Annotated in this window: 113 protein-coding genes and 2 tRNA genes (2 of these 115 cut by a window edge); 56 read left to right on the top strand and 59 right to left on the bottom strand. The window is 61.0% G+C overall.

Annotated features, from left to right (window positions below):
* The 3 genes from E0502_RS01700 to E0502_RS01690 all read left to right on the top strand — a co-directional run.
* Positions 1-1,087: the 3' portion of a phosphoserine transaminase gene (locus tag E0502_RS01700; protein WP_137676250.1), read on the top strand. It extends 71 nt beyond the left edge of the window; 1,087 of the gene's 1,158 nt are visible here — the last part of the coding sequence; its start codon lies off the left edge, out of view; it ends in the stop codon at positions 1,085-1,087.
* Positions 1,088-1,177: 90 nt separating this feature from the next.
* The gene (serA, locus tag E0502_RS01695; RefSeq protein ID WP_137676249.1) at positions 1,178-2,761 is read left to right on the top strand and encodes a phosphoglycerate dehydrogenase; all 1,584 of its coding nucleotides are present in this window, start codon (positions 1,178-1,180) and stop codon (positions 2,759-2,761) included.
* A gap of 28 nt (positions 2,762-2,789) precedes the next feature.
* Positions 2,790-3,896: an ATP phosphoribosyltransferase regulatory subunit gene (locus tag E0502_RS01690; protein ID WP_137676248.1), complete on the top strand. Its 1,107-nt coding sequence runs from the start codon at positions 2,790-2,792 to the stop codon at positions 3,894-3,896.
* Positions 3,897-3,927: 31 nt separating this feature from the next.
* On the opposite strand, the gene E0502_RS01685 is transcribed toward E0502_RS01690, so the two are convergent.
* Complete coding sequence (locus E0502_RS01685) at positions 3,928-4,755, bottom strand: aldo/keto reductase (protein WP_137676247.1); 828 nt, start codon at positions 4,753-4,755, stop codon at positions 3,928-3,930.
* A 103-nt stretch (positions 4,756-4,858) separates the two neighbouring features.
* Here E0502_RS01685 and E0502_RS01680 point away from each other — a divergent pair, with 103 nt between their 5' ends.
* The 4 genes from E0502_RS01680 (at position 4,859) to E0502_RS01670 (ending at position 7,680) form a co-directional block, all read left to right on the top strand.
* On the top strand, positions 4,859-5,602 hold the full coding sequence (locus E0502_RS01680; RefSeq protein WP_137676246.1) for a DUF3108 domain-containing protein: 744 nt from the start codon (positions 4,859-4,861) through the stop codon (positions 5,600-5,602).
* A 97-nt stretch (positions 5,603-5,699) separates the two neighbouring features.
* Positions 5,700-6,989 (top strand): adenylosuccinate synthase, encoded by a 1,290-nt coding sequence (locus E0502_RS01675; RefSeq protein WP_137676245.1) that lies wholly within the window; start codon positions 5,700-5,702, stop codon positions 6,987-6,989.
* Between the two features lie 59 nt (positions 6,990-7,048).
* The gene (locus E0502_RS15380) at positions 7,049-7,183 is read left to right on the top strand and encodes a hypothetical protein (RefSeq protein ID WP_275668347.1); all 135 of its coding nucleotides are present in this window, start codon (positions 7,049-7,051) and stop codon (positions 7,181-7,183) included.
* Positions 7,180-7,680: a L,D-transpeptidase family protein gene (locus tag E0502_RS01670; RefSeq protein WP_137676244.1), complete on the top strand. Its 501-nt coding sequence runs from the start codon at positions 7,180-7,182 to the stop codon at positions 7,678-7,680. Before E0502_RS15380 ends, E0502_RS01670 begins: the two co-directional genes overlap by 4 nt.
* Here the strand turns inward: E0502_RS01670 and E0502_RS01665 are convergent.
* Both E0502_RS01665 and E0502_RS01660 read right to left on the bottom strand, forming a co-directional pair.
* Positions 7,677-8,051, bottom strand: a complete 375-nt coding sequence (locus E0502_RS01665; protein ID WP_137676243.1) for a DUF6768 family protein — start codon at positions 8,049-8,051, stop codon at positions 7,677-7,679. The genes E0502_RS01670 and E0502_RS01665 overlap by 4 nt on opposite strands.
* Entirely contained in the window at positions 8,048-8,620 is a 573-nt protein-coding gene (locus E0502_RS01660; protein ID WP_204517909.1) for an RNA polymerase sigma factor, read from the bottom strand. The genes E0502_RS01665 and E0502_RS01660 overlap by 4 nt, the downstream gene beginning before the upstream one ends.
* A 123-nt stretch (positions 8,621-8,743) precedes the next feature.
* Here E0502_RS01660 and E0502_RS01655 point away from each other — a divergent pair, with 123 nt between their 5' ends.
* Positions 8,744-9,724: a MarR family transcriptional regulator gene (locus E0502_RS01655; protein WP_338047302.1), complete on the top strand. Its 981-nt coding sequence runs from the start codon at positions 8,744-8,746 to the stop codon at positions 9,722-9,724.
* 7 nt (positions 9,725-9,731) lie between these two features.
* Here E0502_RS01655 and E0502_RS01650 read toward each other — a convergent pair whose 3' ends face one another.
* Genes E0502_RS01650 through argH form a run of 4 tightly spaced genes read right to left on the bottom strand, consistent with a single transcriptional unit; the run spans position 9,732 to position 13,402 of the window.
* Positions 9,732-10,508, bottom strand: coding sequence for a precorrin-2 dehydrogenase/sirohydrochlorin ferrochelatase family protein (locus E0502_RS01650; RefSeq protein ID WP_192895901.1), 777 nt, complete (start codon positions 10,506-10,508; stop codon positions 9,732-9,734).
* A 7-nt stretch (positions 10,509-10,515) separates the two neighbouring features.
* Positions 10,516-11,775 (bottom strand): diaminopimelate decarboxylase, encoded by a 1,260-nt coding sequence (gene lysA / locus E0502_RS01645; RefSeq protein ID WP_137676240.1) that lies wholly within the window; start codon positions 11,773-11,775, stop codon positions 10,516-10,518.
* 11 nt (positions 11,776-11,786) lie between these two features.
* Positions 11,787-12,026 carry a hypothetical protein gene (locus E0502_RS01640; RefSeq protein WP_137676239.1) on the bottom strand — a complete coding sequence of 80 codons (240 nt, stop codon included), beginning with the start codon at positions 12,024-12,026 and terminating at the stop codon, positions 11,787-11,789.
* Positions 12,027-12,028: 2 nt separating this feature from the next.
* On the bottom strand, positions 12,029-13,402 hold the full coding sequence (argH, locus tag E0502_RS01635; RefSeq protein WP_137677475.1) for an argininosuccinate lyase: 1,374 nt from the start codon (positions 13,400-13,402) through the stop codon (positions 12,029-12,031).
* A 40-nt stretch (positions 13,403-13,442) separates the two neighbouring features.
* On the opposite strand from argH, the gene E0502_RS01630 reads away from it, so the two are divergent.
* Entirely contained in the window at positions 13,443-13,997 is a 555-nt protein-coding gene (locus E0502_RS01630; protein WP_137676238.1) for a TlpA family protein disulfide reductase, read from the top strand.
* A gap of 7 nt (positions 13,998-14,004) precedes the next feature.
* Here E0502_RS01630 and E0502_RS01625 read toward each other — a convergent pair.
* Positions 14,005-14,080, bottom strand: a tRNA-Val gene (locus tag E0502_RS01625).
* An 85-nt stretch (positions 14,081-14,165) separates the two neighbouring features.
* Between E0502_RS01625 and E0502_RS01620 the strand changes: the two genes are divergently transcribed.
* A complete protein-coding gene (locus E0502_RS01620; protein ID WP_137676237.1) occupies positions 14,166-15,143 on the top strand; it encodes an asparaginase in 978 nt (325 codons plus the stop codon).
* Between the two features lie 7 nt (positions 15,144-15,150).
* Here the strand turns inward: E0502_RS01620 and E0502_RS01615 are convergent, their stop codons facing one another.
* From E0502_RS01615 to fmt, 3 genes are all read right to left on the bottom strand, one after another.
* On the bottom strand, positions 15,151-16,260 hold the full coding sequence (locus E0502_RS01615) for a zinc-binding dehydrogenase (protein ID WP_137676236.1): 1,110 nt from the start codon (positions 16,258-16,260) through the stop codon (positions 15,151-15,153).
* A gap of 83 nt (positions 16,261-16,343) precedes the next feature.
* The gene (gene truA, locus E0502_RS01610; RefSeq protein WP_137676235.1) at positions 16,344-17,093 is read right to left on the bottom strand and encodes a tRNA pseudouridine(38-40) synthase TruA; all 750 of its coding nucleotides are present in this window, start codon (positions 17,091-17,093) and stop codon (positions 16,344-16,346) included.
* Complete coding sequence (fmt, locus tag E0502_RS01605; protein WP_137676234.1) at positions 17,090-17,995, bottom strand: methionyl-tRNA formyltransferase; 906 nt, start codon at positions 17,993-17,995, stop codon at positions 17,090-17,092. Before fmt ends, truA begins: the two co-directional genes overlap by 4 nt.
* Positions 17,996-18,047: 52 nt before the next feature.
* Between fmt and recR the strand changes: the two genes are divergently transcribed.
* Together recR and E0502_RS01595 are read left to right on the top strand one after the other, a co-directional pair.
* Entirely contained in the window at positions 18,048-18,641 is a 594-nt protein-coding gene (recR, locus tag E0502_RS01600) for a recombination mediator RecR (protein WP_137676233.1), read from the top strand.
* Positions 18,642-18,704: 63 nt separating this feature from the next.
* Positions 18,705-19,286, top strand: a complete 582-nt coding sequence (locus E0502_RS01595) for a peptide deformylase (protein WP_137676232.1) — start codon at positions 18,705-18,707, stop codon at positions 19,284-19,286.
* 77 nt (positions 19,287-19,363) lie between these two features.
* On the opposite strand, the gene E0502_RS01590 is transcribed toward E0502_RS01595, so the two are convergent.
* Entirely contained in the window at positions 19,364-19,762 is a 399-nt protein-coding gene (locus E0502_RS01590) for a four-helix bundle copper-binding protein (RefSeq protein ID WP_137676231.1), read from the bottom strand.
* Between the two features lie 95 nt (positions 19,763-19,857).
* On the opposite strand from E0502_RS01590, the gene E0502_RS01585 reads away from it, so the two are divergent.
* The gene (locus E0502_RS01585; protein ID WP_137676230.1) at positions 19,858-21,252 is read left to right on the top strand and encodes a DNA recombination protein RmuC; all 1,395 of its coding nucleotides are present in this window, start codon (positions 19,858-19,860) and stop codon (positions 21,250-21,252) included.
* Positions 21,252-21,893 carry an SH3 domain-containing protein gene (locus E0502_RS01580; RefSeq protein ID WP_137676229.1) on the top strand — a complete coding sequence of 214 codons (642 nt, stop codon included), beginning with the start codon at positions 21,252-21,254 and terminating at the stop codon, positions 21,891-21,893. Before E0502_RS01585 ends, E0502_RS01580 begins: the two co-directional genes overlap by 1 nt.
* Here E0502_RS01580 and E0502_RS01575 read toward each other — a convergent pair whose 3' ends face one another.
* The 7 genes from E0502_RS01575 to E0502_RS01545 form a co-directional block, all read right to left on the bottom strand.
* Positions 21,894-22,706 carry a TrmH family RNA methyltransferase gene (locus tag E0502_RS01575; RefSeq protein ID WP_137676228.1) on the bottom strand — a complete coding sequence of 271 codons (813 nt, stop codon included), beginning with the start codon at positions 22,704-22,706 and terminating at the stop codon, positions 21,894-21,896.
* On the bottom strand, positions 22,706-22,984 hold the full coding sequence (locus E0502_RS01570; protein ID WP_137676227.1) for an HPr family phosphocarrier protein: 279 nt from the start codon (positions 22,982-22,984) through the stop codon (positions 22,706-22,708). The genes E0502_RS01575 and E0502_RS01570 overlap by 1 nt, the downstream gene beginning before the upstream one ends.
* On the bottom strand, positions 22,981-23,409 hold the full coding sequence (locus E0502_RS01565) for a PTS sugar transporter subunit IIA (RefSeq protein WP_137676226.1): 429 nt from the start codon (positions 23,407-23,409) through the stop codon (positions 22,981-22,983). Before E0502_RS01565 ends, E0502_RS01570 begins: the two co-directional genes overlap by 4 nt.
* A 67-nt stretch (positions 23,410-23,476) precedes the next feature.
* A complete protein-coding gene (gene rapZ / locus E0502_RS01560; RefSeq protein ID WP_137676225.1) occupies positions 23,477-24,409 on the bottom strand; it encodes an RNase adapter RapZ in 933 nt (310 codons plus the stop codon).
* 62 nt (positions 24,410-24,471) lie between these two features.
* Positions 24,472-24,888, bottom strand: a complete 417-nt coding sequence (locus tag E0502_RS01555) for an HPr kinase/phosphorylase (protein WP_137676224.1) — start codon at positions 24,886-24,888, stop codon at positions 24,472-24,474.
* A 4-nt stretch (positions 24,889-24,892) separates the two neighbouring features.
* A complete protein-coding gene (locus E0502_RS01550) occupies positions 24,893-26,473 on the bottom strand; it encodes a sensor histidine kinase (RefSeq protein ID WP_137676223.1) in 1,581 nt (526 codons plus the stop codon).
* Positions 26,466-27,215 (bottom strand): response regulator transcription factor, encoded by a 750-nt coding sequence (locus E0502_RS01545; protein WP_137676222.1) that lies wholly within the window; start codon positions 27,213-27,215, stop codon positions 26,466-26,468. The genes E0502_RS01550 and E0502_RS01545 overlap by 8 nt, the downstream gene beginning before the upstream one ends.
* A gap of 229 nt (positions 27,216-27,444) precedes the next feature.
* Between E0502_RS01545 and E0502_RS01540 the strand changes: the two genes are divergently transcribed.
* The 5 genes from E0502_RS01540 to E0502_RS01520 all read left to right on the top strand — a co-directional run bounded on the left by E0502_RS01540 (position 27,445) and on the right by E0502_RS01520 (position 32,864).
* A complete protein-coding gene (locus tag E0502_RS01540) occupies positions 27,445-29,055 on the top strand; it encodes a phosphoenolpyruvate carboxykinase (RefSeq protein WP_137676221.1) in 1,611 nt (536 codons plus the stop codon).
* 155 nt (positions 29,056-29,210) lie between these two features.
* A complete protein-coding gene (locus E0502_RS01535; RefSeq protein ID WP_137676220.1) occupies positions 29,211-29,534 on the top strand; it encodes a hypothetical protein in 324 nt (107 codons plus the stop codon).
* Between the two features lie 18 nt (positions 29,535-29,552).
* A complete protein-coding gene (locus tag E0502_RS01530) occupies positions 29,553-30,053 on the top strand; it encodes a DUF937 domain-containing protein (protein WP_137676219.1) in 501 nt (166 codons plus the stop codon).
* A 102-nt stretch (positions 30,054-30,155) separates the two neighbouring features.
* Complete coding sequence (locus tag E0502_RS01525) at positions 30,156-31,649, top strand: hypothetical protein (RefSeq protein ID WP_204517907.1); 1,494 nt, start codon at positions 30,156-30,158, stop codon at positions 31,647-31,649.
* A 105-nt stretch (positions 31,650-31,754) separates the two neighbouring features.
* Complete coding sequence (locus tag E0502_RS01520) at positions 31,755-32,864, top strand: caspase family protein (RefSeq protein ID WP_137676217.1); 1,110 nt, start codon at positions 31,755-31,757, stop codon at positions 32,862-32,864.
* A gap of 6 nt (positions 32,865-32,870) precedes the next feature.
* On the opposite strand, the gene E0502_RS01515 is transcribed toward E0502_RS01520, so the two are convergent.
* From E0502_RS01515 to E0502_RS01485, 7 genes are all read right to left on the bottom strand, one after another.
* Complete coding sequence (locus E0502_RS01515) at positions 32,871-34,448, bottom strand: DUF1570 domain-containing protein (protein WP_161593686.1); 1,578 nt, start codon at positions 34,446-34,448, stop codon at positions 32,871-32,873.
* 287 nt (positions 34,449-34,735) lie between these two features.
* A complete protein-coding gene (gene tdh, locus E0502_RS01510; RefSeq protein WP_240048812.1) occupies positions 34,736-35,794 on the bottom strand; it encodes an L-threonine 3-dehydrogenase in 1,059 nt (352 codons plus the stop codon).
* On the bottom strand, positions 35,791-36,993 hold the full coding sequence (locus E0502_RS01505; protein WP_137676215.1) for a glycine C-acetyltransferase: 1,203 nt from the start codon (positions 36,991-36,993) through the stop codon (positions 35,791-35,793). The genes tdh and E0502_RS01505 overlap by 4 nt, the downstream gene beginning before the upstream one ends.
* A gap of 88 nt (positions 36,994-37,081) precedes the next feature.
* On the bottom strand, positions 37,082-37,606 hold the full coding sequence (locus tag E0502_RS01500; protein WP_137676214.1) for a DUF421 domain-containing protein: 525 nt from the start codon (positions 37,604-37,606) through the stop codon (positions 37,082-37,084).
* A complete protein-coding gene (locus tag E0502_RS01495) occupies positions 37,603-39,225 on the bottom strand; it encodes an FAD-dependent oxidoreductase (RefSeq protein WP_137676213.1) in 1,623 nt (540 codons plus the stop codon). Before E0502_RS01495 ends, E0502_RS01500 begins: the two co-directional genes overlap by 4 nt.
* Positions 39,225-41,087 (bottom strand): DUF885 domain-containing protein, encoded by a 1,863-nt coding sequence (locus E0502_RS01490; protein ID WP_137676212.1) that lies wholly within the window; start codon positions 41,085-41,087, stop codon positions 39,225-39,227. The genes E0502_RS01495 and E0502_RS01490 overlap by 1 nt, the downstream gene beginning before the upstream one ends.
* 96 nt (positions 41,088-41,183) lie before the next feature.
* On the bottom strand, positions 41,184-41,543 hold the full coding sequence (locus E0502_RS01485) for a DUF3597 domain-containing protein (RefSeq protein WP_137676211.1): 360 nt from the start codon (positions 41,541-41,543) through the stop codon (positions 41,184-41,186).
* 108 nt (positions 41,544-41,651) lie between these two features.
* Here E0502_RS01485 and E0502_RS01480 point away from each other — a divergent pair, with 108 nt between their 5' ends.
* The gene (locus E0502_RS01480) at positions 41,652-41,870 is read left to right on the top strand and encodes a hypothetical protein (RefSeq protein ID WP_137676210.1); all 219 of its coding nucleotides are present in this window, start codon (positions 41,652-41,654) and stop codon (positions 41,868-41,870) included.
* 19 nt (positions 41,871-41,889) lie between these two features.
* Here E0502_RS01480 and E0502_RS01475 read toward each other — a convergent pair whose 3' ends face one another.
* Positions 41,890-42,579, bottom strand: coding sequence for an energy transducer TonB (locus tag E0502_RS01475; RefSeq protein WP_137676209.1), 690 nt, complete (start codon positions 42,577-42,579; stop codon positions 41,890-41,892).
* 254 nt (positions 42,580-42,833) lie between these two features.
* Entirely contained in the window at positions 42,834-43,490 is a 657-nt protein-coding gene (locus E0502_RS01470) for an alpha/beta hydrolase (protein WP_137676208.1), read from the bottom strand.
* Positions 43,491-43,668: 178 nt separating this feature from the next.
* Between E0502_RS01470 and E0502_RS01465 the strand changes: the two genes are divergently transcribed.
* The 3 genes from E0502_RS01465 to E0502_RS01455 are packed head-to-tail and all read left to right on the top strand — an operon-like array spanning position 43,669 to position 46,066.
* Positions 43,669-44,661, top strand: a complete 993-nt coding sequence (locus E0502_RS01465; protein WP_240048811.1) for a cysteine desulfurase family protein — start codon at positions 43,669-43,671, stop codon at positions 44,659-44,661.
* The gene (locus E0502_RS01460; RefSeq protein WP_137677473.1) at positions 44,658-45,734 is read left to right on the top strand and encodes a cysteine desulfurase family protein; all 1,077 of its coding nucleotides are present in this window, start codon (positions 44,658-44,660) and stop codon (positions 45,732-45,734) included. The genes E0502_RS01465 and E0502_RS01460 overlap by 4 nt, the downstream gene beginning before the upstream one ends.
* Complete coding sequence (locus tag E0502_RS01455) at positions 45,731-46,066, top strand: 2Fe-2S iron-sulfur cluster-binding protein (protein WP_137676206.1); 336 nt, start codon at positions 45,731-45,733, stop codon at positions 46,064-46,066. The genes E0502_RS01460 and E0502_RS01455 overlap by 4 nt, the downstream gene beginning before the upstream one ends.
* Here E0502_RS01455 and E0502_RS01450 read toward each other — a convergent pair.
* From E0502_RS01450 to E0502_RS01440, 3 genes are all read right to left on the bottom strand, one after another.
* Positions 46,063-47,097 (bottom strand): DUF4349 domain-containing protein, encoded by a 1,035-nt coding sequence (locus tag E0502_RS01450; protein ID WP_137676205.1) that lies wholly within the window; start codon positions 47,095-47,097, stop codon positions 46,063-46,065. The genes E0502_RS01455 and E0502_RS01450 overlap by 4 nt on opposite strands.
* 207 nt (positions 47,098-47,304) lie before the next feature.
* Positions 47,305-48,273 carry a DUF4349 domain-containing protein gene (locus E0502_RS01445; RefSeq protein ID WP_137676204.1) on the bottom strand — a complete coding sequence of 323 codons (969 nt, stop codon included), beginning with the start codon at positions 48,271-48,273 and terminating at the stop codon, positions 47,305-47,307.
* 130 nt (positions 48,274-48,403) lie between these two features.
* Positions 48,404-48,943, bottom strand: a complete 540-nt coding sequence (locus E0502_RS01440) for a type 1 glutamine amidotransferase domain-containing protein (RefSeq protein WP_137676203.1) — start codon at positions 48,941-48,943, stop codon at positions 48,404-48,406.
* A gap of 171 nt (positions 48,944-49,114) precedes the next feature.
* Here E0502_RS01440 and E0502_RS01435 point away from each other — a divergent pair, with 171 nt between their 5' ends.
* A complete protein-coding gene (locus E0502_RS01435) occupies positions 49,115-50,032 on the top strand; it encodes a TolB family protein (protein WP_240048810.1) in 918 nt (305 codons plus the stop codon).
* Between the two features lie 31 nt (positions 50,033-50,063).
* On the opposite strand, the gene E0502_RS01430 is transcribed toward E0502_RS01435, so the two are convergent.
* Positions 50,064-50,354, bottom strand: a complete 291-nt coding sequence (locus E0502_RS01430) for a hypothetical protein (protein WP_137676202.1) — start codon at positions 50,352-50,354, stop codon at positions 50,064-50,066.
* Positions 50,355-50,473: 119 nt separating this feature from the next.
* Between E0502_RS01430 and parC the strand changes: the two genes are divergently transcribed.
* Positions 50,474-52,798, top strand: coding sequence for a DNA topoisomerase IV subunit A (gene parC, locus E0502_RS01425; protein WP_137676201.1), 2,325 nt, complete (start codon positions 50,474-50,476; stop codon positions 52,796-52,798).
* Positions 52,799-52,801: 3 nt separating this feature from the next.
* Here the strand turns inward: parC and E0502_RS01420 are convergent, their stop codons facing one another.
* The 5 genes from E0502_RS01420 to E0502_RS01400 all read right to left on the bottom strand — a co-directional run bounded on the left by E0502_RS01420 (position 52,802) and on the right by E0502_RS01400 (position 56,988).
* On the bottom strand, positions 52,802-53,983 hold the full coding sequence (locus E0502_RS01420) for a CCA tRNA nucleotidyltransferase (RefSeq protein WP_137676200.1): 1,182 nt from the start codon (positions 53,981-53,983) through the stop codon (positions 52,802-52,804).
* Positions 53,984-54,005: 22 nt separating this feature from the next.
* Positions 54,006-54,611: a CoA pyrophosphatase gene (locus E0502_RS01415; protein ID WP_137676199.1), complete on the bottom strand. Its 606-nt coding sequence runs from the start codon at positions 54,609-54,611 to the stop codon at positions 54,006-54,008.
* On the bottom strand, positions 54,608-55,156 hold the full coding sequence (locus tag E0502_RS01410) for a DUF1285 domain-containing protein (protein ID WP_137676198.1): 549 nt from the start codon (positions 55,154-55,156) through the stop codon (positions 54,608-54,610). The genes E0502_RS01415 and E0502_RS01410 overlap by 4 nt, the downstream gene beginning before the upstream one ends.
* Before the next feature lie 49 nt (positions 55,157-55,205).
* On the bottom strand, positions 55,206-55,730 hold the full coding sequence (locus E0502_RS01405; RefSeq protein WP_137676197.1) for a GNAT family N-acetyltransferase: 525 nt from the start codon (positions 55,728-55,730) through the stop codon (positions 55,206-55,208).
* 64 nt (positions 55,731-55,794) lie between these two features.
* Positions 55,795-56,988, bottom strand: a complete 1,194-nt coding sequence (locus E0502_RS01400) for a PQQ-dependent sugar dehydrogenase (RefSeq protein ID WP_137676196.1) — start codon at positions 56,986-56,988, stop codon at positions 55,795-55,797.
* Between E0502_RS01400 and E0502_RS01395 the strand changes: the two genes are divergently transcribed.
* The 5 genes from E0502_RS01395 to folP all read left to right on the top strand — a co-directional run bounded on the left by E0502_RS01395 (position 56,987) and on the right by folP (position 62,546).
* On the top strand, positions 56,987-57,610 hold the full coding sequence (locus E0502_RS01395) for a ribonuclease HII (protein ID WP_137677471.1): 624 nt from the start codon (positions 56,987-56,989) through the stop codon (positions 57,608-57,610). The genes E0502_RS01400 and E0502_RS01395 overlap by 2 nt on opposite strands.
* Before the next feature lie 27 nt (positions 57,611-57,637).
* A complete protein-coding gene (locus tag E0502_RS01390) occupies positions 57,638-58,564 on the top strand; it encodes a calcium/sodium antiporter (RefSeq protein ID WP_137676195.1) in 927 nt (308 codons plus the stop codon).
* Between the two features lie 234 nt (positions 58,565-58,798).
* Positions 58,799-59,962 (top strand): site-specific DNA-methyltransferase, encoded by a 1,164-nt coding sequence (locus tag E0502_RS01385; RefSeq protein ID WP_192895899.1) that lies wholly within the window; start codon positions 58,799-58,801, stop codon positions 59,960-59,962.
* Between the two features lie 469 nt (positions 59,963-60,431).
* Positions 60,432-61,154, top strand: a complete 723-nt coding sequence (locus tag E0502_RS01380) for a hypothetical protein (RefSeq protein WP_137676194.1) — start codon at positions 60,432-60,434, stop codon at positions 61,152-61,154.
* A gap of 261 nt (positions 61,155-61,415) precedes the next feature.
* Positions 61,416-62,546: a dihydropteroate synthase gene (gene folP / locus E0502_RS01375; protein ID WP_137676193.1), complete on the top strand. Its 1,131-nt coding sequence runs from the start codon at positions 61,416-61,418 to the stop codon at positions 62,544-62,546.
* A gap of 20 nt (positions 62,547-62,566) precedes the next feature.
* On the opposite strand, the gene E0502_RS01370 is transcribed toward folP, so the two are convergent.
* From E0502_RS01370 to E0502_RS01360, 3 genes are read right to left on the bottom strand one after another with little or no spacing between them, the layout of a single operon-like run.
* Positions 62,567-63,346: an SDR family NAD(P)-dependent oxidoreductase gene (locus tag E0502_RS01370; protein WP_137676192.1), complete on the bottom strand. Its 780-nt coding sequence runs from the start codon at positions 63,344-63,346 to the stop codon at positions 62,567-62,569.
* A 40-nt stretch (positions 63,347-63,386) separates the two neighbouring features.
* Positions 63,387-63,845, bottom strand: a complete 459-nt coding sequence (locus E0502_RS01365; protein WP_137676191.1) for a hypothetical protein — start codon at positions 63,843-63,845, stop codon at positions 63,387-63,389.
* 12 nt (positions 63,846-63,857) lie between these two features.
* Positions 63,858-65,279 carry a sigma-54-dependent transcriptional regulator gene (locus tag E0502_RS01360; RefSeq protein WP_137676190.1) on the bottom strand — a complete coding sequence of 474 codons (1,422 nt, stop codon included), beginning with the start codon at positions 65,277-65,279 and terminating at the stop codon, positions 63,858-63,860.
* 209 nt (positions 65,280-65,488) lie between these two features.
* On the opposite strand from E0502_RS01360, the gene E0502_RS01355 reads away from it, so the two are divergent.
* The 6 genes from E0502_RS01355 (at position 65,489) to E0502_RS01330 (ending at position 69,282) form a co-directional block, all read left to right on the top strand.
* Positions 65,489-65,611, top strand: coding sequence for an aa3-type cytochrome c oxidase subunit IV (locus E0502_RS01355; RefSeq protein ID WP_137676189.1), 123 nt, complete (start codon positions 65,489-65,491; stop codon positions 65,609-65,611).
* Positions 65,612-65,624: 13 nt separating this feature from the next.
* Positions 65,625-66,746 carry an NAD(P) transhydrogenase subunit alpha gene (locus E0502_RS01350; protein ID WP_137676188.1) on the top strand — a complete coding sequence of 374 codons (1,122 nt, stop codon included), beginning with the start codon at positions 65,625-65,627 and terminating at the stop codon, positions 66,744-66,746.
* A 120-nt stretch (positions 66,747-66,866) separates the two neighbouring features.
* Positions 66,867-67,235, top strand: a complete 369-nt coding sequence (locus E0502_RS01345) for a hypothetical protein (protein WP_137676187.1) — start codon at positions 66,867-66,869, stop codon at positions 67,233-67,235.
* Entirely contained in the window at positions 67,236-67,520 is a 285-nt protein-coding gene (locus tag E0502_RS01340) for an NAD(P) transhydrogenase subunit alpha part 2 (protein WP_137676186.1), read from the top strand.
* Positions 67,520-68,962 carry an NAD(P)(+) transhydrogenase (Re/Si-specific) subunit beta gene (locus E0502_RS01335; protein WP_137676185.1) on the top strand — a complete coding sequence of 481 codons (1,443 nt, stop codon included), beginning with the start codon at positions 67,520-67,522 and terminating at the stop codon, positions 68,960-68,962. The genes E0502_RS01340 and E0502_RS01335 overlap by 1 nt, the downstream gene beginning before the upstream one ends.
* Positions 68,962-69,282, top strand: a complete 321-nt coding sequence (locus tag E0502_RS01330) for a hypothetical protein (protein ID WP_137676184.1) — start codon at positions 68,962-68,964, stop codon at positions 69,280-69,282. The genes E0502_RS01335 and E0502_RS01330 overlap by 1 nt, the downstream gene beginning before the upstream one ends.
* Here the strand turns inward: E0502_RS01330 and E0502_RS01325 are convergent.
* Entirely contained in the window at positions 69,279-69,692 is a 414-nt protein-coding gene (locus E0502_RS01325) for a DUF2147 domain-containing protein (protein ID WP_137676183.1), read from the bottom strand. The genes E0502_RS01330 and E0502_RS01325 overlap by 4 nt on opposite strands.
* A gap of 97 nt (positions 69,693-69,789) precedes the next feature.
* On the opposite strand from E0502_RS01325, the gene E0502_RS01320 reads away from it, so the two are divergent.
* The 8 genes from E0502_RS01320 (at position 69,790) to E0502_RS01285 (ending at position 76,962) form a co-directional block, all read left to right on the top strand.
* The gene (locus tag E0502_RS01320; RefSeq protein ID WP_240048808.1) at positions 69,790-71,004 is read left to right on the top strand and encodes a parallel beta-helix domain-containing protein; all 1,215 of its coding nucleotides are present in this window, start codon (positions 69,790-69,792) and stop codon (positions 71,002-71,004) included.
* Positions 71,001-72,026 carry an SO2930 family diheme c-type cytochrome gene (locus E0502_RS01315; protein ID WP_240048807.1) on the top strand — a complete coding sequence of 342 codons (1,026 nt, stop codon included), beginning with the start codon at positions 71,001-71,003 and terminating at the stop codon, positions 72,024-72,026. The genes E0502_RS01320 and E0502_RS01315 overlap by 4 nt, the downstream gene beginning before the upstream one ends.
* Before the next feature lie 189 nt (positions 72,027-72,215).
* Positions 72,216-73,196, top strand: coding sequence for an alpha/beta fold hydrolase (locus tag E0502_RS01310; protein ID WP_338047301.1), 981 nt, complete (start codon positions 72,216-72,218; stop codon positions 73,194-73,196).
* 97 nt (positions 73,197-73,293) lie between these two features.
* A complete protein-coding gene (locus tag E0502_RS01305) occupies positions 73,294-73,992 on the top strand; it encodes an aspartate/glutamate racemase family protein (RefSeq protein ID WP_137676182.1) in 699 nt (232 codons plus the stop codon).
* 67 nt (positions 73,993-74,059) lie between these two features.
* Complete coding sequence (locus tag E0502_RS01300) at positions 74,060-75,220, top strand: deoxyguanosinetriphosphate triphosphohydrolase (protein WP_137676181.1); 1,161 nt, start codon at positions 74,060-74,062, stop codon at positions 75,218-75,220.
* On the top strand, positions 75,213-75,920 hold the full coding sequence (locus tag E0502_RS01295) for an NAD(P)H-binding protein (RefSeq protein ID WP_137676180.1): 708 nt from the start codon (positions 75,213-75,215) through the stop codon (positions 75,918-75,920). The genes E0502_RS01300 and E0502_RS01295 overlap by 8 nt, the downstream gene beginning before the upstream one ends.
* On the top strand, positions 75,920-76,372 hold the full coding sequence (locus tag E0502_RS01290; protein WP_137676179.1) for an ABA4-like family protein: 453 nt from the start codon (positions 75,920-75,922) through the stop codon (positions 76,370-76,372). The genes E0502_RS01295 and E0502_RS01290 overlap by 1 nt, the downstream gene beginning before the upstream one ends.
* Positions 76,369-76,962 carry a DUF938 domain-containing protein gene (locus E0502_RS01285; protein WP_137676178.1) on the top strand — a complete coding sequence of 198 codons (594 nt, stop codon included), beginning with the start codon at positions 76,369-76,371 and terminating at the stop codon, positions 76,960-76,962. Before E0502_RS01290 ends, E0502_RS01285 begins: the two co-directional genes overlap by 4 nt.
* Before the next feature lie 60 nt (positions 76,963-77,022).
* Here the strand turns inward: E0502_RS01285 and E0502_RS15375 are convergent, their stop codons facing one another.
* Complete coding sequence (locus E0502_RS15375) at positions 77,023-77,151, bottom strand: hypothetical protein (RefSeq protein ID WP_275668346.1); 129 nt, start codon at positions 77,149-77,151, stop codon at positions 77,023-77,025.
* A gap of 113 nt (positions 77,152-77,264) precedes the next feature.
* On the opposite strand from E0502_RS15375, the gene E0502_RS01280 reads away from it, so the two are divergent.
* The gene (locus tag E0502_RS01280; RefSeq protein WP_137676177.1) at positions 77,265-77,495 is read left to right on the top strand and encodes a hypothetical protein; all 231 of its coding nucleotides are present in this window, start codon (positions 77,265-77,267) and stop codon (positions 77,493-77,495) included.
* Positions 77,496-77,505: 10 nt separating this feature from the next.
* On the opposite strand, the gene E0502_RS01275 is transcribed toward E0502_RS01280, so the two are convergent.
* Positions 77,506-79,035 (bottom strand): TadA family conjugal transfer-associated ATPase, encoded by a 1,530-nt coding sequence (locus E0502_RS01275; protein WP_192895898.1) that lies wholly within the window; start codon positions 79,033-79,035, stop codon positions 77,506-77,508.
* A gap of 225 nt (positions 79,036-79,260) precedes the next feature.
* On the opposite strand from E0502_RS01275, the gene E0502_RS01270 reads away from it, so the two are divergent.
* Positions 79,261-79,920 (top strand): class I SAM-dependent methyltransferase, encoded by a 660-nt coding sequence (locus E0502_RS01270; protein ID WP_137676176.1) that lies wholly within the window; start codon positions 79,261-79,263, stop codon positions 79,918-79,920.
* Positions 79,913-80,782, top strand: coding sequence for a hypothetical protein (locus tag E0502_RS01265; protein ID WP_137676175.1), 870 nt, complete (start codon positions 79,913-79,915; stop codon positions 80,780-80,782). Before E0502_RS01270 ends, E0502_RS01265 begins: the two co-directional genes overlap by 8 nt.
* Here E0502_RS01265 and E0502_RS01260 read toward each other — a convergent pair.
* Positions 80,740-82,584 carry a hypothetical protein gene (locus E0502_RS01260; protein ID WP_137676174.1) on the bottom strand — a complete coding sequence of 615 codons (1,845 nt, stop codon included), beginning with the start codon at positions 82,582-82,584 and terminating at the stop codon, positions 80,740-80,742. The genes E0502_RS01265 and E0502_RS01260 overlap by 43 nt on opposite strands.
* Positions 82,585-82,750: 166 nt before the next feature.
* Between E0502_RS01260 and E0502_RS01255 the strand changes: the two genes are divergently transcribed.
* The 4 genes from E0502_RS01255 to E0502_RS01240 all read left to right on the top strand — a co-directional run bounded on the left by E0502_RS01255 (position 82,751) and on the right by E0502_RS01240 (position 89,104).
* The gene (locus E0502_RS01255; protein ID WP_137676173.1) at positions 82,751-83,776 is read left to right on the top strand and encodes a glycosyltransferase family 2 protein; all 1,026 of its coding nucleotides are present in this window, start codon (positions 82,751-82,753) and stop codon (positions 83,774-83,776) included.
* 78 nt (positions 83,777-83,854) lie between these two features.
* Positions 83,855-84,745: a DMT family transporter gene (locus E0502_RS01250; protein WP_137676172.1), complete on the top strand. Its 891-nt coding sequence runs from the start codon at positions 83,855-83,857 to the stop codon at positions 84,743-84,745.
* An 84-nt stretch (positions 84,746-84,829) separates the two neighbouring features.
* A complete protein-coding gene (gene glmS, locus E0502_RS01245) occupies positions 84,830-86,653 on the top strand; it encodes a glutamine--fructose-6-phosphate transaminase (isomerizing) (RefSeq protein WP_137676171.1) in 1,824 nt (607 codons plus the stop codon).
* A gap of 99 nt (positions 86,654-86,752) precedes the next feature.
* Complete coding sequence (locus E0502_RS01240; RefSeq protein ID WP_240048805.1) at positions 86,753-89,104, top strand: putative bifunctional diguanylate cyclase/phosphodiesterase; 2,352 nt, start codon at positions 86,753-86,755, stop codon at positions 89,102-89,104.
* Positions 89,105-89,117: 13 nt separating this feature from the next.
* On the opposite strand, the gene purQ is transcribed toward E0502_RS01240, so the two are convergent.
* The 6 genes from purQ to purC all read right to left on the bottom strand — a co-directional run bounded on the left by purQ (position 89,118) and on the right by purC (position 96,326).
* A complete protein-coding gene (gene purQ, locus E0502_RS01235) occupies positions 89,118-89,795 on the bottom strand; it encodes a phosphoribosylformylglycinamidine synthase subunit PurQ (protein ID WP_137676170.1) in 678 nt (225 codons plus the stop codon).
* Entirely contained in the window at positions 89,795-90,046 is a 252-nt protein-coding gene (purS, locus tag E0502_RS01230; protein WP_137676169.1) for a phosphoribosylformylglycinamidine synthase subunit PurS, read from the bottom strand. The genes purQ and purS overlap by 1 nt, the downstream gene beginning before the upstream one ends.
* 98 nt (positions 90,047-90,144) lie before the next feature.
* Positions 90,145-93,006 (bottom strand): M16 family metallopeptidase, encoded by a 2,862-nt coding sequence (locus E0502_RS01225; protein WP_137676168.1) that lies wholly within the window; start codon positions 93,004-93,006, stop codon positions 90,145-90,147.
* A 45-nt stretch (positions 93,007-93,051) separates the two neighbouring features.
* Positions 93,052-94,017, bottom strand: a complete 966-nt coding sequence (locus E0502_RS01220; protein WP_137676167.1) for a caspase family protein — start codon at positions 94,015-94,017, stop codon at positions 93,052-93,054.
* A 36-nt stretch (positions 94,018-94,053) separates the two neighbouring features.
* Positions 94,054-95,451, bottom strand: a complete 1,398-nt coding sequence (locus tag E0502_RS01215) for a caspase family protein (RefSeq protein WP_137676166.1) — start codon at positions 95,449-95,451, stop codon at positions 94,054-94,056.
* Positions 95,452-95,525: 74 nt separating this feature from the next.
* Positions 95,526-96,326 (bottom strand): phosphoribosylaminoimidazolesuccinocarboxamide synthase, encoded by an 801-nt coding sequence (gene purC / locus E0502_RS01210; protein ID WP_137676165.1) that lies wholly within the window; start codon positions 96,324-96,326, stop codon positions 95,526-95,528.
* 155 nt (positions 96,327-96,481) lie between these two features.
* Between purC and E0502_RS01205 the strand changes: the two genes are divergently transcribed.
* Genes E0502_RS01205 through E0502_RS01195 form a run of 3 tightly spaced genes read left to right on the top strand, consistent with a single transcriptional unit; the run spans position 96,482 to position 98,865 of the window.
* Positions 96,482-97,375: an HPr kinase/phosphorylase gene (locus tag E0502_RS01205; protein WP_137676164.1), complete on the top strand. Its 894-nt coding sequence runs from the start codon at positions 96,482-96,484 to the stop codon at positions 97,373-97,375.
* A gap of 12 nt (positions 97,376-97,387) precedes the next feature.
* Positions 97,388-98,287, top strand: a complete 900-nt coding sequence (locus tag E0502_RS01200; protein ID WP_137676163.1) for an SDR family oxidoreductase — start codon at positions 97,388-97,390, stop codon at positions 98,285-98,287.
* On the top strand, positions 98,284-98,865 hold the full coding sequence (locus E0502_RS01195) for a class I SAM-dependent methyltransferase (RefSeq protein WP_161593685.1): 582 nt from the start codon (positions 98,284-98,286) through the stop codon (positions 98,863-98,865). Before E0502_RS01200 ends, E0502_RS01195 begins: the two co-directional genes overlap by 4 nt.
* Positions 98,866-98,876: 11 nt before the next feature.
* Here E0502_RS01195 and E0502_RS01190 read toward each other — a convergent pair.
* From E0502_RS01190 to infA, 6 genes are all read right to left on the bottom strand, one after another.
* Positions 98,877-98,952, bottom strand: a tRNA-Phe gene (locus E0502_RS01190).
* Between the two features lie 111 nt (positions 98,953-99,063).
* Entirely contained in the window at positions 99,064-102,579 is a 3,516-nt protein-coding gene (locus tag E0502_RS01185; RefSeq protein WP_137676161.1) for a CHAT domain-containing protein, read from the bottom strand.
* Positions 102,580-102,581: 2 nt separating this feature from the next.
* Positions 102,582-102,758: a DNA gyrase inhibitor YacG gene (locus E0502_RS01180; RefSeq protein WP_137676160.1), complete on the bottom strand. Its 177-nt coding sequence runs from the start codon at positions 102,756-102,758 to the stop codon at positions 102,582-102,584.
* Positions 102,755-103,708: a ribonuclease E/G gene (locus E0502_RS01175; protein ID WP_137676159.1), complete on the bottom strand. Its 954-nt coding sequence runs from the start codon at positions 103,706-103,708 to the stop codon at positions 102,755-102,757. The genes E0502_RS01180 and E0502_RS01175 overlap by 4 nt, the downstream gene beginning before the upstream one ends.
* On the bottom strand, positions 103,701-104,276 hold the full coding sequence (locus tag E0502_RS01170; RefSeq protein ID WP_137676158.1) for a Maf family protein: 576 nt from the start codon (positions 104,274-104,276) through the stop codon (positions 103,701-103,703). Before E0502_RS01170 ends, E0502_RS01175 begins: the two co-directional genes overlap by 8 nt.
* A gap of 16 nt (positions 104,277-104,292) precedes the next feature.
* A complete protein-coding gene (gene infA / locus E0502_RS01165; protein WP_011413465.1) occupies positions 104,293-104,550 on the bottom strand; it encodes a translation initiation factor IF-1 in 258 nt (85 codons plus the stop codon).
* 259 nt (positions 104,551-104,809) lie between these two features.
* On the opposite strand from infA, the gene E0502_RS01160 reads away from it, so the two are divergent.
* A complete protein-coding gene (locus E0502_RS01160; RefSeq protein ID WP_137676157.1) occupies positions 104,810-107,716 on the top strand; it encodes a TonB-dependent receptor in 2,907 nt (968 codons plus the stop codon).
* A gap of 1 nt (position 107,717) precedes the next feature.
* Here the strand turns inward: E0502_RS01160 and E0502_RS01155 are convergent, their stop codons facing one another.
* From E0502_RS01155 to E0502_RS01145, 3 genes are all read right to left on the bottom strand, one after another.
* The gene (locus tag E0502_RS01155; protein WP_204517905.1) at positions 107,718-108,527 is read right to left on the bottom strand and encodes an alpha/beta hydrolase family protein; all 810 of its coding nucleotides are present in this window, start codon (positions 108,525-108,527) and stop codon (positions 107,718-107,720) included.
* Positions 108,524-110,218: a WS/DGAT/MGAT family O-acyltransferase gene (locus tag E0502_RS01150; RefSeq protein ID WP_240048804.1), complete on the bottom strand. Its 1,695-nt coding sequence runs from the start codon at positions 110,216-110,218 to the stop codon at positions 108,524-108,526. The genes E0502_RS01155 and E0502_RS01150 overlap by 4 nt, the downstream gene beginning before the upstream one ends.
* Before the next feature lie 103 nt (positions 110,219-110,321).
* Complete coding sequence (locus tag E0502_RS01145) at positions 110,322-111,296, bottom strand: division plane positioning ATPase MipZ (protein ID WP_137676156.1); 975 nt, start codon at positions 111,294-111,296, stop codon at positions 110,322-110,324.
* Positions 111,297-111,474: 178 nt separating this feature from the next.
* Here E0502_RS01145 and uvrC point away from each other — a divergent pair, with 178 nt between their 5' ends.
* On the top strand, positions 111,475-111,609 hold the start of the coding sequence (gene uvrC, locus E0502_RS01140; protein ID WP_137677462.1) for an excinuclease ABC subunit UvrC. It continues 1,851 nt past the right edge of the window; only the first 135 of its 1,986 coding nucleotides appear in the window; its start codon is at positions 111,475-111,477; its stop codon lies beyond the right edge, outside the window.

Raw genomic sequence — 111,609 nt, 5'->3', positions numbered from 1 at the left:
CTGGACCGCTTCCAATCTCAAAACCGAATCGCTCGGACGCTCGCATCGCAGCGCCCTGGGCAAATCGCGGCTGAAATATGCCATCGACCTGTCCAAGGAAATGCTCGGTGTTCCCGAGGATTACCTCGTCGGCATCATGCCGGCATCGGACACCGGTGCGCTGGAATGCGCGATGTGGACGATGCTGCGTCCCGATCGCCCGGCTACGGTCGCGGCATGGGAAAGCTTCGGCAATGTCTGGATTCAGGATGCGGTCAAGCAGCTCAAGCTGCCGCAGCTGACCACGCTCGACGCGGAATATGGCGAGATTCCCGATCTGGCGAGCATTCCGCAGGAAAGCGATGTCGTGTTCACCTGGAACGGCACCACGTCTGGCGCGAAGATCCCTAACACCGACTGGTTGGCCGATGGCCGCGAAGGTGTGACGATCAACGATGCCACCAGCGCCGTTTTCGCGATGGAGATGGATTGGGCCAAGCTCGATGCCACGACTTACAGCTGGCAGAAGGTCATGGGCAGTGAAGCCCAACACGGCATGCTGGTGCTGAGCCCCAAGGCCGTGCAGCGTATCGAGGATTACGATCCCGAATGGCCATTGCCCAAGCTCTTCCGCCTCAAGAAGGGCGGCAAGATCAACACCGGCATCTTCGAAGGCGCGACGATCAACACGCCGTCCATGCTGGCGGTTGAAGATTATATCGATGCGCTTGAATGGGCGCAGGCACTCGGCGGCCGCACAGCCATGTTCGAACGGGCCGATACCAACGCGAAGATCGTGCTCGACTGGATCGAGGCGACCCCGTGGCTGCGCAACATGGTTTCCGACCCGGCGAAGCGCACCAACACTGGCGTGTGCTTCGTGTTCCAGGGTGACTGGTACGACAGCCTGTCCGACGAGGACAAGGCAGGCGTTCCCAAGAAGATCGTCAAGCTGCTGGAAGACCGCGATGTCGGTTACGATTTCAACGGCTATCGCGACGCGCCGCCATCCTTGCGCATCTGGTGCGGCGGCACGGTCGAGCAGGAAGACCTGAAGCGTCTCCTGCCATGGATCGAATGGGCCTACGAAACGGTCAAGAACGGCTGATCTGGCCGGCGGCCCCGCCAAGGGCCGCCGCTGCCTTCCCCGAAATACTGACCCGGCGCAGTGCCGGGCGAACGACAGGAATAATCCGTCATGAGCAAGCCTAAAGTCCTCATTTCCGACAAGATGGACCCCAATGCCGCCAAGATTTTCGAAGAACGCGGCTGTGATGTCGATGTGATCACGGGTGAAAGCCCTGAAGAGCTGATCGGCCGCATCGGCGACTACGATGGCCTCGCCATTCGTTCATCGACCAAGGTCACACCGGCCATCCTCGACGCGGCGACAAATCTCAAAGTGATTGGCCGCGCCGGGATCGGGGTGGACAATGTCGATATACCGTACGCCAGCGGCAAAGGCGTCGTGGTGATGAACACTCCGTTCGGCAACTCGATCACCACAGCCGAGCACGCCATCGCGCTGATTTTCGCTGTCGCGCGGCAGATCCCGGCGGCGGACAAGCGAACCCAGGCCGGTGAATGGCCGAAGAACGACTTTATGGGCGTCGAACTGACCGGCAAGACGCTCGGCCTGATCGGTGCAGGCAATATCGGTTCGATCGTTGCCAGTCGCGCGCTTGGCCTCAAGATGAAGGTCGTGGCCTATGATCCGTTTCTGACGGAAGAACGCGCGGTCGAGCTGGGCGTCGAAAAGGCCGATCTGGACACATTGCTCGGCAAGGCGGATTTCATCACGCTGCACACGCCGCTGACCGACCAGACGCGCAATATTCTCAGCCGCGAGAATATCGCCAAAGCAAAACCGGGGGTGCGGATCGTAAACTGCGCTCGCGGCGGGCTGATCGACGAATCGGCGCTGAAAGATGCGCTAGATAGCGGCCATGTGGCAGGTGCCGCGCTCGACGTGTTCGAGACCGAACCGGCCAAGGACAGCCCGCTGTTCGGCACACCGGGCTTCATTTCGACTCCGCACCTTGGTGCCAGCACGACAGAGGCACAGGTCAATGTGGCGCTGCAGGTGGCTGAACAAATGGCGGATTACCTCGTCAGCGGCGGCGTCACGAACGCGCTCAACATGCCAAGCCTCAGCCCCGAAGAAGCGCCCAAGCTGAAGCCCTATATGGGCCTCGCGGAAAAGCTCGGTTCGCTCGTGGGTCAATTGGCGCACGGCAACCTCACCAAGATCAGCATCGAGCGTGAAGGTGCGGCGGCCGAATTGTCCGGCAAGCCGATCGAAGGTGCGGTCCTCGCCGGTCTGATGAAACAATATTCGGACACCGTGAACATGGTCAATGCGCCTTACCTGGCAAAGGAGCGCGGGCTCGACATTCGCTCTGTTCGGCATGAAAAGGAAGGCGCCTACAACACGCTGATCCGGGTCACTGTCGGTACCGAGCAAGGCGACCGGTCGGTTGCAGGTACACTGTTCGGCGTGGACGCACCGCGCCTCGTTGAAATCTTCGGTGTTGGTATCGAAGCCGAACTTTCGGGCCACATGCTGTATATCGTCAACGAAGACGCACCCGGTTTCATCGGACGTATCGGTACGCTTCTGGGTGAGCACGGGATCAATATCGGCACGTTCAATCTTGGTAGGCGCGATGCGGGCGGAGAAGCGGTGCTGCTACTCAGCGTCGATCAGCCAATTCCCGATGCGGTGGGTGATGCTGCGTGTTCCCTCGAAGGTGTGAAGGTGGTCAAGGCGCTGGAATTCTGATGCCTGATAGGGCAGGGCGCGCGGCGCTATGACGAAACCCGATGATCTCCTGCCTGAAGGTCTTGAGGACCTGTTGCCGCGCGAAGCGGCTGTCCTGACCCGCGTGATGCGCGATGCGTTGGGCGTGCTCGATAGCCATGGCTATGATCGCGTCCGACCGCCGCTGGTCGAATTCGAGAAAAGCCTCGCAGGCCGGATGGAGGGCGTGCGCGCACAGCGTATGTTCCGCTTTGTCGATCCGCAAAGCCTGCGCACGCTGGCACTGCGGAGCGATATTACTCCGCAGGTCGGACGGATCGCGGCAACCAGCATGGCCGCTGCTCCGCGCCCGCTGCGGCTCTGCTATGCCGGTGACACCGCAGTGATCCGCGCCGACCAGCTCGATCCGTCACGCCAGCGCCTGCAACTGGGCGGCGAACTGGTCGGCAGCGACAGCGCAGCCGCAGCCGGCGAGATTGCAGTGATCGCGATTGAAGCCCTGGAGGCCGCAGGAGCGGTGGATATCCTGATCGATTTCACTCTGCCGGACCTCGTCGACATATTGGCAGAAGAAGCAATGCCGCTCGCAAAGGATCAGGTCGATCCGGTGCGCCGTGAACTCGACACCAAGGACGCGGGCGGCTTGAAAGCCGCCGGCGGCGCGGCCTATCTGCCGCTGCTCTACGCTGCCGGACCGTTCGAAGACGCAATCGCGAAGCTTGCCGCAATCGACGCGGGCGGCGCGCTCACCAGCAGGATCGACGGGCTCCGTGCCATCGCTGACCGTATCGGAGACCGTGCGCGCGTGACGCTCGACCCGTCGGAACGACACGGCTTCGAATACCAGAGCTGGTTCGGTTTCACACTCTACGCTGACGGCATCCGCGGCGCATTGGGGCGAGGAGGGACCTATACGATTTCCGGCAGCGGCGAAGCAGCCACCGGGTTTACGCTATATTGCGACCGGTTGGTCGATGCCGTGCAGCTTGATGATGATTCGCGGACCGTATTCTTGCCCGTGGGACATGATTTCACGGCGGCTGCGGCACTGCGCTCAGAGGGGTGGCGCACCGTTGCAGCGCTCGGCGAGGGTGAGGACGCGTCGACACTTGGTTGCACGCACCGGCTGGATGGCGAAATGCCCCGACCGCTTTGATCCGAACAAACGGAGCTGAGCAGCGAATGGCTCAGAAGTCGGCGTTGCCCGGGTCCGGACCCATCCGGCCATCCGCGCTATCGAGATCGTCGATCCGCTTCATCTGATCAGCGCTCAGTTCGAAATCGAGTGCGGTGAAATTGTCGCGAATGTGATCTGGATTGGTCGAACGGGGAAGCGTGCTCAGCCCGCATTGAATGTGCCAGCGGATCACCACTGCCGGGGCGGATTGGCCGGTTTCCTTGGCGATGGCGTTAATCGTATCATTGCCGAACGCGTTACCCTGGCCGAGCGGGGACCAGCTCTGCGTTACGATGCCCATTTCATCGTGCAGCTTGCGCATGTCGCGCTGCTGGAAACTGGGGTGCAGTTCGATCTGGTTGAGTGCCGGTACCACGCCGGTCTCGTCGACGATCCGCTTCAGGTCTTCCTCGCGGAAGTTCGACACGCCGATCGACTTGGCCTTGCCCTGATCACGCAGTTCTATCAGCGCTTTCCAGGTGTCGACGAACAGGCCCTTCTGCGGAGCGGGCCAGTGAATCAGCAACATGTCGACATGATCGCGGCCGAGCCGCCCAAGGCATTTCTCCGCCGCTGCGAGCGTGCGGTCATACCCCTGGCTTTCATTCCAGATCTTGGTCTGGAGGAAGATGTCTGACCATTTGCCAATCCCTTCGCCGACGCCCTCTTCATTGCGATAGATGGCAGCGGTATCGACCAGCCAGTATCCGGCATCGAGCGCAGTCGAGACGGCCTCGGCGGCAGCGTCCGGCTCGATTTCCCATGTTCCGAAGCCCAGCTGCGGAATCTGGCGGTCGTCGTTGAGGGCGAGGGTGGGTTGTGTGGTTCTGTCTGTCATATGACTGTTACGGACAGCGCGGCACGCGGTTCCGAAATCGCATTCGCTAAGTTGCCAAAAGGCGGCTAACATTCGCGGTGGATTGACAGGACGGGGGGACGCCGTGAACGATATCACATTCCAGATCACCATCGACGGGCAAATGACCGCTTTGGCGCAAGTGCATGATTGGGAATTCGCTGACGCGCTGAGGGCGTGCAAGCGGCTGCATCTCGATCCTGGGGAGCGCACGCTGAAAGAAATGCGGGCGTTCCTGCTGGAAACCAAGCTTGATCTCGGGACGCCCCGCATTCGCAAACTGCTTCGATGGCAGGTGGGGGCAACCGATGTGCTGTCCAGCCTTATGGCTCTGTTGTCTTTCGGAGGCAGGAAAATCTGTTCGGTCGATATCCTGTGCAATCGCGGCACCGCGAAGGGTTTTGCCGATTGGTTCATCGGGCTCAATACGGATGACCGGAAGTCGATCCTGCTCAATGGTGAGCCGCAGCATTACGTTCTCGGGCCAACGTCTCAGGGTTATCAGGAAGTTATCGAAACCACCGGTGGTGCCCCGCTGCCGTCGCATTTCTATATTCACTATGGCGACACTTCGAAGCTCAAGACCCCGCCCGATCCGGCGTTTCCGGTGGAAATTCCCGGAGTGGCCTATTCGCCGCTCGGCATCGCTGTCGCCGGTGTGCGCCATATGCTGCGCGACGAGGGGCCGGGCTTCCGCTGCCGTCCGCTGGCCGAATTGCCGACCCTGACACCGGACAGCCTGATCTCCCAGAACCGTTGGCACCTGGCGACGGAATTCACCAATTGGATTACCGCGTGGATCGAGGAGACCGATCCACCACAAAACTAATTGTGTTGGTCAGAGCGCCGAAGCGCCTTGCCCCCTTTTGGCCGTTGGCCTAGTGCGCGGCACGGTTTTCGCGCCCTAACGAAGGAAGATTTTCCCAATGGCCAATGTTACCGTGATCGGCGCCCAGTGGGGCGATGAGGGCAAAGGCAAGATCGTCGACTGGCTGGCCAGCCGGGCCGATGCCGTGGTCCGCTTTCAGGGCGGTCACAATGCTGGCCATACGCTGGTGGTCGACGGGACGACCTATAAGCTCAGCCTGCTGCCGTCCGGTATCGTCACCGGCACTTTGTCGATCATTGGCAACGGCGTGGTGCTCGATCCGTGGCATCTCAAATCCGAGATTGGCAAGCTCGAAGGGCAGGGCGTCTCCATCACCGATGACAATTTCGCGATAGCGGACAATTGCCCGCTGATCCTGCCAATCCATCGTGACCTGGACGGCCTGCGCGAAACAGCCGCCGGTACTGGCAAGATCGGCACCACCGGTCGAGGGATTGGCCCGGCCTATGAAGACAAGGTCGGCCGGCGCGCCATACGTGTGTGCGATCTGGCGCATCTCGACGATCTCGAACCGCAGCTCGATCGCCTGTGCGCGCATCACGATGCTTTGCGCGCCGGCTTCAACGAACCGCCCGTCGACCGGGAGCGGCTGCTGAACGATCTGCGCGAAATTGCGCCTTTCGTACTGCAGTTCGCGCAGCCGGTATGGAAGCGGCTGAAGAAAGTGCGCAAGGCTGGCGCACGCATCCTGTTCGAGGGTGCGCAGGGTGTGCTGCTCGATATCGATCACGGGACCTATCCCTTTGTCACCAGTTCGAACACTGTTAGCGGCACAGCGGCGAGCGGCTCGGGCCTTGGCCCCAACTCGACCGGCTTCGTCCTCGGGATCGTCAAGGCCTACACCACCCGCGTGGGCAGCGGTCCGTTTCCGACTGAGCTCGACGACGAAATCGGCCAGCGGCTGGGCGAACGCGGCCACGAATTCGGTACCGTGACCGGCCGCCAGCGTCGCGTCGGCTGGTTCGATGCGGTGATTGTTCGTCAAAGTTGCGCGATCAGCGGTGTGACCGGAATTGCACTGACCAAGATCGACGTCCTCGACGGGCTGGAGACAGTGAAGATCTGCACCGGTTACCGGCTCCACGGCAAGATCATGGACTATTTCCCTTCGCACTCCGCCGATCAGGCTGCGGTCGAACCGATCTACGAGGAAATGGAAGGGTGGCAGGAATCGACTGCAGGCGCCCGCAGCTGGGCGGACCTGCCGGCCAATGCGATCAAATACATCCAGCGAGTGCAGGAATTGATCGAAACTCCGGTCGCGCTCGTCAGCACTAGCCCCGAGCGCGAAGATACGATCCTTGTGCGCGACCCGTTCATCGACTGACCGGATCGATGCGCAGCCATGCAATCAGAGCTTTGACATTCACTGGCTTTGCATTGGCCGTGCTGGGTACTCTCTGGTGGTTTCAGCAGCTTGAGGTGCCCGCTTGGCTTGATTTTGCAGCGATTTTCGTCCTGATGATTGTGTGGAAGCTGGTCGATGACCGGCTTGGGGTCGGCAAGGATCCGGCGGAATGAAGCTATGGCCGGTCATCGCAGCCGTTGTTACAATCCTTGCCGTAGGCTGCGCGCCAGTCGAGCGCGAGCCGCTCACGGCGAAGGCCGATTTCGTGCTGGTCGACAAGTCCGACCGGACCTTGACCCTGTATCGCAGCGGCAATGTCGTGCGCGAATATACCGGCATCGCATTCGGAGACGCGCCGCAAGGTCACAAGCAATTCGAAGGCGATGAACGGACGCCTGAAGGCCGTTACATCATCGATACCCGCAATCCTGAAAGCGCGTATCATCTCAGCCTGCGCATTTCTTATCCGAACAACCGCGACCGTGCCTATGCGGAAGAGCTGAACCGCTCTCCGGGCGGCGACATCTTCATCCATGGCCAGCCAAATATGTCGCCGGTCGATCGGTTGCCGGGTGACTGGACCGATGGCTGCATCGCGGTCACCAATGCAGAGATGGAAGAGCTGTGGGGCGCCATCGACGATGGCACCCCGATCGAGATACGGCCTTAGTCGGCAGATTCGGCTAGTTCCGCGACCTGCAATTGCAGGCGCTTCACTTCACGTAGTACCATCAGCGTGTTCATGCGCGCGAACATCCATTGTTTGAGGAAGCCCTGCATGATCAGCAGCCCGATGGCCGTCAGGCCCCAGCCGAGCATCGCATCGGTGCCGTCGGCGGTGACCGCGCGGTAGAAAGCAAAGGCCAGGCCGAAGCCGATCACGAATGCGAGCACGAAGCTGAACTTGGCCCAGCGTCCCAGCGGCCCATGCATGCTGTCGCCGATCTGGCGGAACATGCCGCGATCTGTTTCCAGACTGTCCAGAAAGGCGCGATCATCGGCATCGAGCACGCCATGAATTCGGTCATCAATCTGCGTCATCTGTCTTCTCCTATTGGGTCTTCGCGGAGCGCCGCTTTCAATTGGCGACGAGCGTGGAAGAGGCGGGATTTCGCGGTGCCCAGCGGCACCTCTTGGACCCCGGCAATTTCGGCGAGAGTGAGTCCCTCGACGAAGTGAAGATGAGCCGCCAGCCGGTGTTCGGGCGAAAGCGCGGCAAAGGCTTGCCGGATCGCCAAAGCTTCGTCAGGCGCCTCCGAAATTCCAAACTCGTCGGCGTCAATATCGCTCGACCGTTTGCGGGCCGCGGCTGCCTGGCGCAGCGCATCTGCGCATTTCCGGCGCAAGATGCCGAAGGCCCACGGGGCAAAGCGTGATGGATCACGCAAACCTGCGAGCCCGCGCCAGATCGCCAGCCAGCTTTCCTGCGCTGCCTGCATTGCCATCTCGCTATCGCCTGTCAGCCTGCGCGCTGTTCGCAGCAATCGTGGGTGCCAGCGAGCTGCGAGGCGGTCGCCTGCTGCCCGGTCACCGCCAAGGACAAGCGTCACCAGCAACTCGTCGAAGACGGCATTGGCCGTTGGGGCCCGACGAGGTCGTTTCGTTGCCATCATGAGGTTAGTCGCCCGGATGGCACAAAAGGTTCAATCTGCCCGCATCCGACAAATGATTTCCGTTGGAATTCTTGACAAAGACCCCTTTTGTTCTATCCCTGTTCTTTCAATGGGGAGTAGATGATGCAAGCAGACTTCAGCTACGGGCCAGCGGATGCAGTCAATGATCCGGCGGGATTGCCGCTTACGGTATCGATCTTCGCCGATCGTGTGCATTTGCGTGATCAGATTGCCGAGGACGCGGCTTCGGCAGGATTGCGGATCGGCCAAACGGATGCGGTTTCGGCCTTGCTTACCGGTTACCCGAAGGCGCTGGGTGACCTCGTGTTGCTCGATTGTCCGGATGCCGATGGTCAGACGCTGGCAGCACTTTCGCACCTCGATATGCGGGTGGCGAAATCGGATGCACGGCTGGTGGTTTCGACTACGCTTGCTTCGCTTGATGCGTTGTTCGGCTGTCTCGCACAGTCCAACGCTCAGATCCTCGTCGATCCGGGGCGTGGGGAACGGGTGATCGCGCTCGGCAGCATGCTTACCGGGTTGCCGAATACGCGGCTGCGTGATCTGGCGGAGGAAGACCGGCTCACACTGATGCGGCTGACTGAGCAAGTCGGGCAGATTGCCGAACGGCTCGATCGTTTCGACCAGCGCGGGCTTTCAGCCACTGGGGGCGCGTTCCGGTTTGAATCGCCCAACAAGGACTACAAAGGGGCCAAGGATCAGTCTTCCGACCTTGTCCGCAGCCAGAAGCCGCCCTTGCCTGAGCCGAGGCTGGTGCGACAGATCATCAGCCAACGGCGTCTTCGCGGCGAATTTTTTGCAGTGGACCTGTTCGCCGATCCGGCATGGGACATGCTACTCGACCTAACGGCAGCGCGGGTCGAACATGTGCGGGTGTCGGTCAGTTCGCTGTGCATTGCTGCCGCCGTGCCACCGACAACGGCGCTGCGCTGGATCAATCAGATGGTCGAATCTGGCCTGTTCGATCGGGTGGAAGACGATGCCGATCGCCGCCGGGTCTTTATCGGGCTGAGCGACAGTGCGGCCTATGCGATGGCGGGGTATTTCGCGGCGCTGGAAAACAAACGCGCTGCGGCCTGAAACCGGCTCAGCGCGCGCGGCGCAAGACGATGGTCAGACCAGACGCCGGCATCTGATCGATTGGCAATTCAATGCGCGCAGCGTCTGCCCGGGCTCGGTCGAGGATGGCGGACGGTATATCGGGTTCGTGCGCGACAGTATCGGCCATGCCCAGCAATTGCGCCTGCCGTAGCGTGAGAGATTGCGGGTCATCACTTCTGACCTCAAACGTAATCGTTGTTTCGGCCCGCATGATTTCCTTGCTGCCGAGCCACTTTTCGACATGCTCTGCCGAACGCGGGTCGAGCGGATCGAGAATGCCGCCTTCGCTCAGCGCGAGGTCGAGTGCCTGCCTGCGTTGGCTCGCGTCGGGATATTTTGCACGCATGGCACCGCGCGCGGTCTCCAGCCTGGCGGCGAGCTTGCCCAGCGATTGCGGCAAAAGCGCTTCGAGCCGGAGCCGCAATTGCTTTGCCAACCCGGCCGATGCGCCCGATGTGCCGATGGCAATCAGCACGGGATCCCGGTCGAGGATGCTCGGCGTGGTGAAATCGCACAGCTCCGGCCGGTCAGCTACATTGACCAGCAGGCCCTTCGCTTTAAGCCGCCGCGCGGCTGCCTCAGCCTCCCGCGCATCCTCCAATGCAATGAACGCCAGCGCAGCGTGATGTGCTTCAGGTTCGCCGCATGGAATACCACCGGCGCGTTCGACCAGCCGCGTTTTTGCTTCTCCCATCGCCCCTTCCGCCACGACGACAACTTTCTTGCCGTCGATCCGGTGCAGCAAAGGCAGCGATCTGATCATGTCTGCGTCATAGCCAGTCGGGGACGCGCTCGGCATCCATGATCGCCCCGGCATCGATCCGGTCGGCAACCACGGCGAACCTGTCACCATCGACCAAAACCTCGGCCACAAATCCGCGCGAATTGTACGAGCTTGCCATGGTGGCGCCATACGCTCCGGCAGTTCGAAAAACCGCCAGATCGCCTGACCGCAAAGCGTCGCAATCACGGTCTGTGGCAAAGGTGTCACCGGTTTCGCAGATCGGGCCGACAATGTTGGCGGTCATCCGTTCACCGCTCGGCTCGACCGCGTCGAAATCGTGCCAGGCACCATAGAGTGCCGGGCGGGCGAGGTCGTTCATCGCCGCATCGACGATCACGAAGGGCGGACCGTTGCCCCCGCGCTTGACCCGCACGACGCGCGTAAGCAGCACACCGGCATTGCCCGCGATGACCCGGCCCGGCTCGAATGTCAGTTTCACGTCCCACCCTGCGGTGGCCCGGGCGACCATCGCGCCATATTCGGCCGGTGAGGGCAGAATTTCGCCTTTGCGATAGGGCACGCCGAGACCGCCACCCAAATCGACATGGGTTATCGTGTGCCCTGCCGCGCGCAAATCCGCCACGAGCTGGCCGACTTTCGCGAAGGCGGTCTCCAGCGGTTCCAGATCGGCGAGCTGGCTGCCAATGTGGATCGCCACCCCGCGCAGGTTCATGCCCTCGAGTGCGGCCAACTCGTCAAAAGTCTCGCGCGCGCGCATCAGCGGAACGCCGAACTTGTTCTCTGCCTTGCCGGTCGAAATCTTTTCGTGGGTCTTGGCGTCCACATCGGGGTTCACCCGCAGGCAGGCCTGCGCCTCGATCCCACGCGAAGCCGCGATTTCAGCCAGCTCGTGACCTTCCTCGCGCGATTCGATGTTGAACTGTCCAATCTCCTCGTCGAGTCCCAGCTCAAGCTCTGCACGTGTCTTGCCGACTCCGGAAAAGACGATCTTTGCCGGAGCAATTCCTGCCGCCAAGGCACGCCGCAATTCGCCGCCCGAGACGACATCTGCACCGAAGCCCTGCTTCTGCAGCACATTGAGGACTGCCAGGTTGGGATTGGATTTTACCGCGAACGCAATCAGCGGGTCTCCCAGCGGGGCCAACGCTTCATTGAAGACGCGTGCGTGCCGCTCCAGCGTGGCGCGCGAATAGACGTAGACCGGCGTGCCCACTTCTTCCGCAATTCGCGGCAGTGGAACGTCCTCGGCGTGCATGACACCGCCTCGATGCGAAAAATGGTCCATCGGTCTCTTTGCTATTCCGGCGGTGGCAGATCGAACGGGTCGTCCTCGCGCTCTTCAGAGCGGCGGCGTAGCTCGACGCTGCGTTCAGGCGCGGCCTGCGCATCGCGTTCAAGCAGTTCCTCGGCTTCGGCAGGCGCACTGGCACCCAGCGGTGCGACGGGCAAGCCTTCGCCGGGATAGGTTTCAAGCTCTGCGCGCTGCCCACAGGCGGCGAGGAGAACCAGCGAGGCGAGGGCGAGGGTCTTGCGCATTCTCAATCCATTCCGAGCGCGGCGCGCGCTTCTGCGATGCGTGCCTTTACCTGTTCCGGCGCGGTCCCGCCATAGGATGCGCGCGACGCGACCGACGCATCGACCGACAAGGCGGCAAACACTCGCTCGTCGACACGCGCATCGATGGTCTGCAGTTCATCCAGCGAAAGCTGGTCGAGCGGTACGCCCTTGCTCTCAGCCAGCTTCACCGCTGCGCCGGTGATATGGTGCGCCTCGCGGAACGGAATGTTCGATTCGCGCACCAGCCAGTCGGCCAGATCGGTCGCGGTGGCATAGCCGAGTTCCGCTGCCTGCCGCATCCGGTCGGTGTTGAACGTCGTGTCGGCGACCATCCCGGTCATGGCCGCGATGCTCAGCGCGAGCAGGCTGGCGGCTTCGAATACGGGCGGCTTGTCGTCCTGCATGTCTTTCGAATAGGCCAGCGGCAAACCTTTCATCGTTACCATCAGCGCGGTCACGCAGCCGATGATCCTGCCGGAATGCCCGCGCACCAGCTCTGCTGCATCGGGGTTTTTCTTCTGCGGCATGATCGAGCTGCCGGTGCTGAGCGCATCGGGCATGCGGACGAAACCATAGGGCTGGCTCGCCCAGATGATCATCTCTTCGGCAAGCCGAGAAAGATGCAATGAACACTGCGCTGCCGCCATCAGGTAATCCACGGCGAAATCGCGGTCGGACACTGCATCCAGGCTGTTCGCGGTAGGCCGGTCGAAGCCGAGTGCCTCGCTGGTCATCTCTCGGTCGATCGGAAAACCCGTGCCCGCCAGTGCCGCCGAGCCAAGCGGACTCTCGTTCATCCGCCCGCGCGTGTCGGCGAACCGGCTGCGGTCGCGCCGAATCATTTCGTAATAGGCCATCAAGTGGTGGCCCAATGTGACCGGCTGTGCGGTCTGCAGATGGGTAAAGCCGGGCATGATGCTGTCCGCGTGTTCGCCTGCCCGCGTAACCAGCGCCTGTTGCAGCGCCAGCAATCCGGCGTCAGTCTGATCGATTGTTTCGCGCACCCAGAGGCGGAAATCGGTCGCCACCTGGTCGTTGCGGCTGCGCGCGGTGTGCAGGCGACCGGCCACCGGGCCGACAATTTCGGCCAGGCGGCTTTCAGTGGTCATGTGGATATCTTCGAGATCCCAGTCTTCGGGAACCCCGTCCGACGCGTATTCGTCAGCCACCTTGTCGAGACCGCTTGAGATCGCGGTGGCATCTTCGGCTGAAACAATTCCCTGCTGCGCAAGCATCGCTACATGCGCTTTCGATCCGGCAATATCTTGCCGCCACAGCGCCTTGTCGAACGGGATCGAAGCGTTGATTTCGCGCATGATCGCGCTAGGTCCGTCGGCAAACCTGCCGCCCCACATCTGGTTGGAGCCTGAACCCGTGCCATCATTTCCTGCGCGCTTGTCGCTCACTGTCGCCATCCTGACACTGCCTCTGGCCGCCTGCGATAGGGAAGCGCCGGAGGAGGCGCAACAACAGGGCGAATTGGCTGGCGCGAAGGCAGGCTTGGCCGGGGAGCTCGACCGCAGCAGCGCGGGCGAGCTGATGCCTGCCACAATTGTGGTCGATCCCGACGGAAACGAGCTAAATCTGGCAGCGTTGCAAGGCCAGCCGGTCTTGCTCAACCTGTGGGCCACCTGGTGCGCGCCATGTGTCGTCGAAATGCCGATGCTGGACGAGCTGGCGGGCGAGTATGGCGATGCCCTGCGGGTGGTAACCGTCAGCCAGGATCGCCGCGGTGCGGAGAAGGTCGTGCCGTTTTTCGCTAAACAGGATTTCCAGCACCTTCAGCCGTGGATGGATGCGACCAGTTCGCTGGATTTCGAGATTTCCGGCGGCGTGCTGCCTGCAACCGTGCTTTATGATGCGAGCGGGCAGGAGGTCTGGCGGGTGGTCGGTGAATACGACTGGTCGAGCGCTGACGCGCGCGTAGCGATTGCCGAAGCTGTTGAATGACCGCGACTGGTGGGCGATGACAGGCTCGAACTGCCGACCCTCTCGGTGTAAACGAGATGCTCTACCAACTGAGCTAATCGCCCGCACCAGTCGCGGTGCCGATGCACATAGCGCCGAAAGTTTGAGAATCAATTGCGAATACGCAGCAAAGCGCATTAGTGGCGCCTCATGACCAGCCAGATCACAGTTCTTGCCACCGGGGGCACCATCGCGGGCATCGCCGGATCGGCGATCGCCAAGGACTATGCGGCGGGACAGATTTCGATAGAGGATTATCTCGACCAAGTCGGCGGACTGGGGCTGGAAGCAGAATTTTCCGGCCAGCAAATTGCCAATATCGATTCGGCCGACATCGGCCCGAAAGAATGGAACGCTCTGCATCCGGCCATCATGGCGGCGCTGAATGACGAGACGTGCGATGGTGTCATTGTTACCCACGGCACCGATACGCTGGAGGAAACAGCCTTTCTGCTCGACCTGACGCTGCCGGCCAACAAGCCGGTGGTTCTGGTTGGTGCGATGCGGCCGGCGGACGCAGTGGGTTACGACGGTCTGCGCAATTTTGCGAATGCGGTGCGGGTCGCCAGCGATCCGGCTGCTGCAGGACGCGGTGTGCTGGTGGTAATGGGTGACCGGGTATTTGGCGCGCGCGATGTGCGTAAGGTCCGCACGCGCGGGACCGATGCATTTCGCGGGTTTCCGCGCGAATCGGTTGCCCTCGTCACCCCGTCCTCGCTCGAATGGTTCGGTGCGCCCTGGCGCACCCAAGGCGGGGCACAGTTCGCGTGGTGCGATGACCTGCCCGAAGTCGGTGTGGTCCACGTGCATGCCGGGCTCGACGGCCAATCAGTTGGACGGTTCATCGGCGACACGATGCGCGGCGTGGTGATTGCCGGTGTGGGAGAAGGCAATCTGCCTGAACCGGTTCGGCAGGAACTCGTCCGCCGCCGCGGCGAGGGCCTCCTGGTCGTGCGCGCGAGCCGTGCCGATGAGGGGCTGGTCGATCGCGAACCAGAGGATGAGGCAAATGGCTTCGTCGCTGCGCGCGCGCTCAACCCGCAAAAGGCGCGGCTGTTGCTGCAGCTGCTGATCGCGAACGGGGTCAGTGACCCCGCCGCGATCCAGCAGGCGTTCGATGGCAGCTAGCTGAAGTTTAGCTCCACGGCGTGACGAGGTATTTTTCGCCCGTCTTCATGGCGCGGTAATCCAGCACCGCATCCTTGGTCAGCATTTCTTCGAGATTCACCCTGCGCTTGTAGCTGCTGGCGAAGGTCGTGGTCAGGTTCTCAAGCACGCGCTGGCGCATGCGCATGACGGTTTCCATTCCGGCATTGGCCAGGAAAGGGGTGAGGAGCCAGCCTGACAAGGTCCAGCCGAAGCCGTAGCTTGGCGTGAGGATGGTCGGCCCCATGTCGAGCCGGCCGTAAATGAACATGCGTTTCTGCTGGTTGGAGCCGTAGCGGCTGTATTCGGTCATCTTGCTGACCGCGACCTGCTCCATTGCCTTGAACACATTGTCGGTCGCCTGTCCGCCGCCAATCGGATCGAAACCGTAAAATGCATCGGTTGCGTCGATAGCTTCGCGCAGCTGCTTCATGAAATCCTCGTCGGAAGAGTTCACGACATGCGTTGCACCAAGGCCCTTGAGCATGTCGACATGCTCTGCCTTGCGGACGATGTTGACCAGTTCCAGCCCGTCTTCCTGACAAATCTTGACCAGCATCTGGCCAAGGTTGGATGCAGCCGCGGTGTGAACGATCGCCTTCTGGCCATCCATTTTGGCGTTCTCGGCAAAGCCGAGCGCGGTCATGGGATTGACGAAGGCCGACGCGCCATCCTCTGCCGAATGATCGCCCAGCGGCAGGCACATGGCGGCATCGGCAATGCAATACTGGCTATAGGCGTTGCCGGGAACGCAAGCGACCCGCTGCCCGTCGAGCGCCTTGGCCATATCGCTGTCGCCTGTCGCGACGACGGTGCCTGCGCCTTCGTTACCCGCCGGCAGCTTCTGTCCGTGGCGCGCCCTGGAGCCACTGTTGAACGGTTCAGGCATGTTGGCGACGAACTTGCCGGGGCCGTAATCGGCATTGTCCATGTCGGCGGCACCCGTCAGGATCGCGAGGTCCGACGGGTTGATCGGTGCCGCTTCCATTTTCACCAGAACCTGATTGCCCTTCGGCTCGGGAGCGGTGACTTCCTCGATTGCCACGGTCAACGTCCCGTCTGCTTCGAGCGTGGTGAAAAGCTGTTTGCCTGTCGTCATGTTCGTTCTCCCAATATCGGTTCCTGTCAGGGTTGAGTGTTTCGCTACGCCGACTGAAACGGATTGGCTAGGGTGACGTTAGGTCAAGCGCTCGCAGCATATTCGGCCGCTACGAAGTATAGCCCGTGCGGCGGCGCGTTGAGTCCCAGTTCCTGCCGGTCGCGCGCTGCCAATGCTTCGCCGACGCGCTGTTCCTGCCAGCGGCCCATGCCGACCAGTGCCAGGCAGCCGACCATGCTGCGCACCTGATGATGCAGGAAACTGCGTGCTGCGGCATGGATCAGCACATGGTCACCCTGACGTTCCACATCGAGCCGGTCGAGCGACTTGACCGGGCTTTGCGATTGGCACTGAGCTGATCGGAAGGTCGTGAAATCATGCTGACCAACCAGCGACTGCGCCGCACGGTGCATGGCCTCGTGATCCAGTACCTGAGCAACTCGCCATGCGCGGTTCCTTTCCAGCGTCAGCGGTGCGCGGCGGTTGGCGATGCGATAGACATAGCTGCGGCCAATGCAGGAAAACCGCGCGTGCCAGTCATCTGGCACGATTTCGCAATGCGTCACGGCAACGGGATCAGGCCGCAAATGGGCGTTGAGTGCGCCCATCATCCGATACGGCGTCAGATCGCTCTCGACATCGAAATGGCTGCGCATGGCCAGCGCATGGACCCCGGCATCGGTGCGCCCGGCGCTGAACAGGGTCACTGTCTTCCCTGTTGCCGCCTTGGCAGCATCCTCGACCGATTGCTGCACGCTCGGGCCGTGCTTCTGCCGCTGCAACCCCTGGAATGGCGTGCCGTCGAATTCGAGTGTGAGCGCGAAGCGGGTCACGCCAGGTCGATGCCTTTAGCAACCGGATTACCGCGCAGGAACTCCTCGCGCTCCATTACCGGCTTGCCGGCACGCTGGAGGCGAACCGGGCGGACCGCGCCTTTACCGCAAGCAATCGTCAGCCGATCGTCGAGCACTTCACCCGGTGCACCGGATTCATCGACGGTTTCTGCGCGCAGCAGTTTTATCCGGTCGCCATCGATTTCGCACCATGCGCCGGGGAAGGGGGCGAGGGCGTGAATGTGACGGACAACTTCTTCGGAAGGTTTCGACCAGTCGATCCGCGCTTCGGCCTTGTCGATCTTGGGTGCGTAAGTCGCAAGCTCATCATCCTGCGCGATCGGACGGTGATTTTTCAGCTCGCGCAACGAACCGACCATCAGCTGTGCGCCAAGCTCGGCCAGTTCCTCTGTCAATTCGCCGGTGGTCTTGTCCTCGATCGGCGTGCGCACGGTGGCAAGCATCGGGCCGGTGTCGAGCCCGGCTTCCATCTGCATGATGGTCACGCCGGTCACCGGGTCGCCCAATTGAATCGCGCGGTGGATCGGCGCCGCACCGCGCCAGCGCGGCAGGATCGAGGCGTGCACGTTGAGGCAACCGTGCGTGGGCGCATCGAGAATTGCCTGCGGCAGGATCAGCCCATAAGCCGCGACAACTGCGACATCGGCGTCGAGCGCGGCGAAAGCTGCTTGCTCCTCCGCCGATTTGAGCGATTTGGGCGAGCGGACTTCTATGCCGAGAATCTCTGCCTCGCGCTGAACCGGAGAGGGTTGCAGCTTTTTGCCCCGGCCCGCCGGTCGCGGCGGCTGGGTGTAGACCGCGACGATCTCATGCGCTGCTTCGTGCAGCGCCCGCAGCGTCGGCACCGCAAATTCCGGCGTTCCCATGAAGATTATACGCATAAGAGTGTGCCGGACCTTTTGTTGAACAGGCGCTGCCCCTATCTTTCCCGCCATGGCATCGCAAGAGATCGAGAACCTCGCCGCCGCGCTGGCCCGCCTGCCGGGCCTCGGCCCGCGTTCGGCGAGGCGCGCGGTGCTGTGGCTGGTCAAGCGGCGCGATCAGGCCCTGCCGCAATTGCTGGAAGCGATGGAGCAAGTGCGCGACCGGCTGGTCGAATGCGAAACCTGCGGCAATATCGACACGCAGAACCCGTGCGGGGTCTGCGCCGACCCGCGCCGCGATGCCAAATCGATCTGCGTGGTGGAGGATGTGTCGGACCTGTGGGCGCTCGACCGGGCGAAGCTGTTTACCGGCACCTATCATGTGCTTGGCGGAAGGCTGTCGGCGCTCGACGGTGTTCGTCCCGAAGACCTCAACATTGCTCCGCTGCTTGCCCGTGTGGAGGCAGGCGGGGTGGACGAAGTGGTCCTCGCGATGAACGCCACGCTCGAAGGGCAGACCACCAGCCACTACATCGCAGAGCGGCTGGAGGGTTTCCCGGTGCGGATCACCCAATTGGCGCACGGCCTGCCGGTGGGCGGTGAACTGGACTATCTCGACGAAGGCACGCTGGCGCAGGCGCTCAGGGCAAGGCGGCCTGTCTGAGCAGCGAATGCGATATCGCTGCTGCGCTTGCTAAGCTTGGCGGGGCGCACTATTTTGCCCCTCATGGCTATACGCGAGATTCTTGAAGTGCCGGATCCCCGGCTCAAAACCGTGTCCGAACCCGTGGCGGACAACGAATTCAATGATGAGCTCAAGACGCTCGTCGAAGACATGTTCGAAACCATGTACGCCGCGCCGGGTATCGGGCTGGCCGCGATTCAGGTCGGCGTGCCCAAGCGGGTGCTGGTGATCGATCTGCAGGAACCGGATACGGACGCCGAGCCGGAAGAATGCGGCCACGACCACGGCGACGGGCAGGGCAGCCACAAGCATTACCCGATCAAGCACGAGCCGCGCGTATTCATCAACCCGGTGATTCTCGATCCGGCAGAGGATCTGGCTACGTATCAGGAAGGCTGCCTGTCGGTCCCAGAGATTTATGCCGATGTCGATCGCCCGTCGACCTGCACCGTCCGCTATCAGGATCTTGACGGCAAATCCCACGAGGATGCGCTCGACGGGATGATGGCGACCTGCATCCAGCACGAGATGGACCACCTCGAAGGCATCCTATTCATCGACCATCTGAGCCGCCTCAAGCGGCAGATGGCGCTGAAGAAATTGCAGAAACTGCGCGCTGCCTGACCGCCGATCTTGCCTCGGCTGAAACGAAAAAGCCCCGCCATCGAGCGGGGCTTTTCATTATAAGGCGGGCATTGCGATCAGGCGTGCTGTTCCATTCCGTTGAGCGCTTTCAGGCAATCATCGGCACATTCGCGGCACATGCGCGCGCAGCGGCGGCAATGATCGCTGTCATGCTTGCTGCATTCGTCGATGCAGGCTTCGCACGCGGCGATGCAGGTGCGCAGCATCGCTTCGATGATGCCGACATTGCCCGCAGTGCGGCGTGTCGCGACGCGGTAGGTCGCGGTGCAGATGTCCGAGCAATCCATGCACAGGCGGATGCATTTCTGCATGTCGCCTTCTTCGGCGCTGCACGCATCGGCGCAGCTGTTGCAGATCGCCGCGCAATACATGGCGTGCTTGACCGCTTCGCCCAGCTGGTCGTTCCAGTCGGCCCCGACTTGCGGGTGTTCCTTGATCATTTCCTTGATGGACATGGGGATTCTCCTTTTGTTAGAAGAAGGAACGAGGCGGGGGATTGGTTCCGTAAAGGCGCTTGGCGCGGGGCCGCGTTCCGACTATGTTCCGCCCTATGGACCCAATGCTCATCATTCTTGTCGCGCTGTTTGGCGGACTCATCATCGGCGGACTTGCCGGCTGGTTCTTCGGTTCGAGGCCGGTTGCCGATTGGCGCGCGCGCCATGCGGAGCGTGATGCCGAGGCCAAGGCGCTGGACGAGAATTTCCGCAAGGCGATCGTCGATCTTGAGAACGCGACCGTCCGCGCGGACCGGGCGGGCGAGCTGGAAACGCGGTTGGACGCGGCGCGGGAAGAACTTTCCGGGTTGAAGGCGCAGGCGGCAGGTTTTGCCGAACAGAAGCGCTTGCTCGAGGAAAGCCGCGAGAAATTGCTCAAGGAGTTCGAGAACACCGGCGCACAAGTACTTGGCAAAGCACAGGAAGCGTTCCTGGCGCGGGCCAATGAACGGTTCGGCCATTCGGAAAAGGCGAGCGCAGAAAAACTCTCGGCATTGCTGCGCCCGGTGGACGATCGGCTGAAGAAATACGAGGCGCAGGTCGAGCAGCTCGAAGCCAAGCGGGTCGATGCGTTCGGCCAGCTGACCGGCCTGATCGAAAATATGCAACGCGGTCAGGAAGAGGTCCGGCGCGAAGCCCAGCGGCTCGGCAATTCGCTGACCAATGCTCCCAAGGCACGCGGGCGCTGGGGCGAGCGGGCCTTGCAGAACGTGCTGGAACAATGCGGCCTGTCACAGCACACCGATTTCGTCCTCGAACAGTCGGTCGAGACTGAAGGAGGACGCATGAGGCCCGATGCCATCGTGCATGTGCCGGGCCAGAAGAAGCTGGTGATCGACGCGAAAGTTTCGCTCAACGCCTATCAGGCCGCATTCGAGGCGGACGATGACGACGAGCGCGCGCGCCACATGGCCCTGCACGCAAAATCCATGCGCAATCACGTGCAAACACTTGGCGCGAAAAGCTATCAGAGCCAGTTCGACGATGCGCCGGATTACGTGGTGATGTTCGTACCGGGCGAGCATTTTGTCGCCGCCGCACTGGAAGCCGATCCCGAGCTATGGGACTTCGCCTTCAAGAACGGCGTGCTGCTTGCCACGCCGACCAATCTGGTCGCCATCGCGCGAACCGTCGCGCAGGTCTGGCGGCAGGACAAGATGGCCTCCGAAGCGCAGGAAATCGGCCGGATGGGGGCGGAATTGTATGAGCGCCTCGCCACGGCCGCCGAACACCTCAAGCGCGTAGGTGGCGGGCTGGAGAGCGCGGTCAACAATTACAACAAGTTCGTCGGGTCTTTTGAGAGAAATGTCCTGTCTTCGGGTAAGCGCCTGGCAGAAAAGGGGATCGAGATCGGCAAGCGTGAGATCGAAGACATCCCGCTGGTAGAAAGCGCGCCGCGCTATACCGGCGAAGACCTGTTGATTGACGGAGAGAAAGAGGGGGCGGAATGATGCGTGCGGCAATTTGGGGTTTGTTGCTTGCCGGGCTTCTTCCAGCGACGGTTGCAGCGAAGAGCGTCCCTCCGAAGGACGAGTGTAGCGGTATCGCGGGCGCGGACCGGTTCCGCATGGCGCTCGCGACCGCCACGGCCAATCGCGATCCGGACATGCTGCGCCCGTTGGTCGACCCGGAAATCCTGCTCGACTTCGGTGGCGGGTCCGGTTGGGACCTGTTGGCCCAGCGGCTCGACGATCCCGACTATGCGCTGTGGGACGAACTCGACAAGGTGCAGCGCCTCGGTTGCGGCATCTACAGCGAGGAGCGCGGCGGGGAGATGTATCTGCCCTATTACTGGGGCGTCGATCCGGGAACGGACGATCCGTATCTGACCTATTTCGTGATCGGCGACGGTGTTCCGCTGCGTCAGGGCCCGGCGGCGAATTCACCGCTCCTTGATCGCCTCAGCTGGGATATCGTGACTCTGATCGACGATGGCACACAAAAGCCTGGCGATCTCGCGCATGTGCAGTTCGCCAGCGGGCGGACGGGCTACGTCGCGTTGGAGCATCTGCGCTCGCTGGTCGACTATCGGCTGATCGCGGCGCCAACCTCTGATGGCTGGACAATCAAAATCTTCATCGCGGGCGACTGATCAGCCTTCCAGACTGGCCAAAACCTCATAGGCCAACACGGAGCCCGCCACTGCGGCGTTCAGGCTGTCCGCGCGCCCGCGCATCGGCATGGTGACGCGCAGGTCGCAGGCCGTCTCGTAGTCCTCCGGAAGGCCTTGCGATTCGTTTCCGACGAGGATGAAGCACGGGGCGGCGTAGGGTGCCCCGCGATAGGGGACCGCGTCGCGCAAGGATGCCGCGACGAGCTGGCCGTCTCCGCCGCGCAGCCATGTCAGGAAATCCTGCCATGTCGCCTGCGCGATTTGCTGCGTAAACACCGCCCCCATGCTCGCACGCACGGCCTCGACGCTGAACGGGTCCGCGCAATCGTCGATCAGGATCAGTCCGCCAGCGCCAACCGCATCGCCGGTGCGCAGCATGGTGCCCAGATTGCCCGGGTCGCGCAGCGCCTGTGCCACCAGCCAGATATCGGATCGATCCCGTGCAAGCGCGCTCAGCGAAGTGTCGAATTCCGCGAAGACCCCGGCGACCGCTTGCGGATTGTTCTTGCCGGTGATTTTTGAAAGGATGTCGGGCGAGGTCTCGATAACCTCGCCGCCGCTGTCGAGCACCGCGCGTTCGAGCACCGCCAGCAGTGGATGCGCATCGCGGTTATCCGCCATCACCAGAACCTCCGGCAACCGCCCGCATTCACGGGCGTCGGTCAACAGGCGCAATCCTTCGGCAAGAAACTTGCCTGCAGCCTTGCGATGCTTCTTCTCGCGCAGGCTGCGCAAATATTTGACTGTCGGATTGGAAAAGCCGGTGATCTGCCGCCGGCGAGGATCGGGCATCACTCTTCGCCGAACCCGTTCTCGATCAGCGCCGACAGCTCTGCGAGCACAGCCTCGGCATTGTTGCCAGCAACGATCACATCGACGCTATCGCCCTTCGCTGCACCAAGCATCATCAGTCCCAGGATCGAGCCTCCTCCGGCTTCGTTTTCGCCCTTGGCAACCTTGACCTGCGTGCCCGGTGGTAACTCAGCGACAGCTCCGACGAATTTGGCGCTGGCGCGGGCATGAAGGCCGCGTTGGTTGACGATGGTGATGGATTTGCGCTGTTCGCTCATCCGGCGCTGCCGCCTGCCTTCTTTTCGGTCTGACCGAGCAGTTCCGATGCCACGGTGATGTAGGACCGGCCCGCTTCGCGCGCGGCGCAGACCGTGGTGTAAACATCGTTTTTCTGCCGCGCGCCCGCCAGCCGGATCAGCATCGGCAGGTTGATCCCGGCGATCACTTCCACCCGGCCTTCTTCCAGCAGCGATATCGCCAGGTTGGACGGGGTGCCGCCGAACAGGTCGGTCAGGATGATAGCGCCCATGCCGCTGTCGACGGATTTGACCGCATCGGCGATTTCCTGCCGCCGGTGTTCCATGTCGTCATTGGGTCCGATGCACACAGTGCGGATCGATTCTTGCGGGCCAACGACATGCTCCATCGCATTGACGAATTCGTCGGCCAGATTGCCGTGGGTTACGAGGACCAAACCAATCATAGAGTGTTGTACTTGATATCCCGGACTTTGAACGAATCCTGAGCGCGGTGCAGGAAGCTGACCTGTTTCATGCCTTGGGTCTTTCGATCTCGTCTGCTGCGCGCGAGCCCAGATTACGGTGAATGACCGTGGGCGAAAATCCCTCCGCACGCAAGACCTCGTCCAGACGCGCTGTGGTGAAGACGGAGCGGTGCCTGCCGCCGGTGCATCCAAGGGCGACATTGACGTAGCTTTTGCCCTGCGCCCGGTAGCGGGGAATCAGCGTCAGCAACAATTCGCGTATCTGCCCGAAAACCTGCTCGAATGCGGGGTCCTGCATGATATGTTCGCCAACCGCGGCGTCGAGCCCGGTCTGCTCGCGCAATTCCTCCACCCAGTGCGGATTATCGAGGAAGCGCATGTCGAAAACCAGATCGGCCAGCGGTGGCGTGCCGCGGGCAAAACCAAAGCTTGTGAGGATGATCGACATGTCGTGCGGCGCGGTGTCGGCGAATCCTTCGCGAATTGTTCGCTTCAGATCGTTGCTGGAAAAACCGGTCGTGTCGATGACCACATCCGCCCAGCGCCGCAACGGCTCGAGCAGCTCGCGTTCTGCCTGGATCCCGACCCGCACCGGCCGCCCGCTGGCCATCGGATGGCGGCGGCGGGTTTCATTATAGCGCCGCTCCAGCTCGTTACTCTTGCAGTCGATAAACAGGGTCGTCAGCAGCACATCGGGCCGGTCGGTCAAATGCTTGACCTGCTGGATGATTTCATCGGGCACAAAGCCGCGCGTGCGCGAATCGAAACCAATCGCGAGCGGGCCTGTGCGCGCATTATCCGCATCGTTGCCGACCAACCGGTCGAGCAGCCTAATGGGAAAATTGTCGATCGCTTCCCAACCCAAATCCTCCAGCACGCGCAATGCTGTCGTCTTGCCAGCACCGGACAAGCCGGTGACCAGCAGGATGCGTTGGCGGTGGTCCGCTGTTGCTTGAGGTGAGGGCGAATCGCTCGACATGGGCTCGCGTGTTTGGGCCTTAACAAAAGTTGTGAAAAGGGATTTCCGTAGCTCGTGCTAGGTCAGGACGATAAACCGTGAAGCTGCAGTGCCTGCTCGGCGCGCACCGCATCCGCTGGCCCGCCGACACCGAAGCGCAACAGGGGGATCGCAATCCCTTCAATAATATGGCGCTGAGCGGTTTCGACGTAGCGCGGCGGGTCGGCGTCGATTGCCAGGATCAGACAAGCCCTTGCAGCGCTAGCGGGAAAGCGCACCAGCCCAACATTGCGGATTTCGAGCAAGCCGGCAATGTTCTCGGGGGGATGCGCGATCAAACTATCGCCGTCGATTTCCAGGGCAATCCCATCGTCGCCGACCAGCGTTGCCCCGCGATCGATCAGTGCCAGTGCCAGGCTCGATTTGCCGCACCCTGGCGGCCCCTCGATCAGGATAGCCCGACCATCCACCGCCACAGCTGTCGATTGTCGCAGTTTCATCGGATCAGGCTGCTTGCCAGCCTGCGTTTGGCAGCCGTAGCACCATCTTTGCCCCTTGATGGCCGTTGTCGCGCGCCATGGCTACAAGCGCGCCGTCATGCGCTTCTGCAATCGATCGCGCGATGGCGAGGCCAAGACCGCTATGATTGCCAAAGTCTTCCGCGTCCGGACGGATGGAATGGAACCGCTGGAAGATTTTCTCGCGAGCGTCTTCGGGAATGCCGGGCCCTTGATCTTCGACCACGAGCGCGACGCAGGTCTCGTCCATGGTGATGGTTACGTCGATTGTGCCGCCGTCCGGCGAGAAAGACACGGCATTGTCGAGCAGGTTCTCGATCACGCGTTCAAGCCGCGTCGGCACGACCTGCACCATTGCATGGCCCATCGGCTGTCGCAGCGTGATTTCATGCCCTTCGTTCTCGTCGCGATTGTCACGCCGTTCGATAATCGCCTCGGTCAGCGCGCCCAAATCGACTTGCTCCAGTGTCGCGCGAGAAATCTCCGCATCCACCCGGCTGGCGTCAGAGATCTCCGTAACCAGCCGGTCAATCCGGCGCACATCGTGCGAGGCGATATCGAGCAACTGGTTGCGCAAATCGGGGTCGTCGACGAGGCTAAGAGATTCGACCGCACTACGAAGCGAGGCGAGCGGGTTCTTGATCTCGTGAGCAACATCGGCGGCGAAATGCTCAACCCCGTCGATCCGGTCGCGTAAAGCATTGGTCATGTCCGACACGGCGCGCGCGAGCAGGCCGATCTCATCCTTGCGTTCGGGCAGGCGCGGGACTTCGACCTGGCGTTCGCGGCCAAGCCGGACCCGCTGAGCTGCAGAGGACAGGCTGCGCAAGGGGATGACTATCGTACGGGCGAGGTAGAGCGACAAGAGGACGGACGCGACCAGAGTCAGCAGCACGGCAATGCCCAGCGTCGAACGCGCGCTGCGCACGGATTCTGTGATGTCGACCGCATTGCGGGTGGTCAGCAGAGTTGCGCCGTTGGTCCCCACTGGCGCGGCGGCGGTGATGACCGGGGTGCCGTCGGTCCAGTCGCGCAGCTGGATTTGGCTAAGCCCCGTTTCACGGGCGCGGGCGAGTTCGGGCCATGCGTCCGCTTCGTTGGATTCGGGTTCGATATAATCTTCGACCGGCTCCGCAGAAACGACAGCGTCGACGATCTTGTCCAGCGTTTGTGCCCAATCGTCGCCCCAGCCATCCTTTGTCGTGTCAGAGAACGTGAAGGACGGCTCTTCAAGCGCAAAGCTGTCGGCCCAAAGTTCGCCCTCTGCATCGAACATGCGCACGCGCATGCGCTGCTCCTTGCCGATCTGGACCAGCAATGCTTCCTGCCGCTGGCGGGTCGCACCGGCGAGCGCTTCGGCGGTAATCTGTGCTTCGATCCGCGCCAGCTTGTAGCGTTCGTTGAGCAATTGCTTGCGGTAGCCATCGAGATAGAAAATACCGCCGCCAAGCAGCGCGAGCGGCAGGAGATTCACCGCGAGGATACGCGACGTTAGAGAGAGCCGGCTGGCGAAGCTCGATTTCTCCAGCCCCGCATCCAGGCGTCCGGACAGGCGTGATCTAGCCATCGGTAAAACTGTATCCCGCGCCATACAGGGTTTCTATCGCGCCAAACTGGCGATCCACCTTGCGAAACTTGCTCCGCATGCGCTTGATGTGGCTGTCCACTGTGCGGTCGTCGACGAAAATATCGTCGGGATAGGCTGCATCCATCAACTGGTTGCGCGACTTGATAACGCCGGGACGCACGGCAAGCGCTTCGAGGATGAGGAACTCAGTCACCGTAAGCGACACATGTTTGCCGTCCCAGCTGACGAAATGCCGCGCTGGGTCCATCGTCAACCGGCCGCGGGTGAGCATTTCCCCGCCACTCGCAGGCTTACCGCTGCCATCGTCGATCTCGACCATGGCGCGGGCGTCGCTGCGGCGCAGGATGGCGCGAATGCGAGCAGTCAGCAGGCGGATGCTGAACGGCTTGGCGATATAGTCGTCCGCACCTAGTTCGAGCCCGGCTTCCTCGTCCTGTTCGTCATCCTTGCTGGTCAGGAAAATAACCGGAAGGGCCGAGTTTTCCCGCAAGCGGCGCAGCAGTTCCATCCCGTCCATCCGCGGCATCTTGATGTCGAACACGGCCAGGTCGGGCGGATTTTCCAACAGCGCTTTCAAGGCCGCTTCGCCATCCGAATAGAGCCGCGTCGCATAGCCTTCAGCCTGCAGCGCGATGGATACCGTGGTCAGGATATTGCGGTCATCATCGACCAGCGCAATTACTTGCTGCCCGGCCTTCGGTTCCGCCTGCGTATCGGACATGCTCTCTCCGCTTGTGCCTGTCGCGGCGAAGCTAGCCGCTCTTGACGGGCGAAACAACGCGATAGCGTGATTTGCTTGCGATTGGCCGCGTCCTTCCACAGAAGGGGCAAACTCGGTTTGACGCAGGGGCGGGGCGCGATTATGCGCACGGCAAAACTGTCGTGCATAGGTATGCACGCGAATCGGGCTGTCCATCCCCCATGCAGCCCGCCATCGTCAGGAGATCACCGTGACCATCGCGCTTTCCCATTCGCTCGCCAACCAAGGTTTTGCGACCGACGCCAAGATCCATGCCAATCTCGGCACTGCACGGCTCGTCGAGCATGCGCTGGACAAGGGCGAAGGCAAGCTGACCAAGCACGGCGCACTGTTGGTCGATACCGGCAAATTCACCGGCCGCAGCGTGAAGGACAAATATGTCGTCCGCGATGACACGACCGAAGACACGATCGACTGGGGCGCAATCAACCAGCCGATGAGCGAAGAACACTTCGCAGTGCTGAAGGCCGATTTCCTCGATCATCTGAAAGGCCAGGACGAACTCTACGTCGCCGATCTGTTCGGCGGTTCGCAGCCGGATTACCGCGTCAATGTGCGCGTCATCAACCAGATGGCGTGGCATAATTTGTTCGCGCGCACCCTGCTCGTCCGCCCGACCGAGGAAGAGCTCGCCGGTTTCGATCCCGAATACACCATCATCAACTTGCCCAGCTTCAAGGCGGATCCGGAACGCCACGGTTGCCGCAGCGACACGGTGATTGCGGTCAGCCTGACCGAGAAGCTTATCCTGATCGGCAACACCGAATACTCGGGCGAGATGAAGAAAGGCGTGTTCGGCCTGCTCAATTACCTGCTGCCGGCGCAAGGCGTGATGCCGATGCACTGCTCGGCCAATGTTGGCGCCGATGGCAAGTCTGCGATCTTTTTCGGCCTTTCGGGCACCGGCAAGACCACGCTTTCGGCCGATGCAAGCCGCACGCTGATCGGCGATGACGAGCACGGCTGGTCGGACGATGCCGTGTTCAATTTCGAAGGCGGTTGCTATGCCAAGATGATCAACCTGTCAGCCGAGGGCGAGCCGGAAATCTACGCGACGACCAAGATGTTCGGCACGATCATCGAAAACGTGACGATGGACGAGGATACGCGCGAACTCGACTTCACCGACGGCAGCAAGACCGAGAATACCCGCGGCGCCTATCCGATCGAATACATCCCCAATACGAGCGAAAAGAATCTCGGCCCGGCACCATCGAACGTGATTATGCTTACCGCCGATGCGTTCGGCGTGCTGCCTCCGATCGCGCGACTGACCGCCGACCAGGCGATGTATTACTTTCTGTCGGGCTACACCGCGAAGGTCGCAGGCACAGAGATCGGCGTGACCGAGCCGGAAGCTACTTTCAGCACCTGTTTTGGTGCCGCCTTCATGCCGCGCCATCCGAGCGTCTACGGCAATCTGCTGAAAGAACGCATCGCCAAGGGTGCTGTCCAGTGCTGGCTGTTCAACACCGGCTGGACCGGCGGCAAGTACGGTGTCGGCAGCCGCATGCCGATCAAGGCGACGCGCGGTCTGCTCAACGCTGTGCTCGATGGCAAGATGGACGAAGTCGACTTCCGCAAGGACGCCAATTTTGGCTTCGATGTGCCGGTCCATGTGCCGGCGCTGGATGAAGCTGGCATCGACCAGGTAGTGCTCGATCCCCGATCGACCTGGGCAGACAAGGATGAATACGACCGCACAGCGAAGAAGCTGGTACAGTTGTTCGTCGACAATTTCGCCAAATTCGAGAACCATGTTGATGAAGGCGTGAGACAGGCGGCCCCGCAGGCTGCCTGACCCGCTGCCATTTTCGAATTGCTGTTGGAGAGGAAACGCCCGCCCGGGCAATCGGAGCGGGGGTTTTTCTTTGCGCGAGTTTACCTTGTACCACTGGGTGATCGTGCAATTGTGCTGTATCGGGCGGTATAGACTCGAAACCCACGGAGGAAATCATGAGCCTGTTCGACAATATCCTCAAGAATATCGGCGGCGCGCCGGATGATGTGAAAAACCTTGCGGCGAAAGTCGGAATCGACCCTGCGATGGCGGAGAAAGCGATCGCGACGCTTGGTCAGACCCACCAGATGCAAGGTGACACGGTGGAACTGGCATCGGTCAAGACGGGCCTCGATACCGGTACGCTCAACCAGATCGTGCAGCAGATCGGCGGCGAAGGATCGCTCAGCAGTTTCGCTTCGATGCTTGACCGCGATGGTGACGGCAACCCGCTTGACGATATAGCCGACATGGCCAAAGGTTTGTTCGGTAAGAAATAATTGCAAGGAAGCAGAGTTATGAGCCTCGCCCAAATTCTCCAGCAGTCCGGTGCCATCGAAAGCATGGCGAAAGAACTCGGTATCGACGAGCAAACCGCAAAGATCGGGGCGGGGGCCTTGTTGCCGGCAATTGTCGCGGGAATGGGGCGCAGCGCAACCGGTGGCGGCGGTTCGTCCGACCCGCTCGGCGGACTGGGCGGGCTGGCCGGTTCCATACTGGGCGGTGGGGGCGGCGGTCTGCTTGAATCTGTTCTCGCACCCAAGCCGACACCGGTCCAGCAGGGCAATGATATCCTCGGATCGATCTTCGGCAGCAAGGATGTCAGCCGCAGCGTAGCCGGTGAAGTCGCCTCGATGACCGGCATCGATGAGGGCTTGCTCAAGAAAATGCTGCCGATCCTGGCCATGGCCGTTGCGGGATACCTCGCCAAAGGCGGCTCGCAGCAGAGCGGAAGCACTGGCGGCAGTCCGCTCGGCGGCATCCTCGGTTCGATAATCGGCGGATTGGCCAGTCGTTAGTGATCATGCGTCATGGTGTCGGCCTGGCCTTGAGCAAGGGAAGCCGCACCCGGACGTAGTTTCTTTCAGTTCTTAGACGGGGGGTCGCACTTGTTCCGTCCATTGATTGTTTTCGCCTTCGCTTTGCTGGCCTCGCCAGTGAACGCCAAATGGTACGTCGCTGAAAGCGAGCACTTTGTCGTCTATGCCGATGAAGATCGCGAAAATATGGAGCGCTTCGTAACCATTCTCGAACGGTACGACGCTGCTCTCTCGCTGGTGACGGAGAATGACGGTCCGCCGCCAAGCCCGTCGAACCGGCTGACGGTATTTGTTGTCGGAGACCGCAGCGATGTCCGCAGGCTTTCCGGTGGCAACCGGTTTGTCGCCGGCTTTTACGTTCCGCGGGCGGCCGGTTCCGTCGCCTTCGTACCCGATATAAAGCTGAGAAAAGGTCAGCGCAGCCTGTCTCTGATCGTGCTTCTGCACGAATATGCCCACCACCATATGGCTTCGGGCAAACGCGCCGCGACGCCGCAATGGCTGAGGGAAGGATTCGCCGAATATATGGCGATGGCCACTTTCGGCAAGGATGGCTCGGTCGAACTGGGTCTCGGAGCCGGGCACCGGTTCAATGAACTGTATTTCACAGACAATGTGTCGGTCCGTGAGCTGTTGGCCGACGACGGCTCGTCACCCGCTCTGCGGGCGTCGTACCAATCCTATTACGGCAAATCGTGGTTGCTCTATCACTATCTCACCGCGACCCCTGAGCGGGCCGGCCAGCTGGAAGCTTACTCAAATGCTGTCGCGTCGGGCGTGCCTTCCGCTGCAGCCGCCGCCGAAGCCTTTGGCGATACAGGCGTGCTTGAGCGCGAGCTTGAACGATATTTGCGCGACTGGGTATCGCCCACAGTGAAGTACGACAAAGACCAGATCTCGATTGGCGAATTCACTGTGTCCGAGCTCGATGCAGGCGCTGAGGCAATCCTGCCGGCCTATATGACATTGCGCCGCGGAGTGGAGCGGGAAGGCACGGCAGCGATTGTGTCCGAGGCGAGGGAGGTCGCGCAGCGTTTTCCCGACAACGCGTTCGTCCAATCGGTGCTTGCGCAGGCAGAATACGAAGCCGGCAACGACTTGGCTGCGATTGCTGCGGCAGACGCGGCCATTGCAATAGAGGGCGGAGCGAAGGAAGCCTACCTCTACAAAGGCTATGCGCAATTCCGATTGGCCGCGGGCGCGGTCGATGCAAATGCCGCCTATGCCTCTGCCATGGCAACGTTTTCCGAATTGAACGGCCTTGAGAACGATCATCCCGTGCCGCTGGTTCAGTATTATCGCAGCTATGTCGAGCGCGGGCTGGTGCCGCCTGAGCAGGCCAGGCATGCGCTTGAACGCGCCGCGCAGCTTGTCCCGCATGACAAATATCTCTGGCTGAGTGTCGCGATCATGCAGGCTCGCGAAGGAAAAATCGGACTGGCGAGGATGAGCCTGCTGCCGATTGCGACCGACACGCACGACAGGGAAGCATCGGGTATCGCGATCGCCATGCTCTCGGCCTTGCAGGGCGCGCAGGAAGGGGAGCCCTTCTTGCAACCGGCAATGGCCGAATAGGCAATCGCGCCCACCCATTGCGCGAATTCTTTCCGCCCGGTCGATGGTGTTCGGCTATTGGGTGATGCTGTGCTAATTGTCCGGCCTTGGGGGAGGGCGATTACGATGCTTCGATATTTTCTGGTGCTGCTTGCTATCTGCGCAGCATTGTCAGCGCAGCCAGGCCACGCGCGCAAAGTCGCCTTGATCATCGCCAATTCGGAATATGCAAACGCCAGCCAGCTGGAAAATCCGAAGAACGATGCTGCGCTGGTGGCGCAGGCCGCGCGCGACGCGCAATTCGACGATGTTACGCTGATCGAGGATGTCGGCATCGATGCGTTCGAAGCCGCATTGCGGGAATTTGCCGCGAAGGCGGACGGGGCAGACGTGGCGATGCTGTATTTCGCCGGGCACGGGATCGAGGGCAAGGGTCAGAACTGGCTGATCCCGACCGACGCCAAGCTGGAGGCCGATCGCGACCTGCCATTCGAAGCGATCGAATTGTCGCTGGTCACCGACAGCATGGCTGGCGCGCAAGTGCGCATGATCGTGCTCGATGCGTGCCGCAACAATCCTTTCGGCAATCGCTGGAAAAGCGGTACGCGCGCGGTGAATCGCGGGCTGGCACCGGTCGAGGCGGATGACATCATAGTGATCTTCGCAGCCGCCCCCGGGCAGACCGCCTCCGACGGGGCGGGTGACAATTCACCTTTCGCGAAATCGCTCGCAGCGCGGTTGCCGCAGGCCGACCTGCCGCTGCAATTGCTCGGTGGCAGTGTCCGCGACGATGTGCTGCGAGCCACGAACGAGGAACAGCGCCCGTTCGTCAGCGCCAGCGTCACCGGAACGCCGATCTATCTGGTTCCGCGGACAGAGGGCAGCATACCGGGCAAGCCGATCCGCTTCTTTGTCGAGAATATCGTGATCACCTGCATAAAGCGGACGGAGACCTTCGGGGAGGACGAGGTCTATCTCCTCGTCAACACCGGCCAGCGTGTCCCTGAGACGCCGGGTGACAAATTCGATATCAACAATGGCGAAACGTGGACGGTGCCCGGCAGTTTCAATTCCATCGCACCGATCAGCTTGACCGTGATGGAAGACGATCCGGTTGGCGACCATGACCGGATTGGAACGGTCGACACCGGCACCGAGGTCGGCCGCTTCACACGCACATTGCTGCATGATGGAGGGGAATACACCGTCAGCTACGATCTTCGACTTGGCGACTGAGAGGCCTTAGTCGTCGTCTTCGCGATCATCGTTGTCATTGCCGTCTGCGCCAACAACATCGGGCATGTCGATAATGACCGGCGGCAGGAATGCCTCACCCTCCGGCGCATCATCCAGCAGCTTGCGGATCGTTGCTGCGCGGCTCGCCAAGGCTCCCCCGTGAGGGTCATTGGCTAACGGAGCCAGCGAAAGCCCCGCCAGTTCGATCTTGCCTTCCTGCGCCTGCATCATCGCGACCTGAAACCACAGGCCCTTGTCGAACGGTGCGAGCTGGGCTGCGCGTTCAAGCGCGTGCCTGGCATCTTCCGGTGGCTCCATCCCCCTCTCGGCAAAACTGCGATAGTAATACATCAGCGGCACGGGATGATCGTTCTCCAGCCGGTTGAGCGCGCCTAATGGTTTCATCGCTTTGGTGTAGGCGGCATCGCGATCATCGGCCGTCTCAGCCTTGCGGAACATGGCGTAGCCTTTCTGGACATAGGCGTTGGTGCGCGACGGGTCGAGCGCGATCGCCTTGTCGGCTGCAGCAATCGCCGCATCATCATTGCCTGCGTCATATTCAGCCTCTGCCAAAGCGGTCAGCACACCTGCATCACTGGGGTAGTCCGCCGCAACTTCGCGCGCGTCAAGAACGATTTCCTGCGCCTTCTCCTCATTCACTCCGTGCTGTGAGCGAATACGGATCGGCATCATCTCCGCTTCTCCTTCGGGCAATTTTCGCAGAGTGACCTTGGTCTGGGTCAGGATTTCTGCCGGCAATTCAAGATAGGCTCTTCGGCGCTCCATCTGATACAAAACCAGATCACGCTCCAGCGATTTCAAGTCGCCAAATGCGGTTTGCCCTGCTTCCAGAGACGACATGCCTTGAGCCATCAGTTGCGCGTACTCGCTCAATTGGCCCTGCCGATCGTCCGAAAACTGAAGAAAGTGATACAAGAGCCAGCTTCGCCCGTAAAAATCATCTCTGCGATCTCCGCGATTTTCTTCATAGAGCTCTGGATCTAGCAGCTCCTCGACGCTGACGGAGTTGCTACCGGCAAGCTCATAGGCGCGATAGCGCGCATCGCGACCGATCTTGACCGAGCCGTCCTTATTGAAAGATGCCGATGAAAAGAATTCAGCCGATCCTTCGCTGAGCCATCGCGGCATGGACATGCGGGAGGATGAGATCAAGAAGTGATGTGCGTATTCATGGAGCAGGATAATTGTCGTGAAGCTGGGGTAGTCGCTCTTGAAAGTGATATCCTGCACGAAGGCCATCGAGCCACTGGCGCGTGGAATGTAGAACCCGGCAATTGAACTGCTTCCGGTTAATTCGCGAATGTCTTTCTGGCCACCAACGACGAAGATGGTGAGACGGTTGGATGGACTGGGCTTGGGCACATCGCGGCTAAGAACATACTCGAGCGCTGAATGGTATCGCTCGAGATACTCGGCAAAGCGCCGGATATCTTTTTCCCTGTCATCAGCATAGACGACGAAATTATCGCTTTCCGCAACGTGCCAGTCTGCAGACGCCGAAGTCGCCCATCCGAACCAAAGTAAAAACGCGCCCAACAAGCGGGCTGCGACCCCCGTTTTCATAGCCAACCCCCTAAAGTCGTGCGAATCGAATGATGTATCGATGGAAGAATAGGCAGAAATGCGCCTGCAGGTCGAGGGCGAGCCTGTGACAGGTGCGGTCTGCCAAAGCATTTTCCTACACACTAGGCGTCTGATAGTGCCGGATTTGCTTATCGTCCTGCGCCCGGATGATCGTGCGCTGAAGATTCTCACCCGAATGTGTCACCCTGTAGGAAACAGGAAAGTCACATTATTTCAGTTGCTTGGAAAACCCAACAGGGTGACACGTGTCAACTTCGTGTGCCAGGTCAGGCTGCTGTCCAGTCGAGGATGACCTTGCCCGATTTGCCGCTGCGCATCACGTCGAAGCCTTGCTGGAAATCCTTGTAGCCGAACCGGTGCGTGATGAGCTTGCTGACGTCGAGGCCCGAGCCGAGCATGGCGAGCATCTTGTACCATGTCTCGAACATTTCGCGCCCGTAGATCGTCTTGATGGTCAGCGCCTTGAACACGATCCGGCTCCACTCGATCTCGGTCTTGCCGCCCGGATAGCCGAGCATCGCGACCTTGCCGCCCATCACCATATTGTCGATGATCTGGTCGAGCGCGGTTGGCGCGCCGGACATTTCCATCGCCACGTCGAAGCCTTCTTTCATGCCGAGTTTCTCGCGCACTTCGCGCAGTGATTCCTCCGCCACATTGACCGGAGTGCAGTCTGAAATCTGGGTTGCCAGGTCGAGCCGGTGCGGATTGATATCCGTTATGACAACGTGCCGCGCGCCGACATGGCGGGCGACAGCCGCGGCCATGATACCGATCGGTCCCGCGCCGGAAATCAGGACATCTTCTCCGATCAGGTCGAACGCGAGCGCAGTGTGGACCGCATTGCCCAGCGGATCGAGGATCGCGGCAGTGTCCATATCGACATGATCGGGCAGGGCGATGACATTGAACGCCGGGATGCAGAGGTATTCGCCGAATGCGCCGGGCCGATTGACGCCGACGCCCTGTGTGTCGGGATCGAGATGGAAATGCCCGGCGCGAACAGCGCGGCTTTTCTCGCCGACCAGATGGCCTTCACCCGAAACCCGCTGACCGATCTTCAGCGGGCGGCTGACATTGCTGCCGATGGCTGCGATTTCGCCGCCGAATTCATGGCCGACAATCATCGGCACGGGGATGGTACGCTGCGCCCACTCATCCCAGTTGTAGATGTGGATATCGGTGCCGCAGATTGCAGTGCGGTGCACGCGGATCAGCACTTCGTCCGGGCCGGGGGTCGGGATGTCGGACCGTTGCAGCCAGATTCCTTCCTCGGGTTTCGCCTTGACGAGCGAGTCCATCGTTCCAGCGGTTTCGGTGGTCATGAAACAACTCCAAGCTTGCGGCCGACCCGGGTGAAGGCATCGACTGTGAAATCGATCTGGTCGAAGGTGTGGGCGGCGCTCATCTGCGTGCGGATGCGCGCTGCGCCGCGCGGGACAACGGGGAACGAGAAACCGGTCACAAACACGCCTTCATCGAGCAGGGCGGCAGCCATATCACCGGCCAGCTTGGCATCGCCCAGCATGACCGGAATGATCGGATGCTCGCCCGGAATGAGATCGAAGCCAGCCTCTGTCATGCCTTTGCGGAAGCGCTCGGCGTTGGCTTTTAGCTGCTCGCGCAGGCCATTGTCGCCCAGCATTTCGAACATGCGCAGGCTTGCCCCGACCAGGCCGGGCGCGAGCGCGTTGGAGAACAGGTAGGGTCGCGCGCGCTGGCGCAGCAGGTCGATGACTTCCTGCCTGGCGCAGATAAAACCGCCCATGCCGCCGCCGAGCGCCTTGCCCAGCGTGCTGGTCAGGATATCGATCCTGCCTTCGACGCCGCGATATTCAGGACTGCCGCGACCGTTGGTGCCCATGAAGCCGGATGCGTGACAATCATCGACCATCACCAGCGCGCCATACTTCTCGGCGAGGTCGCAGATCCCTTCGAGATCGGCGATGATGCCGTCCATCGAGAACACGCCGTCGGTCACGATCAGCGTGGTGCGCGCGCCATCGGTCTTGGCCGCTTTGAGCTGTTCTTCCAGCTCGGACATATCGTTGTTGGCGTAGCGATAACGCTTCGCCTTGCACAGGCGTACCCCGTCGATGATCGAAGCGTGGTTGAGGGAATCCGAAATGATTGCATCTTCTGGCCCGAGCAGCGGCTCGAACACCGCGCCGTTGGCATCGAAACAGGCGGCAAAGGTGATCGAATCTTCGAACCCGAAGAAGTCTGCGATCTTGCGTTCCAGCGTCCGGTGCAGGTCGAGCGTGCCGCAGATGAAGCGGACCGAAGCCATCCCGAAGCCGTATTCCGCGTTGGTATCGGCGGAAGCGCGCGAGAGCTCTTCATTGTCGGCCAGCCCGAGGTAATTGTTGGCGCAGAAATTGAGCGCCTCGACTGTCCCGCCATCGGTTTTGACTGTGATCTTTGCACCCTGCGGCGAGGTGATCAGCCGTTCGGGTTTCCACAGGCCCTGGTCCTTGATTTCGTGAAGCGTGTCCGAAATGCGGGCGTAAAATTCGTTACTCATGAAACCAACTGCTCCTTCATGCTGCCCTTTGGCGCATAACCGACCAGAAATCCATGGGCGTGCTCGTGCGTTCCCGAGAGTTGCTTTCTCAGCCGGATTTGCTGCGCACGTTCTCGATCAGGCGATCGTCGAGCTTGCCGCCGTGCAACACCGAAACATCACCTGTCGTTTCGAGCACAACCGCGCGAACCTCGTCCAAATGCAGCACATTGGCTTCGCGCAATTTGGCAATCACATCGGATTTGGTGACGCGCTCATCCTTCATCGCCTGGTCGCAGAATTCGCCGTCTCTCATCAGCAGGATCGGTTCATTCTGCATGACATCTTCGGCCAGGTCGGAGGCCTTGCGTAACTTTGCTGCGATAAACTGCAAGATGAAGAGACCGATCATTCCTGCCAACACCTGCCAGAAGCCGGACCATTTGGTGGCTTGCGCCCCGCCGGCAACCAGCGAACCCAGCGCGACCGTCATTACAAAGTCGAAATTGGTCATCTTGGACAATGATCGCAGCCCGATAACCCTGATGAAGATGACCACCAGCGCGAGCGCAAACATGCCCAGCAAAGCCCCGCGTGCAACCGCGTCGAGAAAAGGCTGGTCGGCAAATATCATGTGTTTTCTTTCATTTGTGCAACATGTGTCCAGATCCGGCTGACCACGACAGAGCCTTCACCGACTGCACTTGCGACCCGCTTGACCGAGCCGGAGCGGACATCGCCGACAGCGAAAATCCCGTCGCAGGACGTCTCGTAGGGTGACGGGCGTTCCACTGCATCACCGGTCAGTACGAAGCCGCGTGGATCGGTATCGACGAGGCCCGCTACCCATCCAGTGTTGGGTTCCGCCCCGATCATGATGAACAGCGCAGAGCAATCGATTTTCCGTTCGCCATCAGTGGCTTTCAACGTCACGCCTTGCAAATGATCTTCACCGTGCAGCGACGATACTTCGGAGTTGTAATGGATGGTGATCGCCTCATCCGCTTCCAGCCGTTCGGTCAAATAACTCGACATCGAATCGGCGAGGCTGTCTCCGCGCACCACGATATGCACATGTTTTGCCATGCGGCTGATATACATTGCCGCCTGTCCGGCAGAGTTGCCGCCCCCGACAATGACCGCCTCGGTGTTGCTGCAATAGCGGGCTTCCATATCGGTCGCAGCATAGAAAATGCCGGTGCCTTCGAGATCTTCCAGACGGTCCAGCGGCAATCGCTTGTACTGCACTCCGGTGGCCACCAGGATAGTGCGCGCGCAAACCTGATCGCCATCGTCCAGCGTAATGCAGAATGTCCCGTCGTCGCTGCGTGACAAGCTTTCGGCCCGGCGCGGCATGGCGAAGCGGGTGCCGAATTTCATCGCCTGTATCTGCCCGCGAAAAACCAGGTCCGCGCCGCTGATTCCGGTCGGGAAGCCCATGTAGTTTTCGATCCGGCTGCTGGTGCCGGCCTGTCCGCCGATTGCCGTGTCCTCGACCACCAGCGCATCGAGCCCTTCCGCGCCGCAATAGACTGCAGCTGCGACTCCTGCAGGTCCGCCGCCGACGATCAGCACATCGACCGTATCGGCGGTGCAGATATCGAGGTCGAGATTGAGGTATTGCGCGACCTTGCGCGGTGTCGGTGCATCAAGCACGTTGTCCTGCCCGATCAGCACCGATGGCGAATGGTCGGCCAGATTGCACACTTCCACAGTTTCGCTGTCGCTGCCATCCAGATCGTAGCTCTGGAACGGGATACGGTTGCGGCTAAGGAAGCGTTCGACCTCCTGAACGGCTGCATCGCGATCGGCGCCGATCAACTTGATCGAGCTGTTCTTGAGTTCGAACTGGCGCCGACGCCGCGCAGCGAACACGGTTATCACATGATCGGACAATTCCGGCACGCGCGACATCAGTTCCAGCATACGCTCGCGCGGCGCTTCCAGCGTCCTGGTCGGCTTGCAAGCGCGCATCGGCAGGAAATACGACGACCGGTTGAGAAAGCCGATCTCCCCCATGAACTGGGTCGGGCCGAGCGATGCATCCAGCAAACGTTCGCCTGTATCAGGATCGACCACCTCGATTTCGCCTTCGAGGACATAGACGAAGGCGTCGATCGGATCGCCGGTTTCGACGACCATTTCTCCTTCCTCGTAGCTGCGCTCTTCGGAAATCCGGCGGATCGCCTCGACATGCGCGTCCGCCAGCGGAACACGCTTCATGGTTTCGAGATCATCGCCCAGTTGTTCCATCAGCTGGACGCGCGTTCGATGTAGCGCCCGACATTCTTCGCCAGAACATCCATCGGCGCATTGCCGCCAAGAATTACAGCATCATTGAAAGCCTTGAAATCATATGCGCTGCCGAGCGCCGCCTGCGCGCGCTTGCGCTGGTCGACGATCCGGCTGTGACCGAGCTTGTATCCGGTCGCCTGCCCCGGCCAGCTGCAATAGCGATCGACTTCGCTCGCCACTTCTCCGGCCTTCGAGCCATTGCGCTCGACGAAGAAATTGACTGCTTGCTGGCGGGTCCAGCCTTTGGAATGCAGCCCCGTGTCGACGACCATGCGGCACGCGCGGAAAGCGAGGCTTTGCAAATAGCCGAGCCGGCCGACCTTGAAGTCGTCATAGGCGCCGAGTTCGTCCGCCATTTGCTCGCCATACAGCGCCCAGCCCTCGGAAAACGGATTGAAGGCGAGGATCGAACGGATCAGCGGCAGACGATTGGAATATTCGCCTTCCCACACATGGCCCGGAATGGTCTCGTGATAGGTCAGATCTGCAAGGTCGTATTTGCGGTGCAAATCCGTCGAACGCAGGTTGATGAGAAAGCGTCCGGGTATTGTTCCATCCTTGCTTCCGGCGCCGCCATAGGCACCGGGTGCCCCGGCTTCTTCAGCGATTGGAATGCGGACCACTTCGAGGTTCGGATCGACCAGCGTGTTGAAAGCCCGCGGCATCTGAGCCTTTATCCAGTCGATACGCTCATCGATGAAGGCAAAGATTTCGGCACGGCCTTTGTCGCCTTCGGAAAACTGGTAGCGCGGGTCTGCTCCGAGCGCCTGCATGCGTTCGCCGACCGAGCCGCTGGTATAGCCGATTTCGCGCAGGATCGGGTCCATCCTGCCATGCAGGGCTTCCAGTTCCTCCAGCCCTTGACGATGAATTTCATCGGCCGTGAGGTCGGTGGTGGTGCTGGACCGCAAGGCCCATTGGTACCACTCTTCGCCATAGGGGCGTTCGCGCATGCCGGGATCACCGGTTGCGACAGTGCGCTGCGCTTTGAGTTCCTCCAACTGCCGCTGGAGTGCGGCGATCACTGGACCCGTTTCCATCTCTAACACGGCTTCTATCGGCGGATTTGAAAGATTGGCGGCAGCAGCCTTCTCGCCAAACACCGAAGTAAACAGTTCGCCTTTTTGCGCGCTTTCCATAGTCAGTTCGAGCTGCGGGATCGCCTTGTCGATCAGAAAATCGGGCGGTACGACTCCCATCGCGCGCGCTTCCTGCATACGGGTGAGCTCACCATCGAGCACGCCAGGGAACTGTCCGATACGCGAAAGAAATGCATCGGCATCGTCGCTGTCACGGATCGGATGGTCCATCCCCATAAACCGTGCGACACCAAGATAAGCGCCGACATTCTGAATCACGACGTACGGCGCCGTGCGCCAGTTACCTACCGGTGTATCGCCATAGGGCAGTGCGAAACCATCAAGCGCGAGCTGGTATCCGCTTTCCACGACCTCCATGTTGGTCAGTGTGTCGGTGTTCAGGCCATCCCGCGGATAGGCCTGGATTCGGGCGAGATCCTTGCGCAGGGTTGCAGCATAAGCCTGCTGGCCCTCGGGCGACTGGTCTTCCAGCTGCCCGCGCAGGTTCGCATGGGTACCGGTGTCGACCCCCAATGCCGTCGCACGTTCTGGCTCGTGAGCCAGCAGGTTGTAGCCGACGAAATCGAGCAGGCGGTTTGCGCCCACCTGATTTGCGGCAACCGTATCGGGTGCGAGCGGGATGGTGCGCTGCGTGATGCATCCCGTCAGCGCGAGCGAAGTGGTTGCACCGAAGCCTGCGAGGACTTGGCGGCGGGTGATGTCGAATGTGTGTGAAGTCATGCGCCGTGTCTGGCGCGGGACCGGCTGCAAGTCAAAGCCGGAAACAAAAAGGACGGACCCGAAAGCCCGCCCGTTCATTGTGCTATGTCTTAGTGGTCAGTCGAGAAACTCCGGCGGGACACGGCCGCCATTTTTGGCCAGTTCCTGCATGGTTTTCTTGTGCAGCCAGATATTCTCTTCAGCCGAACCGGAATAGTTCGTGTCGCCCAGTTCGCCGGCCAGTTCCTTGCGATTGGCGAAACTGGAATCCACGCCAATCAGCTTCATCAGATCGACAATCGAGGTCCGCCAGTTGAGCTTGTCTGCCCCGTCCATCGCATCCAGCCGCGCAGCGACGTCGACTTCGGAGACGGGCTTAGGCGCCGAATCGTTGGCTGATGGAATATTGATCTTCGGTGCTTCGGCTTCCTTTTTCTCGCCGAAAATTGCTTTCTTGATACTGCTGAAAATTCCCATGTGTCCGCTCCTAGTTTGTGACTTCTGCTAACCCAACGGGCCTGAGCCCCAATTGTTTCAGCATAAAGCCTCTTTCGCGCAGCGCTTGTAACGAATAGTCACATCGGCATGGATCTGGTTCTCTCTCTGGTCGTCATCGCCGTGCTGGTATTGCTAGCGGCGGCATTCTTCGCATGGCGGCGCGGCGCGCGTCAGCAGGCTGTGCTAATGGTTGTCCTTGCGCTGGTGGGGGTCTTGAACGTTCTGATCTGGACCGTGCCCGATGCCACGGGGACTTCGCCGGTCGACAGGATCGACGAAGCGAAGCCCTCAGGTACTACGGGCTGATAGGCGCCCTGTGGCGGCGTCAGTCGGGCAATTCCCAGCGCACGGAATTGCTGTAGCTGCCGGGAGTCTTCATGCCCTTGCCATCGCGCGCAGCGGTAAACCGGGCGCGCTGTTTGACCAATCGGCAGGTCGCATCATCAAGCACGCTGTGTCCGCTTGACCGGGTGACCCGGCAATCGGTCACTCTCCCTTGCGCGCTGACCTGAAGCGAGAAGCCGACCACGCCCTGATATTCCCGGCGGATCCAGCTGCTTTTGTAGTCGGCGTTGGTGACCCATTCGCCCGGGTTGTTGCTGGCCTTGGCGATGATCGGGTCGAACTTCGGCTCTTGTGTCGGCGTCGGTTTGGGAAAAGGATCGACGAGTTCCGCCCCTATCGGATCGGGGTCGACGACGAAGTCGTTCGGGTCGGCCATTATGTCCGAGGTGCTGACATCGACATTGCTGTCGAATTCGAACGGGCGGTCAGGCACATAAATATCCTGCTGCATCTGCTTGTCGTCCTTTGTCACCTCCGGCTCGTCCGTCGGTGGAGGCGGCGGCAGCTCGACTTCGACATCGTATCCCGGCAACGGCTTGTCTTCCATCAATTCAGGAATGACGGTGCTCAAACCGGTCACCACGATGGCACCCAAAGCGGCATGGATCGCAACCACCCCGGCAATTCCTGCTGCGCGGCTGCCCGATCCTTTCTGGTCCACATAGGCCATGACATGCTCTCCTTGTGTTGCGCCGACTTACGTGACGCTTCGATAAAGATAATGTTACAACATATCATTAAGCGCAAGGTGTTTCGCGTGGCGATTTGCCACCTATAGGCCACGCGCGGCGATGATCGGGGTGATCCAATCGAATGCCGATCCGCACGGACAGACAGGAGCGAGCTCAGGCTCCCCGCAGTCTAGCGAAGGGATTTTAGCGCCGAGAATACACCCGCAGATGCGGGCGGGTGAGCGAAGTCAGCTCACTTGATCGGGCAGGCCGGGTCGAGACGGAAATCGAGGTAATTGTCGACCGAACCCATCAGTTCTTCGATTTCATTCTCGAAGAAGTGGTTGGCGCGGGGAATTTCCTCGTGGTGGATCGTGATGTGTTTCTGCGTGCGCAGCTTCTCGACCAGCTTCTGGACAGCGCTGGGCTGGACAACCGTATCTGCTGCACCCTGCACGAAAATGCCGCTGGCGGGGCAGGGCGCGAGGAAACTGAAATCGTACATATTGGCCGGGGCCGCGACGGAGATGAAGCCGCGGACCTCGGGACGGCGCATCAGCAACTGCATGCCGATGAGCGCGCCGAAGCTGACTCCGGCAACCCAGGTGACCTGTGCTTCTTCATGAATAGACTGGACCCAGTCGAGTGCGGCTGCGGCATCGGACAGTTCGCCGATCCCGTTGTCGAAGCTGCCCTGACTGCGCCCCACACCGCGAAAGTTGAACCGCAGGGTGGCAAAGCCGCGATCGACGAAGGTCTGATACAGACGCTGCGTAATCCGCTCGTTCATCGTGCCGCCGCCTTGCGGGTGCGGGTGAAGGATCATCGCAACCGGAGCGCGCGGGCGCGGTGGCGGAGAGAAACGACCTTCGAGGCGGCCTTCGGGGCCGGGGAAAATCACTGTAGGCATGGGCGTGAACCTGTCCGGAAAGAAAAGCGCGCGGGTGGCGCGAGTTATGTTGCGGGCTATATAGTGTGTGTTCGCCAATTCGCAATCGCGCTAACCATCACCGGAAACTGCCATTTCACCCCGCATATACCTCGACCACGCGGCAACGACGCCGATCCGGCCCGAAGCGCTCGCCGCGATGCAGGAGGGATTCCGCATCTGGGCCAATCCGAGCAGCCCTCATGCCGAGGGTCGCAAGGCGAAAGCGGCGCTGGAAGATGCGCGGACCCGGGTGAAGGCAGCGCTTGGTTGGGATGGCGAGATAATTTTTACCAGCGGCGCAAGCGAGGCGCTATGGATTGCGCTCAACCGGGCAAAGGCAAATCGCCGGATCGTCAGCACGGTGGAGCATGACGCAGTGTTTCGTGCTGCGCCGGATGCGGAGATCATGCCGCATGGCGATGGCCCTCTGGTCAGCACAGCCAATCTGAGGGACGCATTGGGAGGCGGCGGAAAGGCGGTCGTTGCGGTCCAGCATATGAATTCGGAAACCGGCGTCATGCAGCCGCTGTTCGAGCTTGCTCCGCTTGTCCGTGAGGCAGGGGGCATTTTGCTGTCCGACTGTTCGCAGAGCGCCGGGAAGCATAAACTGCCGGACGCGGACATGATTGTCATCTCCGCGCACAAGTTCGGCGGCCCGATCGGGATCGGTGCGCTGCTCGTTCGTAAATTCGACATGCTTGAGCCTGGCGGCGGGCATGAGCGCGGCTATCGTCAAGGAACCGAAAATTTACCGGCCGCGATGGGAATGGCAGCGGCTATTGAAAAATGGCGACCGGAAGCAGCGCAACCGATCAGCGCGGTGGGCGACACGCTGACCGAACTGGCTGATCTGGTACGGGAGCGCGGCGGGCAAGTGGTGAATGGTGGAGGGATGACCTCGATGTTTATCACCGCGATTGCCCACCCGACCCTCAGCGCTCAGGCTCAGCTGATCCGGCTCGATGCGATGGGTTTCGCGGTTTCTGCCGGCAGCGCCTGTTCTTCCGGTACGCTCAAGAAAAGCCGCGTGCTTGACGCATTCGGCGTTTCGGACGAAGTCGCGTCCCGCACCGTCCGGGTTAGCGTCGGCTGGAATACGACAGCGGACGAGCTGGAGCAATTTAAGGACGCATGGATATCGCTGACATGATCTACCTCGATTACCAGGCCACCACCCCGCTCGCGCCCGAAGCGCGCGATGCCATGCTCCGCTGGCTCGACGGGCCGGACGGCACCGGCTTCGGCAATCCGCACAGCCCGCACCGCATGGGGAGACAGGCGGCTGCTGCGATCGAGCTGGCGCGTGATCAGGTCGCGGCCTTGCTGCCGCCCGGCGGTAAGGTTCATTTCACCGGCAACGCCTGCGAAGCGATCAATCTCGCCATGCGCGGCTCTGGTGGTGAAGGGGGCACAGTCGCCCTGTCGGCGATCGAACACGCCGCAGTGTACGAGACCGCGCGGCTGATCGGCCCGTGGCATGAACTGACGGTCGATGACGCGGGCCTGTGCGATCCTGCGCAGGATTTTCCGCCGGACACCCGCATGGTCTGTATGATGCAGGTCAATAACGAGATCGGCGCGATCCAGCCGACCATCGAATGGCATCGCCGGGCGAAAGCAGCGGGCGCGCTGTTCCTGACAGACGCTGTGCAGTCAGCCGGCAAGATGGCTGTCACCGGCGCCGATTTCATCGCCATCAGCGCGCACAAACTGCATGGACCGAAGGGTATCGGAGCGCTGTGGATCAGGGATGGGCTCACGCTCGATCCGCAGGTCACCGGCGGAATGCAGGAAGGCGTGCGTTCCGGAACGCTGTCACCCGCCCTGTGTGCCGGATTTGGCGCAGCGGCCAAGCTCGCGAAAGAGAGGCAGCCGCAGGACAAGGCGCATATCGAACAGCTCTGGAACCGCGCCCGCGAGCTGTTTTCCGGCTGGACGATCAACGGCGGTGCAGATGCGCGCTGGCACGGAAACTTGAACATCCGCCGGGAAGGGCTCGACGTGAACCGCCTGATGAGTGAATGTCGCAATGTGATGTTCTCAGCCGGTAGCGCCTGCGCCAGCGGTTCCGGCAAGACCAGCCACGTGCTGAAAGCCATCGGGCTGACCGACCAGCAGGCAAAAAACTCCATTCGTGTGGGTTTCGGACGCTACACGACGATGGAAGAGCTTGAGCAAGGCGCGAATGCGATCAACGCGGCTGCGGAGGCGCAGGGCCTGTGAGCGTCAAGGTGTCTTTCGTTTCGGAGAAGGGCGAACGGATCGCGGCCGAGGGCGAGCCGGGCATCGCTCTGCTTGAAGTTGCACAGAGTGCCGGGATGCCGCTCGAGGGCACCTGCGAAGGTCAGATGGCTTGTTCAACCTGCCACGTGATCGTCTCGCCCGAATGGTTCGAGAGGCTGCCCGAAGCGAGCGAGGAAGAAGAAGACATGCTCGACCTCGCAGCCGGGGTTCAGCGCACCAGCCGCCTGAGCTGCCAGATCGTGCTGACGGAAGATTTGCAGGGTCTCGAAGTCAGCATTCCGCCGGAAAGCCGCGATATGAGCGGGCTCTAGACGGGAACCTCGTCGATCGATGATCCGAGATTTTGCGCAAGACCGCGGCCCGGGTGGCCCAGCTTGCGCCATGCGAAGTATACTAGCCAAGCGAGCAGTCCGAATGGCAGTAATACGGTCAGGAGCCGGATTAGCCCGCCGATGATTGCGGCAAGCGTGCCGCCCGCGTCGCTGAAGGCTTCGCTGATCGGGTTGCCGCCTTCGCTTGATTGCGCCGCTGCCTGTCCTGCCGAATAATCGATGTAAAGCTGCGCGAACTCGACGCGGCCGCGCATTTCGGACAGCCAGCTGCGCGCCTGGTCGATTTCCTCGTTGACCTGCGCGACGCCGCGTTCGGCCTCGACCAGTTCGGTCACCGTGCCGCGGCGGTTGCGCAGCACTTCCATCAACCGGTCGCGCAGCACGATCCGCGCACGCAGCCGTGCTTCGGTGTCGACAATCTTCTTCGATAGGTCCTCGCCATCGATTGAGGATGAGACCAACTCTGCCGAGGCTCCCTCGGCGCTCCTCGTCAGGTCCTTACCGAACGCGCGCGCGATGGGGGATGCGACCGCGAGCTGCAGCCTCCCTTTGGCATAGCCGTTCTCACCTTCGGTCTGCTCCATTGCGATTATGCGGCAGACATCGAGGCCGCGCGTCTCGCACATGTCGGCATGGCGTTCCTGCAGCGGTTTGATCTGTTCGCCTGCCAAGCGGAAGCCGTAGCCGAAGCGGTAGGCGATCTTGGGGCCTGTCGTCGGATCAATCGCGCCGCCGGTCTCGATATCACCGAGCGCTTCTGCTGCTGTCGCCACATCTCCAGAGCCTAGTTCAGGAGCGGGCGGGGCAAAGGCCGAAGAAGCAGGCTCGGCCAACGCAGCACGTGGTGCAGCTTCATAGGCCATGTCCGTTGCAGGCGGTTCCTGCACATTCACCGAAGTCATCCGTTCGACGACCTGTTGCTCCGTTTCTCCTCGGAACGCCTCAGTCCACCCAAAGGCAAGTAGTCCGAGAGACGCAACGCTGCTTACGGCCAGGATTTTGTAGTTCATGCCTCTCTCCCCTTGTCATACAAGAGCCGGTTAGCACAGTAAATGGTATGTGACAACATAACATAACATGCGTAGAGCATTGTGGGATCGGATACTCTTCAACTGGTCCACAATGATCGCGAAGGGGTGCCGTCCGGAGATATAGCGAGTGGGGCACCCCTTCGCGGGTCGCCTGCCGGGGAGGAAAGCGCAGGCGACCGGTAAGTGTCAGGCTTCGGCCGCGGCGGCGTCTGTCCTGAATCGGCGGCTGAGCGCGCGCCCGCCAAACACCACGCCAAGGATGGGCAGAGCGGCCGCACCGAGCACGATCAGCGTGGCGATCACCCAGCCGAGGATAGAGCCAAGCGAACCCAGCGCGCCCTGTATCGGCGAGAGGAAATCGCCTGCGGGTGCCGTGCCGGTTTCATAGGTGATGTTCATCCGCGTGAAGGCGACGCGGGTCTTCATTTCTTCGACCCAGCTGCGCGCCTGGTCGATCTCCTGGTTGACCTGTGCCACGCTGCGTTCGGCCTCGACCAGTTCGGCCACCCTACCCTTGCGGGTCCTGAGCACTTCGAGCAGCCGGTCGCGCAGCACCGTGCGGGCACGCAGGCGCGCCTCGGTATCGACGATCTGTTTCGACAGATCCTCGCCATCGATCGAATGGCTGGCCTGTTCGCCGTCGAGCATTTCCGCTTCGGGGGTCAGCTGCGCGCCAAATGTGCGCGCCTTGTTTGCCGCCACCGCCAATTGCAGCGTGCCCCGGGCATATTCGCCCTCATCGCCGGAGTGATCCATCGCGAGAATACGGCAGGTGTAGGGGCCCTGCTGCTCGCACAGATCGGCGTGTTCCTGCTGGAGCTTGGCGATATTCTCGCCCGGCAGACTGAAACCGTAATTGTAGACATAGGCGATCTTGGGAACCGACAGCGGTATATCGAGATCGGGGATCTGCGATCCGATGGGGCCGGCCACCGCTTCAGCCGCGTCGGCATCGCCGCTTGCGGTCACGTCGGACGCTTCCATCGCCGCATCGGTCGTGGCGTAATCGGCCTCGGCGGAAGCCTCTTCGTAGTGCGCTTCCTCGCTGTTGTCGGAGCAGGCGGTGAGCAAGGCTCCCGCGGCCACCGCAGCGATCAATCCGGCACGAAACCCTTTATTCGCGCCCGGTGCTCCTCTTGCTTCAGTGTGCCTCATTTCAGCCTCCTTCTTGCCATAATTTAGCCACAATTGGGCGAGGCGTGCCACATTCGTCAAGCGCAAAATGCAAAAAGCCCCGCCGCATCGCTGCGGCAGGGCCAGTTAACTGCTTGTTTTTGTATGCTTATCAGGCGGCCTTTTTCATCGTCCCGCCGAGCCGTGAAATGAGCGCCTGCGAGAACGCGGGGATGTCATCCGGATTGCGACTCGTGATCAGAATGCCATCTTCGGCCACTTCCTGATCGACCACATTTGCACCAGCATTGGTCAGATCGGTGCGGATGGACGGCCATGCGGTCACGGTCTTGCCGTCGACCAGGCCCGCCTCTGCAAGCAACCATGGCGCGTGGCAGATTGCCGCAATCGGCTTCCCGGCCTTGCCGAATTCGCTGACGATTTCGATCGCACGATCGTTCATGCGCAGAATGTCCGGGTTCATCTGACCGCCCGGAAGCAGCAGCGCGTCGTAATCGCCCACGGCAACTTCGTCGACGGTGATGTCCACCTTGACACTATCGCCCCAGTTCTGGTCTTTCCAGCCCTTGATCTCGCCATCTTCCAGACTGGCGACGGTGGTGTCGATCCCGGCCTGTTCGAGGTTGGTTTTGGGATCCATCAGTTCTGACTGTTCGAAGCCGTCGGTTGCGAGAATGAGTACGCGTGTCATGTTGTATATCCTTGTAAGTGTTATGTTTTAGCAATGCGCGAAAGCGGGACTCGTTCCGCGTGTGCGCTCGACCGTGGTCAGGGGACGACGGGCCGAGAGGGGCCCGGCCAGATGAGCCAATTGGACCCGGCCGGTTCGCCTGCTAGAGCGGAGCGAACAGAGGAGATTGCCGTGCCGATACGCCACCTTGCCCTGACGCTTTTCGGATGCGCGATGCTCTCGCTGCCAGCCTATGCGCAGGAACCGGATGAGGATGCGCCGCCGCCGGCATTTCCGGAAACTGAAATCTTCCTGTTCGACTATGACGCTGGCAGCTTGGATGATGCGCTGTCGAACGGCCGGAACGTCACCCAGCGGGCGGGCTATGACAACCAGCCGTACTTCACCTCAGGCAGCGCGACCTTCCTCTATTCGCGCGATGACGGGACGCAGACCGATATCTGGGAGTACAATATCGCACGGGGTACCCACACGCAGATCACCCGCACGCCCGAATCCGAATTCTCGCCCACGCCCTCGCCCGACAACCGGACGATCACCATGGTGTTCGAGCGCAACAATTCGATCTGGCAAATCGACCGCAGCGCGCCCGATGCGCCGGAATGGGTGCTGGAGACCGCCGGGGTGACTGAGCCGGTCGGCTATTTCGCGCGCAATCATGATAGCGGCGATCTACTCTACTGGTCGCGCTATGGCTTCAACGTCGCGCTGACCAGCACCGACAAGGCCGCCTATCACTTCATCAGCGGCCACGCCGTCCCCTCGACCCCGCATGTGATCCCGGGCAGCGCAGAAATCAGCTTCGTCCACCGCCAGACCAACGAGGAAGTGTGGATCAAGGAATTCAACCCGGAGAACCGCGCGATCCGCCCACTGACGCCGCTGGCCGGCACGAACGCCAACTACACCTGGACCCCCGACGGCGCGATCCTGCAGATCGAGGATGGCAAGGTTCACCGCTGGAGGGAAGGCGGGAAGGGCTGGGAGGTGATTGCCGACCTTGGCGAGTATGGCATTGCCTCGGCGAACCGGATTGCGGTCAGCCCGGATGGAAAGCGAATTGCGGTGGTGGGGATGGTGGAAGAGTAGGGTTGTCCGCTAACGGCCCCTTTGCGGACTTTCACGGTTTTTTGCTTTGAACCTTGAGAGCCTCTCGGATTTCCTCTCGGTCGCGGATGAAATACGGAAAGGCCCAAGCGTAGAAGTCTGCTTCTTGCTTGGCGAGTTCTTCCCGTCCCTCTAGATCGAGAGACTGACTCCAAATGCTATAAAATCCCTCAATGGCTTCGTCTGAAGGCTCTCCTCCAGCGGCAAGCCACGCGTCGATGAAATTGCCACAGCAGTCCACGAGCCCCGAGAAATCACTCGGGTCTTCGTCAACGAACTTCGCAAGGACGGAGTAGTCAGCCATTCGCTGAGTGTAAGCTAGCGATTGTCAGCTTCCCACTCCATTTTCAGTCCATCGTGCGCCGCCAATCCTGTGGAAATCCCTCTCCCTAGTCCCGCGCCTCCTTGCTAGACGCACAGCCAATGTCTGATCCGACCGAAATCACTGAGCCCGATCCGTTCGACGCCATCGTCGATGCGCCATTCGATTCCGCGCTGTCCGAGCGTTATCTTGTCTATGCGCTGTCGACCATCACCGCGCGGTCGCTGCCCGACCTGCGCGACGGGCTGAAGCCGGTCCATCGCCGCCTGCTGTGGACCATGCGCCAGTTGAAGCTCGATCCGACCAATGCGTTCAAGAAAAGCGCGCGCGTGGTGGGCGAGGTTATCGGCAAGTACCACCCGCACGGCGATGTCGCGGCGTATGATGCGATGGTTCGCCTCGCGCAGGATTTCGCGCTGCGTTATCCGCTGGTCGAAGGGCAGGGGAACTTCGGCAATATCGACGGCGATAACGCCGCCGCCTATCGGTACACCGAGGCGCGGCTGACGCGTACGGCGATGAATTTGATGGCCGGGCTGGACGAAGGCACGGTCGATTTCATCCCGACCTACAATGGCGAGGAAGAAGAGCCCGAGCTGATGCCGGGGCTGTTCCCCAATCTGCTGGCCAATGGCGCAAGCGGGATTGCGGTCGGCATGGCGACCAATATCCCGAGCCACAATGTCCACGAAATCATCGATGCGACGCTGGAGCTGATCGACAACCCCCATGTCGAACACAGCCGGTTGATGGAAATTTTCAAAGGCCCCGACCTGCCAACCGGCGGATTGATCGTCGACAGCCCGGAAGCCATCTCCAACGCTTACGAGACCGGGCGCGGCAGCTTGCGCATTCGCGGGCGGTTCCATGCTGCGGAAGCCGACAAGGCCGAAGACCGCGATGCCGGGATCGAACGGCTCGGCGGCGGGCAATGGCAATTGGTCATCAGCGAAATCCCCTATCAGGTCGCCAAGGGCAAGCTGATCGAACAGATCGCCCAGCTGATCGCCGACAAGAAGCTGCCGATTCTAGAGGATGTGCGCGATGAAAGTGACGAGAACATCCGCCTCGTGCTGGTGCCGCGCAGCCGCAATGTCGATCCGGAACTGCTGAAGGAATCGCTTTACAAGCTGACCGACCTGGAGACGCGCTTCGGGCTCAACATGAATGTGCTCGACGCGCAGCCGGGCATGGGGCGCACCCCGATGGTCATGGGGCTGAAGGAACTGCTGGCCCATTGGACGGCGAGCCAGATCGACATCCTCCAGCGCCGCAGCCAGCACCGCCTTGACCAGATCGCCCGGCGGCTGGAGCTGGTCGAAGGCTATATCGTCGCGTTCCTCAACCTCGATCGGGTGATCGAGATCATCCGCACCGAAGACGAACCCAAACCGGTGATGATGGGCGAATTCGGCATCACCGACCGGCAGGCAGAAGCCATCCTCAACATGCGCCTGCGCAGCTTGCGCAAGCTGGAGGAGATGGAACTGCGGCAAGAGAAAGACAAGCTGCTGGAAGAGCGCGACGGGCTTGAGAAGCTGCTCGGTTCGCCTGCCCGTCAGCGCACGCGGCTCAAACGCGACCTGACCAGCCTGCGCAAGGAATATGCCGAAGACACCGTGCTCGGCGCACGCCGCACGACCATTGCGGAGGCCGCGCCGACCGTCGAGTTCAACCTGGACGCGATGATCGAGAAAGAACCGATTACCGTCGTGCTGAGCAAGAAAGGCTGGGTCCGCGGCGCGAAGGGGCATGTCGATCTGTCCGCGTCCAAGGACGGCATGGGCGATTTCAAATACAAGGAAGGTGACGGTCCAGCGTTCGCCGTCCATGCGCAAACCACCGACAAATTGCTGATCGCTGCCGACAATGGCCGGATCTACACCTTGGGCGGCGACAAGCTGCCCGGGGCGCGCGGCTTCGGCGAACCGATCCGCAACATGCTCGATATCGATGCCGAAGCGCAGATCGCCGGACTGGTGCTGCACAGGCCGAAGGGGCAGATGCTGCTGGCCGCGACAACCGGCAAGGGCTTCGCCGTCGTCACCGATGAAATTCTGGCAGAAACGAAAAAGGGCAAGCAGGTCGTCAACCTCAAGGGCGATGCGAAACTGCGCGTCGTCCGCGAGATTGCCGAGGTGCATGACCATGTCGCGGTAGTCGGCGACAACCGCAAGCTGGTGGTTTTCAGCATGGAAGAACTGCCGATGCTTGCGCGCGGGCAGGGCGTAATGCTGCAACGCTACCGCGACGGCGGGTTGAGCGATGCGATCACTTTCACGCTCGAGGAAGGCCTCAGCTGGACCATGGGCGGCAAGGGCGACCGGACGCGGACCGAGAACGATATCTGGCAATGGAAGGTCGCACGCGGGGCCGCAGGACGCCTGCCGCCGCAGGGCTTCCCGCGCGACAACACGTTCGATTAGGTATCAGGAGCGGCTGGACAGTGCCTCGTCCAGCAACGCTTCGACGCGCGCACGGTCAGGGAAACCTTCCGCCACCCACCGGTCTTCGACCGTGCACAGAATGCGTGCCACTTCCGGCCCGGCCTGCACGCCGCGCTGGACGATCTCGCCGCCTTTGAGCGGCAATTGCGGCGCAATCCAGCCGTGCAACTGCGCAGTATCCGCATCCGCCAGCAACAGCCGGTCAACCGCGCATTCCATTCCTTCGCGATAGGCCAGAGCGCGCGGGTCTGCTGCATCGGCGGGCCCGCGTTCGGCAGCGCAGACCAGACGCTCTTTATGTGCCCGCGACAGCCGCAGCCGGGCGGCGACTGTCACCACGACCGGGCGCAGCGACGGCAAGAGCGCGGCGAGCCGGCGGATCGGGTCGGGCGCGATGCTTTCACGCGCTTCCGCCGCGACAAGAGTTTGGAGCCGCGACAATTCGTGCTTGCCGCTTTCCGGCAGGATCACCTGCAGCACACCAAGCTGGCGCATCCGCGCAACCGTCGGTGCCGGATCGGGCAGGGCAAGCAGATTGAGCAGCTCCATCGCCACTCGCTCGCGGCTCAGGCCCTTGAGCGTCCCGGCAAGCTCTTCGCACGCCGCTTCGGCCTGCTCGTCCAGTGCAGCGCCGAACCGCGCCTGGAAGCGGAAATAGCGGAGGATACGTAGGTGGTCCTCCCGAATTCGTTCATGCGCATCACCGATGAATCGAACACGGCGGGCTGACAGGTCTCCCATCCCGCCGAAATAGTCCGAAATCTCAAGCGTTTCGGGGTGCGCATATAGCGCATTTATCGTGAAGTCCCGCCGCGCGGCGTCCTCTTGCCATTCCTGTGCAAAGGCCACCGTCGCGCGGCGGCCATCGGTTGTCACATCCTTGCGCAGCGTAGTCACTTCGACCGGGCCTTCGGGCAGGATTGCCGTGACAGTGCCGTGATCGATACCGGTCGGGACAGTGCGGATGCTCGCCGCCTTGCACAGCGCGATCACCTCTTCGGGCAGATGGGTGGTCGCAGCATCGACATCCTTGACCGGCAAATCGAGCAGCGTGTCGCGCACCGCGCCGCCGACCCAGCGCATGTTTACCGCGCCCAAGGCCTCCACCAGCTGCGCGCAGTCTGCGCGCTGGGTCCAAGCGGCGGGGGGCAATGTTTCGGCCATGGCGGGCTGATAGTCGCTTGCGTCAGCCGCGCCAAGCAAGCCGGCGCGAAAGATTGACGATGATCGCTGCAGTCACGCCCCAAATGCGGAAGCCATTGTGGTCCATTTCAAGATAGCGCCGGTTTGCGCCGCGCCAGAACACTTCGTTCTCGGTCCAGTTCTCGCGGTTCATCACCAGGTCGAGCGGCGCTTCGAACCATGCCTCCACTTCACGCGGGTTGGGTGTGAGTTCAAGATCGGGCGGAATCACACCAAGCACCGGCGTGATATCGAACCCCGTTCCGGTCTGGTATCGGTCCGTGCTGCCGATCAGGCGGACGTGATCGCGCTGCAGGGCAAGTTCTTCTTCCGCTTCGCGCAAGGCGGCTTCGACCGCATCTTCGCCCGGGTCGATCTTGCCGCCGGGAAAGGCAACCTGCCCGGGATGGTCGCGCAGATAGTCAGGCCGTTTGGTCAGGATCACGCCCGGTCCGCCATCGTCGTCTGCGCGGTCGGTCACCGCGATCAGCACGGCTGCATCTGCAGTGCGGCTTGCATCGGCAAAGCGCGCGTCGGTCAGGAGGTCCGGTATCTCCCGCTGGTGCCCATCCTCGAACAGGCGAACCATGCGGTCGAACAGCGCGCTCATTCAGGCAACAGCGAAAACATTTCGCCAAGGCTGTCTACGGTCCAGTCATCGCCCCGCGCCAGAGCGATCTCCGCCAGCTGCGCATAGGTGCTGCGGTTGAGCCGCGCTTCGCATCCGCGCCGCACCATGAGGTAAATTGCCGGCGTGTCCGGACTGCCCCCCGCGCGCAGAGGATTGTCCGGGCCGGCGATGACCAATTCATCCGTGTTAATCCGGAAGGCGAGGCCGCCATCCGCGCGAGAGACATCGGTGGCGATAAACGGCGCATCCTCGACATCGATCGTCAGTTTTTCGAACGGGGTCACCAGCCAGTGCTGCCCGGTCACATCGCGCGTGAGCAGGCCGGCGAACGCACGGACCATCGCCGTTCGGGTGATTTCGCCCCCTTGATGGTACCATCTTCCGTCAGCGGCAATGCGCATCTCGCTATCGCCGCTGCGTTCCGGCGCCCAGCCTTCGACCGGGGGGAGCTTGCGCGCGGCCACTTGCTCGGCAATTTGCGCGAGGGTCAGTCCGGCGAGTTCAGGGGGCGGTTCATAGGGCATTGGTGTTCTGGTGGCATAACGCGCCAGCTACGCCAAGGCTCCCGATTTTTCAGCCCTGCCACGGCCCCAGCATACCCTTGGCCGGCAAGACCGCAGGATTTGCGCATCGCACAAGCAGCCGTTCGCGCTCGAACGGGCCGGGGCAATGCCAGGCTTGCGTCGGAGCTGCGGCAAAACCGAAGAAGCGGCCATAATAGTCCGGATCGCCAATCATCACCTGCGGCAAGGCGGGCGCGGCGTTGCCGGCAGACGTTTCGACCGCTTCAAGCGCAGCAATCATCAGCATCTTGCCGAACCCTTCGCTTTGCCGTTCGGGCACCACGGCGACGGGGCCGACCATGAGCATGGGATGCTGGCGACCATCGGGATCGGTCAGTGCGACCGGCCACAGCTGGATCGTGCCGACGAGATATTCCTCGGTATCGAGCGCGGCGAAGCTAAGTGACGGCAGCCAGTCCGTCCCAGTGCGGATACGGTAAGCGGTGCGCGCATGGCGTTCGGGCCCGAAAGCCCGATCGAGCAATTGTTCGACCAGTTCGGGATCGATCGCGGCAAGGGGGACAAGCGTCGCCATGGCGCGCGCCGATAGGGCGGGCCGTGCAGGCTGTCGACGAAATTCGCCTTGAAGCCGACTTTGCCTAGCTTGCCGGGGTCAGCCGCAAGAGACGGCCGCCATCGCCATCTTCGAGCACATAGAACGCACCATCCGGTCCTTCGAGCACTTCGCGCAGGCGATTGTCGAAATCGTAGCGTGCTTTCTCGACGACCTTGCCGCCGTCGAATCCGAGATGGATCAGCGCCTTGCTTTTGAGACCCGCGACAATCGCATCGCCCTTCCAGTCGCCAAACAGGGCTCCATTGATGAAGGTGAAGTCACCCGGCGCGATCACCGGGGTCCAGCCGATGGCAGGGGCCTTGAATTCAGGGCGCGTCGCATGGTTCGGAATGTTGTCGTTGTCGTAGTGAATGCCGTCGGAAACGACCGGCCAGCCGTAATTGGCTCCGCGCTCTACGCGGTTGAGTTCGTCGCCGCCTTTCGGCCCGTGTTCGAGATCCCACAATTGACCGGAAGAATCGAATTGCAGGCCGAGGATGTTGCGGTGGCCCCAGGACCAGATTTCATCGCTGGGCGAACCCTGCGCAGCCAGCGGATTGCCCGCTGCCGGTGTTCCGTCCAGGTTGAGGCGGACCACGGTGCCCAGCGTGTTGGAGGCATCCTGCGCCGGTTCCATTTTCTGCCGGTCGCCGCTTGCGACAAACAGATATTTTTCGTCTGGCGAGAATGCGATGCGATGCGAATAGTGGCCGCGACCGGTGACCTTGGGTGCCTGGCGCCAGATCACTTCCAGCCCCTCAACACTGCATGTGTCGGCAGCGGCGCAAACAAGTTGTCCGCGGCCGACCACTGCGCCGCGCGTGTTGTTGTCGCCCGCTTCGGCCCAGCTCAAATAAATCGTGCGGCCCGTCGCATCGTTACCCGCTTCGCTTTCCAGGAAGGCGACATCGCCGAGTCCGCCCTGGCCGCCGTAATCGACGTCAGGCAATCCGGTCACGGTGCCGAGCTTGCCGGTCGATACATCGACGAACTTCATCGTGCCGGGCTTCTCAGTGATGAAAATCCGGTCGCTGCCCGGCGCAATGGCCGCAGCCCAAGGCTCGTTGAAGCTTCCGTGTTCGGTCATGGAAAACGGCCCCATCTGCGTCGCTTCCGGCGAACTCGCAGCGGGCGAGGGCGTCTCGCTGTCCCCCGAAGTTGCATAGCCGCAACTTGCGAGCGCAAGCGTGGCCGGGGATAGGATGAGCGCAAGGCGATATTTTTTCAGCATGATCATGACCTTTGGAACACCCGATACGGCATTTGGTTTCCCGACGCGAATTTTTGGCGTCGACGAGGCAGGCCGCGGGCCGCTGGCGGGGCCGGTTGTCGCGGCTGCGGTTGCGCTGTGCGAACCGTGCCCGCCCGGGGTCGACGATTCCAAGAAACTCACGCCGGCCAGGCGCGCCAGGCTGGATCTCGCCATCCGGGAAAGCTGCGCCTGGGCGGTCGGCGTGGTCGGGCCGGAAGAGATCGACCGGATCAACATATTTGCCGCCACCATGCTGGCGATGACCCGTGCCGTCGAAGGCCTGGCGGGGGCCCTCGCAACCGCGCCGGAGGAAGTGCTGATTGACGGCAACGCAACACCGGCGGGGCGGGTCGAGGGATGGCGCTGGCCGGCCCGCGCCATTGTTGGCGGTGATGCGCTGGAGCCGGCCATATCCGCCGCCAGCATCGTGGCCAAGGAATGGCGCGACCGGATCATGCTCGACGCGGCCGAAGTGCATCCGGAGTACGGCTGGGAACGAAACAAGGGCTATGGGACAAAGGAACATATGGCGGCCCTGCACCTGCACGGACCAAGCCCGCTCCACCGGCGAAGTTTCGCCCCCGTCTCGCAAATGTCGCTTCTATAAACTGGCATAGGCACTACATCGGCGCGCATGCTTGCTTCGATTCTCTTGTGCCTTGCGGGGCTTGTCGGTCTGGCGGTCGGCGGCGAATTTCTCGTGCGCGGGTCGGTCGGTATCGCGAAACGGCTCGGCGTATCCGATCTGGTGACCGGCCTGGTCATTGTCGGCGCGGCCACATCGATGCCGGAAATGGTCGCCAGCGTCGAAGCCGCCTTGCTTGGTTCGCCCGAGCTGGCGTGGGGCAACATTGTCGGCTCCAACATCGCCAACACCCTGCTGATCCTGGGCGTGGCCGCGCTGGTCATGCCGATCATGCTGACTGGCACGGGCAAACGCGATGCGGTCATTGCCTTGATCGCTTCCCTGGCACTGTGGGGGATCACCTTTATGCAGACAGGGTCGATCTGGATCGGTGTTGCGCTGCTCGCCGGACTGATCGCTTACATATACTGGCGCTATAACCATCCGCGCCCGGATGATAATGATGAGGATGAAGCCGAAGTGGTCCTCGCCATCCACTGGTCGCTGGTGGCTTTCCTGGTCGGCCTCGCGATGCTGGTGGCGGGCGGTACTGCGCTGGTCAGCGGTGCGATCGACCTGGCCCGATTGTTCGGGGTCAGCGAGACGGTGATCGGCCTGACCGTGGTTGCGATCGGGACCTCGCTGCCCGAACTCGCGGCGTCCGTCGCGGCTGCCTTGCGCGGCAAGCCGGGATTGGCACTGGGCAATGTGCTCGGCTCGAACATCTACAACATCCTGCTGATCGGCGGGGTGACCATGATCGTCGCCCCGGTCGCAGTGCCCGCCAGCCTGCTGACCTACCAATTGGTCCTGCTGGCGGTTTCCGCGCTGGCGCTGCTGGTGCTGCTGGCAACGGCCAAGCAGATCGGACGCGTGGTCGGGGCGGGGCTGGTCGTATTGTTTGCCGTGAACACCGCGATGGCGCTCACCGGCTGAGCGATCGCCCGCGGACGAGACTAAACCGCTCAGGTGAGTCCGCAGCGCAACACCCCATCATGTCGAGTCCCGCAAAGCCTATGGGACTCAACATCTTGTGGGGGACTCTTTATGTTCCGTCCCAAGGACAGTGTGGTTAGCAGCCCGTTAACCATACTCTGCGAGAATTCCGTCCTTGACGCGGAGTCCGCTAGGACTCACCCTGTGGATAACTACAGGCAAGGGGAATTACGGATGGGGGTCATCGAGACCACGAAAACGCGCGCGGCTCGTACAATGGGCGCGCGCACGACGAGGGCAGCGAAAGCGCCCGCGGTATCGCTGGCGGATTTGCCGCTGGGGCAGATCCTGAACGGCGACTGCGTGGAAGCGATGCGGCGCATTCCCGATGCCTCGATCGATCTCGTGTTTGCCGATCCGCCCTACAACTTGCAGCTCGGCGGCGATCTCAACCGGCCCGATGGCAGCCATGTGGACGCGGTGACCGATCACTGGGACCAGTTCGACAGCTTCAAGATCTATGACGATTTCACCCGTGACTGGCTGATCGAAGCCAAGCGCATTCTCAAGCCGGACGGCGCGCTGTGGGTAATCGGCAGCTATCACAACATCTACCGCGTCGGCGCGATCCTGCAGGATCTGGGCTTCTGGATCCTCAACGACATCGTGTGGCGCAAATCGAACCCGATGCCCAATTTTCGCGGCACCCGCTTCACCAATGCGCATGAAACGCTGCTGTGGTGCAGCCAGGGCGAGAAAGCGAAATACCAGTTCAATTACCGCACGATGAAGACGCTGAACGATGAACTGCAGATGCGCAGCGACTGGGTTCTGCCGATCTGCAACGGCGGCGAACGGCTGAAGGAAGGCGGGCACAAGGTCCACCCGACGCAGAAGCCCGAAAGCCTGCTCTACCGCGTGCTGTTATCGACCACGGAGAAGGGCGACGTCGTGCTCGACCCGTTCTTCGGCACCGGCACCACCGGCGCGGTCGCCAAGCGCCTCGGCCGCCACTGGATCGGCTGCGAGCGCGAAAGCATTTACCGCGACGCCGCGCTCAAGCGGATCGAGAAGGAACTGCCGCTGGATGAAAGCGCGCTGGTCACCATGCAGGCCGGCCGCAGCGCCCCCAAGGTGGCCTTCGGCGCGCTGGTGGAGAACGGCTATCTCAAACCAGGCACGCAGGTGTTCGACAAGAAACGCCGCTGGATCGCGACAGTGCGGGCCGACGGGTCGCTCGCCTACGAGAAACAGACCGGCAGCATCCACGGCCTCGGCAAGGAATTGCAAGGCGCCCCCAGCTGCAACGGCTGGACCTTCTGGCACTACGAGGACGGCGGCGAGGTGAAACCGATTGATGCAGCGCGGCAGCTGTATCTGCTGGCGGTGGAGGATTAAAAAATGGCCTCGCCGAGGCGAGGCCAGGAATTGTAGGGAGGCGCACATGCTAGTTGCGCCGAAGTTTAAGGCAGTTGACTAGCGCGAACGCCAATGAGCCCGGACAAATTCACGGCGACCGAACCGAATACGGCTGTATGCACAAACATGAACCATGTCGCATTTTCCTTGCGGTTGGCGAAGGAACATGCGAATCACAAAGGGCAAACGGTGCGATCACAGCGGTTCCTCCGCTAGGTTGTTCCAGGGGTCGGCCTTCGGGTCGGCCCTTTTTCGTTCCGGCTTTCACTACCGGTAGCGACTAGTCATCTGTCATAGCATGCACCTCGCAATCTGCGCCCCATTTGAGGTCGCAGCAACCTAACAGCACACCTGCAAACTTTCGTCAACCTACTAACCAAACTGCCTGTGGGTTTCTCTTGACTCTGACCGTTTAAGGGTTCAGGCGTGCGAGACTAGGAGACTTAAAATGGCTAGATTGCGAAGCCCTAATTTTCCCGCCACTAACCTGCAGGATGCAGTTAAGGTGGTGCAATCTATATATGACAAGAACCGCAAGGCGGTTATCATGCGTGAAGACGCCGCAAAGGACGTGGGCTATTCCGGGCTTACAGGACGTTCGCTGCAAGTGCTGGGCGCTCTCGTCCAATATGACCTTCTAGAGAACACTTCAAAAGGCGAGTGCCGTGTCACTCAGATTGCTGAAAACATACTGCACGGAATCCCCGAGGAGACCAAGAAGGAGGCGTTGCGGAAGGCAGGTCACGCACCAACGCTGTTTCAAGCAATTTTCGACCGATTCGAGGGCGAGATACCGGGAGAGAACGCGGTTCGATCTTTCCTGATTCAAAATGGTTTCACAAATGATGGGGCTGACAAAGCCCTCAAGAACTTCCTTTCAACTATTCGCTTTCTGGAAGAAAACGGCGTTTTTGAGGAATCGGATAACGGTGGTGATGAACCTGCTAGCGAGGCGGTACCGGACGGCACTGGTCCGAATGTTGGCATAACTGATCCTCCTAGTGTTGTACAAAATCCGCCAGCGGGCGGGCAGCTTGCCGGCGAGACCAATTTGGATTTCAATCTCAGCTCCTCCGGATTAGTTCTGGCTGGCGGAACTAATTCGGCGACCGAACTGCAAGCATTCATAAAGAAGTTAGAAGCCTTGGTTTTGCTACTCCCAGACGAATAGCCCAAGATGATTGTGGACATCTGCGCTCACTTTCCTACACCCGGCGCCGCCGCTACCATGCCCGCATGACCAACCAACGCCCCTCCCGCACCAACCCGATTCCAACCCTTGGACTGTGTTCCATGTGTTCCAATTGCTCAGCTTTCTCAGCCGAAAGCTGAACGAGGTGGGCGGGCGGCATGCAACGAACCAGCGGAAATGCGCGCAAAACCGGGGGCGGGGGGAGTGTCAAGCGTGTCAACACCCCGCTAGGAACGCGGCATGAGCGAACAGGTATACATCCGCCCCGTCGGTGCCACACCCGGCCCCCAATCCGAGCATGGCGATGCCGTGCGATTGGCGGGCGGCATGGTCTATGCGCACCGTTTCGCGGTGATTGTGCGCGATACTGGAGAAAGGGATGGCTCGCTGGTCACCGATCGCTGGCTCGCCTCCCCCGAGACGATCGACGATGTGCTGGGCGATTTGCCCGACAGCGTCAGAGCGGAGGCCGAGCGGCAGTGGACCGCGCTGCGCTTTGCCCATCCGGCCTTGCAGCTTGGCGAGCGGATGGTGCAGCTCGACCAGCCGCAGGTGATGGGTATCCTCAATGTCACGCCCGACAGTTTCAGCGACGGCGGCCAGTTCCTCGATGATCCGGAGGCGGGCAAGGCGCATGCCTCGGCCATGTTGGAAGCGGGCGCGGCGCTGATCGATATCGGCGGAGAGAGCACCCGGCCCGGCGCTGCAGCGACCTGGGAAGGCGACGAACTTGAACGGGTGATCCCGGCGGTCGAATACTGCTCTGCGATGGGCGCGGCGGTCAGCGTAGACACGCGGCGGGCTGGCGTGATGGAGGCCGCGCTCGATGCCGGGGCGCATGTGGTGAACGATGTTTCCGCCTTGCGCCACGATCCGCGCAGCCTCGAACTGATGGCCTCGCGCGATTGCCCGGTGGTGCTGATGCACGCGCCCGGCGATGGCGACGATCCGCATGCCGATGGCGGCTACACCAATGTCGCCTTCGACGTGTTCGACACCCTGAAAGAACGGCGCGATGCGGCGATCGAAGCGGGGATCACCCAGTCGCGCATCGTGCTCGATCCGGGCATCGGCTTCGGCAAGTCTCTGGCGGAGAACCTCAGCGTTCTGAACGCTCTGCCGATGTACCACGCGCTCGGCTGCCCGCTGCTGCTGGGTGCGAGCCGCAAACGGATGATCGGCGCGTTGAGCCACGAGGCACCGGTCGAACAGCGCCTCGGCGGCAGCATCGCGCTCGCCATCGCGGGGATGAATGCGGGCGTCCAATTGCTGCGTGTCCACGACGTTGCCGAGACGGTGCAGGCGCGAAACGTGTGGCGCGGCCTGCGCGACGCGGCGTTGACCGATTTCAGCGAATTGCCCGGGGATTAGGGCGATGACTAACCCGATGACTAGCCCGGCGAAGCGGCGGAGCCTGCCAGCAGCCCGCCGTCGAGCGTAAGTTCGGCCCCGGTCATATACGCGCTCTCGTCGCTGGCGAGGAACACGCACAGCGCAGCGACTTCTTCGATCGTGCCGAAGCGTTTGAGCGGGGTGTCGGCGACCAAGGCGGCCATCTTCGCTTCGCGGTCCGGCCCGTCGCCCAGCATCGGCTCCCAGATCGGAGTCAGGATCGCGGCGGGGTGGACGGAATTGCAGCGGATGTTCCAGCCCTGCTGCGCGCAATAGAGCGCAACCGACTTGGAATGGTTGCGAATGGCCGCCTTGCTCGCCGCATAGGCCGCCGCGCCGGGAATGCCGACAAGGCCCGAACGGGAGGACATGTTGATGATCGATCCTGCGCCTGTGGCCTTCATCGCGCGGATCGCATAGCGGCAGCCAAGGAAAGTGCCGTCCGTGTTGACCGCATGCACCGCATGCCAGTCGGCCAGCGAGGCATGCTCCGGATCATGCGGGCCGGGAGAGCCTTCGAATCCGGTAATGCCTGCGTTGTTGACCAGCACGTCGATTGCCGGGTCCGATTGTTCAAGATCGAACCACTGCGCTTCATCGCGCACGTCGAGAACCGCGAAATCGCAGTCGATGTCCGTCGCTGCCGCACGCCCGGCGGCTTCGTCGATATCTGTCAGCAGGACCGATGCGCCGCAGCGAGCAAAAGCTTCGCAAATGCCGCGTCCAATCCCGCTTGCGCCTCCGGTCACGACACACCGCTTGTTCTGAAGCCCTACCATCGCTCCGGCATAAGCAAGCGCCCACGTCAGTGCAAACCGATTAGCGCTGTACGATACGCTCCATCAGCGTGCCGAGGGTCTGAGCCATCCATTCCGCGTCCACATTCTCGTACAGCGTGTGGATCGGATCACCCTGTTCGACAGCGAAGCTGCTGCGTTCGATCGATCCGATCGCAGCGACTGCGCGGCCCTTGTCGAGCGCCATGCCGAGGCCGGCGATGCGCTGGCCGTGAACCTTGATCACGAAGCGCTTTGAATTGCCTTCGCCGCCTTCTTCGTTGATCTCGATGTCACTGCGGTCCTCGACCGCGCCCTTGACCAGCTCGACCAAGCGCAGAAGCTTGGGCATCTCGTCACGGCCCCAGCGCATGCGTTCGAAATTGCCGGCATCAACCTTGTGCGACAAGCGGTCGAGCGCGTCCTGAAGCGACTTCCGGTCAATCGCTTCGCCGCTGTCTCCATTGTTGGCGACTGAGGGTGAGATGGGTCCGTCAACCATGTTTGATATGTCCTAGGCCGCGTTGTCTATGCCAAGATCGGCGAGTTTGCGGTAAAGCGTCGAGCGTCCGATACCGAGCCGGCGAGCGACTTCGGTCATGCGGCCGCGGTAATGGCCGATGGCAAGGCGGATGACATCGGCTTCGATTTCTTCGAGCGGGCGCAAATTGCCATCCGCCGAATAGAGCATCACGCCGACACCTTCCTGCATCGGATTGCGTGCTTCTTCCTCAATTTCTCCGAGCAGTTCGGACAATTGCGGGAAGCTGTCCGCGCCCAGGGTTTCGCTCTCGCAATAGACCGCTGCGCGGAACAACACGGCCTGCAGCTGGCGGACATTGCCCGGCCAGTCGAAGGCGGACAGCAGCGAAAGCGCGCTGTCGCTGATTGACAGCGGCCGCAGGCCAGGCTGGTCGCCGATGAGGCCGAGGAAATGGCGGGCGAGCGCCGGAATATCACCGGTCCGCTCGCGAAGCGGCGGCATGGTGATCTTGGTCTGCGAGATGACTTCGAGCAGGTCGGGATGGAAATAGCCCTGATCGTTGAGATCGGCGAGCGGCAAGTTGCTGGCGCACAGAACTCGCACGTCGATCTTGAAACCGTGGTTTGCACCAAGCGGCCGGACAATACCGCTGGCGAGCGTTTCTGCCAGGCGTGCTTGAAGTTCCTCGCTCAGACGGTCGACTTCATCGAGAACCAGCGTGCCGGAGTCGCAATGTTGCAGAGCGCCGATCTGCCTGTCGAACGCGCCGGGAAAGGCGTTTTGTTCATGTCCGAAAAGGACAGATTCGATCGAATTGGCGGGAACACCGCGCACATTGATCAGCCGGTAGGGTGCCTTGGCGCGCGGACTGGCGGCATGCATCGCGCGCAGCAGCATTTCCTTGCCTGTACCGCTTTCGCCTTCGATCAGGACATTGCCATGGTTGCGCGCAGCCTTGGCGGCCTTGGCGAGAGCTGTGCGGAAATTGGGCGACGTTCCAATCATCGAATCGAAATCGAGCACCGGTGCAAGTTTTTCGGTCAGCGGCTGGAGTTCGTCCTTCGGCGCTTCGTTCTTGGTTGCGCTGCGCAGAGCCAGCATCAACCGGTCCGGCGCGACTGGCTTGATCAGGTAATCATTCGCACCTGCCCGCATCGCCTGCACCGCGAGCAGCGGAGAGGCACTGGCGGTGAGCACGAGGATCGGCAGAGCAGGGCGGCGTTCTTTCAGTTCCGCGATCAGCTCGCAGGCATTCTCGCCAGGTACCCACTGGTCGAGGATTATCGCGGACAGTTGCATGCCCTGCCGCGTGCCAAGCGTTGCTATAGCGGTTTCGGAATCGGACACGACCAGCGTGCGCCAACCTTCGCGAGCGGCGAGCGCGGTGATCAACCGGCTCTGTGCCGGTTCATCGTCGATCAGCATCAAGAGGCGAGATACTTCGTCCGCCATAATTCCCCTTCCGCCAACTTACCGACAACCGTTTTAGTCGTCCCAAGGTGAAACAAGCGTCCCGTTTAGGGGCAACGGGTAAAGACGCGATTAAGGCTGTGAGACCTTTTGGGATGATATGGCGGAGCACTTGAAGCCGCTCTTGATGCCAAGGCTCCCGCGCGATAGACCGCGGCAACGAATATCAACTTAAGAAGGATTATCGCCCGATGGCCGGCAATGACATCAAAGCAGCGGAAAAGACCTACGACAGCTTTATCGGTTCGCTCAAATGGTCCGTGCCGCTGATCGCTCTGATCACGGCAATCGTTGTCATTCTGATCGCCGACTGATCTCGATCAGCACTTGCGGATAGCAGCCCTAAAGGAACGCGCCCCGGGCGAAACGCGCGTCGCCGTCACACCTGAAACGGTGAAGAAATTCATCGCGCTTGGTGCAACTGTCGCGGTCGAGGAAGGCGCAGGTATCGCTGCGGCTTTTTCCGACGATGCCTATCGTGAAGCGGGTGCAGATGTGCTGGCTGCCAGCAAAGTGGTGGAGGGTGCGGATATCGTGCTCGCCGTTCAGGCCCCCGATGTCGGTGACCTGAAGTGCGCGAAACCGGGTGCATGGATCGCGGCAACCTTTGATCCGTTCGGCCAGAGGGATCGGGTGGACGCTTACGCTCAGGCGGGGCTCGAAGCCTTGAGCATGGAATTCATGCCGCGCATCACGCGCGCGCAGAGCATGGATGTGCTCTCCAGCCAGTCCAATCTGGCAGGCTACAAGGCGGTCCTGGCATCCGCCAACCAGTTCGGCCGGGCTTTCCCGATGATGATGACCGCCGCCGGCACGGTCCAGGCGGCACGCGTGTTCGTCATGGGTGTCGGTGTTGCGGGTCTCCAGGCCATCGCGACGGCCAAGCGGCTGGGCGCGCAGGTTTCCGCGACCGATGTGCGCTCGGCGACGAAGGAACAGATCCTGTCGCTCGGTGCAAAACCGGTGTTCGTTGAAACCGTAGAGGGTATCGAAGGCGAAGGTTCGGGCGGCTATGCCACCGAAATGAGCGAAGAATACCAGAAGGCGCAGGCTGAATTGGTGTCGAGCCATATCGCCAAGCAGGACATCGTCATCACCACCGCGCTGATCCCCGGAAGGGCTGCACCACAGCTGATCAGCGACGCGCAGATTGCGAGCATGAAGCAAGGCAGTGTGATCTTCGATCTGGCAGTGGCGCAAGGCGGCAATGTCGAAGGTTCCAAGCCTGATGAACTAGTCGAAAAGCATGGCGTGACGATCATGGGCTACGCCAACACCCCGGCACATCTGGCCGCTGACACGTCCGCGCTGTTCGCGCGCAACCTGTATAATTTCCTCTCTGCGTTCTGGGACGCAGAGGCGGGCAAGCCAGTGCTCGACGAAGAAATCGGTGACGCCATCCGCCTGACGCAGGGCGGCAAGGTGGTGAACGAGAGGCTGGCTGGGTGAGGAACCGAAGCCCTGAAGCCCAACCGAGAGCCGAAATCTAGCGCCGATGGACCGCATCCAGCGCCCGTCGAGCCTCGTAGCTCCGTCCAGTGATACGGTATCGCTTGAGGAGTTCGTGAGATGAGAAAGATTGTGATTTCGCTGATGGGAGTCGCCCTGGTCGCTGCCAGCCCCGCCGAGGAAGGGGCCGCGGCGCTGTCCGGCGATTGGGTGGTCGACCTGCGCCTTTCGCTCGATGATGAAGCCTATACCCAGCCAATGACCCTGACCGTCGCAAGTGATGGCGTGGTGACGGGCAGCTTCTACAACAGCGAGATATTGGCCGGCAGGGTAGGGACTGCGCAGAACCGCACCTGCGTCGCGTTCCGCACATCCGACGGCAGCGGACTGTATCACACGTCGGGCTGCCTGGTTGATGGCAAAATGGTCGGCCAGACCTGGTCGGAAGGCCGCAACTTTGTTCTGCCCTGGACGGCGGAGAGGAAATAAATGGACTTCATAGGCATTCTTTCGATCTTCGTGCTGGCGTGCTTCGTCGGCTATTACGTCGTCTGGTCGGTCACACCTGCGCTGCACACGCCGCTGATGGCGGTGACCAATGCGATTTCGAGCGTGATTATCGTCGGTGCGCTGATCGCTTCGGCTGAGGCAGGCAGCGATATTGCCAAGTGGCTCGGCCTTGCAGGTGTGGTGCTGGCGAGCGTCAATATCTTCGGCGGTTTCGCTGTCACCGAGCGAATGCTGGCGATGTACAAGAAGAAGGAGAAGAAGTGATGCTCGACTTCCTCTCCACCGCTACCGATGGTGGCAGCGTGAACCCCTGGGTGCCGCTGGCCTATCTCGTGGCGGGCGTGTTCTTCATCCTCGCTTTGCGCGGTCTTTCGTCGCCATCTACGAGCCGGACCGGCAACCGCTTCGGCATGATCGGTATGTTGATTGCCGTGGTAACGACGCTGGTCACGCATGACATCGCGAATATTGTCGAGATCGGCATAGCGATTTTCGTCGGCGGTGCTTTCGGCCTAGTGGTCGCCCGCCGTATCGCGATGACGCAGATGCCCGAATTGGTCGCAGCGTTTCACTCACTGGTCGGGCTTGCCGCGGTGCTGGTGGGCTGGGCTGCCTATCTCAATCCGGGCGCTTTCGGGCTGCTGACAGCGGATGGCGGTATCGGTGCAGTGAGCAAGGTCGAGATGGGTCTGGGCATCGCTATCGGTGCGATCACCTTCTCCGGTTCAGTCATCGCTTTCGCCAAGCTGTCAGGAAAAATGAGCGGTTCACCGATCCTGCTGCCGGGCCGCCATATCATCAACCTCGGTACGCTCGCGGCGATCATCGTGCTTACCGCGCTGTTCGCCATGGCTGCGCCATCTGAAACTCTGCCGCTGATCGTCGCGATGACGGTTGCGGCCTTTATTATCGGCTTCCTCCTGATCATCCCGATCGGCGGGGCGGACATGCCGGTCGTCGTTTCGATGCTCAACAGCTATTCGGGCTGGGCAGCGGCGGCGATGGGTTTCACGCTGGGCAATTCCGCGATGATCATAACCGGCGCGCTGGTCGGTTCCTCGGGCGCGATCCTTAGCTACATCATGTGCCGCGCGATGAACCGCAGTTTCATCAGTGTGATCGCAGGCGGCTTCGGTGCCGATGCGAGTGCAGCCGGTGGCGGCGGGGGCGAACAGCGCCCTTACAAGACGGGCAGCGCAGAAGACGCGGCCTTCATGCTCGAGCAGGCGGAAAAGGTCATCATCATCCCCGGTTACGGCATGGCGGTGGCGCAGGCACAGCACGCCTTGCGCGAAATGTGCGACCTGCTGGAAGAGCAGGGTGTCGAAGTGAAATTCGCCATCCACCCGGTCGCAGGCCGCATGCCGGGGCACATGAACGTGCTGCTGGCTGAAGCTTCGGTCGACTATGATAAAGTCTTTGAGCTGGAGGACATCAACAGCGAATTTGCGCAGGCCGATGTCGCCTTCATCATCGGCGCGAACGATGTGGTGAACCCGGCCGCGAAGACCGACAAGTCCAGCCCGATCTACGGCATGCCGGTGTTCGATGTGGACAAGGCGAAGCAGGTCTTCTTCATCAAGCGCAGCATGGGCGGCGTCGGCTATGCCGGGGTCGATAATGACGTGTTCTACATGGACCAGACCGTGATGCTGCTGAGCGATGCGAAAAAGATGGTCGAAGGTATCGTCAAGGCGCTCGATTGATGCGCGCTCTCGCCCTGTCGCTGTGCGCAGCGCTTTTCGTTACCGGGTGCGTCGAGAAGATCGCTGAGAGCCGGGTCAAATCGGCGCTGCAGGAAGCGGGCCTGTCCGAACGCAATTCATCCTGCATGGCCGGGCGAATGGTCGACCGCTTGACGATTTCCCAGCTGCGCAAGCTGGAAAACCTCAAGCCGCGTGAAGGCGAGCCGAGAAAGCCGGCCACCCTCAGCGGCTATGTCGAGCGCGTGCGCCGGGTCGGCGATGCCGAGGTGCTGACAGTCACGTCGAGTTCGGCAGCGCTATGCGCCGTGGGTCTGGGTTAGGCTTTCGACCAGGTCACCGTGCGGCAGATAATCAGCACGCAGCCTTTGACCTTCAACTGGTTGCCGACCCGCTTGATGTCGGCATTGAAATAGCGTCCGTCTTGCGGGCTGTAACCCTTGCCTTCGTAGCTGCTGCCATCGGGCGTCAGGTTCCAGAAAATCCGCAGGCCGAGCAATTTGCGGTCCCGCAATGAAGCCTTCGGATTCTCTGTGTCGCGTGCGCCCCCTGCCGGTTCAGCCACAAGAAAGCGGTCGATCTTGCCGCACATGGCCTTGCCGCATTCATAGAAACTGATGATCGATTTGCCGTCGTCGGTCTTCCATTTGCCCGCAATGGAGGCGGGCGCAGCTGCGGCGGGCATGGCTAGCGCGGTGCAGGCAGCGGCGGCAACGATCATAATCTGTTTCATGGCAATTCCTTATCCGGCATTCTCGCCAACGAGCGAGGGAGCGGCTTGGTTTCAACTTCATTTTGTCGCACAGTAGCGCGAATTGGGAGAGAATAGGATGACGAGACTGAACCTGACCTGTGTTGCAAGCGCGATGGCCTTGCTCGCTGCGACACCTGCATTGGCCGAAACGATCACGGTGGAAGCGGGCGAAGGCGCGCAAGAACGGCTGCAAGAAGCGCTGATCCTAGCGGGCGAGGGCGACGAAATCGTTCTTGGGGCTGGACGCTTTGCGTTGACCGACGGGCTCAGCCTAGATGTTGATGGCGTGACTTTGCGCGGTGCAGGCATGGATGAAACCGTGCTGGACTTCACCACGCAGCAAGGCGCGGGCGAGGGTCTGCTGGTGACAAGCGACAATGTCACCCTGCGCGATTTTGCACTGGAAAACCCCAAGGGTGACGGAGTGAAATCGAAAGGCGCGGACATGATCGTCTATAGCCGGATCCGCGTGACCTGGACCAACGGGCCGGACCCGGACAACGGCGCCTATGGCATTTATCCGGTCGAGAGTACCGGAGTACTGGTGACAGGCTCTAAGGTATCCGGCGCTTCGGACGCAGGGATCTATGTCGGCCAAAGCAGGGATATCACCGTCCGCAATTCGATTGTTGAAGCGAATGTGGCGGGGATCGAAATCGAAAACAGCCGCAACGCGCTGGTCGAGAACAATATCGCCACCCGCAACACTGGCGGGCTGCTGGTGTTCGACCTGCCGAACCTGCCGGTTATGGGCGGCGGGAATGTCATCCTGCGGCAGAACCTGGTGGTCGACAACGACACGCCAAATTTCGCCCCTCCCGGCAATATCGTAGCGGGCGTGCGGCGCGGGACGGGCATTCTTGTGATGGCCAATGACAGCGTGCTGATCGAGCACAACCTGCTGGAGAACAATCCGACAGCGCATGTGATGGTCATCGCCTATACGCAGCCCTTCGATGATGCGACCTACAACCCCTATGCGCGCAATGTCGTGGTCGGGGAAAACCACTTCGGGCGCGGTGGAGACGATCCGCAGCTCGATGGTGGCGAGATGTTGGTCGCAGCTTTTGGCGGTGCCTTGCCACCGGTCATGTGGGACGGGGTGGTCGAAGACGGCAACGGACTGACTGTGGTTGACGGGGTGCAGGGCTGGACGCTCAACCTGACGACACCGGGCCAGGACCTGGCAACCGCTAAGCCAGCCCCGCTGAATGTTGCGGAGCCATCGTTCGTGTTCGATTACGATTCAGTCGGTGCCCCTGCCGCATTGGCAGCGCGACTGAAACCGTGAATTGGCGCAACGCCCTGGTCCTCGTCGCCGCTGCGGCAAGCCTTGGCGCGGCCGCACTGGCAGCGCCTTTGCGGGCGCCGGTGATGGTCGATGATGTCGCGGTCAGCGAAACCAGGCTGCCGCGCAAGCTATCGGACTTCGGCTTCTTTTCCGATCCTGCCGCGCAGGTGCCGGCCGCCAATGTCACACCCTATCGCTTGAATGTGCCGCTCTATTCCGACGGGGCGGACAAGCTGCGCTTTCTCTATCTGCCGGCCGGGACACAGGCACGCTCGATGGGGGAGGATTTGCTCGACCTGCCGGTTGGCGCGGCGCTGATCAAGACCTTTGCTTTTGGTGAAGGCGCAGACCGGCGGCTGGTTGAAACCCGTGTTTTGCTGCACCGTTCCGATGGCTGGCTGGCGCTGCCATACCGCTGGAATGATGACCAGACAGACGCCGCGTTGGCGGTTGCCGGGGCGCGGATCGATCTCGCCACTCCGCGCGGAGAGGCGATCAGCTACCGGATACCCAACAAGAACCAGTGCAAGGAATGTCACGGGCTGAACGGGGCAGTGGTGCCGATTGGACCGAAGGGCCGGAATCTGTCGGCGGACTGGCTTGGGCACATGGTCGGCGCTGGCAAGCTCGACACGATGGACGACGGGATGGACACCATGCCGCTGTGGGAATCGCGCGATACCATGCCCGCGTCTCAGATGGCGCGTGCCTATCTCGACGTGAATTGTGCGCATTGTCACCGGCCCGGCGCGACCGCGTCGAACTCGGGCCTTGATCTGCGGCTGGAGCAGCGCGATGCGCAAGCAATCGGCATTATGAAGCGTCCGGTGGCGGCGGGTAGGGGTTCGGGCAATCTGCTGTTCGACATCGTGCCGGGCAAGCCCGATCAGTCGATCCTGCTGCACCGCATGGCCAGCCCCGAACCGGGTGTCGCGATGCCGGAGCTGGGCAAGGCAACCGTCGATCAGGACGGAGTTGATGTGGTGGAGCGGTGGATTGCCGAGATGAAGCCGGCAGCGTGACGATGACGGGAGCTTTCCTACATTGACCGCGTAGTGCTAGAGTTCTTGAATTATGCGAAATTCTCTCGATTTTCCTGCATTATGTCAGTCACTTGATGGCGATAGTTCGGACGGAACAATATCTGCCTTTGGACAGTGTTCCACTTGTTCCACATGCCCTGTGCAGTCGACGAACGGAGTGACTTGATCATGCTGAAATGGACCTTGCGCATCCTTGGCGTGCTGCTTGCACTCCTTGTCGTCGCGTTCCTCATCTTCCGTACGCCCGATACCGATCCGGCTCAGATGCGGGCGAAATACGGCGGTGAGCCGTCGCAATTTGTCACGCTGGACAGCGGCCTGGAAGTGCATCTGCGCGACGAGGGGCCACGCGATGCGCCGGCGATCATCCTGCTGCATGGCTCGAACGCGGATCTCCATACCTGGCAGCCGTGGGTCGAGGGGTTGAAGGCGGATTACCGGGTGATCCGTTTCGACCAGCCCGGGCACGGTCTGACCGGCGCGACCGCCGACGGTATCTACACCATCGAGACCTATGTCGAAACGATTGACGACGTCGCCGACGCGCTGGGCCTCGAGAGTTTCATCCTCGGCGGCAATTCGATGGGCGGTGGGCATACGCTGCACTACGCCATGGCCCATCCCGACAGGGTGCGGGCGATGATCCTGGTCGATGCATCCGGCCCTCCGCGGATGCAGAGCGCCGATGATGACGAGGGAGGCAACATCGGCTTTACGCTGGCCCGCACACCGGTGGTCAACCGGATCATGAAGCATATCACCCCGCGCAGCCTGGTCGAACAGAGCCTGTCGCAAAGCGTGAGCAACAAGGATGTCGTGACATCCGCAGCGGTGGATCGATACTGGGAACTGCTGCGCTATCCGGGCAATCGCGAAGCCACGATCTTCCGCTTTGGCCGGGATCACACCCCGTTGACGCCAGAACAGGCCAACAGTCTAGCGATCCCGGCCTTGGTGATATGGGGAGAGGAGGACGCACTTATACCGCTGGCTGCCGGTGAGTGGCTGGACGAGCACTTGCCAGACAGCGAGCTGGTGGCATTGCCCGGTATCGGCCATCTGCCGATGGAAGAAGCGCCTGAAGAGACGCTTGTCGCTTTGCGCAGCTGGCTTGCTGAACGGGGATTTGCTCCGGTCGATGGAAACTAATCCGACTTCACACGTTGAAGCCTGTTAACGCCAGGCAAAACCAGTTCATGGTTGGACAAATGACCGGACCTATGGCCCGGCAAGAAGGAGATGACGCGTGCGCAAACTGGGGATGATCGGAGGTATGAGCTGGGTCTCGACCCGCACTTACTATGAAACGATCAACCGAGCGGTTCAGAAGCGCACCGATGCGATGAGCAGCGCCCCTTTGCTGATCGAGAGTCTCGATTTCCGCGAACTCTATGGCCTGCATTCCGATGAAGACTGGGATCGGGCATCGCAGATCCTTGTGGATTCTGCGCAGCGTCTCGAAGCAGCAGGTGCTGAAGGTCTGATCATCGCGGCCAATTCCATGCACCGCGTGTATGACAAGATCGTTGATGCGATTGACATACCGGTGCTGCACATCGCTGACTGCGTGGGCCGGAAAATGGCTAGCGATGGCATGACGAACGCGGCATTGATCGGCACCCGCAACGTGATGACCGAAAGCTTCTACCGGCAGAGGTTGGTGAGCCACGGGGTCGATTTGCTGCCGCCCGACATGGTCAATGTCGAGATTCTCGACCGCTTCATCTACGACCAGCTGATGGTCGGCAAGGCGACCCGCGATGCCGAGCGCGCGCTGAAAACCATCATCACACAGAAAGAGCAGGCGGGGGCGAAAGCCATCGTGCTGGCCTGTACCGAGCTTGAGATGGTGGTCGACGTCAACGCCAATGTGCTGCCGATCTACGATTCTGCGCGCATCCACTGCGGTGCTGCTGCCGACTGGATATTCGGGCAAGACTTTTAAGACTGACGGCGTGTTGCCCGATTGTTCCCGTTGTCGGTAACGGCACGCTCCCCTAGGCCGCTACGCGATGAAACGAGCCAGCTTTGCCGCCGATCCAGCCAGAAGCCGTGGCCGCGAGTTCCCCGAAAATCGCGATGGGACGCGCGGCCCGCGCAGCGAGTTCCAGCGCGACCGTGATCGGATCATTCACTCAATCGCTTTCCGCCGACTTCGCTCGAAGACCCAAGTTTTCATCGCGCCTGATGGTGACCATTACCGAACCCGGCTGACCCATAGTCTAGAGGTCGCGCAAATCGGCCGGGTAATCGCGCGGGCACTCGGCCTCGATGAAGACCTGACCGAAGCGCTTTGCCTCGCGCACGACATCGGTCATCCGCCGTTCGGTCATGCCGGAGAGAAGGCGCTATCGCATGCGACGTTGCGGCATGGCGGTTTCGACCATAATGCACAGACTCTACGCACGCTCATGCGGCTGGAAAGCCCCTATTGCGGTCACCCGGGCCTGAACCTCACCTGGGATTTGCTGGAAGGTCTGGCGAAGCACAATGGCCCCAAGCCAGCCGATAATTGGGCGCTGGAAGAACTGGACGCCGAATTCGACCTGGAACTCGACCGCTGGCCGAGCCTTGAGGCGCAGGTAGCGGCGGTGGCGGACGACATTGCCTACGACAACCACGACATCGATGACGGCTTACGCGCGGGCTTCCTCGAGCTCGAACAATTGCTCGCGCTCGATTTCGTCGCGGATCAATGGCGCATGGTCGAACGCCGCTTCCCCGATGCGCCGCATGATCGCAAGCTGCGCGAACTCATCCGCGGGCAGATCGGCATAATGGTCAATGACGTCATAGAACACACCCAGTCGCAGATCGAAGGCATAGTCGCGCTGGAGGAAATCCGAGGGGCAGGGAAGAATCTTTCTGGCTTCTCGTCCGGCATGGCGGCGCAGGAACGCAGCCTGAAACGGTTCATGTATGACAATCTCTATTACCATCCTGAACAGCTCGCGACGGCGGAGAACGCCCGCGACGTAGTGGCGCGGCTCTATGCGGCTTATGAACAGGAAGAAGGTTTGCTGAATCAAGACTGGCATGAGGCGCTGCCGGAAGGTGAACCGGCGCGCAGCCGCCATATCGCCGATTTCATCGCCGGCATGACCGATCGTTTCGCGATCGATCAATACGCGCGCATCTATGGCCGACGGCCCGAGGGATTGAGCAATGTCTGAGCAGGTAGGCATCGCGCTGGTCGGTGCGACAGGCCTAATTGGTCGAGCGATCATAGGGGAGTCGGTCGGGCGGGCAGATTTCCGGCTGCTTGCGCTCGCGCGGCGCGAAGTGAAGCTGCCGAAGGGCGCAACGGTCGATGTGATGGTTGCCGATCCTGCAGGCTGGGGCGATGTGATCGGAAAATTCCGGCCACAGGTCCTGATTAGCGCGCTTGGGACTACGATTGTCAAGATGGGCGGCGACAAGGCTGCTTTTCGAGCCGTGGATTACGATCTGGTGGTCGATACAGCGCAAGCTGCGTTCGATCACGGCGTGGAGCGATGCGTTGTGGTGAGCTCGGTCAATGCGAATCCGCAAGCGAAGATGTTCTACCCGCAAGTGAAGGGAGAGGCCGAGCAGGCGTTGATGAAGCTCGGCTTCAAGCGGCTTGATCTATTGCGCCCGGGTTTGCTCCGAGGCGCGCGCGAAGATGATCCGCGAGCGCTGGAGAAAGCAGCCATGATTGTCAGTCCGCTGACGGATCTGTTGATGCATGGCAGCTTCCGCTCGATGCGTTCGATCGCTGCAATCGACGTAGCGCGCGCTGCATTGGCGCTGGCTCATCGCAAGGCAGCGGGCAAATTCCGCCATGAGCATGACGCAATGAAGCTGGCGGCGGGCGAATTTCCGAGACTGGAAGCGCGATCGGGGGACAGTTGATGTGGGATGCAATCTTCGGAGCTGTCAACGTCATCGCCATAGTATGCTGGATTGGTCTGACTTTCCTGCCGCGCTGGCCGACATTGCTTGCATTCATTCTCTACTGCGGGGTTGGCCTTCTTTGTCTCGTCTACGCAGTGTTCCTCTTCTCGATAGTTGCAGGGTGGCTGGATCCGGTTGGACCGGCTGACGCGGCAGCGAATTTCTCTACCATCGAAGGCGTCAGAGGAATTTTCCTGAGCGACGGAGGTGTCACAGTGGGGTGGACGCACTACCTCGCGTTTGACCTGTTCGTCGGGCTTTGGATCGCCAGGGATGCCGATGCGAAGCAGTTTAATCGAATTGTCCAGGCACCGGTCTTGCTGGCGACTTTCCTCGCAGGGCCTCTCGGGCTGCTCGTGTGGCTGATCGTCCGTGAACGCCGGGCGCGTAAGCTGGGGAGGCCAAGCTGAAGCGGCACGCACCGGCAACTGTCCGCAACAGCGGGCCTATTGCTGAGGTCATGGCGAAGGAATTGCCGGAAGATGGCCTCGTCCTAGAGATTGCCAGCGGATCGGGCGAGCACGCAATTCATTTTGCACGGCAGTTCGCCAATCTCGATTGGCAGCCGAGCGATAGGGAAGCGGAGTCGCTTGCATCTATCGAGGCATGGCGGATCGAAAGCGGTGCGGAAAACCTGCGGCCGGCTGTCCTGCTCGATGCGGCAAGCGGCGAATGGCCGATTGAATTGGTCGATGCGATCGTCTGCATCAATATGGTCCACATCAGCCCATGGGCGGCGACGGAGGGGTTGTTTTCCGGAGCGAGCAAGTCGCTGGCCGCTGGTGCGCCCTTGTTGCTCTACGGGCCCTATGCCGAAACCGGGGTTGCAATGGCCGAGACCAATGTAGCATTCGACCTGTCGCTTCGCGAGCGCAATCCGGAGTGGGGCTTGCGCCGCGTAGAGGATCTGGACGAACTGTCGAGCGGCACAGATTTAGTGCGAACCGCGCGATATGAAATGCCGGCAAACAATCTTGCGCTGATTTATCGGCGCAGATGAGAAAACGCCCGCCGGATCGCTCCGGCGGGCGCTTGCGACCCTTGCAGGGTTCAATTCAGATCAGGTTTCGTCGTCGACCGCGTTGGCGGCGGATTCAAGATCGTCGCTCACACCGCGGACGGTGTTGCATGCGGCGGCGCTCAGAGTGATCGAAACGAGGCCGAAGGTGATGAGAACTTTCTTGATCATATCTCTGTTCCTTTTTGACGAATTCTGAAGATGCAACACCTGGGGATGTGTTTCGGTTCCCCTAAGACCGGACAGGACTTGCGCACCGAAGTGCGGCGCCCCAGATCATCGATGTGCCACTTGAGACCTTCATCACCTTTGCCAGCGAAGCGGAAATGGTCGGCCTTTACGGCCTCGCCCTGATCGTCGCTGCGATTGTGACAAGCTATCTGGAAAGACGGAGGCTCAAGCGCGCGTCGATCGACAACGTTGGCTGGGTGCCGTGGTTCGCGATTTCATTCGTCTGCATGATTCTGGGCGCAGGGCTGATTGCCCTGGCCGTAAAAGGAATTGCAGCCGGTTAGGCGTTAGACCTTAGAGGCAGGCTTCCAGATACGCTTGGTCGAAGCCGAACTGGCGTGCTTTCTCCAGCGTATAGGGGCGCAGGCCGCTCGAGCGGAATTCGCCGAGAATTTTGCCATCCTCGGTTTCGTCGAGATACTCGAACTTGAACAGTTCCTGTGTCACGATCACGTCACCTTCCATGCCGATCACTTCCGTGATTCCGGTCGTTCGGCGTGAACCGTCGCGGAGACGCTTGACCTGTACGATGAGATCGACTGATTCAGCGATCTGACGTGAAATCGCTTCTTTCGGGATCTTGATGTCACCCATCAGGATCATGTTTTCCATACGGCCGAGGCACTCGCGCGCCGAGTTGGCGTGCAGTGTACACATCGAGCCATCGTGGCCGGTGTTCATCGCGGCGAGAAGATCGAAACATTCAGCGCCGCGAATCTCGCCGAGGATGATGCGGTCAGGACGCATACGCAGGGCGTTCTTCACGAGGTCGCCGATGGTAATGGCACCCTGGCCTTCAAGGTTTGGCGGGCGCGTTTCAAGCGGCAGCCAGTGCGGCTGTTGCAAGCGAAGTTCGGCCGCATCCTCAATCGTGAGCACGCGCTCGCCCGGGTCGATCATTTTCGACAAGGCGTTGAGCATCGTCGTTTTACCCGAACCCGTACCGCCAGAAATGACAACATTCATCCGGCAAGCACCGGCGATCTTCAGGGCGGTACACATCTTGTCGCTCATCGAACCAAAGTCCTTGAGCATATCGAGCGTAATCGGCTTCTCGGAGAATTTACGAATCGATATCGCGGTGCCGCGAAGCGAGAGCGGCGGAACGATGACGTTCACACGGCTTCCGTCCTTGAGACGCGCGTCGGCCAGCGGCGTGGTCTGGTCGACCCGGCGACCGACCTGATTCACGATACGCTGGGCAATCTGAAACAAATGTTGTTCGTCGCGGAAGCGGATTGGTGCGATGACCAGCTTGCCGCTTTTCTCGATGTAGGTCTGGTCGGGGCCGTTGACCATGATGTCTGAAATGTCGGGATCGTTGAGCAGCTCTTCCAGCGGACCAAAGCCGAGCAGCTCGTCGATCAGGACTTTTTCCAGCGCGAACTGTTCGCGCCGGTTCAGTGTCACCTTCAGCTCGGCCAGCACTTCCATGATGATCGGGCGGAATTCTTCCGACAGCTCTTCCTTGGACAGCGTGGCCGCCGCTTCCGGGTCGACCCGTTCGAGCAGGCGAGGGAGCACCTGTTCCTTGATCTTGTGGACGCTGGCTTCGAAGCCGCCGATGTCCGCCTCGCCTGAATGCACCTGATTGGCACGATCGGTGAGACGCGTCATCGCGTCATTCTTGTTGGGTTTGCCGCCGCCGTCGAGCGCAGCTGCGTCGTCTTCGCCAGGGAGCGGCGGGAATTGTTCGCCGCCCGGAGGTGGCGCGTCGTTCGGCGATTTGCCGCTGCCGCCCTGCATCGGACGTGCAACTCCGAACTGCGGACGCGCGCCGGGTTTCATACCGCCGGGTCCGTTTTTCCGTCCGAATGCGCTCATTACCGCCCCCAAGTGACTCAATCTCGTTGCTGTCCATCTATGCCACATGGCGAAGGAGGACTTGCGAAGAATGGTGAATAGAACGGAAAGCTTATTTTTTTCCTAAGCATCAACGGCGGTTTTCAAGTTCGCCGATCCCGCTCTCGATCACCCTCGATAGCGCTCTCTCTTTGGTATCTTTTGGTTAATTCTTTGTTGCTAGCGGCAAAGTAACGGAGGTTTTCGATGCACGCACTCAAAGGCAGATATGTGAACACCATGCATGGACTGGCAGGCTTCGGCCCGCTGGCGCGTTTTGGAGATACAGCGCGTGAAAGTTCGCCTTACGGATGGCGCCGCTGGGCGGCCTCGCTGCTCGCCATTTACGACACCGAACGGATGGTGAAGCTCGATTTGCCATGGTGGAATGTCGAAGCGACGCGCGAAGCCGAATCATTCCTCAAGTCGCGTCCGGGCGCGAGGGTGTTCGAATGGGGCGCTGGGGCCAGCACAGTCTGGCTGGCGCGGCGCACGGGCGATGTCATTTCGGTCGAGCATGATTCGGATTGGCTCGGCAAATTCCAAGCCCAGACGAAGGACCACCACAATGTCGCTTTGCTGCATCGTGCTATCGATGGCGATAATGCCGATGCTTATGTAAACGCGATTGACGAGTTCGACGGACAGTTCGATCTGATCGTTGTTGATGGCCGGCAACGTGTTCGCTGCCTTGAAAAGGCAACGTCACGGCTGGCACCGCACGGCAGGATCCTGTTCGATGATTCCGGCCGCGCGCGCTATCGGGGCGGGATCGAAGGCTGCGGTCTGACCGAGGACCACCACCATGGTCGCTCTTTCTGTGTTCCCTATCCTGATCATACGAGTCTGCTCCGGCACAATGGCTGAGAGCGCTACCCGGCCTTTCTACAAACAGGCCTGGTTCGTTCAGGCCGTGCGCTGGGGCGGCTATGCCGCGCTCGGCGTTGCGCTGGTCTATCTTGGTGTTGCAATAGCAAGGCTTGATCTGAGTGGAGTGATTGAAAGACTTTCCATTGCAGCCTGGCTTGTCAGTGCGTTGTCGGCGGTCGCTTATGGCGCGCTGCTGGTTCTGCTGGCGCGAGCCTGGGCCGGATGCGCCAGCGGCACAACCGATCTTCCCTGGAGCACGGTTCTGGAGACCTACGGTCCGGGTGTTCTCGCCAAATACATTCCCGGCTCGGTTTTCCAATATGCCTCACGGCAGGTCCTCGGCGCACAGCTTGGCTGGGGCCATGGCGGAATGGCGCGAGCGAGTCTGGCCGAAGCGGCGATTCATATTCCTGCCGCGCTTGGTGTGGCGGCGATGCTGGTTTTGTCAGGCGGGCTCGCCGGAGTTGCGCTGTTCGTGCTTGCCGGGGCTCTGCTTGCCAGGCAGGCGAAGACAGTCTTTCTCCAAGCCATCGGCTGGCAGATCATGTTCTTCGGCGGCTTTGGTACAATCGCCTATGTGCTCGCGGCTCATGCGATCGGGCTAGAGCAACCGGCGGCTATCGCAGCAATGTTCATGCTGGCGTGGATCGCCGGTTTTCTTGTCCCGGTCGCGCCGGGGGGCATCGGCATACGCGAATCCGTGCTGCTGGTTCTGTGCGCGCCTTATGAACAAGCCGGCGTGATCGCTCTGTTTGCGATCCTCACCCGGCTCGTGACGACGGCGGGTGATGCGATTTGCGGTTTGGCGGCGTATGGCTATTCCTTGCGGACGCGCTCGAACAGGCAGGCATCAGTGTAGCAGGCGGCTTCGCGCCAGTTTTTGGCAAGGCGCATTTTTTCGAGCAATGCGTCGTAGCTTGCGGAATGCAGGGCGCGAGACAGATAGACGAGGCTGGCCTCTTCAGGAATTGCCACATTGCCGCCCGCAAAGAACTCTTCAGCGATGGCGATACGCGGGGCGGCAAGCGGGTAATCGGTCGCGCGCAATGATCCGGTGACCGCGCGCCCGCCCAGTATCGCCGACCAGCTGTCATCCCCGCGCTCCGGCGCGAGGATTGGCGGCTCAGGATATTGGAACACGATCGCTTGCCGATCGGTTTCACGGGCCATGTAAGCCAACAGCAACCGGTCATCCCGCGGTACGGTCGTGGTGAAGTTGTCGCCAATGCGCCCGTGCCACCAGGTGCGAATGATGGCACTTGGCAGTGCCAGCGCGACAAGCAGTGCGACTACGGCGACAGTCATGAGCTGCGTCCTGCGATCGCGCTGCCACAGCGTTAGCACCAGCCACGCGCCTGCGATTGCATTGGCTATTGCAGGGAGGTTGGTCGCCCGGATCCGCGTTTCGAGCGCGAGGCGAGATGTCAGCGCAGCTTCCGTCACGAACGTCGCCAGGATTGTTACGAGCAGCAGCACCGCGACGATCTGCTTGGCCAACACTTCCGGTTGCTCAGTCGGCTTCCAGCGCAGCAACATGAATATCGTCACCAGCGTGGGTACCCCCACGTTGGACAGAATGATGACGACCGCGTTGATTCCACGGATAAACCAAGGCGCCGTCACGACTTCGTTGGTCAGCAAGGGGCTCTCGATAGCCGATGCCGGATTGCCGATCTGGATCACTTGGAAGGCCAAGACCAGCGCAATAGAGAGCACAGCCAAGATGGCTGTCTCCGGGAGTGCGGCAAAGCGATGTCGCATCAATTGCAGGAAACCATAGACACCCAGAACCATCGCCCCGAGCAGCACTGAAATGGTCATGGCAGAAGCAAGCGCAGCCAGTGCGACCATTACCAAACTTCGCGGTGCCCGCGCATCGTCACGGTCGAGCAGGATCCACCCGAGCAGCAGTGTCAACACGAGCATATGCTGCGGAATGTATTGCGACATGGTAAGCATCGCCGGGCCCTTCGGCGCCTGGTCCAGCGCCAGGATGCCTTCCAGTCCGATGCCGAATATCATTTCCTGCACAAAGGAAATCGGCGCGCTGATAAACAGCGCGAGCAGTCCAATGCCAAGCGACAAGGCGGGACGCGCGCCGCTCAGCCGGATCACTCCGTAAAACACGCAGCCAAACAGCAGGGTGAAGAGCGAATTGGTGGCGTTCAACGCGGCCCATGCATCGTTGCCGATTGCGGTTCCCGCGCCCGGAAGCACATAGGAAAGCCAATAGTAATACAGCGGTTCGGCCTGGTGAAACATGTCACGCGCGGGCAGCCCGAAGCTGCTCAGCGCGTTCACATGGCCAAGATGCTTGAACCAGTCGGCATTGTACCAGCCGTGGACCAAGAGGGCGCCTTCAGCCGTCTCGCGCACCGCAAGCGCCTGCACCCCGAGCCCGTATGCGAGAAAGATCGCGCCGAGCGCCAGGCCATGCCATTCCATTGGGGCGCTCTGCATGGATGGTGCTCGCTTGGCCGTGACCCGCCACGCCACCGCAATGCCAGCCAAAGCTATAGGAATATACAGCAGTACGCTTGCCTGCATTCCGGTCGCAAATTGCCAGCCTATCCCGAGCAATGCCGTGACCAGCATTGTCACTACGAGCGACGCGGCAAGAGCACCGGCCATCTGACCGGGCTTGCCAGTTTTGCGCCCCATCAAAAGCCAACCCGGTACCATACCAAGAACGGCGAGAAACAATGTGGCGGCGAAGGAAATTATCACGCGCTGCGGTCTCCGGTGCAGTCCTTACCAAACAGCATTAACGTTTTCTTTCCATCCCTTGCCTAGCACGGGCCTCACAACTGGAGGGAACCCGTTTAACATGTCCTTTGCAGGCAAGATCGAGCCGGATACCGGCCTCACCCCTGATTGCAGCTTCGTGATACCGTTTTTCAACGAGCACGAAAGCCTCGAAATCCTTTATGGCGAAATCGTCGAGAATTGCGCCGCGCTCGGCAAGAGCTTCGAACTGATATTCGTTGACGATGGCAGCAATGATGGCGGGACGCAGGTCGTTCGCGACATGGCGCAGAAGGACAAGCGGGTTTCCCTGCTTCGCTTTCGCCGCAATTTCGGCAAATCCGCGGCGCTGTCCGCCGGCTTCGGCGTGGCGAGCGGCGATGTGGTATTCAGCATGGATGCCGATTTGCAGGATAATCCGGTCGAAATCGGCAATTTCCTGAAAGCTCTCGGCGAGGGCGCGGATGTCGTCTCCGGCTGGAAACAGGTGCGCAACGATCCAGTCGACAAGACCCTGCCGTCGAAACTGTTCAACGGTGCGGTCAACAAGGCATTCGGGCTCGACCTCAACGATCACAATTGCGGGTTCAAGGCGTATCGCCGCGAAACCTTGCCTGAACTCAACCTCTATGGCGAATTGCACCGCTTCGTGCCTGCGCTGCTTCACGCGCGCGGTTTCCGCATCGCACAGATTCCGGTCGAACATCGGGCGCGCCGGTTTGGCAAATCAAAATTCGGCGCCAAGCGTCTAGTGAAGGGTGCGCTCGACCTGCTGACCGTGTGGCTGACAACGCGTTACGGCGCGCGTCCGTTGCATCTCTTTGGCGGGACGGGCCTGGTGGCCTCCACCCTCGGGGTCGCCATCCTCGGCTATCTCAGTGTCTTGTGGGCGCTGGGAATGGGCCCGATCGGTGATCGCCCGCTGCTCATGTTCGGCATGCTTCTGGTCCTGACCGGCGGCCAGTTGATCGGTGTCGGCCTGCTGGGCGAGTTGATCCTTGCCCGTACAATCGGCGAAAAGGATAAGTACGCGGTTGCAGAAAAATGCGGTGCTGTGGCAGATCGCGAATTGGCGGGGCGCGTCGGGGCAGCCGAACTGCTTCACTGACCCAAGCGCGGGCTATCCATCACCGCACAAACCGACTAGGCGCGCCGGCAACTTCAAGCGAGGGGGCCGGCGTTTCCCGTGCAACATGATGAACGACAAGGCGTACTGATTGCACTGGCGGGGTTTGCCTCGCTCGCCTTTGGCGATGCCGTGGTCAAGACGATGGCGGGTGAGTGGTCGCCGATAGCCGTTGCTGCGCTGCGCTTCGCTATCGGAGCGACAGGGCTCGCCACCATGTTGGCTCTGCGCGAGGGTAAAGCGGGATTCCGCCCGAAAAACCCGTTGCTGCAACTGGGCCGGGGCTTCTGTCTCGCCATGGCGACCATCTGTTTTTTCTCGGCAATTTTCGTGATGCCGCTTGCAGCAGCGACATCGCTGGTATTCATGTCTCCGATTTTCACCGCGTTGCTCAGCGGACCGATCCTGAAAGAGCAGGTGCGACCCGCGACATTGATCGCATCGGTGGTCGCTTTTGCCGGTGTACTGGTCGTCCTGCGCCCGAACCTGGCCGAAGTTGGCTGGATAGCGGTGCTTCCGCTTTGTGCCGCGCTGTTCATCAGCTTTCTGGTGATGGGAAACCGCGCAGCGGCAGGTCAGGGCAGCTCTCTTTCGATGCAGGTGTTCGTCGCTTGCTGCGCCGCGCCCATTCTTGTCGTGGCCGCATTTATCGGTCGCGCCAGCGGGGTCGAGGCGTTGCAATTCGGCTGGCCGGATTGGGGCATCGTAGTGCGCTGCGCGGTGGTAGCGGTGACCGCCAGCACGGCTCATTGGCTGGTGTATCTCGGGACGACCCGCGCCGGAGCAGCAACCATCGCCCCGATGACCTATATCCAGCTGCTGGTGGCGGCCGGATTGGGCTGGTGGTGGTTCGCCGAGGCACCCGACCTGATTTCACTCGTGGGCGCGATAATAATAATCGGAGCCGGGCTCTATCTGTGGGCATCGGGCCGTACAGCAAAGAGCCATTGAACCCGCGGCACAAGCGGCTACACGAAATGCCAACAATTATGGTCCAGGGGCACTGGACCGAAAAAACAGGGACTTAACTTACACATGTGCGGAATTATCGGGATCGTCGGCAAGGATGCAGTGGCTGATCGGCTGGTCGATGGGCTCAAGCGGATGGAATATCGCGGTTATGACAGCGCCGGAGTTTGCACCATCGAAAGCGGGCAACTTGTCCGACGGCGTGCGCCGGGCAAGCTGGCAAATCTAGTCGCGGAGCTATCCGGCAATCCCGCGCCGGGAAACATCGGCATTGCCCACACCCGCTGGGCAACCCACGGAGCGCCCACGGCGGAGAATGCACACCCTCACGCAACGGGTGAAGTCGCTCTGGTTCACAATGGCATCATCGAGAATTTCAAGACTCTGCGCGACGAGCTGGTGGCTGATGGCCATACGCTGGAAAGCGAAACGGACAGCGAGGTTGTGGCGCATCTCGTCTCGCGCGAAATCGAGAACGGGGCATCTCCGCAGGACGCGGTAAAATCTGTCCTGCCGCGCCTTCGCGGCGCTTTTGCGCTGGCGATCGCCTTTCGTCAGCATCCCGGTATGCTGATTGGCGCGCGCCTCGGTTCGCCGCTGGTCGTCGGATATGGCGAGGGCGAGATGTTTCTTGGTTCCGATGCGCTTGCCCTGGCCCCGCTGACGCAGAAAATCGCCTATCTTGATGAGGGCGACTGGGTCGTCATTGATCAGGCCGCCGCCACTATCTACGATAGTGAAAACAATCGGGTGGAGCGTGAAGTTACCACATCCGGTGCTTCGGCAGCGGCGGTGGAGAAGGGCAATTACCGCCATTACATGCAGAAAGAGATCTTCGAGCAACCGACCGTGGTTGCGCAGACCCTCTCCAGCTATGTCCACCAGGCCGACGAGACGGTTGCATTGCCGCAAATCGACTTCGACCTGTCCGCAATCAACCGCGTAACAATCGTCGCGTGCGGCACGTCCTATTACGCGGGAATGGTCGCGAAATACTGGTTCGAGCAATTTGCGCGGGTTCCAGTCGACATCGATTTCGCCAGCGAGTTCCGGTACCGCGAGCCAGTGCTCGAAGACGGCGGCCTTTCGCTGTTTATTTCGCAAAGCGGGGAGACTGCGGATACACTCGCCGCACTGCGTTATTGCAAGGAACATGGCCAGACCATCGGCGTGGTGGTCAATGTGCCGACCAGTTCGATGGCGCGTGAAGCCGATTTGCTGCTTCCAACCCATGCGGGTCCGGAAATCGGCGTGGCCTCGACCAAGGCCTTCACCTGCCAGCTCGCGGTGCTCGCCGCATTGGCTGCGCATATGGCGGTAAAAAAGGGCTTGATGAGCCGCGACGAAGAACGCGAAGTGGTCAAACACCTGCTTGAAGCGCCTGCGGCCCTCAACGCGGCGCTCGACCATGACGAAGACATTGCCGGTATGGCACATCTCATCGCCCCGGCGCGCGACGTGCTTTATCTTGGGCGCGGACCCGACTTCCCGCTCGCGCTGGAAGGGGCTCTGAAACTCAAGGAAATCAGTTACATTCACGCGGAAGGCTACGCGTCGGGTGAAATGAAGCATGGCCCGATCGCGTTGATCGATGAGCATGTGCCGGTGATCGTGTTGGCGCCGTCAGGCCCGCTGTTCGAAAAAACCGTATCGAATATGCAGGAAGTGAACGCGCGTGGCGGGAAAATCGTGCTGATTTCAGACGAAGAGGGACTCGCAGAGGCGGGCGAGGGATGCATGGCAACGATCCAGATGCCGCGCGTCCATCCTTTAATTGCGCCTTTGGTTTATGCCGTGCCCGTTCAGCTGCTTGCATACCATGTCGCTTGCGCGAAGGGTACCGATGTCGATCAGCCGAGAAATCTGGCGAAATCCGTTACCGTTGAGTGACTTGACGAGGCGCAGATCCCAATGTCGGCGGTCAGTCTCAAGTCAATTATGATACGAGCCTTTACCAGCTTCTAACCTTTCTTGCTTACCTGATCGGGCGTGAATGAAAGCACGCCCGACCGGCCGGCATTGCCGGGCCATTTGCCAGCACTCGCCGTCCTCGGGCTGTCCAGCCCGAAGTCGGGCGATTGGGCGCGTCTGCGTGCGCTGCAATATTCGAGCATGCCGTCGAACAGACCATTACGTCTCGGGACGCAAATTGCCGGTGCGCTGCTGATTGCAGCGATTGGTTTTGTTGCCGTCGGCGCAATTCCGGTCATTGCGTGGATCGTGCTTTTGGCTCTGGCGTTACTTCACACACAGAAGACCGTGGGCGTGCTTGGCGACACCGATACCAGACGGCCATCAGTCAGCGAAGTCCGCGCGCATGGGTTGGCCGTAGCAGGCCTGAGCGTCGTCTGGGCCTGCGCGCCCTTCGCAATCGGCTATTGGGGCTCAAGCACAGAACTCATGCTGGTCTGGGCGGTGCTTGCAGCGCTGATTGCCGGCTCTGCACTGTTCCTCGCAGCGCTACCCCTTTCGACGATTACATTCACAGTCACGACCGGACTGGCAACCCTTATCGTGTCCCTGCTCAAAGGCGAATATTTCCTTGCTGGAAGTGTGATTGCAATGATCGGGCTGGTCTCTGCTGGCTCGCTCGCCGTGGCGCGAACATATCTCACCGCGCGCATTGCCGAAGCAGGGGTAACCGAACAGAGCGAAGTCGTCTCTCTGCTACTGCGAGAGTTTGAAGAGAATCAGGCGGACTGGCTGTGGGAAATCGACACCAACCGGCGTGTTCGCAAGGCTTCGCCGCGCTTCTCATTCGCGCTGGGTAAACCGCCGGAGGAAATCGACGGCTTGCCATTCCTCCAGATGATCGCGGGAGACGCGTGGGCAACCGGGCAATTCGCGCCGAGCTTGCATGATCTGGCGGAACGCTTGAAGCGCCGAGAGAATTTCTCGAATCTCATCGTCAAGGTTACCATCGACGGAGAGAACCGCTGGTGGGAATTGTCCGGCACGCCGATCCTTGATGAGTTGGGCAATTATCTCGGCTTTCGCGGCGTCGGCTCTGATGTAACCGAACAGCGCGAATCGAACGAGAAAATCGCTTATCTTGCGCGCTACGATACGTTGACCGGGCTGCCTAACCGCTTGATGCTCAACGAAGCTTTGCGTGATGCGTTGAAATTCGCCGACCAGTGGCGGACGAGATGTGCGTTTCTCATGCTCGACCTCGACCGCTTCAAAGCAGTGAACGATTCGCTTGGCCATCTGGTTGGTGACCAGCTGTTGGCGGAAGTCGCTGCGCGGCTGAAAGAGCTAATGGGCGAGAACGCGATGTGCGGACGGCTGGGCGGCGATGAATTTGCAGTGGTTGTCCGGGACGCCTCCGAGAAGGGCTGCATCGAGCAAATTGCCGGGCGGATCATCGGACGGCTGTCACAACCTTATGACATCGACAATCACACTCTTTATGTGGGTGCAAGCGTCGGCAGTGCGGTCGGCCCGCGGGATGGCAATTCGGTCGAGGAAATCATGCGAAACGCTGATTTGGCGCTATACCGCGCGAAGGATGAAGGCGGCGGCGAGCATTTCTGTTATGAGCCGAGCTTTCATCAGCATGCAGAAGAGCGCCGCAAGCTGGAGTTCTCGCTGAGGCGCGCAATCGAGCGCAAAGAGCTTCTGCTCAACTACCAACCGGTCGTCGATGCGAATACCGAAGAACTGCTCAGCTTCGAAGCGCTCGTGCGCTGGCAAAGCGGTGACCACGGCCTGGTCAGCCCGGGCAAATTCATTCCGCTTGCCGAAGACACCCGTCTGATTGTGCCGATCGGAAACTGGGTCTTGCAGGAGGCGTGCCGTGCAGCCGCTCTGTGGCCCGCGCATGTGCGTGTCGCGGTCAATGTCTCGGGCGAGCAGCTGATCGACCCCGATTTCACCAACAACGTGGTGCGGGCACTGTCGCAAAGCGGACTGGAAGCGAAGCGGCTTGAGCTCGAAGTGACGGAAAGCATTTTCCTGCGCGATGCCGATATTGCCCGTGCTGCGCTCGAACAGGTTATCGCCATCGGCTGCAGCGTGGCGCTCGACGATTTCGGGACCGGCTACTCCTCGCTTGGCTATCTGCGCAAACTCAGCTTTTCGACGATCAAGGTCGATCGCAGCTTCGTCCAGGGGGCGGCAAAGGAAAGCGCAGAAAGCCTCGCAATTATCCGTGCCGTCGTTGCAATGGCGGACAGTCTCGAGATGTCGACCACAGCGGAAGGCGTCGAGACAGCAGAAGAGGCGGAACTGATCCGCAAGCTGGGCTGCAAGAAGATACAGGGCTATTATTTCGGCCGTCCGATGCCGATCGAAGAGGTCCGGATGATCTTCCAACGCGCCGAGGCGGCCAATCAATAAACAAGCAGAAAGGTCAGGCGTCGACCAGACGCGTCACGACACTCTCAAACAGCCGACGACCGCCGGTTCCACCGTGGGCGTCCTCGACCGCACGTTCAGGGTGAGGCATCATGCCCAGGACATTGCCCGCTTGGTTCAAAATACCGGCAATATCGCGGCGTGACCCATTGCATGGCTCGAGATAACGAAACGCAACGCGGCCTTCGCCTTCGATCCGGTCGAGCGTGTCCTCGTCAGCAAAGAAATTGCCGTCATGGTGCGCAACAGGAATATGGATTTCCTCGCCCTGCTCGTAACGCGATGTGAACAGCGACGTCGAGTTTTCAACTCTTAGCGGGACAGTGCGGCAGATGAAATTCTGGCTGGCATTGCGCATCAGCGCACCGGGCAGCAGGCCGCTCTCTGTCAGCACCTGGAAACCGTTGCACACGCCCAGCACCGGTACCCCTCGTGCAGCCGCTGCAACGACTGACTTCATGACCGGGCTGCGCGCGGCCATTGCTCCGCTGCGCAGGTAATCGCCGTAGGAAAAGCCACCGGGCAGAGCGATGAAGTCGAGCCGCTCCGGCAGCTCGCTTTCGCCATGCCAGACGCGGTGGGGTGCGGTTCCTGAAACTGATTCCAATGCAACCGCCATGTCACGGTCACAGTTCGAGCCGGGAAATGTTATGACGGCGGACTGGAACGCCATCACGCTGCGTCCACGGCTTCAGGCAGTTTCTCGATCCGGTAATTCTCAATCACCATATTGGCCAGCAGCTTGCGGCACATCGCGTCGAGATCATCGTCGCCCGTGTCATCGGCGACATCGAGTTCGATAAGCCGCCCAGCGCGAACATCGTTTACGCCGGTGAAGCCTAGTCCTTCCAATGCGTGATGAATCGCACGTCCCTGGGGATCGAGCACGCCTGGCTTGAGCGAGACATGGACATGCACTTTCATCGGGCTGGTTCCTTTCACGGGGCGAACAGAGCTGTGCCGCCGCCTATAGCTTGTAGCGCGTCGAGCGCAATTGGCTGGTGGCGGTATTCAACACGCAATCATGGCGCCTCAGGCGATGATTGTTCCGGGACTACACGTATCTCAACCGCGTCGGCCTGCGTAAGGAATTTGCTGGCGGCGTGCTGGATGTCTTCCGCAGTTATTGCTTCGACGATAGCTTGCGCCTTCAGAAAACGATCGATGTCCTCAGGCTTGCTTTGCGCGCGGTCGATCAGCGCCAGCCAGCCGCTATTGCCCTTCAGTGCATTCTCATAACTTTCGACGAGTGGTTTGCGTGCGCGCTCCAGCGTATCCTGACTAACCGGCTGGTTGCGCAGACGCTCTGCGACCTTGTGCATGGCCGCGCGTGCCTCGTCCACGCGATCAACGTCGAGCGATGCCGTGAGCGAGAAAGTACCGTAGCAGGGGTAAACTCCGGATTGCGCGTTGTTCGCGCTTGGCGAATAGGCCTGACCCAGGCGTTCTCGCAGTTCCTCCTGTAGCGATAGCCGCGCGAGCCGTTCTAGGAGCTCCATAGTCAGATAAAGCTTCAGATCGCTGTCGTCGATGGTCGGCCAAATCAATCGCAGCAGAGCCTGATCGGGTTCACCCTTGTGGGTGATCGTGCGCATAGACCGGTCCTGCGTGAATCCACGCTGCCGCGCTTCATCGCGGGTCAGGAATTCCAGGTTACGCTGCGGCAAGGCACCAAGCGTTTGCGCAACCATATCGATGGCGGCCTCTTCGTCGAAATCTCCGACAAGCGCGATTTCGATGGCACCGTTCGCCAAACTGTCTGCAATGGTGCTGCGTAAATCTGCGTAAGTCTGCGCCAGCGCGACCTCTTCAGGCTGACGGGTAAATCGCGGGTCTCCATCCGACAGGATGGACCCTGCAGCACTGGAATACGCCAGGCCCGGGGTTGCGTCGAGCGTTCGGTAGAAATTTGCGACCGACCGGCGGTAGCGCGATTCCCCTTCCGGTCGGTAGCCCGGATCGGTCAACCCAGCGGTCAGAAGGCGCAGTTGCAACAGCAGATCACGCTGCGTCGTTGTACCGCTTGCCCTGAAACTCTCCGCCAGCGAAGAAAAGCCCAATCCGACGCTGCGCCCTGCGAGGATGGTGGCCAGCTCGTCGCGCGAATGCGCTCCCAGACCGCCGGCGGTGAAGAAGTTGATCATGGCAGTGCCGTTCGGATTGTCCTTCGTATCGAGCAGGTCGCCGCCGTCGATATTCATGCGGAAGGAAATCCGGTCCTTGCTCAGATCCGTGCGTTTGAGATTGAGCCTGACCCCGTTGCCGAAAGTGATTTTTCGCACATCAAGGCGATCGTCCCTCGTGTCTGCCACCACCTGTCCCGGCGCGCCGAAATCGGTGTAGGCGAACTCGGCAACCTTGACGATTTCGGGCGGTTGGACCGGGCGCGCGACAGCCGTTTCCCATGCGGCGCGCAGTTCCTCTGACCCGCCTCCGGGTGCTTGCCTGCCGCGAAAGCGAATGAGCGGATTATCCAACCGTGCGCTGTCGGCCAGCAATGCCTCTAAAACCTGATCGGGCGTGATCGTTTCGGCATAGCTTTCAAAGCGCGCCAGGCTATCTTCGGGTGTTGAAGGAGTTATCTCGTCTTCGACCAATGCCAGCGCGGCGCCGACAAGCGCACTGTTGCTGCGTGTTTCAGCTGAAGAAACGGCATTCTCGATTGCGTTGCGACTGCGGGCAATCTGCTCGGCGACCTCACGCTCGGAAAAGCCGAAGCGGAGAGCGGTGCGCAGTGCGTCGGTCGCTGCATCCAACCCGAGTTTCCAGCCGCCATCGGGCGTGCTGACGACGAGGCTTGTCGTGCGCGCGCTGTCAAACACGTCACCCGTACCAAAACCCGCCGAACGAAACGGTGCATCGTCCAGCGAGGCAAGCCGACCGAGGCGCCGATTGACGATATCATATCCGATCCTGCGCAGCAGGTTCTCGCGCCGGGTAGCGATATTGTCAGGCCGTTCTCCCCACGCCAGATGGCGCGATACGGTAATCCGTTCTGACAGCGCCGGATCAAGATAGATGTCGGTTTCGCCGCCGCGCCCGAGGTCGATTACTCCGACTTCCGGGTCGGCAGGCAGCGGCGCCGCCGTCCAGCTGGCATAGTGTCGACGGATCGCTTCTTCGACCGTGCCGCTGGCAATATCGCCGACGACGACCAACACCGTATTCGCCGGGACATATTCGCGGGCATAGAAGGCTCGCATCTGCTCGCTGGTGACGGTCTCGAGCACTTCCGGCACACCGATCGGCAGGCGACGTGTGTGCAAGGCACCCGGGGTCGCAAATTCGAGCCGGTCGATCAGTTCCTGTAACGAATAGGTATTCCGGTCGCGCCGCTCAGCGAGGATCACACCACGTTCGCGCTCGATCGCGTCACGGCTCAGCGTCAATTCGCTCGCGGTTTCGCGCATCAGCATCAGTGCAGTGTCGAGCAGGTCAGGGTCGTTTCTCGGCAGATCGAGCTTGTAGGTGGTATCCTCGAACCCGGTGGATGCGTTCGTGTCCGCGCCGAAGGCGAGCCCTTCGCGCTCCAGCAGTTTGATCATTTCACCTTCGGGAACGCGGCTCGATCCGTTGAAAGCCATGTGTTCGAGGAAATGCGCGAGACCACGTTCGTCGTCCTGTTCGGACAGTGAACCGCTGCCGATCCTCATGCGGACAAGCGCGGTGCCTTCGGGCCGGTCATTTTCGCGAATGATGTAACGCAAACCATTGTCGAGCTCGCCGAACACGAATGCGGGATCCGGCTCGATATCGCTCGTCTCGAACGCCCATTGCGGTGCTGCGCTGGTCGCTTGCCCGGTGGCTGCAGGATCGTCCGCCCACGCAGGCTGCGGGCAGGAAAGCCCCGCCAGAAACACTGCGACAATCAGGAAATTCTTCATCGCGATGATCTGTGCCGCACGATGGCTTTTCTGGCAACCGTCAGACTACAGGCGCTTTATTTCCAGTTCAGCGAATTTCCGGAACATGCCGTCAGGGAACATTTCAAGGTAGATCTCCAGAGCCTCTTTCGAGCCGTCGGCCTTGGCTTCCTTCCAAACTTCCTTGTCCTGCATCAGGGACACCATCCGGTCGGTCGGCGCGCTATCTTCCATCGCGGCCATCGCCTGCTGGTATTGCTCGGTCGTAAGAAACGCATTCTTGCTGCCCATACCGACCATCGCGACCGGCGTTTGCATGGCACCGGTAGCCTTGGCGACATCTTCGGCGATATTGCCGCCAATATCATGCAGCCGGGTCATCTTCGACAATTGCGACGACAGCGAAGTTGCGAAGGGGGAATGGATGCTGCCGCCGACGCTATCGAGTGCAAATTCGCCTGGCGCAGCGGCAAAGATCAGCAGCGCATTCTTCACTTGCGATCCGGCAAGTCCGCTTTGCAGTCCATCCTCGTCGTCGGAGCCCAGTTCTGCGGCGCTGTTGCGGCAGGCATCGATCGCCGCAACGCGAAGTTTCGCCCCACTCAACGCATCGAGCAAAAGCTCCAGCTGGATTGCTTCGAACGGCAAATCCTTCGCGTTGGTCAGGTGGACCCCGGTCGGGATCAGCCAGTTTGTGCCCTTGTGGCGCACGCCGTGCCCGGCGAAATATATCACCGCCGTGTCTGCCCCATCAGCGAGATTTGCGAACTTGGTCAAATTGCGATGGAAGTCGTCGGTCGAGAGGTTGATTGCGACGACCACTTCTTCGAAGCCAGCGTCCTTCAGGCTTGCCGCGATCAGTTTCGCGTCGTTCGCGGCATTGCGGAGGTTTGGATTTTCCAGCGGGTCACGCTGCGGGTCATACATCGAATTGGCGATCACGAGCGCCACTTCGCGCGCCTGCGCAGTGCCGCAAGAAAGCGCTACAAATGCAGCAATCAGGATCACCAGGTAACGCATGATCTCCCCCATACACTATAACGCAATCGGAGCGGGAACGCCAAATTGTTAATCTGGCGTCTCCTCATCTAGACTAGCGGGATCATCGATTGCGACGCGGATCATCTGGAATTTGGTTGGAAATGGCCAGGTGGCTATCTCGACCTCGAGATTGCCATCCTTGCGCACCTTGAGTTTCCCCGGCGCGTTGAGCAGGATATCAAAACCCTCGTACTCGCCCTTAACCGTTTGTCTCAGGTCGCGCATCGTGACCTGATCCGGTTCGACACGAAACACGAGCGAGAAGTTCCACCCGTCGACGGCGAAAGCGCGGCCCATGTCGAATCGCATCCGTTTGCCATTGGTTGAAAGCCTCCAGACGCCGTCGATCGGAAGGGTCTTGCTGCCTGCGATGGCATAGCGGTCAGGTAGAGCGGATTTGAATGAAATCAGGCCGCGCGGTGAAGAGCGCAGTTCGCCTCCCAGCGCTGTCGGATCCAGAATTTGCGCTATGTTGGCGTCGGCAAAGGAAGCGTATGCTCCCTCGGGCTGTTGATCGAGATATGCGCGATATCCTTCGACCGTGTCGAGTTCGAGCGCAGCGGTCCAGGCAGCGGCATCGGTTTCGACAGAGCGATTTCGGGTGGGCCCCTGTCGCGCGATTGGTGCACTATTGCCGCTTTCGCCCAGTGCGAGCAGTTCGGACACTTCGCCGGTCGGCCCGTCCACCAGATAGATCGGCTGACCGGTGATCGATGCGGAGATAAATGGCCGCTGCTCGCCGGACGTTGCGGCCAGGACGTCGTCGCGCACCATCCCGCCGAGCATCTGTACCGGCAGCCCGGGCTGCAAGATCCGTCGCGCAAGCGAAGTGGCGAAAGGCGAGTGCGCTCCGTCGCCATCGAATGCGACCATCCCCGGTGCTGCGGCGTAGATCACGAGAACATCGTCGACCTCGACAGGTGACAGACCGCGTGAGACGCTCCGCGTTGCGCCCGTCCAGTCACTGGCAAACGGATTGTTGCGGCAAGCGTCGAGCACCGCGATCTTGAGTTGCGCTCCGTCCAGCGCGTCCATTGCCAGTTGCAGCTCGACCGCTTCGTACGGCAAATCGGCTTCACGGCTCAATGCGGCGTCGGTGGGGACGAGCCAATTTTGCCCGCGTCCTTCGATGCCATGGCCTGCGTAGTAAAGGAGGGCAGTATCCGCGCTCCGGGCTTTGTCGCGAAAGCCGCGAAGTGTGGCCTGAAACGCGGAGAAATCGAGGTCATTGGCGACTGTGACATCGTCAAATCCCGCTTCGCGTAGCGCGCGTGCAACCAGCGCTCCATCGCGTTCGGGATTGGCCAGATCGCCGGCCGAGGCATAATTCGAGTTGCCGATGACAAGCGCAACTTTCTGAGCCGCTGCAGGCAACGGCAGAAGCAGTGCCGCTGCGGCGATCACGCAGCCAAAAATGCGCAGCATCGCTCATCCCCTTCCGTGGAAAAGGGTAGAAGGCTTGCCTGAAACTGGCAAGCGACGCTGCCAGCGCGGGCCGTCTACTTCTTTTTCGGTGTGTTTCGCAGTTTGCCGCGGTGAGCGTTGAGGTCGAACACTTCGCCCGGACCGTTGTTTTCGCCGTCGAGCAAGCCAAGGCGTCGAGCCACCTCCTGATAGGCTTCTTCCTCGCCGCCAAGATCGCGCCGGAAGCGGTCCTTGTCGAGCTTCTCGCCGGTTTTCATGTCCCACAGTCGGCAGCCGTCGGGGCTGATCTCGTCGGCCAGAATGATCCGGCTGAAGTCGCCATCATAAATGCGACCGAATTCAAGCTTGAAGTCGACCAGCCTTATATCGATCGATGCGAACATCCCGCACATGAAATCGTTTACGCGGATCGCCATGCTGGCGATATCCTGCATTTCTTCAGGGCCGGCCCAGTTGAAGCATGCGATATGCTCTTCAGCGATCAGCGGATCGCCCAGCGCATCGTCCTTGTAATAATATTCGATCAGCGTGTGCGGCAGGGGATCGCCTTCTTCGAGCCCTAGGCGTTTGCAGATCGAACCGGCGGCAACGTTGCGAACGACCACTTCGATCGGGATGATCTCGACCTGGCGCACAAGCTGTTCGCGCATGTTCAGCCGGCGGATGAAATGCGTCGGAATGCCAATGTGCGACAGGCGCGTGAAGACAAATTCGCTGATGCGATTGTTGATCACACCCTTGCCGTTGATCGTGCCGCGCTTTTCCGCATTGAAGGCGGTCGCATCATCCTTGAAATACTGGATGATGGTGCCCGGTTCCGGACCTTCGTAAAGGATTTTGGCCTTGCCTTCGTAAATCTGGCGGCGACGCGACATGCGGAAGTCCTTGGCTAGAAACACTTGGCCCCGGAGTGCAAAGTCATAGCCTGATAAGGCAGTCCTTCGCCGCGCCGGGGCAAGGAGGACATCATTACAGCGGAATCACCAGCATAGCAATTGCTTCGCCTCGCATGTCTGGCTAGCCGTCCAGCATGGAGGCTGGATTCCACTATCGCCATTCTGGCCATTGGGTTGCGACGAGCCTTGAGTTGCCTGAATGGGGCGAGCCTGTCCCCCGCGGTGAGCCGGAAATCGTGATCGAAAGCCGCAACCCGGTGCCGCATGTCCCGGCTGGCCCGGACAGCTATGATCGCGCCCGCGACGTTCTGGCTTTCAGCCAGGCTGGTGCCGGTCAGTGGACGGTCGAAAAAGGTACTCGGATTGCGATTACTCCGGATAGCACTGCCACGTCACAAGAACTGCGCTTGTTCACGCTTGGCAGCGCATGGGGCGCTTTGGGTTATCAACGGGGCTGGTCAATGTGGCATGGCAGCGCTGTCTCGGTTGGGGATCGCACGGCGTTTTTCTGCGGTGAGAGCGGGCATGGCAAGTCGACCATGGCCGCAGCGATGGCTCGGCGCGGTCACAGGCTGGTCGCTGACGATCTAAGCCGGGTAGAACCGGAGACCGGAACGATATGGCCCTCCGCCTCGCGGTTGAAACTCTGGAATAGCGCACTTGGCGCGCTCGGCTGGGCGCAAGATGCGCTCCAACGTGATCACTTCGAGGACGACCGGTACCATTTGCCGATGACCGAGGCGGCATCGCGCGACCTACCGCTGCCGATAGGTGGCATCTTCGTGCTTGTATGGGGTGACGAGGTGCGGCTGGAGCGGTTGCGAGGGAGCGTTGCCGTCAGTGCCTTGTCCGAAGCTGTGATGTACCGGAAGGCGTTTCTCGAACTGATGGGACGGCTCAGCGGCCATGTGGTCGGTTGTGCCCGCATCGCTGCGCAGGTGCCGGTCTGGCGTTTGACCCGGCCGCGCGATTTCGGACAGATTGACACTATCTGCAGCGCCACCGAAGAAGCGATGCAAACGCGATAAAGGGAACGGGCGATGGAAATCGATAAACTGATGTACCGCGATGGGCTGATGGATGGCCAGCGTATCCTCGTGACCGGTGGCGGTACAGGGCTCGGCAAGGAGATGACCGAAGCTTTCCTCAAACTGGGGGCGGATGTCCACATCTGCGGGCGGCGACAGAACAAGCTCGACGAAACTGCGGCAGAATTGGTGGCGAAGCATGGCGGCAAAGTCACCGGACACGCCTGCGATATTCGCGATGCCGATGCGGTCGACGCGATGGTTGACGCGATATGGCAAGAGGGAGGGGCATTGACCGGTGTGGTCAACAATGCGGCCGGCAACTTCATCAGCCGGACCGAGGATTTGTCGGTGAACGGGTTCGATGCCATATCGGACATCGTTTTTCGCGGCACCTTCTATGTCACGCACAATATTGGCAAGCGCCTGATTGTAGAGAAGAAATCGGCCAATTTTCTGTCGATTCTCACCACCTGGGTGTGGAACGGCGGGCCGTTTGTCGTCCCGTCCGCCATGTCGAAATCGGCGATCAACACCATGACGCAGAGCCTGGCAGTCGAATGGGGGCGCTACGGTCTGCGCTTCAATGCAATTGCACCGGGCTTGTTTCCGACTGACGGGATGAGCGCGCGGCTTTCTCCGGGCGGGCGAGGGGGCAATTCGTCGGACCGGATGAACCCGATGGGCCGACACGGCGAGATGCACGAGCTTGCCAATCTCGCGGTGTTCCTGATGGGGCCGGGCGCCGAATGGGTGAACGGCCAGACCATTGCGATCGATGGCGCGGGCTATCAGGCCAATTCGGGCAATTTCTATACTATGCTCGCGCCGCTGGGCGATGCCGAATGGGACCAGATGCGTGCCATGATCAAAGGCACCAATGCGAAAGACAAGGCGGAGCGGACAACGTGAGCGACCGGGGGGTTGAGCAGGACGCAGATTTCTACGACGCCAAAGTGCGCGATGTGGCGCACTGGACCGTCCACTATACGCAGTCGCACTACTATCCCATCAGAACAGTTGTGGCAGATCGCTTGAACAGATCAGGGCGCAGCAGAGTTCTCGATATCGGATGCGGATCGGGTCAGGTGGGGGCCATGCTCGCAGACCTAGGACTGGCGGACTATCTTGGTGTCGACCTCAGCCCCGGTATGGTCAGACAGGCGTCCAAAGCTTGCCCCTCGTTCGAGTTTCGTGTTGCTGACATCCACCACGACAACGTGCTGGAAAGCCATGACTATGACTGTGTGATCATGCTCGAATTTCTCGAGCATATCGAAGCCGATCTGGCGGTCATCGAGCGGATCAGGCCGGGCACGCTTGTCTTGGGCACCGTACCGAATTTTGGCGCGCGATCCCACGTCCGCCATTTCCGCGATTCAGGCGAAGTGCGGGACCGGTACGGCGCGCTGCTTGCGGAACTCGACGTAAGTGAAATACGTGCGAATGAACGCGGCGCGAAATTCTTTGTCCTGCAAGGAATTCGATAGGGGAAAAGAAGTGGTGCCTCGGGGCGGATTCGAACCACCGACACCGCGATTTTCAGTCGCGTGCTCTACCAACTGAGCTACCGAGGCATTCACCATGCAGGCGGCAGAAAGGCCGCCCGGCGGTTGGAAGCGCGCCTATGGCGAAGGCGCGCGCGCTTGGCAAGGGGGTATCTGGGCAAGTTTGCCAGCATCCACCGCTTAGCGTGCGCCAGCGTCTCCGATCAGTTCGAACGGCGCCCACGCGCTGGGATGCGCAAAGGTTGTGTCGTAGCCTCCGACCATCTTGCCATCGGCAGAACTGTCTTCGCGAATCTCGCGCATGGCTGCGGCGAACGCTTCGGCACGGCTCATTTGCGGATTGTCGCGCGCCAGTTCGATCGTGCGGACCGTCAGCCGAGCGGCTACATCGTCGCGCACCGGCCAGTGCGAGGCGAGGAGGTTGCTGGCCCCGGCGTAGAAGAACGCGCGCGCGAGGCCGGACAGGCCCGCTCCACTATCTCCGTCACCCGCCGCCGTATTGCAGGCGGAGAGGATCACCCAGTCGGCGTTGATCCGCATCGCGGCGACTTCGGAGGCAGTAAGATAGCCGTCGTCTTGCGGGGTGCCGCTCGCAGGCGGGGTAAATACCAGCCCGGGTTCTGCCGCGCCGACTTCGCCTGCCGTCAAGCCGTGAGTCGCCAGCGCGATCACCCCGACATTATCAAGGTCCGCTTGTTTGAAAGCGGTCTCTGTCGCCTGCTCCCCAAGCTTGATTGCGCTTCTGGCGGTCCCGAATGCCCGAGCCATCTGAGTCAGTTCCTGCTCTGTGCCCGGGAGCCTTGCGAGGCTGCGCAGCGTCTCGACATTGGCCACCGGACCGGCATCGGAGCTGGTCAGCAGCGTTGCCAGTGAGCTGGGCGGCGCGCCCCGTGTTCCGCGGCTGCGAGTCTGGGCCTTGCCGGCAAGAACCGGATCGCCGAAGCCGCGAAACTCGTCTGCATTGGCTGCGCCCTTGCTGCCGTAGCGGCGCTGGAAAGCCAGTGCCTGGAGAGAGGGGATGCGCACAATGTTCGCTTCACCTGCCAGCCAATTCGTATCGCGAAGGGCCTGCGGATCGTCGTCGCGGCCTGTTGGCGTGTCGGTCACCAGTATACCCAGCGGAAGCGAACCGAGCGATCCGCCCCCGGCATAGAACAGGTGCCGCTTGCCATCGAACGCATCGCTCAGCGGCGCGATGAGCTCCGAATAGAGGCGATGTGCCGTATCCCGGTCGAACCCTTTCGCGCCGCCATCGACGCCGTCGGTCCACTCGGCCAGCTCTTCGTTCGTCGGCTGGATCTGCCCGCCGCTGAACCACAGGAGGCGGCGGACCATCTGGTTGATCTCGCCGAAGGTCAGGTCGCTGCGATGCCACCGCAGCCCTTCGCTCGTCAGCACCATGGCATGCGTGCCATAATCGCTGGGCAAGAGCAGGAGCACGGCTTCGTCCGGCTGCACTATCGCCTGGGCATCATCGAGCGAGAGCGGGGCAGGGCGGATCAGCTTGAAATAGTCCGGTGCTGCCAACTGGAGCGTCCGGTTGATTGCGGCATATTCGTTCGACAGTTCGGCGATGGCTTCGAACTCTCGCTGCCGGGCGATTTTTTCGCGGGCGTCGGCGGGGAAACTCATCTCTCCCCAGCTGTCGGCATCGACGCCGCGGTGCGGTGCAAGCAAGTCGAGCAACTCGCGGCGGCGCTCGACCAGCGCCGATACTTGCGGGTCACCGCCGAATTCCGCCTTGTCCGCCATCGCATAGGCAAGCGAAAGGCTGGTCTTGTCTGCCAGCGCATCCTGGACCGCGTCGAACGCGACCTGCTGCGCTTCATCGCGCCGATCGGGTGAAGCCTCGCGCAGCGCCCAACTGGCGTCCGCCGCTTCCCGGAAGGTCTCGTTGAAGCCGATGATCCGCGCGAGGTTGGTTTCATCGAACACCGATCCCACCTGCGACTGCCGGAATTCACGGAACTCGTCGGCGCGGGATTTTGCCAGCTCGAACGCCTTTGCCGCGTTCGGCGTGTCGAGCAGGAAGCGATCGACCGTAAGCGATTCCACACCGCGAATGCGGTTCGAGTAGACGTTCGAATAGAGCAACCCGGCGCGCATGTCCGCTTCGGTCGAGGCACGGGTGCGCTGGAGCACCTGGTCCGCCTCGTCGAAACGGCGCAGGGCAATCAGGCTCATGGCATGTCGCAGGGCAAGGTCGTCCGACAGCGGGCTGTTCGCTTCTCGTGCGTTATCGACCAGCATCGCGAAGTAGCGCTCGGCCAGTTCCATCCGACCGGTCTGCAAGGCACCATCGGCAATGCCTTCGGCCAGCATCTGCATCGCGTCGGACCGGCTGAAATCGTTGCCTGCCGCAACATAGGCGTCGAAAATATCGGGGCCGATAACCGCATCACATTCTGCCACAATGGCTTTTGCCGCCGGAGTCAGGATCAGCGGGTTTTCGGGATTGGCTTCGACCTGGTCGTAACACTGCTCGCGTTCTTCCTCGAGTTGCTTGATCAAGGCGAGGGACGTGAGCGCAGAATTGTCTTCGGCGGCGTTGCCCGCGACTGCCAGGCGGAACGCATCCGCTTGCGAATTTTCACCCATTGCCTGCAGCATTTCAATGCCTTCGGCGGCGCCGGGCTCAGCCGACAGCGTGGTACAACTCGCGGTCTGTCCGCAAATGCGCAGCGCCGCTTCAAGGATGCCCTGCGCTTTCTCCACATCATTGGCAGCGAAGTGGTCTGCCGCAGACAGCAGGATCACGCGCAGGACACGTGGATCGTCGACCGGGACCATGGTCGCGAGCCGCTCGATCATCTTGTACGACCACTCGGCCGCGACGGGGAAATTACCAACCTTGAGGTTCTGGTAACGCCAGTTGACGAGCCAGTTGTAGCCCGAGATCTTGTTGTTGAATTCGAACGCATCGCTGGCGGCGCGCATGGGGGCAGCCTCCGCGCTGCGCCCTTGCGCTTCGAGCATTTCGGCCAGCATCTTGACCTGGTTCGCCCCGGTGTCCTGCAAGGCGTCGCCTTCGAGTGGTGGGCCGTCGACTTCCTCGTTTGCGATAATCGACAGGTAATGCCGCAAGGCATTCTCATAGGCAGCGAGCGTTTCCGGCGAGGTCGCGTCGAATGCTTTCTTGCGCAGCCGGTCTGCCTCTTCCTGCGACATGGTCATCAGGCGCCGCAGGCTAAAGCCCGATGTGTCGGGTTCTGGCGCCAACGAGCCGATGTAGCTGCGCACGGCGTCCTGGTAGGTATAGCTTGACGGTCCGTAATCGGTGAACCGGCGGACCCGCGAATAAGTGATGAAAACCTTTTCCAGCCAGGCGGCCTGTTCGCGCGCGGTGTCTTTCGCTTCACGCGCAGCTTCGATCTCGAGGTCGTACCAGTCCAGCCAGTTCTGGAGAGGCTCGTTGCCATAGAGCACGCCTTCCGCCGCCGGCGGTGCTTCGTTGCGGTAGCGCTCGATGTCGCCAGGATCGCGCGCGGTCCATGGCGTCGGAGTAACGACGCGGAATTGTGCCATGTCGACCGGCTTCGGTTCGAACTTGAGGCCGGAGTCCCCGGCTTCATCCCAGGTTTCGTCGAGCCAATTGTTGAACCGTTCGATGGCATTCGGTTCAGGCTGCGCAGCGGCTGCAACTGGGGACAGCATCATCGCCGCTCCCGTCAGAAAAGCTGCGGCGCGATGCTTCATGGTCAGTCCCCCCGGTCCTCCACCGCCAGTTCGTCAGGCGAAACTGGCGGCCCCGGGACTGAATAGCCATCATTGAACCATTGCGCCAGATCACGGTCCTTGCACCGCTGCGAACAGAAGGGCGAATGCGCTTCGACGCGGGGTTTCCTGCAGATGGGGCAACGCTTGGTCGTAGTCATAGCGGCACGGCCTGCGCAAATCCGGCTTCGATAGCAAGAGCGGGATCGGTTTCTATCCGCACTTCGCGTCCGCTGCGGCGCGCAAGTTCATCGAGCCATGCGGGCTTGAGCTTGGCCTTCAGGGCGGGGTGAACTGTCAGCAGGATCGCACCAGGTTCCTGCACCGCCTCCCCGCTCCGAAGGACCATGCGAGCGGCCGCGGCGATGCGCGATGTGGCCATCCGGTGGAGCAGTGAAGGGCCTTCGAGCCGCGCGACGATATGGACCAGGCCGAAGCCGTTCATTGCGGTGCGCTCATGCGTCCAGTCGGCCAGAGCATGGTCCAGTGCCCGGTCGACTGCCTGACGGTCGGCTTTTGCCTGAAGACTCGGGAAATCGATTGCGATCGAACCGCCCAGATCGAATTGCGGCAGAGCCCGGGCCAATGCGGGCACCGCCGCCAATGCCAGATCGCGGGGCAACAGCTCGCCATCGACATCGACCACTGTCATCGCCGGAGTAACGCTGAACACCAGCGATCCGCCTGCGAAATCGATTTGCCCGCTGCTCGCTTGCTGCCAGACATCTTCCCACAGACCGGCCGGAAAGCGGCGAACTTCCCTGCCGAATTCGAACGGGCTGGCGGCAGCGCTCTCACTCGCCAATGCAGTGCGACCCTGAGCGCGCTTCAATCGGCCGCGTTCGGTTACAGCCGCACGGGATATGCGGATCGAGATCGTCTGTCCCTCGGTGACCTCGGCAGGAAGGCGGTCGACGAGAATTTCTTGCCCTCGCTCATCGCAAGCCGTGCCGCGGTTTGCGCCCTCGGATTTGGCGACCAGCTTTGCTTTCACGATCTCGCCCGCGCGCAACTCGCCCGGCCAGTGAAGCTTCGCAGCTAGGGCTTCATCGCCGTCAATGAGCAGCGCGCGGTCTTCGCCGATTCCGCGTTCAATCAACCACTCAGTCAAGCGGGAAGCCTGCCGATTTGAGCAGAACGCGTGTCTCGTAAAGCGGCAGGCCCACAACGCCTGAATGGCTACCTTGAATCCAGCTGATCAAGCCTTCCGCCGCGCCTTGAATTGCGTAGCCACCGGCTTTGCCGTGCCATTCACCGCCAGCGAGATAAGCGGCGAGTTCCTCGTTGGAGAGGCGCTTGAACTTGACGGCGGTTTCGCTCAGCCGGTCCCGCAATGTACCATCGGGCGCGCGCAGGGCCACTGCCGACAAGACCCGGTGGCGCCGGCCTGACAGCAATTGGAGGCATTGGCGTGCTGTCGCTTCGTCTTCCGCTTTGGGCAGAATGCGGCGACCAACAGCAACGACCGTGTCACCGGCCAGCACATGGCCTTCGGCTGAAGCGGCAGCTTCGGCCTTCTCGCGCGCCATGCGGATCGCGTAATCGCGCGGCAATTCCGCTTTGCGAGGTGTCTCGTCGATATCTGCAGGCGCAATTGCAGACGGCTCCAGCCCGAGCCGGGCAAGTAATTCCCGCCTGCGCGGGCTGGCCGAAGCGAGAATGAGGGAAGGTGCGCTCATTGGCGCTCCTTACAGTTTACTGAGGGCCGGGACCCTGACCGGGGCCACCGCGGCCGGGCATGAAGCGATAGGTGATACGGGCCTTGGTCAGATCATAAGGCGTGAGTTCACACAGCACTTCATCTCCAACCAGAACGCGGATGCGGTTCTTGCGCATCTTGCCCGCAGTGTGCCCGAGCACTTCATGGCCGTTTTCGAGCTCCACCCGGAACATCGCGTTCGGCAGCAGTTCCACTACCTTGCCGCGCATTTCGAGGAGTTCTTCTTTTGCCATCTGTGTCAGGTTTCCTTGTAGTTCGTCTAATAATGTTGCGCGCCCATAGCTGTGGCAGGGATAAAAGGGAAGAGTTGTGCGTAAGGCGATTGTTGCGCTTTCAGATGAGGACTTTGCGACCATCCATTACCTGTAACATGTTGCTGCGGCGGGAAACCGTTGGCAAAGACATCGCCAGGCTCGTATTCTCCCGGGAATTTCCAAGGAAGTTAAAGACTTGAAGCCGATCCGCTCCGCCGTCTCATGTCTTGCAATTGCAATGACCTTGTCTGTTCCTGCCTTCGGGCAGGAGGGCCAGTCCGTTGGCGCTGACGTTTATGATGACGATATCATTGTGACTGCAGAACGCATTCGCGGTCAGGTCGATACCGATCTACCCCCAATTCTGGAGCTAGACGAAGGCGAAATCAAAGGGTTCGGTGCGGGTTCCATTGCCGATCTGGTCGAGCAATTGTCCCCGCAAATCTCATCCGGAAACGGACGTAGCAGCGGTCGGCCCATTTTCCTGATCAATGGCCAGCGTGTTTCGAGCTTTCGCGAGTTCGGTCGCTATCCGCCCGAGGCCATTCGCAAAGTCGAGGTGCTGCCTGAAGAGGTTGCTCTGCAATATGGTTTTGCGGCGACCCAGCGGGTTGTGAACTTCATTCTCAAGGATGATTTCGTCAGTCGAGAGGTTGAAGTCGAGTATGGCGGGCCGACAGCGGGCGGGCGCGCGAGCGGTGAGCTGGAATCTTCGTTGCTGACCATTGACGGGAGCAAGCGCTTCAACATTGGTGCGGAGTACAACATTTCCAGCCTCCTGACTGAAGACGAGCGCGAAATAACTCAGACTCAGGGCAGTGTTCCGACAGTTGCGACCGATCCTGATCCGGCCGCCTTCCGTAGTCTGGCGTCGGACAGTGAGAGCATCGAGCTGGAGACAACCTACAACACCGTTCTCGGGCCCAATCCGGGTGACGGTACGGTCTCACTCAATGGCAATATCCAGCGGCAGAACAGCAGATCGCTGTCCGGTCTCGAGTCGGTGCTGCTGACCTTTGGCGGAGCAAGCGAACTTCGTACGCTGGATGACGACCCGCTGGAACGCAGAACCGAATCGACTTCGCTGTCGTTCGGCAGTTCCATTGGCAGGCCGGTCGGTGACTGGGATGCAACGCTTACTCTCGATCTCAACCGGACATGGTCCGATACGCTGATCGATCGCCGACGCGATACGCAGGCGCTGCAGGATGCGGCTGCTGCCGGCACGCTGGCGATCGACGGACCCTTGCCCGCTCTTGCTGCTGCAGGGAAGGACGAAGCGATCAGCCGGACATGGACGGCCGACTCGCTGCTGACTGTGCAGGGCAACCCCTTCGTGTTGCCGGCAGGCGACGCCTCGTTGACCGTGAAGACCGGTTACAAATGGAACCGCATCGATAGCGAGGATACGCGCACAGCCGCCGGGCCAGTGCAATTCAGCAGGAGCCGGGTCGAAGGCGGGTTCAACATGGGCCTTCCCCTGACCAGCGCAGACGAGGGTTTCCTCGGTGCGATTGGGAACATCACGCTCAACCTGAACGCAGGGGTCGATGATCTTTCAGACTTCGGCACGCTGTATAACTGGAGCTCCGGCATCAACTGGCGGATCGGTGAGCGGCTCAGCCTCACCGCCAGCTACACCGAACGCGATCAAGCGCCTTCTCTGACACAACTGGGCGCTCCGGAGATCACGACATTCAACGTACCGGTGTTCGACCTGACCAATAACGAAACTGTGCTGGCGACAGTCACCACCGGCGGAAATCCGTTGCTCAATGCCGAGAAGCAAAGCGACATCAAGCTCGGCGCCTACTACAATCTCGACCTGTTCGATCGAACCAACGTCCAGTTCGAATATTTTCGCAACCGGTCGGATGACGTGACTGAGAGCTTCCCTGTTCTCACCCCAGCGGTGGAGTCCGCTTTTGCCGACCGGGTCGAGCGGGATAACAACAACCGGCTGATTTCGATCGATCGCCGCCCCATCACCTTTGCCGAGCGCAATAGCACACGCATCCGATACGGCTTCAACATGTCGGGGCGCGTCGGAAAACCCCCGCAACCGGGCGGACCGGGTCGCGGCGGCCCCGGAGGCTCAGGCGGTCCGCCATCGGGCCAAGCAGCGGAAAACAGAGAAACAGAAGCCAATGGGCAAGGCCGCGGGCAGGGCGGTGGCCCTGGCCAATTCGATCCGGCGCAGTTTGCTGAACTTCGTGCGAAATTCTGCGCTTTGGAAGATCCGACCAGCTTCGACTTTTCCGTTTTGCCAGAGCGCATGCGGGCGCGGCTGCTCAATGAAGAGGGGCAAGTCGATCCCGAACGGGTCAAGCAATTGCAGCAGCGCTTGTGCTCGGGCGAAGGCGGCCCTCCCGGTGGCGCATTCGATCCGGAACGCATGGCGCAAATTCGCGAAGCGGTCTGCAAGGTGCCCGAAGACGGCAGCCTGCCTGATCTGTCGGCACTCCCGGAGCAAATGCTGGATCGGCTGCGCGGACCAGACGGCGAAATCGACCCTGAAAAGCTGGCGCAGCTTCGAGCGCGCCTGTGTAGCGCCGACGGTCAGCGAGCCAGCGGTGAGGCAACCGGACGCAGTGGTGGGGCAAGACGTGGCGGCGGCCGCGGTGGATTTGGGCCAGGCGGACGCGGCGATGGGCAGGGCCGCTGGTTTTTATCGGTCAATCATACGATAGAACTTGAAAGCCAGGCACTGGTTGCGCCCGGCGTGCCGATTTTCGACCTGCTTGATGGAGACGCGCTTGGGAGCGGTGGTCTGCCGCGCCACACGGTGCGGCTGGAAGGCGGCCTGTTCCACAAAGGCTTCGGTTTGCGACTGTCGGGCAATTACACGGGCGAATCGCGGATTGCCGGATCCGGTCTGCCCGGTTCGAGCGATCTCTTCTTTGATGATTACGTAACTTTCGACCTGCGGCTGTTCGTCGACCTCGAGCAGCAGAAATGGCTCACCGGCAAGGACGATGAACCCGGTTTCTGGAAGGGCGCGCGGTTCTCGATCCGTGCGAACAACATCCTCGACGCGCAGCAGCGAGTTACCGACAGCACGGGAACGGTTCCGCTCAGTTACCAGCCGAGCCTGATCGACCCGCTAGGCAGGACAGTCGAAGTCGAATTCCGGAAGATCTTTTAGCTTAGTTCAGAAGTCGCGTGCGCGGGAAGGCGAGGGCCGCCAGCCCGCGTGCGCGGAACGGTTCCCACGCACCTTCAGCCTGCGCCAGCCGATTGGCGATCGCATACAACACAGCCGGGTTTACGCCCATGCCGCAATGGCTGGCGAGCACTTCGATATTCTCGGTCTGACCGTGGTTCGCATCATCCGGGAACTGGACCGATCCGCGCCAATGGACGACACCGTCTGTCTTGGTCAGGATCGATGTTGTCGGCACCGGCGGCGCTTCGTGCAATTTGGCAAAATTGCCTTCCTTCATCGGCTCGGGTTCTTGCCCGTTGAGATATTCGAACAGGCGGCGCGCATTGGTGTGATTGCGATCATCGCTGATCGGGCTGCCGAGCGAGATCACCTGCCGGACCTTTTCCGGAGCAAGTTTGGCGAGTTCCCGCGCGAACACGCCGCCAAGGCTCCAGCCGATGATCGAGATTTTCTGCCCGGTGTTCTCGAACAGCTCGTCGACGCAGAGCATCATGGCTTCGATGCGGGCGTTGTCCACCCGCACATTCCGCCCAAGGCACCATCCGGCGGATACATAGCCGAGACTGTCGAGCAGCTTGCGCATCGGCTTGGTCGACGTATCAGTCGCCATGAAGCCGGGCAGCACGAGCACTCCGTGCCCATCGCCCTTGGGCAGCGCGCTCATCAGCGGTCGCAGTGCATAAAAGCTTGCCAGCTCGGCCATGGCGCGGCCCGGTTCGGCAAGCGTCAGAATGGCGCTCGGCGGACGGGCGGTCGATTCGGCATAAGCCGCAGCTGTGGTGGTGCTCACTTGGAATTGGTTCCTTTGTTGCTCCCGGCAGGCTTTTTCGGCGCTGCTTTTTTCTTGGTGCCGGTCTTTGGCGCCGGCTTCTTGGCGGCCCGCTTCTTGGGGGCAGGCTGTTTCTTTTTCTCTGTCGGTTTCGCGCTGGTCGCACCCGATTTGGCCGGTGCAGATTTTTTGGCGCGGTTCGATGCCGCTGATTTCTTCGCCGCCGCCGGCTTACCGGTCGATCCCGACTTGGCAGGTTCTGACGGTTTTTTCTTGGCGGTGCCGGCTGTGGTGGCCTTCGCCGCCTCACGGAACTCCTCGAAACTCTCCTGAATGCAATCGGCGTAGAATTCCGGATCGGGCAGCAATTCGCGGCATGCGGTGAAGCTGATGGTCGCTTCGCTGGTATAGCTTTGCACGACATGCGCGAGGCCCATGCCATCGGTGAGGCAGATCAGCCCCATCATGCTCTCAAGCTTAGCCCCCGCCGAATAGATCGGCACGGGCGGGCCGGGCACATTGGTCACGACGGTGGTAAAGGGCGGTCCGACGCCGCGGTCCGCGAGGCTGAGCCTCGTGTAAAGCTGGGCCCCCAAGGCCATGTAGAGCGCGGGGCTGACCTTGCTCACTTCCGTCATGTTGCGCGCGCCGATCGCGTCGGTCATTGCCTTGGAATTGGTCGTCCGGTCGTGGACATAGGCCAGACGTTCGGCCGGATCGGCTATGTGCGTGCCCAAGGGCGCGATCATCGCGGCAACCTGGTTGCCCATCGCATTTTTCTCGCCTGACGAGCGCACTGAAATTGGTGCCATCGCGGTCAGTGTCTTGTCCGGCAGGTCACCTTTGGATTCCAGATAGCGGCGCATGGCACCGCCGATGATCGCGAGGAACACATCATTGACCTTGGCATCGGGCGCAAGCGCGCGGATTGCCTTGATGTCCGCCAGCGGGACGCTGCGGCCTTCAACCACACGATGCGGAGAAATCTTGCGATTGAACCGCGTCTTGGGCGCGATCATCTCACGCGAGAGATCGAATTCTTTTGTCGCAAACCCCTTGATGGCCTTGGCCAGTCCCGGTGCAGCCTTGGCGGCGACTTCCAATTGCTTGAAAGGATTGGTGATTGCGTTTAAGTAGCTCTTGCCAAGCAATTCGACCGCGTTCGGCACTTTCTCCGGCTTCCAGGTGTCGGGTGTGTCGGGCGGAGGGTCTCCCGGATTCAGCGTGTGGGTGACCTCCATCAGGTCGATCCCGCTCATCCCGTCGATCGCGGCGTGGTGCACCTTGGTGATATAGGCGTAGCTGCCTTTGGGAATGCCTTCGACATTGTCGAGCCCTTCAACCACCGTGAATTCCCACGGCGGTCGTTCGAGGTCGAGCGGGCGAGCGAAAATTCGCGCCGCCTGGATACACAGCTGTCGCCAGTCGCCGGGCTCGGGCAGGGCAACATGGCGGACGTGGTACTCGAGATCGAAATCCGGATCCTCGACCCAATAGGGATAATCGAGATCGAGCGGCACCCGCACCAGACGCTGGCGCATGGTGGTCGACATCTTCAACCGGTCTTCCAGAAACCCGAGAATGTCTTTGAACCGTACGAAGCCCCCTGGCGCCGTTGCGGGATTATAAATCAGAATCGAGCCGATGTGCATCGGCGAGTTGCGCGTCTCCAGCGCAACAAAGCTGGCATCCATACCCTGCAACTGTCGCAAGGGCGATCTCCTCCGGCGGCCCGCTTCGCGCAGGTCTCAAGACGAAGAGGCGTAACAGCTTGCCGCCCCGCGTCAATGGCGGCGGCCCCGCTAGCGATCAGCATCAAGCGATCGCGGCGCGCTCGCCAACAAGGGGGTAGAGGTGGTTTTGCAACGAATTTGTATAATCTTCGCGTGTGCGCTGCGGCACCTTCGCGGCATAACGGCGGATGGGCTGACGCTGCGGCATCGTAGGTGCGGGAAGGGCCAGGCCATCGACAAATCGGGCCAGCGCGCCATCGTCACGCATGCGAAATCCCTGCATCTGCGGAATTGCGGCCAAATCCGAGGCGGTCAGTCCGAATTGCAGCAAGGCGCGATACGCAACGCGCTCTCGCAAGCCTTCTGCAATGCGCAATCCGAAAGACGATGCGATCTGGTCAAGTTGGGGCAAAGTGCGTGCCAGATGCGATTTCTCACTGGTGCGAATGCGGTTTTTGGCCACGATCCAGTCTGCCCGCTGCAGACCGCGAGCCGCCTGTTCAGTGCGCAGTTCAAGCACCGTGCGGGCGAACGGCCCCGCTTCCCGGATGCGGTGGCTCACCGGGTCGAAGCGAGCCAGCACGTCGAGATCGAAGAACGATGCGTTGACCGGAGTGACCAAGGTGTCGGCAATGGCGACTGCGCGGCGCACGACCGGAACATCGTGACCCGGTGCATCGATAATGATAACGTCGCATTGAGCGCCCAGCCGGAGAATTTCCTGCGACAGCATTGCTCCGCTCGATCTGTCGAGGACACTGCATTTCGGGGTCGGCAGATCGAGACCGAGACAAACAACCGCGCCGTGCCGGTTTTCGATCGTCCGGGCCAAGCTGCGCTGGCGCGCATCCAGATCGATTGCCAGCACGCGATAACCGCGATTTGATAACGCAATCGCGGTGTGGAACGCGAGTGTCGTCTTGCCGACGCCGCCCTTCTCATTGGCGAAAACGATCGTGTGGCGATTGGGCAGATTCCGTCCTGCCATATCGTCGATTACGCGGCCGGCGTGTTCGCCGTTCTCCCAGTTCGAATTCGCTGCGCCGCCTGGAGTCATCTCCCGGCTCTCCCGTTTTGTTTTTGTGCGACTCGAGTCGCGCCCCAACTCGTACCTTGCCTACTCGCAACTTATCCACAAGTTGTTTACAGGCTGCAGGCGAAGAATTTACACAAACGCTGCGCCGCGCGTTTTTGCCCTTCATCGCCCGGCACAACCGCCTATGCTGTGTGCCAAGATGGCCCGGACACCTGCAGAAAAGCCCAGCGACCCCCGGTCGAAACCCGATGGGGCAGAGCGCTTCAACGAGGATCGCGCCACCTATACTGTTGCCAGCGCGCAGCCCGATCTCGAGGCGGGCGTCAAGGCAATC

Source organism: Parerythrobacter lutipelagi, assembly GCF_005434975.1.
GTDB lineage: Bacteria > Pseudomonadota > Alphaproteobacteria > Sphingomonadales > Sphingomonadaceae > Parerythrobacter_A > Parerythrobacter_A lutipelagi.
This window is presented reverse-complemented; position numbering and strand designations above follow the sequence as displayed.

What these genes read in the sequence shown, in the direction of transcription:
- E0502_RS01340 (WP_137676186.1), top strand. Translation starts at nt 67,236, where the DNA reads ATGGACTTCATAGGCATTCTTTCGATCTTCGTGCTGGCGTGCTTCGTC.
- E0502_RS01325 (WP_137676183.1), bottom strand. Translation starts at nt 69,692, where the DNA reads ATGAAACAGATTATGATCGTTGCCGCCGCTGCCTGCACCGCGCTAGCC.
- E0502_RS15375 (WP_275668346.1), bottom strand. Translation starts at nt 77,151, where the DNA reads ATGATCAAGAAAGTTCTCATCACCTTCGGCCTCGTTTCGATCACTCTG.
- E0502_RS01415 (WP_137676199.1), bottom strand. Translation starts at nt 54,611, where the DNA reads ATGAGCGCGCTGTTCGACCGCATGGTTCGCCTGTTCGAGGATGGGCAC.
- E0502_RS01355 (WP_137676189.1), top strand. Translation starts at nt 65,489, where the DNA reads ATGGCCGGCAATGACATCAAAGCAGCGGAAAAGACCTACGACAGCTTT.
- E0502_RS01650 (WP_192895901.1), bottom strand. Translation starts at nt 10,508, where the DNA reads ATGATCAGATCGCTGCCTTTGCTGCACCGGATCGACGGCAAGAAAGTT.
- rapZ (WP_137676225.1), bottom strand. Translation starts at nt 24,409, where the DNA reads ATGTCGAGCGATTCGCCCTCACCTCAAGCAACAGCGGACCACCGCCAA.
- E0502_RS01385 (WP_192895899.1), top strand. Translation starts at nt 58,799, where the DNA reads ATGGGGGTCATCGAGACCACGAAAACGCGCGCGGCTCGTACAATGGGC.
- E0502_RS01475 (WP_137676209.1), bottom strand. Translation starts at nt 42,579, where the DNA reads ATGGCCTATGTGGACCAGAAAGGATCGGGCAGCCGCGCAGCAGGAATT.
- lysA (WP_137676240.1), bottom strand. Translation starts at nt 11,775, where the DNA reads ATGGACCATTTTTCGCATCGAGGCGGTGTCATGCACGCCGAGGACGTT.
- E0502_RS01295 (WP_137676180.1), top strand. Translation starts at nt 75,213, where the DNA reads ATGTCTGAGCAGGTAGGCATCGCGCTGGTCGGTGCGACAGGCCTAATT.
- E0502_RS01530 (WP_137676219.1), top strand. Translation starts at nt 29,553, where the DNA reads ATGAGCCTCGCCCAAATTCTCCAGCAGTCCGGTGCCATCGAAAGCATG.
- E0502_RS01320 (WP_240048808.1), top strand. Translation starts at nt 69,790, where the DNA reads ATGACGAGACTGAACCTGACCTGTGTTGCAAGCGCGATGGCCTTGCTC.
- E0502_RS01555 (WP_137676224.1), bottom strand. Translation starts at nt 24,888, where the DNA reads ATGAAACTGCGACAATCGACAGCTGTGGCGGTGGATGGTCGGGCTATC.
- purC (WP_137676165.1), bottom strand. Translation starts at nt 96,326, where the DNA reads ATGTCGCGTCGCCGCCAGATTTACGAAGGCAAGGCCAAAATCCTTTAC.
- E0502_RS01390 (WP_137676195.1), top strand. Translation starts at nt 57,638, where the DNA reads ATGCTTGCTTCGATTCTCTTGTGCCTTGCGGGGCTTGTCGGTCTGGCG.
- E0502_RS01330 (WP_137676184.1), top strand. Translation starts at nt 68,962, where the DNA reads ATGCGCGCTCTCGCCCTGTCGCTGTGCGCAGCGCTTTTCGTTACCGGG.
- E0502_RS01570 (WP_137676227.1), bottom strand. Translation starts at nt 22,984, where the DNA reads ATGAGCGAACAGCGCAAATCCATCACCATCGTCAACCAACGCGGCCTT.
- E0502_RS01260 (WP_137676174.1), bottom strand. Translation starts at nt 82,584, where the DNA reads ATGGGGCGCAAAACTGGCAAGCCCGGTCAGATGGCCGGTGCTCTTGCC.
- E0502_RS01655 (WP_338047302.1), top strand. Translation starts at nt 8,744, where the DNA reads ATGATGCAAGCAGACTTCAGCTACGGGCCAGCGGATGCAGTCAATGAT.
- E0502_RS01685 (WP_137676247.1), bottom strand. Translation starts at nt 4,755, where the DNA reads ATGACAGACAGAACCACACAACCCACCCTCGCCCTCAACGACGACCGC.
- E0502_RS01595 (WP_137676232.1), top strand. Translation starts at nt 18,705, where the DNA reads ATGGCTATACGCGAGATTCTTGAAGTGCCGGATCCCCGGCTCAAAACC.
- E0502_RS01370 (WP_137676192.1), bottom strand. Translation starts at nt 63,346, where the DNA reads ATGGTAGGGCTTCAGAACAAGCGGTGTGTCGTGACCGGAGGCGCAAGC.
- E0502_RS01580 (WP_137676229.1), top strand. Translation starts at nt 21,252, where the DNA reads ATGCGTGCGGCAATTTGGGGTTTGTTGCTTGCCGGGCTTCTTCCAGCG.
- E0502_RS01505 (WP_137676215.1), bottom strand. Translation starts at nt 36,993, where the DNA reads ATGAGTAACGAATTTTACGCCCGCATTTCGGACACGCTTCACGAAATC.
- E0502_RS01200 (WP_137676163.1), top strand. Translation starts at nt 97,388, where the DNA reads ATGGAAATCGATAAACTGATGTACCGCGATGGGCTGATGGATGGCCAG.
- parC (WP_137676201.1), top strand. Translation starts at nt 50,474, where the DNA reads ATGTCTGATCCGACCGAAATCACTGAGCCCGATCCGTTCGACGCCATC.
- E0502_RS01255 (WP_137676173.1), top strand. Translation starts at nt 82,751, where the DNA reads ATGTCCTTTGCAGGCAAGATCGAGCCGGATACCGGCCTCACCCCTGAT.
- E0502_RS01410 (WP_137676198.1), bottom strand. Translation starts at nt 55,156, where the DNA reads ATGCCCTATGAACCGCCCCCTGAACTCGCCGGACTGACCCTCGCGCAA.
- E0502_RS01145 (WP_137676156.1), bottom strand. Translation starts at nt 111,296, where the DNA reads ATGACTCCAGGCGGCGCAGCGAATTCGAACTGGGAGAACGGCGAACAC.
- E0502_RS01185 (WP_137676161.1), bottom strand. Translation starts at nt 102,579, where the DNA reads ATGAAGCATCGCGCCGCAGCTTTTCTGACGGGAGCGGCGATGATGCTG.
- E0502_RS01275 (WP_192895898.1), bottom strand. Translation starts at nt 79,035, where the DNA reads ATGAGCGCATTCGGACGGAAAAACGGACCCGGCGGTATGAAACCCGGC.
- glmS (WP_137676171.1), top strand. Translation starts at nt 84,830, where the DNA reads ATGTGCGGAATTATCGGGATCGTCGGCAAGGATGCAGTGGCTGATCGG.
- E0502_RS01545 (WP_137676222.1), bottom strand. Translation starts at nt 27,215, where the DNA reads ATGTCCGATACGCAGGCGGAACCGAAGGCCGGGCAGCAAGTAATTGCG.
- E0502_RS01345 (WP_137676187.1), top strand. Translation starts at nt 66,867, where the DNA reads ATGAGAAAGATTGTGATTTCGCTGATGGGAGTCGCCCTGGTCGCTGCC.
- E0502_RS01585 (WP_137676230.1), top strand. Translation starts at nt 19,858, where the DNA reads ATGGACCCAATGCTCATCATTCTTGTCGCGCTGTTTGGCGGACTCATC.
- infA (WP_011413465.1), bottom strand. Translation starts at nt 104,550, where the DNA reads ATGGCAAAAGAAGAACTCCTCGAAATGCGCGGCAAGGTAGTGGAACTG.
- E0502_RS01365 (WP_137676191.1), bottom strand. Translation starts at nt 63,845, where the DNA reads ATGGTTGACGGACCCATCTCACCCTCAGTCGCCAACAATGGAGACAGC.
- E0502_RS01620 (WP_137676237.1), top strand. Translation starts at nt 14,166, where the DNA reads ATGACCAGCCAGATCACAGTTCTTGCCACCGGGGGCACCATCGCGGGC.
- E0502_RS01575 (WP_137676228.1), bottom strand. Translation starts at nt 22,706, where the DNA reads ATGCCCGATCCTCGCCGGCGGCAGATCACCGGCTTTTCCAATCCGACA.
- E0502_RS01395 (WP_137677471.1), top strand. Translation starts at nt 56,987, where the DNA reads ATGACCTTTGGAACACCCGATACGGCATTTGGTTTCCCGACGCGAATT.
- E0502_RS01480 (WP_137676210.1), top strand. Translation starts at nt 41,652, where the DNA reads ATGGATCTGGTTCTCTCTCTGGTCGTCATCGCCGTGCTGGTATTGCTA.
- E0502_RS01220 (WP_137676167.1), bottom strand. Translation starts at nt 94,017, where the DNA reads ATGGGGGAGATCATGCGTTACCTGGTGATCCTGATTGCTGCATTTGTA.
- E0502_RS01215 (WP_137676166.1), bottom strand. Translation starts at nt 95,451, where the DNA reads ATGCTGCGCATTTTTGGCTGCGTGATCGCCGCAGCGGCACTGCTTCTG.
- E0502_RS01470 (WP_137676208.1), bottom strand. Translation starts at nt 43,490, where the DNA reads ATGCCTACAGTGATTTTCCCCGGCCCCGAAGGCCGCCTCGAAGGTCGT.
- folP (WP_137676193.1), top strand. Translation starts at nt 61,416, where the DNA reads ATGAGCGAACAGGTATACATCCGCCCCGTCGGTGCCACACCCGGCCCC.
- E0502_RS01490 (WP_137676212.1), bottom strand. Translation starts at nt 41,087, where the DNA reads ATGACTTCACACACATTCGACATCACCCGCCGCCAAGTCCTCGCAGGC.
- E0502_RS01225 (WP_137676168.1), bottom strand. Translation starts at nt 93,006, where the DNA reads ATGAAGAATTTCCTGATTGTCGCAGTGTTTCTGGCGGGGCTTTCCTGC.
- E0502_RS01160 (WP_137676157.1), top strand. Translation starts at nt 104,810, where the DNA reads ATGACCTTGTCTGTTCCTGCCTTCGGGCAGGAGGGCCAGTCCGTTGGC.
- E0502_RS01420 (WP_137676200.1), bottom strand. Translation starts at nt 53,983, where the DNA reads ATGGCCGAAACATTGCCCCCCGCCGCTTGGACCCAGCGCGCAGACTGC.
- E0502_RS01520 (WP_137676217.1), top strand. Translation starts at nt 31,755, where the DNA reads ATGCTTCGATATTTTCTGGTGCTGCTTGCTATCTGCGCAGCATTGTCA.
- E0502_RS01270 (WP_137676176.1), top strand. Translation starts at nt 79,261, where the DNA reads ATGCACGCACTCAAAGGCAGATATGTGAACACCATGCATGGACTGGCA.
- E0502_RS01170 (WP_137676158.1), bottom strand. Translation starts at nt 104,276, where the DNA reads ATGAGCGCACCTTCCCTCATTCTCGCTTCGGCCAGCCCGCGCAGGCGG.
- E0502_RS01205 (WP_137676164.1), top strand. Translation starts at nt 96,482, where the DNA reads ATGGAGGCTGGATTCCACTATCGCCATTCTGGCCATTGGGTTGCGACG.
- E0502_RS01675 (WP_137676245.1), top strand. Translation starts at nt 5,700, where the DNA reads ATGGCCAATGTTACCGTGATCGGCGCCCAGTGGGGCGATGAGGGCAAA.
- E0502_RS01405 (WP_137676197.1), bottom strand. Translation starts at nt 55,730, where the DNA reads ATGGCGACGCTTGTCCCCCTTGCCGCGATCGATCCCGAACTGGTCGAA.
- fmt (WP_137676234.1), bottom strand. Translation starts at nt 17,995, where the DNA reads ATGCGTATAATCTTCATGGGAACGCCGGAATTTGCGGTGCCGACGCTG.
- E0502_RS01465 (WP_240048811.1), top strand. Translation starts at nt 43,669, where the DNA reads ATGCAGGAGGGATTCCGCATCTGGGCCAATCCGAGCAGCCCTCATGCC.
- E0502_RS01450 (WP_137676205.1), bottom strand. Translation starts at nt 47,097, where the DNA reads ATGAACTACAAAATCCTGGCCGTAAGCAGCGTTGCGTCTCTCGGACTA.
- E0502_RS01535 (WP_137676220.1), top strand. Translation starts at nt 29,211, where the DNA reads ATGAGCCTGTTCGACAATATCCTCAAGAATATCGGCGGCGCGCCGGAT.
- E0502_RS01290 (WP_137676179.1), top strand. Translation starts at nt 75,920, where the DNA reads ATGTGGGATGCAATCTTCGGAGCTGTCAACGTCATCGCCATAGTATGC.
- E0502_RS01400 (WP_137676196.1), bottom strand. Translation starts at nt 56,988, where the DNA reads ATGATCATGCTGAAAAAATATCGCCTTGCGCTCATCCTATCCCCGGCC.
- E0502_RS01515 (WP_161593686.1), bottom strand. Translation starts at nt 34,448, where the DNA reads ATGAAAACGGGGGTCGCAGCCCGCTTGTTGGGCGCGTTTTTACTTTGG.
- E0502_RS01180 (WP_137676160.1), bottom strand. Translation starts at nt 102,758, where the DNA reads ATGACTACGACCAAGCGTTGCCCCATCTGCAGGAAACCCCGCGTCGAA.
- E0502_RS01665 (WP_137676243.1), bottom strand. Translation starts at nt 8,051, where the DNA reads ATGACGCAGATTGATGACCGAATTCATGGCGTGCTCGATGCCGATGAT.
- E0502_RS01310 (WP_338047301.1), top strand. Translation starts at nt 72,216, where the DNA reads ATGCTGAAATGGACCTTGCGCATCCTTGGCGTGCTGCTTGCACTCCTT.
- E0502_RS01300 (WP_137676181.1), top strand. Translation starts at nt 74,060, where the DNA reads ATGAAACGAGCCAGCTTTGCCGCCGATCCAGCCAGAAGCCGTGGCCGC.
- E0502_RS01440 (WP_137676203.1), bottom strand. Translation starts at nt 48,943, where the DNA reads ATGACACGCGTACTCATTCTCGCAACCGACGGCTTCGAACAGTCAGAA.
- E0502_RS01460 (WP_137677473.1), top strand. Translation starts at nt 44,658, where the DNA reads ATGATCTACCTCGATTACCAGGCCACCACCCCGCTCGCGCCCGAAGCG.
- E0502_RS01550 (WP_137676223.1), bottom strand. Translation starts at nt 26,473, where the DNA reads ATGGCTAGATCACGCCTGTCCGGACGCCTGGATGCGGGGCTGGAGAAA.
- tdh (WP_240048812.1), bottom strand. Translation starts at nt 35,794, where the DNA reads ATGACCACCGAAACCGCTGGAACGATGGACTCGCTCGTCAAGGCGAAA.
- E0502_RS01670 (WP_137676244.1), top strand. Translation starts at nt 7,180, where the DNA reads ATGAAGCTATGGCCGGTCATCGCAGCCGTTGTTACAATCCTTGCCGTA.
- E0502_RS01485 (WP_137676211.1), bottom strand. Translation starts at nt 41,543, where the DNA reads ATGGGAATTTTCAGCAGTATCAAGAAAGCAATTTTCGGCGAGAAAAAG.
- E0502_RS01445 (WP_137676204.1), bottom strand. Translation starts at nt 48,273, where the DNA reads ATGAGGCACACTGAAGCAAGAGGAGCACCGGGCGCGAATAAAGGGTTT.
- purS (WP_137676169.1), bottom strand. Translation starts at nt 90,046, where the DNA reads ATGAAAGTGCATGTCCATGTCTCGCTCAAGCCAGGCGTGCTCGATCCC.
- E0502_RS01380 (WP_137676194.1), top strand. Translation starts at nt 60,432, where the DNA reads ATGGCTAGATTGCGAAGCCCTAATTTTCCCGCCACTAACCTGCAGGAT.
- E0502_RS01335 (WP_137676185.1), top strand. Translation starts at nt 67,520, where the DNA reads ATGCTCGACTTCCTCTCCACCGCTACCGATGGTGGCAGCGTGAACCCC.
- argH (WP_137677475.1), bottom strand. Translation starts at nt 13,402, where the DNA reads ATGTGGGGCGGCAGGTTTGCCGACGGACCTAGCGCGATCATGCGCGAA.
- E0502_RS01590 (WP_137676231.1), bottom strand. Translation starts at nt 19,762, where the DNA reads ATGTCCATCAAGGAAATGATCAAGGAACACCCGCAAGTCGGGGCCGAC.
- E0502_RS01565 (WP_137676226.1), bottom strand. Translation starts at nt 23,409, where the DNA reads ATGATTGGTTTGGTCCTCGTAACCCACGGCAATCTGGCCGACGAATTC.
- E0502_RS01500 (WP_137676214.1), bottom strand. Translation starts at nt 37,606, where the DNA reads ATGATATTTGCCGACCAGCCTTTTCTCGACGCGGTTGCACGCGGGGCT.
- E0502_RS01265 (WP_137676175.1), top strand. Translation starts at nt 79,913, where the DNA reads ATGGCTGAGAGCGCTACCCGGCCTTTCTACAAACAGGCCTGGTTCGTT.
- serA (WP_137676249.1), top strand. Translation starts at nt 1,178, where the DNA reads ATGAGCAAGCCTAAAGTCCTCATTTCCGACAAGATGGACCCCAATGCC.
- E0502_RS01640 (WP_137676239.1), bottom strand. Translation starts at nt 12,026, where the DNA reads ATGCGCAAGACCCTCGCCCTCGCCTCGCTGGTTCTCCTCGCCGCCTGT.
- E0502_RS01615 (WP_137676236.1), bottom strand. Translation starts at nt 16,260, where the DNA reads ATGACGACAGGCAAACAGCTTTTCACCACGCTCGAAGCAGACGGGACG.
- E0502_RS01660 (WP_204517909.1), bottom strand. Translation starts at nt 8,620, where the DNA reads ATGGCAACGAAACGACCTCGTCGGGCCCCAACGGCCAATGCCGTCTTC.
- E0502_RS01430 (WP_137676202.1), bottom strand. Translation starts at nt 50,354, where the DNA reads ATGGCTGACTACTCCGTCCTTGCGAAGTTCGTTGACGAAGACCCGAGT.
- E0502_RS01495 (WP_137676213.1), bottom strand. Translation starts at nt 39,225, where the DNA reads ATGGAACAACTGGGCGATGATCTCGAAACCATGAAGCGTGTTCCGCTG.
- recR (WP_137676233.1), top strand. Translation starts at nt 18,048, where the DNA reads ATGGCATCGCAAGAGATCGAGAACCTCGCCGCCGCGCTGGCCCGCCTG.
- E0502_RS01360 (WP_137676190.1), bottom strand. Translation starts at nt 65,279, where the DNA reads ATGGCGGACGAAGTATCTCGCCTCTTGATGCTGATCGACGATGAACCG.
- purQ (WP_137676170.1), bottom strand. Translation starts at nt 89,795, where the DNA reads ATGGCGTTCCAGTCCGCCGTCATAACATTTCCCGGCTCGAACTGTGAC.
- E0502_RS01690 (WP_137676248.1), top strand. Translation starts at nt 2,790, where the DNA reads ATGACGAAACCCGATGATCTCCTGCCTGAAGGTCTTGAGGACCTGTTG.